The organism is Brevibacterium sediminis, assembly GCF_013623905.1.
In the GTDB taxonomy this organism is placed as follows: Bacteria; Actinomycetota; Actinomycetes; order Actinomycetales; family Brevibacteriaceae; genus Brevibacterium; species Brevibacterium sediminis.
On sequence record NZ_JABKDD010000002.1, the window covers coordinates 172267 to 287609 of the forward strand.

Sequence of the window (115343 nt, forward strand, 5' to 3'; positions counted from 1 at the left end):
TGTTCGCTTTCTTCGGTCAGTTCCTTGGGTGGGTCGGCGGTCGCCCCGCCGTCTCCATTATCACCGGAGGGCGCGTCGTTGTCGCCGGCCGGGTCGTCCGCGCCGGACGCGGCGGTTCCGTGCCCATCGTCATCCGCCGAGGCGGTCCCGGTCGAATCCGCGGAATGTTCGATGAGGACCCCTGCCGGGGCCGAATCGGCAGCGGAGGCTTCGGTCGCAGTTCCGGCCAACGGGAGCACGATCGTGAACGTCGAGCCCTTGTTCAGCTGACTCCACACACGCACCTCACCGCCGTGGGTGGCGACGATGTGCTTGACGATGCTCAACCCCAGTCCGGTGCCGCCGGTGATCCGGGAGCGTGCCGGGTCCACTCGGTAGAAGCGTTCGAAGACGCGCTCGGTGTCCTGGGCGGTCATCCCGATGCCCTGGTCGGTCACGGCGATCTCGATGCGCTCGTCGACGAGGTCGACTCCGACGCCGACGCGGGTGCCCTCGGGCGAGTAGTTCACGGCATTGTCGATGAGATTGCGCACCGCGTTGACAAGCAGTTCGTAGTTGCCTTCGATGAGCAGATCGCTCGGCGGGGAGACCTCGATGTGGATGTTCTTGCCTTCCGCCCCGGTCCGGGCACGGTCAGCGGCATCGTCGACCACCTCGGCGACGGAGATCTTCTCGGTCGTCGCGGGAGCGGCGTGGTCCTGGACGCGGGAGAGGTCGATGATCTCCTGCACGAGCTGGGTCAGCCTCTTCGACTCCCGCTGCATCCGCCCGCCGAAGCGTTCGACAGCGGCCGGATCGTCGGCGAAGTCGGTGACCGCCTCGGCAAGCAGTGCCATCGCACCGATCGGCGTCTTGAGCTCGTGGGAGACGTTGGCGACGAAGTCACGGCGGACGGCGTCGACGCGCTTGGATTCGGTCTGATCGTCGCAGAGGACGAGGACGAAGGAGGTGCCCAAGGGAGCGACGCGGGCGTGGAGGTAGCGGATCACGGAGTCGGAGTTCTCCCGTGTCTGCTCGAGGTCGATCTCTTCGATGAGACCGCGCGCGCGGACGCGGCCGACGACCCGCAGCATCTCGGGCGATGCCAGCGAATGCCCCCTGACCAGGCCGAACGTGTATGCGGCCGGCGACGCCTTGACGACGTCGTCACCGGCGTCGATGACGATCGCGGCCGAGGGCAGGACGGCCAGCACTTCGGCGATGCCTTCGGGCAGGTCGTCCTCGGAATGCAGATCGGCAGCATCGCGGGAGCGTTCGCTGAATCGGAACGCAAGAATTCCCGCTATACCCAGGCCCAGGCCGACGACGCCGGTCAGGACCGCCACGACTAAGAGATCCACAGCCTCAAGCTTAGGCGCTGTCCATCGTCCCGGCGCACCGAATTCACTTCTGCTGGAAGTATTTGCCGAGGAATTCACCTTCCCGTCTGGAGTCGTTCACTCGATCGTGCGATGCTGACGTCTGTGTGCCTGCGCTCCCTGCCGTTCCTGCCTTCTGCTTTCCCCCGCTGAGGGTGCGGACCGGAAGCGCCGGCACCCCTCATGACACCATGCACCACCGACAGTCAGTTCCGATTGTCACAATCGAGAGTTAAGGAACCGCAGTTCATGCGCGAAGTCTTCAGAAACGAATTGGACGATCTGGCCACCCAGCTGGTCGGCATGTCCACCAAGGTCCTCGACGCCATCCGCCTGGCCAATCAGTCGCTGCATTCGAATGATCTCGAGCTGGCCGAGCAGGTCATCGAGGCCGACTCCGTCATCGACAATATGCAGTTCACCCTCGATCAGCAGGCCGCCGAGATGCTCGCCCTGCAAGCTCCGGTGGCCGCAGATCTGCGTGCCGTCATCGGTTCGCTGCGGATGTCGGCATCGCTCGAGCGCATGGGCGACCTCGCCCGTCACATCGCCCAGCAGGTGCGCATCCGCTATCCCGAGTCCGCAATCCCCGAGGGCTTCGAATCGACGTTCGCGCGGATGGGCGAGTCCGGTGAGAGGATCGCCGAAGCGACGCAGAGCCTGCTCTCGAATCCCGGCCTGTCCGATGTGCCCACGATCAACGCCATCGACGAGGAGCTCGACGAGCTTCACCTGAGCGTGTTCGGGAAGCTCGGCGAAGCCCCGGCCGGTTCGCTGGCTCCCCGTCATATCGCCGATGTCACCCTGCTCTCGCGCTACTACGAGCGCTTCGGTGATCACGCAGTGTCCGTGTCGCAGAAGGTCGAGTACCTGCTCACCGGAAACTGGGAACCCTACCTGTCGAAGAAGTAGGAACCCGGCTCGAAGAAGCACGAATCGAGCGAAGCGCCCCGACACTGTCGGGGCGCTTCGCGCATTCTGCGCCATGGATTCACTGACGCACCCGAAGCCTCAGCTGGAGGCCGAGACCTCTTCCGGCGCCTGTCTGACGACGATCTTTCGGCGACGTCTGGGCCCGTTCTTGATACCGCGGGTCAGATTCTTGAGCACTCCCGTCGTCACGGCGACACCGAGGAGCAGCAGAACTCCGCCGATGAGTTCGGCGATGCTCGGACGGTCTCCGAGCACGATCCAGGCGGAGAGCACTCCGACCGGCGGGACGAGCAGGGAGAACGGCGCGACCTGCGAGGCCGGGAAGCGAGCGAGCAGCGAGTTCCAGATGACATAGCCGACCAGCGACGCCAGTCCGGCGGTGTAGACGGCCGAGGCCACGACACCCAAGGTCGGGTGCGTGAGTGCATGGGCCACCTCGGTGGGGCCATCGATGAGCGTCGACAGTGCGACCATCGGAATCGGGACGACGAGAGCCGACCACACGGTCATCTGCACGCCGTTCGTGCCGGGTTTCACGCCGCGGGCGATGACGTTGCCCGTCGCCCAGGACAGCGCGGCGCCGACGGCGACGAGGAAGGCGACGATCGGCACGTTCGCCTGCAGGCTCAGACCGATGACGGCCAGGCCGATGAGTCCGATGAGGATGCCGATGATCTGGCGGCGACTCGGGATCTCGTGCAGCACGAGGGCTGCGACGATGACGGTGAACGCGGCTTGGATCTGGATGACGATCGAGGTCAGGCCGGCGGGCAGGCCGAGCGCCATGGAGGTGTAGAGAAGGCCGAACTGGCCGGCCGACATGAAGGTGCCGATGAGGAGTATGCGGCCGAAGGAACCACGGGGGAAGCGGACGAAGAAGATCGCGGGCACCACGACGAAGGTGAATCGGGCGGCGACGAGGAGCAGCGGCGGCCAGTCGCGCAGACCGAGGTCGATGAAGATGAAGTTGACTCCCCAGAGAACGACGACCAGGAGGGCGAGCATGTAGTGGACCGAGCGCATAACTCCAGCATTCCAGCCACGTCGTCAAATTTCCATTGAAAGTCCGTCCACTGTTTCATTAAGATTATTTGATGATCGATACCGTTGCACTGCGCACCCTCGTCGCCCTCGATTCGCTCGGTTCGGTCACGGCGACGGCCGAGTCTCTGGGATATACGCCGGCGGCGGTGAGCCATCAGCTGCAGAAGCTCTCGCGCTATCTCGGTGCACCGGTGACTGAGCGGACGGGCCGCGGCATTGCGCTGACACCGATGGGCCGGGAGCTCAGCCGACGCGGGGCCGGGCTGCTGGAGGAGCTGGAGAGTCTGGAGACCGCGGCCCGAGCGCAGTCAGGTGAGCCGCGGGGACGGATCACGGTCGGCGGGTTCTCGACGGGGATCCGCGGACTGCTCGTACCCGCGCTGCCGCGATTGGCCGCCTCGGCGCCGGAGCTGACGGTGTCGAACTTCGAGGAGGAGCCGGACGAGCTCATCGAGATGGTCACGGCCGGCAGGATCGATGCCTCGCTCGTCTTCGGTTGGGATTCGTCCTCGCTGCACCTGCCCGCGACGCTGATCTCGGAGACGATCACCGTGGATCGGGCCGATATCGTCATGCATCGGGATCATCATCTGGCCGCCTGCACCGAGGTGACCCGCAGCGATCTGCTCGGCGAGATGTTCGTATCGGCGCCGCGCAATGCGGTGTGCCATCGATGGCTGACGGCACTGTTCGAGGAGCTCGGCAGCAAGCCGCAGATCGACTACTGGGCAATCGAGTACGACACGCAGATCGAGTTCGTCCGAGCTGTCGGGGCGTTGGCGCTCGTGCCGCGGTTGGGCAGGCCGCACCTGCCGGCCGATGTCGTGGCGGTGCCGCTCGATGATCCGAGCATTGCCCGCACGATCTCACTGGTGTGGCGGAAATCGATGTCGGCCTCCCCCGCGATCGCCTTTCTGCTCGAAGAGATGAAAGCGATCGCCGGGAAGGCCGACTCGATCGATGCATGAGTGGGGCCGGGGTTCGGCATCCGAGTGTCGTCTCGGCGCCCGAGCCCGAACGGATCCCGCCCCGTCTGCGGTGGGGCCGGGGGTCAGCGCCCCTGGTTGGCGACCTGGCCGATGGCGGCCGCTGCCGCTTCGGCATCGAGGTAGGTTCCGCCGGGGGTGACCGGGGTGAAGTCCTCGGTGAGCTCGTAGTGCAGCGGAATGCCGGTGGGGATATTCAGCCCGGTGATATCGGCATCGGAGATCCCATCGAGGTGCTTGACCAGCGCACGCAGCGAGTTGCCGTGGGCGGCCACGAGCACGGTCTTGCCGACGGTGAGTTCGGGCACGAGGGTGTCGTACCAGTAGGGCAGCAGGCGATCGATGACGTCGGCGAGGCATTCGGTGCGGGGCAGCGCATCGCCGAGGTTGGCGTAGCGGGATTCACCGGCCTGAGAGAATTCCGAGCTGTCGGCCAGGGCCGGCGGCGGAGTATCGAAGGAGCGGCGCCAGGTCATGAACTGCTCTTCGCCGAACTCGTCGCGGATCTCCTTCTTGTTCTTGCCCTGCAGTGCGCCGTAGTGGCGTTCGTTGAGGCGCCAGCTGCGGTGGACGTCGAGCCAGGACAGGTCCGCTGCCTCGAGTGCGATGTTCGCGGTCAGAATCGCACGCTTGAGCCGCGAGGTGTAGACGACATCGGGGATGAGGTCTTTCTCGCGCAGCAGCTCGCCGGCGCGCTTGCCTTCGGCACGGCCTTTGTCGGTGAGGGTCACGTCGACCCATCCGGTGAACAGATTCTTCTGGTTCCATTCGCTTTCGCCGTGGCGCAGCAGGATGAGGTTATACGTCATGGCTCCATTTTGACACGACCGTTCAGTCTCGGTCGCCGACGACCGTCATCACCGCCGGTCTCCTCCGGAGGTGGCCCGCCAATACCCAGCCGCTCCTCCTCGCCGATCGGGTCTCAATTTCTGGGCGTGTGTCTCGAATGACAAAATCGTCGGAGTAGCCTGGATCCATGTCACAAACGCCAGCACATCAGGCTTCCGGAGGCACAGCCGCTCCCGCTGCCGATCGCAGTTCGATCATCGCCGTCACGGCTCTGCCGGTCCTCGTCGTCATTGCGGGAGTGCTCGGGTTCCTGCTGCCCAATGCCTTCACTCCCCTGGCGCCGTCGATCACCTGGGCGCTCGGCGTGGTCATGTTCTTCATGGGCCTGACCCTGACGCTGCCCGACTTCGCCCGCATCGCGAAGCGGCCGTGGATTGCGGTGCTCGGAGTCGTCACTCAGTTCGTGGCGATGCCGCTGCTCGGCCTCCTCGTCGTGACCGTGTACTCGCTTCCGACCGAGATCGCCGTCGGCGTCATCCTCGTCGGCTGCGCGCCCGGCGGCACTGCGTCGAATGTCGTCACCTATCTGGCCAAGGGCGACACAGCGCTGTCGGTGTCGATCACGACCCTGTCGACGCTGCTCGCTCCGGTGCTCACCCCGCTGCTGACTCTGTGGCTGGCCGGTTCGTATATGGACGTGCCGTTCTGGTCGATGTTCGTCTCGATCTGCCAGACCGTGCTCGTGCCGGTCATCGTCGGCGTCCTCGTCCGCGTGTTCGCGTCGAAGTTCGTCGACAAGATCTCGCCGGTGCTGCCGTGGCTGGCCTCGATCGCCATCGCCTATATCGTCTCGATCGTCGTGGCCGGATCCGCGGGTTCGATCGCCACTGCCGGTGTGCTCGTTCTGCTGGCCGTCGTCACGCACAATCTGCTCGGGCTCGGTGTCGGCTACGGTGTGGCCGCGGCCTGCCGTCTCGACACCCCAACCCGTCGCGCGCTGTCGTTCGAGATCGGACTCCAGAACTCCGGTCTGGCATCGACCCTGGCCACCACGTACTTCTCACCGCTGGCAGCACTGCCCGGAGCCGTCTTCAGCGTGTGGCACAACGTCTCCGGCGCCGTGCTGGCCTCGCTCTTCGCTCGTCGTCCCTATGGCAAGCCGCCGGTCGATGCGGCGGGCCGTGAGCCGGCCACTGCCGGAGCGACCTCCGCTGGGATCGCGGGCTGATGACCACCGAGGCAGCCCCGGGCGAGGGCGAATCGGGTCAGGGCGAATCGGGCCGAGGCTTCGACGGGTTCTCCCGTCAGACCCTGGACCTGGCGGGCCGGACGTTCGTCATCCGCCGCGCGAACGAGGCCGATGTGTCGGCCATTGTTGCGCTCCTGCGTGACGACGTGCTCGGGGCCGCCCGTGAGGCCGAGGTCGAAGTGGTCGACCGTGCGGGCGCTGTCGCAGCCGGCGCCGCACCTGCCATCCCCGACGCCGAGGATGCAGCCCCCTATGCTCGTGCGTTCGCGCTCATCGACGCCGATCCCAATCAGCTCCTCGTCGCCATCACCGAAGCAGCAGGACAGGCTGACACGCCAGGCCGGGCCGAGTCAGCCGAACAGGCCGAGTCGGCCGATCAGACCCGATCAGCTGGCCAGACTCACGACGGCACGACCGTCGTCGGGACCCTGCAGCTGAGTCTGCTGCCCAGCCTGTCTCGCCGCGGCACGCTCCGCCTGCAGATCGAGGCGGTGCGAGTCGGCCCCTCGGCTCAGGGGATCGGGCTCGGCACGGCGGTCTTCGAATGGGCTCACGAGTGCGGACGTCGCTTCGGCGCCGGACTCGTTCAGCTCACCACCGATAAGTCGCGCACCGGTGCTCAGCGTTTCTATGACCGACTCGGCTATGTCGCCAGCCACCAGGGAATGAAGCTGCCCCTCGACTGAGACCGGCGCGCCCTCACATCCACTTCACTCCGTCGACCTCGAATTCGCGGATCCGGTGGGCGATCATCTCGGTCAGCAGCTCGGTCGGAATCTCGCCGTCATAGGGCAGTTTGATCGAGCCCTTACCGGTGTCGAAGTCCTGCAGACGGTCGGCGAAGACGTCTTTCGTGCTGGGAGTGGAGACGACGTTCGCGTGCTTCTTGTACCCGGCGAACACGAACAGGATCGAGCCGAGGGCATAGGCGGGGCTGCCCCATTTGAGGCTCTCCTCGGCTCACGGTGCAGCGGCACGACTGAGCTCGCGCAACTGAGCGAGGAAGGCTCGGTGTCGCTCGTCGTCGAATGAGGCAATGTATTCGTCGACGCTCACCGGCTTGGAGGTGGACGCACTCATGGGCGCGAGCCGTCACTCGCACGATCGGCCGACACCGCCGACACCGCCGGGGGTTCGGAATCGCCGTCGCCGAAGGTGCCGAGGAATTCGTTGTCATCCCCGCTGAGCACCTTCTCGAAGGCCGCGAGGTTGCGCGTCGACTCGCCTCGGCCGACCCTCCAGGCCCACTCTTTCTTCATTCCGGTGAGGAACCCGATCTGGAGGAGTTCGTTGAATGAGGAGTCCGCCGTGGCGAGCATCGCCCCGAGAAGTCCGTCGAGCTCATCGAGCAGATGCTCTCGGGGCACGCTCGCCCGCAGATAGACATCGCCGAGGCCGTCGATCGCAAACGCCACCGGCCCGGGTTTGAGGTTCTTCTGCAGCAGCCACCGATTGAATGCGGCCGAGTTCTCGTCTGGATGACGGATGACGAACGCCTGCAGATGGGCGGTGCGAGCGAAGACGCTGATCGCCACGTTCGTCTTGAGCTTCTTCTCCCCCGGCAGGGTGACGACGATCTCGGCATCCTCGATCGAATCGACAGGAACGTCGTTGCTCTCGGCCCAGGAGCGCACTCCGGACAGGATCGCCTCGGTGTCGGTGCTCATGCTCTCTCGCCTTTCGCTCGGCTCTCGTGCTCACCGCCGACTCTAGTCGTTCAGCACGCTCCCAGCGCTTCCGAGCGCCGCGCAGATATGCCGGAGATGTCCGGCACAGCGTCGAGGACGGCTGCGACGGTGTGGCCCCAGTCGAAGCGTTCGGCACGGTCGACGGCATGGCCCGCGAGTTCGGCTCGCAGCTGCGTGTCCTCGAGCAGGGTCTCGATCGCCGTCGCCCAGTGGTGCGGGTTGTGATCGGCGATGAGCAGTCCCGAATGTCCGTGTTCGACGATCTCCGGGAGTCCTCCCACCGCCGAGGCGATCGCCGGCAGACCGGAGGCGGCCGCTTCGGCGGCCACGAGTCCGAAGGATTCGCTGCGGGAAGGAACGATGAGCACGTCCGCGGCCCGGTAGTAATCGACGAGGACGTGGGAGGGAACGGGCGGGCGGACCTCGACGCTGGGTTCGCTCGCGATCGCCGCGGTCAGCTCCCGCAGATACGCCGAGGACGGTCGGACCGCTCCCCCGCCTGCTTCGACGCCTGCCCCCGAGGCGGCTCCGAGGAGGATACCGCGGGTTCGCGAGGCCAGGTGCGGGTTGCGTTCCCGCAGATCGGCCAGGGCGTCGACGGCGACGTCCGTGCCTTTGATGAACTGCATACGCCCGACGTAGAGGACGATCGCCTCGTCCGAGTCGAATCCCAGACGCTTGCGCGCGTCCGACTGTGAGTCCGGTGCGTAGAGCGCGTGATCGACACCCGGTCGGGCGACGACGACCGAGTCGGGGTCGGCGTGGAGTTCCGACACGAGGTCGCGACGTTCGGCGGGGGTGGCGGCGACGAGCAGGTCGGCCTCGGCGGCGATGCGCTCTTCGGCTTCGAGGCGTTGGGGTCGTTCGTGGCTGGTGTCGGAATCGCGGTTCTTCACCGCCCCGATCGTGTGCATGCTCACCGCGATCGGAGCCTGCGCCGCACGGTCCTGCCCGACCCCGACAACGGCGTCGGCACCGCTGTCTCCGGATTCGGTGCCGCTGTCTCCGGACTCGGCGTCGTTGTCGACGGCGTTGTCACGGGCGCGCAGGGCCGCCTCGGCGGAGATCCAATAGTGGCTCCAGATGAGATCGGCGGAGCGGAAGTCGGGGTGGGCATTGAGCAGGTCGGCGAGTTCGTCGATCGCGTCGGCGAGTTCGTCCTTCGTCGCGGCGCCGACCGGCAGGTGGTGGAGGGTGATGGATTCGGTGATCTCCAGCCTCGCGCTCCGACCTACGGAGGGGCCCGCGCCTCGTCCCCGGTCAGCGCCGGCTCCGTCGAAAGCGACTTCTGCACTGCCTCCCGTGCCGTCGAGTCCGCCGGGGTCGGCGGTGAATACGTCGACTTGGTGTCCGGCGGCGGCGAGCGCTCGCACGGATTGGTCGACGTAGACGTTCATTCCTCCGGCGTCGCCCTGGCCGGGTTGGGCGACGGGCGAGGTGTGGAGGGAGAGGACGGAGATGCGCACGGAGACAGTCTAGCCAACGACCTCGGTCGGGTGACCAGCCGAAGCCAGCGCTGAACCGAATCCAGAACCTCACCGAAGAACGTGACTAACCGAAGCCGGCGCCTAATGGAAGCCGGTGCCTAACCGAAGAACTCGCCGAGGATGCGCCGTACGTCATGACGGCCGCGCCACAGGATCGATCCGGCAGGGAGCACCTCGAGGCGGGAGTTCGGAATCGCACGGTGGATGCCTTCGGCGACGGGGACCGGATGTGCTGGGTCGTCTTCGTGGGTGAGCACGAGGACATCGCCCGGGAAGGAGCGCAGGTTCCGGGCTGCCTCATCGGTGTCCGCGACAGCGATTTCGAGGGCGAGTCCGAGTCCGTCGGACATGTCCGTGTGGACGAGGTTCTCGGCCTTCGCCTTCGTCCAGGCTCGCGCGGGAAGCATTTGGGCCACCTCGGCGGGTTCGCGGGAGAGCATGAGGTCGACGATGCCGTCGATGTTCTCATCGGCGACGAGGCGGCGCAGTCTCTCCAGGTGGGAGCCGTTGGCGGCGGCCACCTCGGCGGGGAACCCGGTGAAGGAGGCGGGGAGGACGAGGGCGATCTTGTCGAGGCCGCGGGTCACGGGGTGGGCGATGCTCAGCAGGTGGAGGAGTCCTCCGGCGGACATCGAGACGCCCAGCGCTCGGCTCGCCGAGGTGGTGCTCACGGCGTCGGCGAGCACCTCGGCGATCTGCGGGTAGGTCCAGCCGGGGCCGGGTGAGGGGCGACCGCCGTGGCCGGGCAGGTGGAGGAAGTGGCGGGTGCCGGTGATGCCGGTGCCGAAGGGGCGGGTGTCGCGGATCGCGCCGGCGAATCCGTGGCCGAAGAGGGTGTGCGGCTCGCCGCTTCCGAACGTGGCGATGAAGCCGGATTCGGGGCCCGGCAGGTTGAGGTCGGTGCTCATAGGGTGAGTCTAGTCAGCGTGTGCTGGGCGCTTGCCGATCGGGTCCGCGAATGCAGTTACGGCGTCAAGTCGGTCAGCGGTTGCGGTATCGCGGGTCGACGGCGCGGACCTTCGGGCGCACATCGGTGAGGTAGACGATGCCGGCGACGAGGGCGATGATGTTGAGGAAGATCATGCTCATGCCCATCGGAGGCAGTGCGATGAGGGCGAGCGCGAGTCCGACGCCGAGGAGGATGACCCAGAACTTCTTGCTCTGTTTGTCCACGGCACGGTAGTTCTCGTCCTTGAAGCGGAGGCAGTCGATGAACGCCCAGAGCTGGACGACGAATGCGGCCACCGTCAGGGCAAGAAAGACGAGACGCTGAAAGCCCGCGATGTATTCCATGGTCCCAGCCTAGCAATCTCGGGCTTTCGGGGCAGTTCCGGGCGGGAGATCCTCGGCAATTGCCCACCCGCATCCCACGGCTTTCACAGTGGGTGCCTGCCGTCCCTGCTCAGAGGATCCCGGTGGTGCGGATGAGCGCGCACACGCCCATGCCGATGACGACGGCGAGCAGCATCGGCACGCGCAGAATCGAGGCGAGAACGCCGGCACCGACGCCGATGAGGCGGGCCGGATCGGCGATGTCAGTGCCGTCGAAGACCGCCGTGGTGGCGAAGACGGCGCCGATGAGCACGACCGTGGCCCGGTCCATCCACATCGTCACACGCTCGGTCGAGTCGGCCGAATCACCGGCCCCCGCCGAGGCGGCTGTGCCCTGCCCCGCGACCCCTGCAGGGGCGGTTGTGCCCTGTCCGCCCACGCCTGCGGAGGCGTCGGCCCCCACAGAGGAGTCAGGCCCTGCCGAGGCGGTCGCCGGGGTCCGCCGGCGCCCCTTCGTGGCGATGGCCGCTCCCACCTTCACACCGGCGAAGCGCATGAGATAGGTTCCGAGGCTCAGCCCGGCAAGGGCGATGAGGAAGCTGACGGCGCTCATCGGCGGCTCGCCTCTCGGGTTGAGTGCTGCGAGTGGGCGGCATCGTGCGGGTCTGCGCTGTTGTCGCCTGCGCGGCGGCGACGGATGAACCAGCGCACACCCCAGCCGGCGGCGACGAAGACGAAGACGGACAGCGAGGTCACTGCTCCCAGCCCGAGCGGCAGCAGCGGGGTCAGGCCCACGGCGATGAGGATGCCGATGACGGTCAGCGAGAGTGTGACTCGGTTCTTCAGGTCCCCGCGGATGAGGCAGAAGAGGATGATCGGGAAGGCCGCATCGAGTCCGAGCAGGTCCGCGTTGATGACATTGCCCAGCCACTGCCCGACCATGGCACCGCCGGGCCACATGATGGCGATTGCGGCGCCCATGAGCAGGAACGCATGCCATTTCGCCCGGTCGTTGTGCCCGAGGCGCGAGATCGCGGTGGATTCGTCGTTGATCCAGTGGGAGGCGATGAGAGCTCGCCAGTCCTGTGGGAAGAAAGGGCCGACTGCGACGCCGAAGGCGAAGTTCCGGGAATTGACGAGGAGACCCGCCAGCACCGCGAGGATCGGGGCACCGCCGGCGGCGATGACGCCGACGAAGGTGAATTCGGCGGCGCCGCCGAGAGCGAACATCGACAGCAGCAGAGTCTGCCACCAGGCGAATCCGGAGACCGCGGAGATCGCCCCGTACGACAGCGCGACTGCGATGATCGTGACGGTGACGATGGCGACCGCACGATAGGTCGAGCCGGGGAGCACCCGATCAGCCGTGCGAAATAATGAACCCATGTTCTATACAGTGCACCCTCGACCATCGTTCGTCAACCCGAACGGCCTAACCGCTATAGTGAACCCATGACTTCTCGAAGCAACGACGATTCGCTGAATGACGCTCAGGGCAGCTCCGACCCCGAGTCCGCTCCCAGCGCCACCGATTCCGACGCCACAGCGCCCGGCCCGTCGCTCTCACCGAGTCAGCAGATCGCGGCGGCGCTGAAGCGCGAACGACTGCGCGCCGGGCTCTCCCTCTCCGAGGTCGCCAGGCGCGCCGGCATCGGCAAGTCGACGATGTCCGGGCTTGAGACGGGAAGCGGAAATCCGAGCCTGGAGACGATGTGGGCTCTGGCCGCTGCGCTCGACATCCCCCTTGCGCGCCTGCTCGACCCGCCCCCGCACGAGGTCGCCTTCCAACACGTCGGCGATATGCCCAGCCTGCCCTCGACCACCGCGAACTATGTGGCCACCCTGCTCTCGCCGTCGCCGACGAATGCCCGACGCGACGTCTACTTCATCCAGGCCGAACCGGGTGAACCCAGGGAGTCTCAGCCGCACCCGCAGGGCACGATCGAGCATGTCATCCTCGGCCGCGGGGCCGCACGCATCGAGGTGCTCGGGAAGTCCTACGACTTGGGTGTCGGCGACTACCTCACCCATCCGGGCGATCAGCCTCATCGCTTCACGGCTCTGGAACCGGGCACGAACGCCGTCTTCGTCGTCGAAAGCAGCTGACCGCCTCGACGGCTATTCGACGGCCGGCCCGTCTTCCTCATCGGCGTTCACTGCCAGCGGTGGAAGCCGGGACTGGGCCTCCTCACGAGTGAGTCCCGCGGCCTGCAGCAGGTCGACGGCGACAGTCCGCAGGAGCAGGACCATCGACTCGTCGTGGATGTCCCAATCGGGCTTCGCTCGCGGATCCAGAGCCCCCGCCGCTTCGGACAGGGCCGCCTCGGCGAGGGAACGGTCGGTGCCGCGGCGCAGAGCGATCTCGAGCTTCTTCGCACCGTCGGCCAAGGATCCGACGTAGTCGGCGATGACGGGTTTGGCGACGCCGAGCTCGGTGATGCCGACGACGCGGCGGGCGATGACTCGCATGGTCCGCATCGCGCGGTCGGAGAAGGTGTGGGCACGTGACAGGCGGGTGACTTCGGCCGCATGCCGGCGGGCACGTGCGTTGATCTTCGCGGCTTCACGGGAGATCCGCAGGGATGAACCCCAGGAGTCGATGATGTCCTGGGTTTCGCGAGCACGCTCGAGGGCTCGTCCTGCCATCGTCACATCGGCTTCGCGCAGGGCTCGTTTCATCATCCTGAGGACTGCGTCGACCTCCTCGAGCATGTCCGCGGCCAGGCGACGCGGAGCCTTTCGAGCGTCGCGCGGGATCAGCAGTGCCAGGAGGATGGCGCAGACGGATCCGGTGAGAGCGTCGAGGGTGCGCGGGAACGGCATGGTGGTGGCGCTGGCAGGGACTACGACGACGTAGACGGATTGGACGGCGATCTGGGTGATGAAGATGCCGCCGGAGTTCAGTATCGTGCCGATCGTCAGGCCGATGATCAGAGTCAGGGCGAGCTGCCAGATGCCGGAGCCGTAGAAGTTGACGAGTATCTCGCCCACGAGCACCCCGAACGTCGCTCCGATGCCGATCTCGAGGGCGCGGCGCAGGCGACGGTCGACGACGGGGCCGATGCCGACGGCGGAGGCGACCGCGGCAAGGAACGGATACGGGTGGCCGAGCACATAGACGCAGAAAGCGTAGGCGGCGGTCGCGGCGATGGGGATCTGGATCAGCTGACCGGAGTTCACCCACACACGCTTGAGCCCTAAGCGCAGGCGGTGGGCGACGACGTTGAACCCCCGCCGAGGCAGTTCGCTGACCCGATTGTCCGCCATCAGTCCCCTCTGCCGTTCGCCGGTGCTGTACTCAGAATACCGGAAATGTGGCATGCTAAAGTCTGTCCGCCGAGGAGGCTATTGAATGACAACGAATCTCACCCGAAGCGAAGCGCAGAGCCGAACACAGCTGCTCGAGGTCGATTCCTACTCAGTCCATATCGACGTCAGCAACGCCGAAACCGATGCCGACACGTACCTGTCTCGCACTGTCGTCGACTTCTCCGCCCGCTTCGTCGATTCGACATTCATCGACCTCATCGCCGACTCCGTGACCTCAGTTCTGATCAATGGTGAGAGTCTCTCCCCCGCCGAGGTCTTCGACGGCGCCCGAGTCACGTTCCCCGTCCGCGCCGGCCGCAATTCCCTGACGATCGAGGCGCAGGCCCGCTATTCCACCTCGGGCGAGGGTCTGCACCGGTTCACTGATCCGGCCGACGGCAAAACCTACCTCTATACACAGTACGAACCCACCGACGCCCGTCGCGTCTTTGCGAATTTCGACCAGCCCGACCTCAAGGCCGAGTTCATCTTCACGGTCACCGCTCCCGCACATTTCCAGGTTCTGTCGAACCGGGCCGAGGCGCGGACGGAACCGGCCGATGGTGCGGCGGGGGCCGCCTCGGCGGGATTCGAGCCTGCGAACGGATCTGCCTCGGCGGCCGCGGTCACCCATTACTTCGAACCGACGCTCAAGCAGTCGAGCTACATCACCTGCATCACCGCGGGCCCCTACGAGGGGGCGACGGACGAGTGGACGGATCCGCGCACCGGGCAGACCGTGCAACTGGGCGCCTGGACGCGCGCGAGCCTCGTCGACCACCTCGACGCGGAGGACATCTTCGGCGTTACGAAGGCGGGCCTCGACTTCTTCACCTCCGAATTCGACTACCCCTATCCATGGGGAAAGTACGATCAGATCTTCGTTCCCGAGTACAACCTCGGCGCGATGGAGAACCCCGGTCTGGTGACGTTCACGGACAATCTGATCTTCCGGGACAAGGTCACGGACGCGAACTACGAGTCCCGTGCCAATGTCATCCTGCACGAGATGGCGCATATGTGGTTCGGCGATCTCGTCACGATGAAGTGGTGGGATGACCTGTGGCTCAAGGAATCCTTCGCCGATTTCATGGGCGGGCTCGCGCTTGCCGAGGCGACGCGGTTCACCGATGGGTGGGTGACCTTCGCGTTGCGCCGCAAGGCGTGGGCGTACACGCAGGACCTGTATCCGACGACGCACCCTATCGTCGCCGACATCCCCGATGTCGAGGCCGCGAAGCTCAACTTCGATGGCATCACCTATGCCAAGGGCGCATCCGTGCTCAAGCAGCTCGTCGCGTTCGTCGGCCGGGAGGCTTTCTTCGCCGGTTCGCGGCTGTATTTCAGACGGTTCGAATACGGCAATACCGAGTTGGCTGATTTCCTCGAATGCCTCGCCGAGGCGGCTCCCGACCGGGACATCGCGAACTGGGCGGCCGCGTGGCTGGGGACGTCCGGAGTCTCGGAGCTGTCCCTGCAGCTCACGACGGCAGACGGTTCGTCTGGGTCCCCGGATGGGTCGGCAGGGTCCGCGGACGGGTCAGCTGGGTACTCGGCCGGATCCGCGGTCGGGTCGGCCGTGTTCTCCCAGGGTGGGGCCGGGACCGGGGCCGAAGGAGGTTCTGCCGGTACCGATGCCGCCGCGCAGAGCGCGGGACGCGGGAAGCTCGTGGCTTCGAGCTCGGGCGCAAGGCTGCGCAGCCCGGATGCGGTCGGCGACGATTTCGACGGGGCTGCCGGGGACGCTCACGAGGCAGGGCCCGGGTCGAGCGGCAGGACAGAACCGCCTCGGCGACGGTCCGGTTCGGAGAAGGTCACGGGTGCCACGATCACTCAGTCCGATTCGGCCGAGGGCACAGCCCTGCTGCGGCCGCACACGATCGAGATCGCCACGCTCGGGCGGTCGGGGCGGGCGATCGTTCCCCTCGATTCCTTCCGTTTCGAGTTCTCGACCGAGTCGGCCGACGTCGAGCAGCTGATCGGTCGCAGCGCCGGCGTGATCACTCTGCTCAATTACAACGACCTGGACTATGCGCGGGTGCGCCTCGATCCGGAGTCGACGGAGGCGGCGGTCACCTCGGCGTCGCGGATCACGGATCCGCTGTCACGGGCCCTGGTGTGGTCGGCCTTGGACAATGCGGTGCGCGATGGGCTCATGCCGGTGCAGAAGTACCTCACCGCCTATGCCCGCAGCCTGGGCAAGGAGAGTCATGCCGGGATCATGGCGGGGCTCAGCCAGACCGCTCTGACCTGCATCGATCAGTGGGTGGCGGACCGGAATTTCGATGCCGCGATCATGGGGCTTCTGGGAGCGGCGTTGGATGCGTTGGCGGCGGCGAAAGCAGGGTCGGATGCGCAGCTGCATCTGGCCAACCTCGTATTGGCGCTGACGTCGCGGACGGCCCGCTGCGCCGCCGGCAGTTCCGCGGTGGCTATGGGGCGTGGGTTCGCCAGCCAGATCCTGACGGTGCCGGTCGGTGAGGAGATCGACCGGATGTATGCCGGAGCTCCCGGGCAGGCCGGTTCGGCTGATCGGGCTGGTTCGGCTGGGCAGGCCGGTTCGATGAGCCAGTCGGCCGAAGCTTCCGGTGGTGCCCGCACGGGTCGCGGCGCCGAGCATTCGACTGCGACGCTGCCGTTCCGGGGTCTCATCAATGATCATGCGCTGCGATGGAATGCGCTGACGGCGCTCGTCTGCCTCGGGTGGGCGGATCAGACGGATATCGCGCGGGAGAATCATTCGGATCCCAGCTCTTCGGGTCGACTTCACGCCGAGACGGCCAGTGCCGCACTGCCTCTGCCGATCGTCAAGATTCGTGCCTGGGAGGCGATCCGCGAGGCGGGAGCGCTGAGCAATGATGTTCTGTCGGCGATCATCGCCGGGTTCATCGCGCCGAGCGCGATGCCGCTCGTCGAGGAGTATGTCGATGAGTACTTCGATGGTCTGCTCGGGTTCTGGACGGACAATTCGATTGAGATCGCTCGCCGCCTGGTGCTCGGCCTCTATCCCCGGTGGTCCGTCGACGAGGAGGCTGTGGTCGAGAAGACCGACGCATGGTTGGCCGCCAACGACGATGCACCTGCGGCTCTGCGCCGGCTGGTCATCGAACGTCGGGATGATCTGGCCCGTGCCATCTTCCTGAAATCGACTCAGAGCTCGCGGCACTGACCGGCGGTCGCCTCGGAGAAACCATACGGCGGTCGCCTCGGTGGGCGAGTTTCGATGAAATCGGGTCGCCGGTCATTCCGGTCGACTCTGCTCGATAGCCGCCTCGGCGGGCACCTCTCCCCAGGCCAGGCCCCTCCCCTCCCCTGGCCAGGTCTCTCAGCAATCGCCATGCTCAGCAGACCTGGCGATGCTCCCCAGCTAGAGCCGTGCTCAGCAACCTTGGCGATGTTCCCAGCTAGGCCCTACTGAAATCATTGATGGCCGGTGCCCTCCTCAGGGCACCGGCCATCAGTGTGTCGGCTGGTCACTCGACTGAACTGGTCAGGTCCTGGTTGGAACCGGGACCATCTGACTCGATCCAGATCAGAGGATGCGGCGGGCTCCGGAGAATTCGTTTCCGGTGTCCCACTTCTTCCAGTCGGTGATGTAGACGTCTTTCGACGCGTTCGGCGAGTGGATCATCTTGCCGTCGCCGACGTACATTCCGACGTGATGGACTGTTCCCGAGCTGGTCGAGAAGAACAGCAGGTCTCCGGGCTTGAGGTTCGACGAGGAGACAGCCTTGCCCGCCTTCGCCTGTTCTCCCGAGTCGCGAGGCAGATCGATGCCGTGGGCTTTGTAGATGGAGTAGGTGAATCCGGAGCAGTCGAATCCGTAGGCGGAGACTCCGGCCCACAGGTAGCGCAGGCCCTCGAACTGCTTCGCGGTCTTCACGAGGTCTTTGCCGCTGGGCTTCTCGGGTTTGTCGCCGACGTCGTAGACATCCACGTCATCGATGTCGATCCAGGCGGCTCCACCTCCGGGGAGAGCGACGCGGACATCATCGACGTCCTGGGCGATGAGCGGCAGGTCGACGTTGAAGCTGACGTCGGCACCAGTGTCCTTGGTGAATTCGATGCCTTCGAGTTCGCTCTTGGGCTTCGTGACCACTGCGCGGGGCTGGTCTTCGGCGAGCTTTCCGAAGCGGTCGTTTTCGACCAGCTGCTTCTTGGGCAGCCAACCCGGGTAGCCCTTCTTGTTCTTCGGGGTCTTCTGGTCGGTCACGGCGACCTTGGCCCAGCTGCCCTTGGTTTCGAGGACGGAGACTTCCGAACCGTAGGTTGCCTGTGTCTCGGTTTTTCCAGTCAGGCCCCGGCGCACATCGGTGGATTCGAGGTTCTTGTTCCACTTCTTGAGGTCGACGGGGTGCTGGAGCGCGGGCTTGTCGACCTTGCGAGGGGCCTTCGGGTCGGTCCACAGTGTCGCGACCGTGACATCGACGTAGGCGGTCTCGCCCTTTTCGATCTTGCCGTCGGTGATTCGTTCGAGTTCTTGGCCGGGCACGACATCAGCGGAGATGCCGGACGTTTTTGCGGCGTCAGTCGACGACAGATTGCTCGACAGTGCGGGAGCACCGGCGCCGAAAACCAGTCCGACCCCAAGTGCTGCCGAAACAGCAATTTTGGTACGCATTATTTCTCTTTCGGTCTGCAGGCCGGGGCCCGCGTGGGGGAAGTCTCCGAAGGTGCGCGAGCGCATTCGGCGTACAGCATTCGCCTCCGTTTCGACCTCTCCGCAAGGAGCGGCCTCGCCGTAGACGAGGTTCTGCACGGTGTCGATTCTACTGGCTGTCACACGACTGTCAGCTTTCATGACACTGTGACAGGATAACGCGGACTGGTCGTGGATTGAAGTCCACTTGCCCGAATCGATGCTGAGCTGAGACTTCGGCCCGGTGCCGATGGCCGATATCGGCCCCGATCGGAACCGGGGACAGACCTCAGCCAGGTGTCACATATCGGTGCCTGCATCAGCGACGCCGGAAGCTCCGGTGGAGCCGAGGAATTCCGTGGCAAGCAGGTCGATCGTCTGAGTCCGTCCTGGGTCTTCGCGTACGTCTTCGCCTTCCACGGCACCCGCAATCGGCTGAATCATGATCTCGTCGACCTCGAAGCGCTCGGCGAGTTCCTCGAGCTGCGCGGACACGGATTTCGTGTCGCCGATGATCCAGTTGCCGGAGAGCTCTTCGCCGACCATACGCTCTTGGTCGGTCATCACCGATCGCACGTCGTCGCCGGCCAGGTGCAGCTTCTCCATCGGTCCGCCGGTGCGCATTCTGGCCATCTGCAGCATGAATGGCTCCGAGCGCAGCCGCGCTTCTTCCTCGGTGGGTGCTGCGACGACGTTGGCCGTGACAAAGGTCTGCGGCTTGTCTCCGTAAGCGCCAGGCGTGAAATTGTCGCGGTAGATCTTCATTCCGGTGGTGGCACCCGATGCGAAGTGGTTGGCGAAGACATAGGGCATGCCGAGTTCAGCTGCCAGCCTGGCCGAGTAACCGGATGAACCGAGCAGCCACGGCAGCGGCTGCGTTCCCGGAGCTGCCGCGGGCGTCGCCTTGAGCACATGTTCGCGTCCACCGTGAAGCGGAACTCGCATCCCCTCGGGCCGCATGAGGCTGAGAGTGTCGATCACGTGCTGGGGGAACTGTTCGACGGGATCGATTGCTCGTCCTTCACGGTCGACCATCCGTCCTTCACCGAGGTGGCCGCGCATTGCCGCCGAAGTGATCGGGTCCGTCCCCGGTGCGCGACCGATTCCCAGATCGATGCGGTCGCCGTAGACAGCGGAGAGCAGAGCGAACAGCTCGGCGACCGCCAGCGGGGCGTGATTGGGAAGCATGACTCCACCGGAACCGAGGCGGATCTGCTGTGTTCCCTGGCCGAGGTGCATGAGTTCGGGCCCTGGCATCGTCGATGCGATCGAGGGCATGTTGTGGTGCTCGGCGACCCAATAGCGGGTGAATCCGAGCTTGTCAGCCGTGTCGATGATCTGCTTTGAGGCGGCGAAGGAGTCTGCTGTCGTCTGTCCTGTACGGACAGGAACGAGGTCAAGGATCGAAAGCTTCATAACGAGGCAACAGTGCATGTGAGAAGAACATTCCGTTCCCCGCGGACCACGCCGCCGATGAACCGCACCATTGGTCTCGGCCACGTGTCCCGCGAATAACTGTCACATTGCCGGGGTTTTGCCAGCCGAACCCAAGTGCTTGTCAGCTGAACCTAAGTGCTTGTCAGCCGAAGAGAGTCTCTCCGATTTCCCGCGCGATGAACCGTGCGTGGAGCACCGGTTCTTGTGCTGGATCGATGGTCGCCGGTGGCACCCACGCGGGCCGACCGTCGATGAGCATTCTGCAGTCCCAATCGGTGTAATCAAGCAGGTGGTGATGCGCTGAACAGGCCAAAGTGAGATTGTTGACGTCAGTCTTGCCGTTCTGCGCCCATGGGACGATATGGTGCGCTTCGCACCAGCCGGGAGGAGTGTCGCATCCGGGGAACGTGCATCCCTGGTCACGGCTGGCGAGAATTGCCAGCTGTTTCTCTGTGGCCAACCGTCGTGCTGTCGCGAGTGCCAACGATTTCGCTCTTTCGCCCATGAGGTGGAAGAAGACCGATCCGTTCAGTCCTTCCAGAGCAGCGGAATCGATCGGGAACGGCGTTTCGACTCCCGTGACGGCCTTGCCGGTCTGGTTCGCCAGATCTTCCGCCTTGGCTGTGACGACCAGTGCGTAGGCCGCTCCGGCCTTGATGCGGTTCATTTCGATGTTGCCGATGACGCTGGAGAAACGCTCGTAGATGCGACGCCGGACACTCGGCTGCTCAGCGGCCATCGTCACCAGTGAGCCGTCCTGCCTCACCCCGGCTCCCTGCGGGATCTCACCATTCGCGCCGACCTGTGGCGGGGTGAAGTCGAGCGAGGGGTCGAGACAGTCCGAGCGGTCGCCGCGCAGGACCTCCGTATAGACGTCGACGACTTCCTGGTCGAGGTCGCTCACACTGGCACTGCCGCTTTCGACTGCGGGGCGGGCGTCGTCGGCAGAACGGGTATCATCGGTGGCGCTCGCTCCGTCGATTGGGCGTTCGCCATCCGCGGGAGCGGCATCGATTCCCGCCGCATTCGCGCACCTGTCCTCGTCCGACTGAGAATCGGTTTTGATGCGCGAAGTCAGCAGGCCGTTGAGGATCCCACCGGTCTCCTCGTCGTGGCGACCTTTGAGGGTCCACGTTCCGTCCTTCGCCTGGCGCAGGTTGACAGCGAAGCTGTCCCGGTCTGCCGCTTCTTTCGGTTCTTGGCCGTCGGGATCGATCCAGCCCAGGATCTCTTCGAAGAGTGCATGGATATCGCAGACGCGAACCGCCTGAGCCTTTTCGACGAGCAGGCTTTCAGCCTTGATCTTGTCGTCCTCCGATACGTTCACAGGCAGGTTCTTCAAACATTTGGAGATCGTCGACGCCTGGTTTGCCGAGAGCACTCCTTCACGAAGGGCAGCTGCGAGAATCGGAAACTGCGCCTCGATCGATTCCCCGCTCATGCTGGTCCGCTTTCCCAGGCACTCAGCGAGCTGAGTGCGGCGATAGGCCTCTTGTGCAGACAGGTTGAGCCGATGTTGGACCAGCGCCTTCGTCGTCTTCGCCCCGTAGTCGCGGGGCGTGCCGACACGTTCGAACACGGAGAGGGTCACGACCGACAGGGACTCCGTCAGACGGTTCAAGGTCTCAAGACCATCGAGAAGAGTCACCGCGTCATCGGGCCCCATGGGGCGAGTGAAGTCGTGGAGCCCGTCGAGCAGGCCCTGCAGAGCGCAGATGCTTTCTGTGACTTCCGGGGCTGCGTGCTTCAAGTCTGACCAGCGAAACTCGTCGAGCAGGGGATGCGTGTCAGCTTCTGAGTCATAGCGTTCGGCGAGTGCCTTGTGTCGCTCCGCGCGTTCTACCTCAGCGATACGTTCGGCTTCTTTCTGCGCCCGCTTCTTCGCCTCGTACCGCTCAACGTGGGCGTTCCACTCCGCTCTTTCACGCGCGAGTTCTTCGTCCTCTGCGCGAGCCTGCGGGTTCTTCTTCAGGAACTCCTCACGCTCCGCAGCTCGCTGTGTCTCACGTTCTTCGCGCTTTGCCTTCATCCACGCGCTTTGGCGTGCTTCGATCTCTTTGATGCAGGCCTGGACCTCTGCCTCGGTCTCCGGCATCGTCGTCCTGCTCGACCAGGGCCCCTGCCCGGCGTGGATATCGCCGTTCGGAAGAGCAGGCACAGCTGCGTCAGCCTCGATAGCGGTTGCTTGACCGCCGCCTGACGCAGCTGCGCCGCCGTCGACGACTGCATCGCTGCCGTCCTCGACGGCGTCATCCTGTCCGTCACCAGCTTGGTCGGCGACCGCCTCGCCGTCGGCCAGGTTGTCGGCGATCCCGTCGAATCTGTCGGCGAGAGGATGACCGGTCAGATCGAATCCGGCCTCAGCGAGCAGCTCCCGGTAAGTCGACCTGGAGGAGTCACTGTCGGCAGACCGGGCAGAAGAGCCGGCCGCAGTTGGAGGGAGGTCACTGGGCGGTGAACCTTGAAGGGGTGGTGCCTGCGAAGCCTTTCCCGCTTCGCAATCATCGTGCTCGTCGTACCTTCGGTCGGGGATGAGAGCCATCTTCTTCGTATCCGTTCATCATCGTTGATGTCTTCGGCTTGGCTCCATTCTAATCCAGGAATAGAACAGAGTCTATAGTTCTGTACGATTTATTTGAGATATTTTCCCTGTCTTGCTATTTTGTACTATTTGCACTGGTCAATGGGAGATCTCACTCGGAGTGCGATGTTTGACAATGATCGCTGGCGGCGACCAGAAGAAGGGGCTCTCACCTACGGTGTCGACGAAGTGGGCCGAGACTACTCCTCGCCACTGACGCGAGGACGCGGGGCCAGGGCCCCGCCACAGCCACGCAGGCAGCACCCCGCCGCAGCCACGCAGGACCAGGACCCCGCCACAGCCACCCGGGCAGAACTCACGTCCCGCCACGGTCACGCTTGCGGAACTCACTTCCCGCCACAATCAAGCGCGCGCAACCGACGCCCCGTCGTATCAACGAGCGCCTGCGCCGGCCCACAGCTCCACTCAGCTCTTCATATGAACGCGCTGTCCTTCGGGTCCGAACAGGCTGAGATACTCGACCCCGCCGTCATCGGCTCCCCCGAACCAGTGCGGAGTGCGCGTATCGAACTCTGCGGCCTCTCCAGCACTGAGAACCATCGTCCGGTCGCCGAGGATGAGGGTCAGGCGACCGCGGATCACATACACCCATTCGAATCCGGGGTGAGTCTTCAGCGCACCGAGCTTCGGTGTCTGCCGACCGTCGACGATGTGCTTGAAGGCCTGTACTCCGATCGCTCCGCGGCTGAGCGGCAGGATCGTCTGATCGTGGAACTTCCGCGGGGAGATATGAATGCGCGGATCGCCGATCGGCGGAGTCCCCACAAGCTCATCGAGCGGGAGCCCATAGACCCCAGCCAGCGGCAGCAGCAGCTCCAAACTCGGCTTGCGCTTCCCGGATTCCAGGCGCGACAGTGTGCTCGTCGACATTCCGGCAAGCTCAGCCACCTCGTCGAGGGTGCGCCCCTGCTCCTGCCGCAGCCCTCGCAGGCGAGCGCCGACACCCGCCAAAGACTGCCGGATAGCCTCCTGCGCCTCAACCGGGGCGGACCCATCGGAGAGGATCTCCGACATCCGACCCGTCGCATGAGCGGCGCGCTCCCCTGACTCTCTTGGCTCTTCCATGCCCTCAGCATGACACAATTTGCTGTTTCTGCAAACACGTTTGCACTTTTATACGGGCTAGGAACACACTCGAATAGACGCCGACCATCCATCAGCACACAGGAGAATCATGACCACCCAAACTGCACCCGTAAACTCCCAGCCAACTGCGCCCGACTCGTCGGCCGAATCCGCGCAGGATTCCTTCGATGTCGCCGTCATCGGCGGTGGGGCAGGCGGCCTCGCCGCATCGATCGCCCTGGCCAGGTCTCTGCGATCCGTCGTCGTCATCGACGCAGGCCAGCTGCGCAATTCCTCAAGCGCACACGCGCACAACGTCCTCGGCCACGAAGGCATCAGGCCCCAGGATCTCGTGGCGAAAGGCCGCGCCGAGGCCAAAGAGTACGGCGTTGCCTTCATCGATGCGACCGTGCAGCAAGCACGCACGATCGATTCGGAACCCCACCCCGCCGAGGCGGCTCCGCGGTATCGATTCGAACTGACCACCTCGGCGGGGGTCGATGTCAGGGTCCGACGCATCATCATCGCCACCGGTTTGAGCGACGAACTTCCGGACATCCCGGGTCTCGCGGAAGGCTGGGGCGACACCGTCCTGCACTGCCCCTACTGCCACGGCTTCGAGGTGCGCGGGCAGCGCATCGGGGTCATCGGCACAACGGCCATGTCATACCACCAGGCGATGCTGTTCTCCCAGCTCAGCGACCACGTCAGCTTCATCCGGCACAACGCTCCCGCCCCTGATTCCGAACAGACGGCAATGCTCGATACGCTCGGCATCGAGTTCATCGATTCCACCGTCACCGAGGTGGCCCGCACCGAGTCCGACACCGTCGTTTCACTGGCGGCCGCCGAATCCGCGGACGGAGCGGAATCGCTTACCTTCGACGCGCTCACCGTCGGTGCGTATGGTCGAGCAAATGCCGACCTGTTCGCCCAGCTCGGAGGCGAGGTCGTCGCTCACCCGAGCGGGATGGGCACCTATATTCCGACGCAGATGGCCGGACAGACCGATGTGCCCGGCGTCTGGGCGGTCGGCAACAGCGCAGACGTGTCGGCGATGGTCGTGGCCAGCACAGCCAGCGGGGTGATGGCCGGCGCTCATGTCAACGCCGATCTCATCATGGAGCGGCTCCGCTGAGACGTGCACGCAGCGGACACATGTCAGCCCAGCGAGCCGGGTTGCGTGTGCGCTGCGGTCAAGCCCTCAGTGCGCGGCTTTGACGCACAGCACCGGGGCTTCGGCGTCGAGGATGACCTTCTGAATCGTCGACCCGAGCAGAAACTTCCCGACCGGGGTGCGCTTCCGGGTTCCGAGCACGATCAGTTCGGCTCCCACCTCGTTGGCGGTGTCGAGGATCTGTTCGGCCGGGTCGTACTCGCTGCCCAAGGTCAGTACGCGGAATTCGACGTCCGCCCTGGTCAGGTAGTTGTTGACCGATTTGAGCTCCCCTTCGCCGAGGCGGTAGGAGTCGCTGCGCTGCGCCGACCGTGACGCATTGACGACGACGAGCTCCTTGCCGTCCTTCTTCGCCTGCGCGATGCCGGCATCGAGAGCAGCGTGTCCGGCGGGATTGTTGACGTAACCGACGAGTACTGTCATTTTTCACCTTCGTTGGATTGAGCTGTACAGATCCGAGCGCGCAGGTCGGGAACCCACCGTCCCAGCATATCGAGCGATGCAGACATGGGTCGGCGAGCGGCGACTCCGTACCGGGAATGGACGACATCGTCCCGGAGAAGTGCAGCACCGCCTCGGCGAGGGGATGAGCTCACGACAGCTCTTCGGGATTGCGGAATCGGGTGCTCGTGCCCTTCGTCGAACGGTTCCAGAACCAGGTCACGGCCCACAGGACGACACCGATGCCGACGAGCGCCGCCGCGATCTGATACTGGATGAGCTCATCGAGACGGGCCCACGGACCGACGAGGAACACGCAGGTGATGACGCCGATCCACGGCAGAATCGTCGGTGCCTTGAAGTGTTCGGCATTGCCGGACTTGTCCTTGCGCAGGATGAGCACGGCGACGTTGACGACGGCGAACACTGCCAACAGCAGCAGCGAGGTGGTGCCGCCCAGGGACGCGGTCACCGTCTCGGGCAGGATCGTGGACACGAAGAAGATGAGCGCGAAGGCGATCAGCGTCGTGAAGATGATCGACACCCACGGCGAGCGGCGTCCGGCCAAGACCTTCGCGAACACGGGCGGGAGCACGTTCTGCTTGGCCATTCCGTAGAGCAGACGGCTGGCCATGAGCATGTTGATCAGGGCCGAGTTCGCAACGGCGAACATCGTCATGAATGGGAAGATCGTATCGATCGGCAGGCCCGGAGCACCCTCCCGGACGACCTCGAGCAGCGGCGTCTCGCTCTCGGTGAGCACGCCGATGGGCACTGCTGCGACGGTGACCAGGGAGACGAGGACGTAGATGATGCCGGTGATCGTCAGACCAGAGAGCATGATCTTCGGGAAGATCCGTGGATCCTTCGTCTCCTCGACCATGTTGACCGAATCCTCGAAGCCGACCATGGAGAAGAAGGCGAGCGCAGTGGCACCGGTGACCGCGAGGAAGACGCTCTTGTCGCCCTCGGTCTCGAAGATCATCACGCGTGAGAAGTCGGCGTCACCCGAACCGAGTGCGAAGAAGCCGACGACGATGACCAGCAGCAGACCGCTCAGCTCGATGAGGGTGAGGACGACGTTGAACCATACGCTCTCGCCGACTCCGCGGAGGTTGATGAGCGCGATGAGAGTGAGGAACGCCAGCGCAATCCACATCACCCCTGTGCCGGAGACGTCCCAACCGAAGCCAGCCACGAGGTTCGCCGCGAAGACATTCGACGCCGTCGATGCCGAGGTGATTCCGGAGCTGAGGACGGCGAAGGCGACGAGGAACGTCACGAAGTGGATTCCGAACGCCTTGTGCGTATAGAGCGCTGCACCCGCAGCCTGCGGATACTTCGTCACGAGTTCCATATAGGAGAAGGCGGTGATCAGCGCGATGAGGAAGGCGAGGATCACCGGTGCCCAACCGGCACCGCCGACCTGCCCAGCCACCTTGCCCGTCAGAGCATAGACGCCGGTTCCGAGGATGTCACCGACGATGAACAGAAGCAGCAGCTTCGGCCCCATGACCCGCTTGAGGGTCTCGGGCTGGTGTCCGTCACCGGGGTCGATTGTCGTCGTGGGTTCTTTGTCGCTCACGATTCCTCCGTGTCCAATGCGGCGGCTGTGCCGCATACCTGGCAACCCTGACTGTGGTCAGAGCCTCGCCTAGTATGCCTCAGTCACGAGCGTGACACACAAGCTTCAGTTCCGAACCACCGTGAGAAACGCGGAGAACAGGGCCTTCGAATCACGTTCGCTCTCCGGCCCGAGCTCCATCGCTTCTTCCAACAGGGTATCTTTATCGAACCCCAAAGTCTGCAGTTTCTCCGCATCCCAGCGCTCGATGTTCGCCCGCGTCGACTCCGGGTGGAACTGCGTCCCCCACGCCCTGCCGACCCGGAACGCCTGGAATTCGCAGGCCTCGCTCCTGGCGAGCAGGGTCGCCTCCTCGGGGAGGGCGACGATGCGGTCGACATGGCTTTCGACGAACGAGGTCCGTGGCCGGATCGCGGAGAACACCGGGTCCGCGGCCGCCTCGGCGGTGGTGTCGATCCGCGTGTATCCCTTCTCCGGCGCCCCGGTCCGAGCCTGCACATCGCCCCCGATGACGTGGGCGATGAGCTGCCCGCCGAGGCAGATCCCGAACTGCGGCAGATCCGTGGCCAGGGCATGGCGGACGAGTTCGGCCTCATCGGCCAACCACGGGGCCCGGTCCGTCTCATCGGGCATGTACCCGCCGCCGAGCATGATGAGCCCGTCATAGCCATCGAGCTCCGAGGGCCCGGGCAGGGGTGAGACCCCGCCGATGCGCAGATCGAACTCGACGTTCTCGCTGATCATCCACCGTGTCAGCAGCCCCGGCTGGGACTCGATGTCATTGACGATGACGAGCAGCCGCGTCATGATTCCGCCCCCGCCGAGGCGGCCGAACCATTGCCTGCGGACCCGACGTTGCCGCCGCCGTTCACCGTCGCCGAGGCGGCCGTGCCGTTGGCCGCGGAACCGGCGTTGGCCGCGGACGGTGCGTCGACCGCCGAGCCGAGGAACGCCGTGTACGCATCCTCGTGCGCGTCGAGGACGCGCATCGCATTGTCGAAGCCGATCTTGCGCAGGTCGGTCTGCGACCAGCCGCGCGAGGCGAGCTCGGCGAACAGGTTCGGATACTGGCCGGCATCACCGAGTCCGGTCGGCAGCTCATCGACTCCGCAGATGTCGCCGCCCAGTCCGATGTGGTCGATGCCGATCCGTTCGCGAACGTAATCGCAGTGGTCGGCGACCTGGGCCACGGTCACCTCGGGGGCGGTTCCCTGTTCTCCGGCGTCGACCCATTCGCGGCGGGCGTTCGAGACGAACGAGGGCACGAACGTCATCATCGCCACTCCCCCGTTGTCGGGCACGCGGTCCAAGACGTCGTCCGGGATGTTGCGCGGGTGCGGGTTGAGACCGTACGCGCAGGAGTGGGTGAAGAGGACCGGCAGGGTGCTCTGGTCCAGCGACTGGTGCATGACGGTGGGCGCGACGTGGGAGAGGTCGAGGATCATGCCGATCCGGTTCATCTCCGCCACGACCTCACGTCCGAAGACGCTCAAGCCGCCGTGGACCGGTTCGTCCGTGGCCGAGTCGGCCCAGGAATGAGTGGTCGACCACGTCAGAGTCATATAGCGGGCCCCGGCGCGGGCGTACGACCGCAGCACGGCGAGGGATTCGTCGATCTGCTGACCGCCTTCGACGCCCATGAGGGAAGCGACCTTGCCGGCTGCGCGAGCCGCACGGACGTCGGCGGCGGTACGGGCGAAGGCAAGTCGTTCGGGGTAGGCGGTGACGACACGCTGGACCGCGTCGATCTGCTCCCATGTGGCCTTGATCGCGTCGGCGCCGGTGATCGAGGAATGAACGTAGACGGACCAGTACTGCGCGGCCACGTGTCCGGCCGCCAGCTGATCCATCGTGGTGAACGGCGAGACGGCCGGGTCGTTGAGCCCCTCCACGCTGTAGTCGCGTTCCTCGCGCAGGTACCAGGCGAGGTCGTTGTGTCCGTCGAAGACGTCGACGGCGGGTGCGGATGCTGCGTCTGGTGCGGATTCGGTGTCGGGTCCGGCTGCGGAGGCTGTGTTGGGTGCGGTCATGGTCGGGTCCTTCCGGTCGGGCGGATTGGGTCGGTGCAGGGGTGCACGCACGGAACGGTACTCCCGCGATGGGGAGGTCGGCCGCCTCGGCGAGGTGGGGTCGGTTCGTTCATCATGCCAGCCCGGACAGGATCTGGGCCGACCACAGGCCGAGGAACGTGCCGAGGAACGTTCCCATGAGCGCGAACAGCACACCGACGGGGACGAGCTGTCGGTTGAAGGCTCCCGCAACGACCGGCGCCGAGGCGATTCCGCCGATGTTCGCGGTGCTGGCCACGGCGATGCTGAAGAGCTCGGTGCGGGTGAGCTTGGCGTAGATGAGCATGATGGCGATGTGGACGAGGAGGACGATGATGCCCGCCACCAGGTAGAGCGGCGCTTCGGCCAGGGAGGTGAAGTCCGAGCCCGAGGCTATGATGCCGATGATGAGGTAGAGCAGGATCGTCGCGAGCTCATTGGATCCGGCGGTCTTGCCGAACCGAGTCGAACCGATGGCGAGCCCGAGGACGCTGACGATGAGGATCGTCCACGCGGTGCCGTCGATGACCGCTCCGACCTCGGGCAGCAGTTCGCCGAGGCGGATCGCCAAGGCCGAGGCCAACAGTGCGAATCCGATGAGTCCGAAGATCGACGACAGCGTCATCGGCTTCTCCTCCTCGGCCGAGACTCTGTCGGTGAAATCGAGCTTCGACATATCGGCCTTCGTCCACTTGTCGAACTTGTCGGAGACTGTGACGGAGGAGAAGATGAGCAGCAGCCAGAAGGAGTAGAGCACTGTGTCGACGATGAGGACGTAGCCGAACACGTTCTCGGGTGCCTGGAGGACCTCCTGCACCGCGACCATGTTCGCCGAACCACCCGTCCACGAGGCGTTGAGAGCGCCGAGGGCCTTCCACGCTTCCGGGTCGAGGCTGGAGTGCAGGATGAGGTAGCTGATGATGAAGCCGATGATGATGCTCGCCGCGGTCACCGCAAAGGTGAGCAGCAGTTTGGGCCCGAGCTTGATGATCTGCCGGATATCGCACTTGAACAGCATGAGCAGGATCATCGCGGGCAGCATCACCTCGCGCAGGGTGTCGCCGACCACGGTGATGTCTCCACCGTCGTGGTCGAAGACGCCGAACGTGTTGAGCAGCGCCGCCACGATGTAGAGGATGACGAAGCCGGGCACATATTTGAGGAGCTTGAAGCGCCCGCTCCGGTCCGCGACGACGAGCGCTGCGGAGATCGCCAGAAGCAGGCTGATTAATAGAAAACCGTCCGTGATCACTAACGACACTTCCTCATTGAATACGTCCATCCCGGCAGAGGCAGAGCCGACGGTGCCGCAGCTGGCTGCGCCGCACGGCGCGGATGGCAGCAGCACCGGTTGGGCCAGTGGCAGAGCCACGGGCGGCACCGAGGATGCCTCCGGGATGGAGCAATGTGCAGTTGTCGATCGGATCCGGTCCGGTGAGGGCCCGGGCAATCGGGGTGGTCGAAGGCGCTGCCTAAGCGGTGACCTCGCGGTACTTCTTCGCGGCGTTGTTCACTGCTGTGATCAGCGCCTTCTGCGAGGATCCGTGGTAGCGGCGCTGGATGCGCTCTATCAGTCGACCAGGGTCCGTGATGTCGGCATCGACGAACAGGCTCCGAATGAAGTTCCGGGTCAGAGCCAACGTCGCCGTGCAGTCCACATCGAGAATTCGGTGGGGGTCCGGCTGGATCTCGAATGCCACGTAGAACAGACCGAACTGGTTGGTGATCGGGTTGTTCGACGGAGCCTTCGCTTCGCCTGTGAGGTAGATCGTATCGGACATCGCCCACCAGACTACCCCACGGCTCTCGGCGCCAAGACCGGTCCGAAAGCAGCCGGGGCGCTCCCAGAGCGGCCGCGAGTCGCCCGGCAGGCGACGACTGCCGCCGGGGACATTCGTCAGGCGAAAGGCGAGTTCCCATCGACGGCAGTCGAACGCAGTGGACGCTCAGAGGAACCGGTGGATCGCGTTGCCGGCCTGCCGCATGATCGGCATGACGTCGACGACGCGGTCGGTGCCCGGTTCCCAGTTCGCGAACACCGCATAGGCGACGCGACGCGTAGGCGTCATCACGATCCCGGCATCGGCCCGGATCGTCCCGTTCGTGCCGGTCTTGTTCCACACCCACACGTCCCGCTGGTAGTTGTAGTGAGCGAGCGGGTCCAGATCGAACGCCGAGGCGACCATCGAGGTGTCCGCGCCGGCTCCCAACCAGCGCCGGAAGACCTCGTTCGTCGACTCGTCCCAGAATTCGTCCTTGGCGTGCCTGGCCATGAAATCACTGAGCTCCGCGGCCGTGCCCGTCGACAGTGTCCGCGGCGCTTTGGCCGGGCGCGGCCAGCGCAGAAAGTCGTGCAGACCCGAGTTCCTGTACCCGAGCTTCTCCACCTGATCCGCAACATTCTCCAGCCCGACCCTGCGGATGAGCACGTTCGTGGCGAAGTTGTCGCTGAAAGCCCCGATGAGCAGAGCGACGTCGAAGATGCTCAGATCGTCCTGCTCCATGAGGTACCAGATCCCCGATTCGTCGACCCTCTCCGAAGGCCGCCGATGCAGGCGTTCCTCCAGGTCAAGCGTGCCGTCCTTGTACATCTGCAAGGCAGTGTGGAGGAGGAAGACCTTGCCCATGCTGGCGGTGTCGAGTTCGTCGTTCTCATTGTGGGCGAACACCCGTTCCCCACTGTCGACGTCGAAGGCCAGAGCGCTGAATCGCACTCCGGGCAGTCCATCGAATTTCAGTTCGCTCATCAGCGTGCTCCTGTCAGTCTCGTTTCGTTCATGTCTGCGCGCCCGCGATTCGTTCGCCTCACCGAGCCGGGCCATCGGCACGTGGTCGGCACCATCATGCCTGCCCACCCGCGTGATCCACCCACAGCCGCGGCCGTTCCCCGGGCTCCGCCTTGAGCGTGACGTCGACGCCGAGTGGGGCGCTCGGCGCATCGGGATCGTGGCCGAAGCCCATCTCAGACACGATCGGGATTCCCAGACCGCCGAGGTAGTCGATCATCAGCGCCTCCACCTCGTGGACGGGCGCGCAGTCCTCCCACGAGCCGAGCACCACCGCATCCGCCGAGGTGAACCACCCGCCGCGGACCAGCTGCACCATGAGATTGTCGAGCCGGTACAGCTCCTCGTCGACGTCTTCGAGCATGAGGATGCTCGGACCCCGATGCTCGCGTCGTTCCCGCACGTCGATGAGCTCGGGACTGCCCATCCCCGCGGCGATGAGACTGAGATTTCCCCCGCCGAGGCGGCCCCTCGCCGACCCCGGAACCAACGTCTGCGCCCGGCTGAGCGGGCGGGTCGCAGCGGTCTGCTCCGCCGCAGCGGTGCCCTCCGTCGAGGCCTCTGCGGGGAATCCGAGTTCGCGCCCGCCCCAGGGATGAAACAGCCACGAGGCCACCTCGTCGGGCACGACCGTCGAGTTCTTGAACGGGTCATTGCCGACCATCGGGCAGAACAGAGTCGCGACGCCGAGGTGGTGTTCCCAGGCCTGGTGGAGTGCGGTGATGTCCGAGGAGCCGGTGAGCAGCTTGGGACGGCCGTCCCTGCGCAGCATGTGCCGGCGCATGAGGTCGAAGTCGATGCCGTCGAGCAGGCGCATGGCTCCGAACCCTCCGCGGAGCGCGATGACCGCATCCGTGTCCGGATCGCACCACGCGTCGACGAGATCGGCCCGGCGCTCGGCGTCCGTGCCGGCCAGGTACTTCACCCTCGGATGGCGGGCGCGGATGTTCTCACCGGGCACAACGCGCAACCCCCAGGATTCGAGCTGGGCGATGGCTCGCTGCAGCGACTCCTCGTCGGTGGGTCCCGACGGCGCAATGAGGCGAACGGTGTCACCGGGCGCCAGCGGTGCAGAATCGAGATAGGGGCTCGACTTACTCATTCCTCACCAGACTCTGACTTCCCAGTCGGGGAACCGCGGCGAGCAGCTCCTGCGTGTACTCGTGCTGCGGATCGGACAGCACCCTGTCGACCTCACCGTATTCGACGATCTCCCCTCTCTTCATCACCGCCACCGTATCCGCGATGTTCCAGGCCAGGCCGAGGTCGTGGGTGATGATGAGCGCGCTCATCCCGAAGTTCTTCTTCAGCGCGAGGAACAGCGACAGGATCTCCCCGCGCACCGAGGCATCCAGCGACGCCACCGGCTCATCGGCGATGAGCACCTGCGGGTCGAGAGCCAGTGCGCCGGCGATGACGACGCGCTGCCGCTGTCCGCCGGAGAGCTCCTGCGGAATCGACTCGAGATAGTCCTCGGCCGGGGTGAGCTCGGCGGCTTCGAGCGCGCCGATGACCCTCTCGTACTCCCGGTCCTTGATTCCCTGCACCTTCAAGCCCTCGACCACGGCCTCGTACACGCTGCGCTTGGGATTGAGCGATCCGGCCGGATCCTGCAGAATCATCTGCACCTTCTGCCGAAATGCTCGCAGCTCCTTCGCCTTCTTCGGCAGAGCCTTGCCCGCGAACGACAGCTGCGAACCCGCTTCCACCTCCTGCAGACCGAGCAGCGACCGTGCCAGAGTCGTCTTCCCCGAGCCGGACTGGCCGACGACGGCGAGGATCTCCGCCTTCCGCAGCTGCAGGTCCACACCGCGCACCGCACGTTCACGACCCCGCCGGGTGTCGAAGGAGACACTGAGATCCTTCGCCTCGAGCACTACCTCATCCGTCATGGTGAATGGTTCGGCCCGGACCACCTCGGCGGGTTTGAGTGTTCGGGGATTCAGCCGGGATTCGGGGTCCCCGATCTGCGGAAACGCACCGGCCAGCTGCTTCGTGTAGTCCTCCTGCGGAGACAGGCACACTTCGTCGCTCGGTCCGTATTCGACGAGGCGGCCGTGACGCATGATCGCGAGTTTCGCGCACACGGCCGAGAGCACGGCGAGGTCGTGGCTGATCATCAGCAGGGAGATTCCGCGTTCGGCGACGAGGCGGGCCAGGCCGGACAGGATCTGCTTCTGCACGATGACGTCGAGGGCAGTCGTCGGCTCGTCGGCGATGATGATATCGGGTTCACAGGCGAGCGCCATGGCGATCATGATGCGCTGTTTCTGCCCGCCGGAGAGCTCGTGCGGATATGCGCTCGACTTCGATGCCTCGAGGTTGACCTCGGCGAGGAGTTCGAACATCCGGTCGCGGCGCTTCTGCGGGGTCGTCCACGTGCCCTTCGAGTGATGTTCGAGGGCTTCGATGATCTGTTGCCCCACCTCGCGGACGGGGTTGAGAGAGTGCAGAGCTCCTTGGAAGACGATCGAGGCCTGCGCCCACCGGACCGCGCGGATCTGGCCGAAGCTCAGCTCCCGGATGTCCTGCCCGCCGAGGAGGACCCGCCCGTCGAGGCGAGCCGACTTCGGCAGCAGGCGCAGAGCCGACATGATCAGGGTCGACTTCCCCGACCCGGACTCCCCCGCGATGCCCAGGGTGGCACCGGCGGGCAGGTCGAGGCTGACGTCTTCCACGGCGACGACGTCGCCGCGGTCGGATGAGGAGCGGTAGGTGATCGAGACGTTCTCGAATTGCAGATCGGTCATCAGCGGCTCCTCAGGGCAGGGTTGATGATGGCCTCGAATGCGCGCCCGACCATCGTGAAGGCGAGCACGACGAGCAGGATCGCCACACCCGGGGTGAGCACGTACCACCAGTAGCCGGAGGTCGCCGCGGACACGTCCATCGAGTTCTTCAGGATCGTGCCCCACGATTCCTTCGACGTGTCCCCGAGGCCGAGGAACGACAGCGTCGATTCGGCGATGATCGCCCCACCGACGGTCAGCGTCGTGTTCGCGAGCACGAGCGGCATCACCGCAGGCAGCAGGTGACGAAACAGGATGTGGGAATGACCGGCACCGAGGATGCGCGCCCTTTCGATGTAGAGCCGAGATTCGACGCTCAAGGTCTGTGAGCGCACGATCCGTGCCGTGGACGCCCATGAGGTCAGTCCGATGGCGACGACGATCGTGAAGACTCCGCGTTCGAGCACGGAGGAGAGCACGATCGCGAGAAGCAGGGACGGCAGGACGATGAAGAAGTCGACGATGCGCATGATGACGCCGCCGAACAGTCCTGTGAAGTGACCGGCGGCCAGGCCCATGATGGTGCCGATGATCATGGACATGACGGTCGCTGCGACGCCGACGAGGATCGACACGCGCGCTCCCCAGAGGATGCGCACCCACAGCTCCCGTCCCAGGTCATCGGTGCCCAAGGGGTGGTCGAGGCTCGGCGGGGCATAGCGCGGCACGTCGAGCTGCTTCGTGACATCGAGCATCGAGGCCGGGGCGATGAGCGGTGCGGCGATCGCGATGACGATGAAGAAGAGGAGCACGACGGCGCCGATGAGCGCCGGAACGTCGGAGCGGAAGAGCGCCCAGTTCTTCTTCGCGTTGTTCAGGCGGCGTTCGCGCACGAGCTTCGCGCCGTCGACGACAGGGATGGATCCCCGTGTTTCCGAACCACGCGGATTCGGTTCGTTCGATGAGGGGCCGGGGGCCGCCTCGGCGGGGGTGTTCGCGCTCATCAGGCCCTCCTGACGCGGGGATCGAGGAATCGGTAGACGATGTCGGCGGCGAGGTTCATCACGATGATGATCGCCGAGAACACGACGAAGGTGCCCTGCAGCAGCGGCAGGTCGGGGCCGCGGATGGCTTCGAAGGTGAGCTTGCCCAGTCCCGGCCACGAGAACACGGCTTCGACCGTGACGGCGCCGGCGATGAGTCCGCCGATGTGGAGGAAGACGACGGTGACGGTCGGCAGCAGCGCATTCGGCACGGCGTGACGGCGGCGGACCTCATCCTCGGTGAGTCCTTTCGCGCGGGCGGTCGTGAGGTAGTCCTCGTTCATCTCCTCGAGCAGGGAGGCGCGCATGATCATGAGGAACTGTGCGTAGACGACGGCGACGAGCGAGACGACGGGGAGGATGAGGTGTTTGATGACGTCGATGATTCCGGCCGGTGACCATGGGTCGAGGCCGGGAGTGATCATGCCGCCGGTGGGCAGCCATTGGAGGGTGCCGCCGAAGATCATGAGCAGGATGAGGCCGAGCCAGAACGTCGGCACGGACCAGAAGATCAGCGAGGTCGAGGAGGCGAGCTTGTCGAACAGGGTGTTGCGGCGCCAGGCCGAGATCTGTCCGAGCCACAGGCCCAGGACGATGGCGATGACGGCCGCGGTGGCGGTGAGCAGCAGCGTCGGGCCGAGGTATTCGCCGATGAGCGAGGACACGGATTTCCGGTACACGTAGGACTCGCCGAGGTCGCCGGTGACGATGCCGACGAGGTAGTCCCAGAACTGGACGATCACGGGTTTGTCGAGTCCGTATTGGCTGCGCAGTTCGGCGATCTGCGCCGGCGACATCGGCCGTTCCTTCGCGATCTTGAGCACGGGATCGCCGGGCAGCATGCGGAAGGCGAAGAAGCCGAGCACGATGACGAGGACCATCGAGGTCGCGGCCCCGCCGAGCTTGCGCAGGAAGTAGCGGGTGAACGATCCGCCGGCCGGTGGTTCGTCCATATCGACGGTGGCGGGGTTCGCGTCGGCGGGGTTCGCCGGGTCGGCGGGGTTCGCGTCGGCGGTTGCCGCGGATCCCTTCGCCGAGGCGGGGCTGGGGTTCGTGGGGTCGGTGCCCGGGTTCGCCGTGCCCGGTCCTCGGTCAGGGCGATCCCCGGACTGGGGATCGTGGGTGGGTGTGCTCACTGTGGTGCTCCAGATGGTGGGGACGGGCCCGTGGGCCCGGGTGCCGCGGGTGGTGCGGACTGGCCCGCGGGTCCGGGTGCCGCAGGTGGTGCGGACTGGCCCGTGAGTCCGGGTGCCGCAGGTGGTGCGGATGGTGCGGCACCCGGACTGTGGGTGTGGGGACTATTCGCGGTCGTCGGACTTCTTGCGACGGCTGAGCAGCCAGCCGCCTCCGCCGAGGACGACGATGACCGCTGCCGCGATGCCGATCCACCCTCCTGCGCCCATTCCGCCGCCGGTGGCTTCCTCTTCGCTGACGGGTTCGACCGAGGAATATCCCCAGTAGCCGACCTGGTTGGCGATGGCACCGCCGTCGCTGGGCTGTTTGGTGAAGTTGTCGAACCGGTCGGAGCGGTAGGCCTCGAGCTGGTTCGGGTACCACAGCGTCACCGAGGGGGCTTCCTCGTAGTGGATGGCCTGGGCCTTCTGCACGAGGTCCTGACGCTTGGCCTGGTCGAGCTCGACGTGCTGAGCCTGATAGAGCTTGTCGAATTCCTTGTTGCACCAGCCGTCTTGGCTGGTGCCGCCGTTGCCGTCGGCGTCGGGGCGCTGACCGCAGGTGTTGATGCTCAGCTGGTAGTCGGGATCGGGATTGATCGACCAGCCGGAGAAGTACATATCGTAGTCGCCCTTGGTGGTGCGTTCGGACACCGTGTCGACGTCAGAGGACTCGTTCTTCAGGTCGATGCCGATGTCCTTCATCCACGGTTTGAGGAACTTCGCGGTGCTCTGTTCGATCGGCGCGTCGGCGTCGGTGAGGAAGCGCAGCTGCAGCTTCTCACCGTCCTTCTCGCGGATGCCGCCGGATCCTTCCTTCCAGCCGGCGTCGTCGAGGAGCTTCTTCGCCTCGGCCACGTCGAATCCGCTGATGACGGAGTTGTCGGACTTGAGTGCCCAGTCCGGGTAGACGGCAGGAATGAAGCTCGTGGCCGGCTGCGCATAGTCCTGCATGACCTGTTTGCGCAGGGTCTCGGTGTCGATGCCGGCGCGGATTGCCTGGCGGACCTTCTTGTCCTTCAGCGCCTCATTGCCGGTGCCGAATTCCTTGCCCTTGGCGTCGGCGACGCCCGGGTTGATGGAGATTCCATTGAAGCGGCGGCCGTTGCCGTCGTTGAGTTCGACGTTGTCCGCGTTCTCCAGCGCCGTGAACTGGTCGGGGCTGAGCCCAGTGATGAAGTCGACTTCGCCGGAGCGGATCGCCTGCACCTGCGCATCTGAGTTCGTGTAGTAGCGGTACTGGATCTCGTCGAGCTTCGGCTTGCCGCGCCAGAAGTTCGGGTTCGCCTTGAGCGTGATCGACTTGTTCGCCTCGTAGCTCTCGAGCTGGAAGGGTCCCGAGCCGACGGACTTCTCATCGTTCTTGAATTCGCCGGGCTTGTCGATCTTCGACCAGACGTGCTCGGGCACGACGGGGATCTCTTGGCCGGGGTTGTTCGCCTGCGGCTTCTTCAGAGTGATCTTGACGGTGCCGTCGTCGGGGGCCTCGACCTTGTCGAAGTTTTCGACGAGGCTGCCGTTGGCCACCGCCATCTCTTCCTTCTCCATCATCTGGTTGTAGGTCCAGGCGACGTCTTTCGAGGTCAGCGGTTCACCGTCGGACCATTTCATGTCCGGACGGATCGTGTAGGTCCAGACCTTGCCCTCGGAGTCCGTGTTCCATTCGGTGGCGAGCCCCTCGGTGATCGAACCGTCCTTGGCGTCGTTGGCCACGAGGTTCTCGTACATGTACCGGAAGGTGTTCGTCGGCACGAGGTAGAAGGACGTGAACGGGTTGAAGGAGTCGATGAAACCGTCGGTGGCGATCCGCAGCACGTTCTCGGAGGCCGGAGCCTCCGAGGTGGCGGCCTGCGCCGGGGCGGCGGCCATCGATCCGGCAAGGGCGAGTGCTGCGACGCCGGCCAGGCACCGTTGCCAGCCTCTGCGCAGTGAGTGTGAAGTGAACATCTTCGTCTTTCTTCTCGTGCGGTGATTCACTTGTCCTCCCCTGACCCGGGTGAATCGGGGTGTTCTCCCGGGTCAGAGCAGATGTGTTCTCCATCACTCTACGTTCGAAGTGACGTGAAAACGGCACAACAACACACAAATATGCCAGCCGGTCACTGTGCAGATGCCACAGGCGGTTCGAAATCAGCTGCCGTGGGCAAGAGGTTCGGCAGCGGTTTCGCGATCGTCCGGGTTCAGCGCACGTCCGTCCGGGCTCAACGCGCGGCTCGCCGGGCTCAGCCCGCGGTTCGCCGGGCTCAGTGGGCGCAGTTCGGTCTCGCCCGCCTCGGCGAGGATCTCAGCGATCGTCTGCCCGCGGCGGATGATGCTGAACTCGATGCCGCCGTCGGGAGCAGTGCGGTAGCCGAAGATCGGCACCCGCGGGAGCAGATTGTAGGAGAACGGATTCGAGAAGTAATAGGCACCTGTCTCGGGCACGGCGACGAGGTCACCCGCGTCGAGACGCGGCAGCATCCGATCCCGGGCCAGGAGGTCGCCGGAGAAGCAGGCGGGTCCGGCGACGTCGGTCGGGACGACCTCGGTGTCGGCCTCTTCGGCGGTCTTGGGGTTCCCGTCCGAGGTGAACGGCAGGATCCGCAGGGGCCAGTCGTTCGGGGCATAAGCGGTGCGGGTGGCGACCTGGACGCCGGCCTGGGTCATGACGATGCGGCGCCCGCCGGTGGTCTTCGCGTATTCGACGCGGGTGAGGATAGTGCCGGCCTTTGCGAGGAGGGCGCGGCCGAATTCGGTGACGATGTCGAAGCCGAACAGGCCCGGCACCTCCTCCTCGAGCACCGAGCGGTAGTCGGCGAAGGTCGGGGTGATGTCCTCACCGTCGAAGTTCACCGACAGTCCCCCGCCGATGTCGATGCGCGTGATCCGCCTGGTCGAGGCACGGGAGTTGATCTCCTCGGCGAGGTCGACGGCGGCGCGGATTCCGACGGCGGCCTTGTCGAGGCTGATGCCCTGCGAGCCGGAGTGGACGTGGATCTGGCTCAGCCATGGGCGAGCGAGGTAGGCCTCGATGAGGGCCTCGCGGGCACCCGGGTCGGCGAGGCCGATACCGAATTTCGAGGTTTCGGTGGCGGTGCTCAAGGCGCCGATCGTGCCCGTGCCCGACTGCGGATTGATGCGGATTCCGATTTTGGCCGAGGCGGGCGCGGCGTCTGTGACGGCCGTGCTGTTCCGATCCGCCAGGATCGTGTCGAGGCGGGAGAGTTCGTCGAAGTTGTCGACATTGATCGAGACGCCGAGGTCGACGGCCCGGCACAGTTCGGCCCAGGTCTTGGCCGGGGAGTCGAAGACGATGCGGTCGGGTGCGAACCCGGCCGAGAGGGCGAGTTCGAGTTCGCCGGGGCTGGCGACCTCGCAGCCGGCTCCCACCTCGGCGAACCGGCGCAGCAACGACGGCAGCGGCACCGCCTTGCACGCCACTGCGTGGAGCACCTCGCGATCTGATGCGAATGCCGAGGTCAGCCGGTCGAAGGCGGTGTCGACCCAATCAAGATCCATGAGTCCGAGCACAGCCGCCTCATCGGTCAGCGCCGGGACGGAGTCCGGTTGCGCGGGTGCGGCATCCGGCTGCGCAGGAGCCGAATCCGACGGTGCGGAGGCGTGTGCCGACTGTGCCGGATCGGCTGAGCGGTGAGGCGACACACTGTTCTCTGCGATCATTCGGATTGCTCGGGCGCGACGGTTCGGAATCGCATGGTGGTGACTGGGCATAACGTCCTTTGTTCGAGATCTGTTGTCACTTTAGGACGGCTGACCTCGAAGAACGCACGATAATTCGCCAATGTTCGCGGGGGCTGATTGTAGGTTTCTCACGACCGGTCGTGAGCGAGCACGGAGAGTTCGAGCCAGAGCCGCTCGGCCGGTTCCGCCGTTGAGAGTCCGGTGATCTCCTCGATGCGGCCGAGGCGATGCCGCAGCGAATTCGTGTGCACATGAAGTCGGCGGGAGGCCTCGGCCGAGTTGCCGACCGTGGCGAAGTAGACGCGCAGGGTCTCGAGCAGGCTGCCGTTGTGCTGAGAGTCGTGAGCCGCCAGTGCCTGTGCCGGACCGAGTACTCCTGCGCCCGCCTGAGCCCGCTGGCCGGTGGGTGCTCGTCCGTCGGCCGGTCCGGGCCCTCCGCCGATCACGCGCTCATCTGCGGCCAGCAGCGTATCGGCGACCTGCAGACCCACGACCCTCGCTGCCACGTCGCGGATGGCCGCCCCGACGATTCGGCCGTGAGTACTCGGACTTGCGCGCGTACCCGAGTTCTTCTGTGGGGTCGGGTCCACGTCCTCGTCGTCCGCGCCAGGCCCCGCCTCGGTGACAGCCTGCACGGCGTCGACGACGTATGCGGCTTCGGTCCACGACCGGTGCACGGCATCGAGGCGGTCGACCGGGGTGCCGACTCCGAAGCACAGGGTCTCCGACTTCGGCAGGGACCTGCGCAGAGCGGCGATGACGTGATCGCGCACCTGTTCGGCGTTCATCGGCTCGCTCATCTGCACCAATGCCGCGAGGTGGACCCGCTCCCCGGTTCCGGATCGACCCATGCTGACATCTGCCGGGCCGACAGGGACAGAACTATGTCCGGCGTGTGCGGCACCGGCAGAGCTCACGTGCGCGAGCACGGCATCGGCAAAGGCAGCCCGCAGATGGAACCGCAGGACGGGCTCTCGGTCGGGGGCCACCTCGGTGAAGGCAAGGACGCAGAAGCTGCCCGAGAACGGCAGCGACAGCAGGGTCGCCGACGGCCCGAGATCGGCCGAACCGGCGAGGATCCCGCCGAGAGCCTCCCGGCGGATGCGCTTCTCGAACGGTGACCGACGCAGGGTCCGAAGCATCACGGGCAGGGCCGCGCGGGCTGCGTCGCGCAGCACCTGGCGCAGCGGTTCGGGGTCGACCTCGGCCGGGTAGGCCGCCCAGATCGTCCCGATGAGTTCGCCCTCGCTGCGCAGGGCGATGACCGATCGAGCCGGTGATGTGCCTTCGGCGGGACGTTCGACGACATCGGTGGAACGGCGGATCGTGTCGAGGAACCCGGATTCCTCGAGTTCGGCGATCCGCCAGTCGGGAATGGCCCCGGACAGGATCGTCTCGCGACGGATCTCATCGAGTTCGTCGCCGAGGTTCGCATGCGCGAGCACTCGCGAGGCCGGGTCCTCGATCGTGATCGACGCGCCCGTGGTTTCGGCGATGACGGCGGCCAGGGCGCTGAGGTCGTCGACATCAGGCCAGGCCAGGGCGCTCGTCGCCCCCTCGATGAGCTGTCGCAGATGGACGAGGATCTCCGACCACGTCACATGCGGCGATCGTTCGAGGAGGACCGGAGCCCGGCCCGCACTCCCCCGCAGATCGGCCTCGTCACCGAGGTGGCTGTGCGTTCCGGGCGGGACGACGAGAGCGGCGGCTCCCGCATAGTCGGTCAGCACGGAATCGAGCCCGGCAGGGCTGCGCACCGGCTCGGTGACGAGGACGACTGTGCCGTTCAAGGAGCCGTGGTCAGCCGCCTCGGGTGTCGAAGCCGTGCGTGCAGCGGTAAGCGGAGCCGTGCGTGGAGCAGTGAGCGCTGCGGCCGACGGCTCTGTGGAAGCGGCTGGCAGGTCGAAGCCGAATTCGACTCGCGCGACCGCGACGTCGTCGGCCACCTCCGTCAGCGGCAGGAGGAACCCCTCCGTGTCCCGGATCAGGCGGGACAGTCGCGGACTCGCGGTGTCGGTCATGCTCCCACTGTAGTCAACGACCGACAGTGGTCGGGAGGGTCCGCGTCAACGGAACCGGTCGCCTCGGTGGGGTGGGATGAACCGGACGGGTCGGCCGCCTCGGCGGGGTGGGGTTGAGTCGAATCAGCCAGCCGCCTCGACGGGGGCAGATCATTCCGGGGAGAAGAATTTGAACTGGAGGGCGCGGACGACGAGCTGGGCGAGATTGCGCGCCCCCAGCTTGAGACGCAGGTTGCGGGCGTGCGACTTCATGGTGGACATGGCCACCGATTGGTCGGCGGCGATCTCCTCGTAGCTGTGGCCCTGGCAGAGCAGGGTGAGCAGCTCCATCTCGCGGGCGGTCAGCTGCGGTGCCGAGTCGGGGGCGTCGGGCAGGGGATCTCCGCTGATGACGATGTCCTCGGCCAACCCTCTGAGCAGTTCGGGGCTCTCCCCCGCCGAGGCGGCCCGCACGATCGAGACGAGTTCCCTCTCCCCGGCCGTCTTGTTGATCACGGCGAGTGCGCCGGCTTCGAGCCCGCGAGCGATTCCCGGACCAGGCGATACGGTCGTCAGGAGCACAACACGGGCTTCGGGGTCGAGGTCCATGATCGCCGCCGTCGCATCGACGCCGCTCATTCCCGGCGGCATGTTGACGTCCATGAGGACGAGGTCGGGACGCTCGGCGTCGAAAGCGGCGATGGCCTCTTCGCCGGAGTGCACCGGGTCGAGGACATGGAAGGAACCCGCATCATCGAGCGCCGCTGCCACCGCTCGTGTCGTCCACGAATCGTCATCGACGACGAGCACGGAGGTGCGTGCGGCGGAGTCAGAGGTCATGTCGTGGTCGGCCTGCGGCATGGTCGTCTCCGGTCTCACGTGAGGGGCCGCCTCCGAGGTCCGGTGCGGGGCCGCGGTGGTGTGCGCGGCCGTGTGGGAGTGCGACGTCATCAGGCGTCGACCTTGTCCCGGCCGCCCTTCGTGCGGGTGCCATTGCTGTGGCTGCCGCTGCTGTGGCTGCCGTTGCTGAGGCGGTAGGTCTCCTCGCCCGAGAGGTCGGAACCAGCGGTGTCCGTGCCCGTGAGTCGGTCGGGGGCGTCGGTGGCGGCCGACTCAGCAGAGATCGGCAAAGTACCTGTTGCCTCGGCGCTGGTGTCGAAGTCATCATCGACGACGTCGATCATGACCACATTCGAGGAAGACCGCACGGTATGCGATTTCGAGGAAGTCGGCGCGGACGGGGAGACGAAACGGACCGGCAGGGCCACCTCGACGACGGTTCTCCTCCGTTCATCCTCGTCCACCCGGCAGACGCCGCCCACGGCCGTGGCCCGGCGGGACAGCGACCTCGGCGCCTTGGTCAGGGCGGTCGGGGATTCGTTCGTGCTGCGGCAGAGCAGTTCGGCCCGGTCACCGCGCTCACCTCGCATTTCGACGGCGAGGGTGGCGGGGGTGCCCGGAACGGAGTGGCGGATGACATTCGTGGCGAGCTCGAGCATCACGGCCCGGAAATGGTGTGACAAGGTGCCTGTCGCGTGGGGCGGCAACGGGGCGAGCTCGGTGGTCAGCGGAACGGAACCGGCCGCACACCCATCCTCGATCGCGGTCGTCAGCTGCTCCGCCTCGGCGCGGAACCGGACCCGAGAGGTGGCGGAGTCCCCGGAGCAGGCCTCGGTCTCCCACCTGCTCAGGCTCGTCACCAGCTGTCGGAGCCGTTTCGTGGCCTCGGCGTTGACCAGCGCCAACTCGGCGAGGAGACGGTCCGCGGTCTCGGAATCGGTTTCCTTCGCCAGGGTGCGGATGATCGCGGATTCGGTGGTCAGCGAATGCGAGATGGTGTCGTGCATGTCACTGGTGAACCGGGCGCGCATGGCATCGAGTGACTTCTGGTGGTCGACGGCGGCGCGTTCGCGGCGGTCGATCTCACTGCGGATTCGAGCTTCGACGAAGGACGCACACAGGCCGAGGGTCGAGTAGGTCAGCCAGCCGTAGCCGAGGTCGGTGAACCCTTCGAAGCCGGCATCATAGGATCCGAGTCGGGTCGATGCGCCGAGGTAGACGGCCAGTCCGATGGTGCCCAGCGCGAAGCCGATCCAGCGGCGGCGGCTGATCAGGACCGCGGTGGCGAGGATGAGCGCCTCGGGGAACATGTTCTCCAGGTCCGGGTAGAGCATGGAGAACGCGATGCCCAGTCCGGTCGTCGCGATGACGATGCTCAGCGGCAGGAAGCCGGCTAAGACGATGAGTCCGTAGGCGAGGATGAGCAGGCCTGCGTAGCGGGGTTCGGTGATCTCGAACGACCCTGGCACCAGGATCGTCAGCCCCATGATGAGGGCCAGCAGACGGATCGGCAGATCGATGAAGCGAGGCCCCCGAAGGAAGTGCCACACTCGGGCCGGGACGCTCGCTGACGTGCCGGTCGCGCTGTCGATCTCTGAAGTCATGGCCTCTATTGTGCTACAACTGCCTCCCCCGAACTACCTGACGGCGGCCCAGCAACCTCGCGCGAGGTTGCTGGGCCGCCGTCAGGTAGTAATTGGGAGGAGGGTCAGCCGAGGAGTTCGGCGAGGGCTGCCTCGATGACGTCGAAGGCGTCGCCCAGAAGCTCGTCGGAGATCGTCAGCGGCGGCAGGAAGCGCAGGATGTTGCTGAAGGTTCCCGTGGTGAGCACGAGGACGCCGTTCTTCGCGCAGTAGTCCGCGATCTTCTTCACCAGATCCGCGTTCGGCTCGATCGAATCGTGCTCGACGAACTCGGCGGCGATCATGGCACCGCGGCCGCGGATGTCGCCGACCTCGGGGTACTTCGACTGCAGCTTCGTCAGGCGGTCGACGATGATCTCGCCGATGGCCAGGGCGCGCTCGGGCAGCCCGTCCTCTTCGTAAGAGGCGATGGCGCCGAGTGCTGCGGCACAGGCGGCGGGGTTGCCGCCGTAGGTTCCGCCGAGGCGGCCCGGTCCGACCGAGTCCATGATGTCCGCGCGACCGGTCACGGCCGACAGCGGCAGACCGCCCGCGATGCCCTTGGCCGTGGTGATGAGGTCGGGCACGATGCCCTCCCACTCGGAGGCGAACATCTTGCCGGTGCGGGCGAATCCGGCCTGCACCTCGTCGGCGACGAAGACGATGCCCTTCTCGCGGGCGTAGTCGACGAGCGTGGGCAGGAAGCCCTCGGCCGGGACGATGAAGCCGCCCTCACCCTGGATGGGTTCGATGACGATCGCGGCGACGTATTCGGAGCCGATCTGCTTCTCGATCATCGTGATGACGCGCTTGGCTGCGTCCTCACCGCTGATCTTCGTGCCGGCCGCATCGTTGTCGCGGTACGGGTAGGACATGGGTGCGCGGTAGACCTCACCGGCGAAGGGACCGAAGCCGGCCTTGTAGGGTGCTGCCTTCGCAGTCATCGCCATGGTCAGGTTGGTCCGACCGTGGTAAGCGTGGTCGAAGACGACGACGGCGTCGCGACCGGTGTGGGCGCGAGCGATCTTCACAGCGTTCTCGACGGCCTCGGCACCGGAGTTGAGCAGCACGGTGCGCTTCTCGTGGTCACCCGGAGTGAGGCGGTTGAGGGCTTCGGCGACCTCGACGTAGCTCTCGTACGGGTTGACCATGAAGCAGGTGTGGGTGAAGGCCTCGAGCTGGGCCTTCGCGGCCTCGACCACGCGGGGGTTCGCGTTGCCGGCCGTGGTCACGGCGATGCCCGAGCCGAGGTCGATGAGCTGGTTGCCGTCGGCGTCCTTGAGGATGCCGCCGCCGGCCGCGACCACGTAGGCGGGCAGGCTCGAACCGACACCGGTCGCCACGGCTGACTTGCGACGTTCCTCGATCTCACGGGACTTCGGTCCCGGAATCTCGGTGACGATCTTACGTTCCTGCGGCAGAGCTTCGCCGCCAATTTCCAAAGCTGTCATAAGGGGAAGAATAGGGGTTATCGACGCTTTTTGTCACTTACCGTCCGAGGGCTGAGCAGAACCGCCCGCGACGGAGAGACGAACGCGCGGATTCGGGCCAGTTCGGGTACGAAATCCGCAGCCGTTCATCGACCGTCGAATCCCCGAGTCGGACCGCCCACAACGAGGACAGAGGCAGCCCCTGGCCGCACCCAAGATTCGCTGCAATCAGCGGTTCTGACCGCGGGCGTCGACGTCCCTGTTCCGTTCCGGAAGCACGCGCTCGTGCTCGCGCATCGGCACGACGATCGTCTCCTGAGCACCGATGACGCGTTCGCCGTCGCCGATTTCGAAGCTCAGCTGCGCCTCGGGGGCGAGGTTCCGTTTGACTACGGCCAGACCGATCGGTCCGAGCTCCCAGTGCACGGTCACCGAGGTCAGAGTGCCAACTGATCGTTCGGACCCGCGGACCTCGGCAAGCACCTCGGTGCCGGGGTCCGGGGCGATGTGCCCGGACCCGTCGAGATGGACGAAGGTCAGACGCCTGGGCGGCTGACCGAGATTGTGGACGCGTGCCACCGCTTCCTGACCGCGGTAGCAGCCCTTGGCCAGGTGCACGGCCGTGCGCAGCAGGTCGAGTTCGCCGACGAGGGCCTTGTGATCGATTTCATTCCGGCCAGGTCGCCAGGCGGCGATCCGCAGGGCCTCCCAGGCGTCGAAGCCGGCCATGTCGAGGCTGTTCGCCGACAGGCCCTGCAGATCGGAGCGCTTGACGATGCCGATGACGAACGGAGTCTCGAGACCCGGATGGTCGGTTCCGGCGACATCGTGCCCGATGTCGATCTGCGCGTAGGAGGCCGAACCGCTTCCGATGTGCGGCCACGGATCGGACCAGGTCCGGGTGACGGGCAGGGTCTCCGGCAGAGCGGTGATGGCGCCGAAGCACTGATAGTCGTCGCTGAGATCCTCGATCTCGACGCGCATCATGAAGACCATCTTGCGCAGGAAGTCCAGTGTCGCGTCGGTGTTGAGGTCGCTGATCGCCCACAGCGCCTCACCGTCGTCGACGAGCTTCAGCCAGCCTTCGATGCGACCGTTCGGATCGAGCACGAGGGTTTCGGTGGACACTCCGGGGGCCAGGGTGTCGATCTTCTGCGTGGTGATCGAGTTCAGCCAGGTCAGACGGTCGGGTCCGCTCAGACGCAGCACGCGGAGATGAGCGAGGTCGACGAGACCGTCCTTCTCCTCGAGCACGCGCTGCTCTCGCAGAGGAGCTCCGTAGTGGATGGGAGTCTCGGCGAGGTCGCCGGCTCCGAGCACCGCGGTCGAGCTCAGTCCGCGGGCCAGCGACGAGCGCCGAACCGCCTCGGTGGGGGTGTCGGTGTTCTCCGGCGACGGCGAATCGTTGAAGTCAGAATTCGGCGACACGGGATCAGTCATCTTAAGACAGCTTCTTCAATCTGGCAGAGGAGTGGGAGGCGAGTTCGTGGCCCATGGCTGCCATGTCCCAGGCCCACATGAGTTCGCCGCCGACGAGGCCGTACATCCGCGTCGAGGCGGTGTACTCCTTCGCGGTCTTGGTCCTGGCCACCACGTCGGTGGCCAGATCGATGCGCGGTCCTTTGACGGTGCCGGCGTAGAGTTCCATGACTCCGTGCGGGTGGACGATCTCGGCTTCGATCTCGAAGGCGTCGTCGTTCGTGCGCAGGGTTTCGACCGCTGCGGCCGAGGTGAAGGACTGCTGTTCGGTCGGCACCATCATTCCCGGGCCGACGTCGCCGTCGTCGTGCTGACGCACGAGCTGCCAGATTCCGGTCTCGAGAGTCAGGGTCGACTCGAGATCACCGGACTCGCTGAGCAGCCACGCATGCGCGGTGTACTGGAGGAAGGGCGTGCCCTCGTGGGCGACGAAGTCGATGCGCTGGCCGAACTGCTTCTCAGGAGTGTCCGCATAGCCGACGACACCGACGCCTTCCCACGACCCGATCAGCCAGGACAGAGGGACGAGCTCGGGATGGACCGAGGCATCGAGTTCGATCACCATCAGGGATCAGCGGTTGTCTTTGAACAGCGCCGTGACGACCTTGATCCCGACACCCAGGGCACCGAGAGCGGCAATGCCGACGAGGCTGGAGAAGACGATTTCGAGAGCAACAAGATTATCCATGCTCCCAGTCTACAGTTCCTGACAAAGTGATGTGCATTCAGCCCGGGTCAGGAAGCGACGCGTTCGAGTGCGTAGACGACGACTCCGCCGAGCGCGATCGGGGCGGCACCGAGGGCGAGCTGAACGGCGAAGCTCCGGGCCTTCTCGACGTTCTTCTTCACCTCGATGTTCTGTGAGGCCTCGAGGTTGGCGGCCTGGAACTTCGCATAGGCGACGAGCCCGAGCATCCGATCGACCGCTGCCACGAGCAGGCCCATGATGACACCGAGGACGAGCGCCATGGCCAAGGAGATCGCCTGTGCGAACACGAGCACCGACAGGATCCCCGCCACGGCCGTGGACATGGCGATGGCCAACGGCGAGGTGTAGATCGCCGGCCACGGCAGCGCGGTCATACACTGCGCCACGATGAGCGAGGCGAGGCCGATGACGATGGCCTCCTTGTCACCGGGGACGGTGATCGCCGCAACCCAGGTGCTCGCGGACAGGACGATGACGAGACCGGAGACCTGCGCGGACACGTTCGCCACCGCATAGGAGGCACCGATTCCGCGGGTGAGGTTCTGCACGAAGGTCCACAGCAGACCGAGTCCCGCGAGCACGGGCAGCCAGTCGAGGTAGGGAGCCGTTGAGTCCTGCCAGGCGGCGTAGAGTCCACCCACGCCGAAGAGGGCGAGCATGATCGACGTCGCCCGCGGCTGCGGGGAGTCCGTCAGACGCGGCCAGCCATAGGCGACGCCGAAGACGATGAGCCCGGTCGCCAGCAGGAACAGCGTATAGCCCCAGTACACGGAGGCACTGAGGGCCAACACCAGCACCAGGGCGACGGCTACTCGAATCCATCTGATCACAGCACTATCGTGCCTTATCCGGCGACACCCGCGGTAACCACCGGCGGCAGCGCGTCGGAGCTGCCCCGGCCGGGGCCTCGCTATACTCTTCCTCAGACGACGGGCGAGACGACGGGCGCCGAGGAGGTGGATGCAGCACATGCGGATTCTGCACATCTGCCCCACGGCCAGGCTCGACGCCCCGCTCGCTCCCGAATCCCTGCAGTACCTCGGTCACCAGATCGACCGCTGCGCCGCCGAGGACCTGCCCAGCCGCCGGGCCGAATCCGCCGCGGTCGACGTCGTCATCGCCGACGCCTGCCTCGATCTGTCCCTGGCCCCGCGCATCTCCGACCTGCTCGCCGAGGCGCGGATCACCGCCCCCGTCATCGTCGTCCTCGGGGAGGGCGGACTGGCGACCGCCTCGGCGAGATGGAACGTGTCCGACCTCATCCTCACCACTGCCGGCCCCGCCGAGGTGGAAGCGCGGCTGCGCGTGGCCCGTGACCGTCACGCCGCATCCTCGTCAACTCATTCCGGCAGCGGATTCCCCGGCGGATTGCATGCCGGGTCCGGCCGGCTCGGCGCGAAGGGCGACGCCGGGGGCCGGGGACCGGTTCGCACCGGACGCGGCCCCGTCGGCACCGCCCGAGGAGGCGGGCCCGGAACGTCTGGCCGCCTCGGTGACACGGGCGAGGAAATGTGGAATGCCGATGGCGAACCGATGGTCGTCGTCACCGGGGACCTGCGCATCGACGAGACCGCGTTCACCGCCGAGCTCGGCGGACGCAGCCTCGACCTCACCTACCGCGAGTTCGCCCTGCTGAAGTTCTTCGCCATGCACCCCGAACGCGTCTTCACCCGCGACGACATCCTGCTCGCCGTGTGGGGCGACGACTACTTCGGCGGCACCCGCACCGTTGACGTGCATGTTCGCCGCCTCCGTGCGAAACTCGGCAAAGACCTTGAGAACGCCATCCACACCGTGCGCAACGTCGGCTACCGGTTCAGCGCCGACAGCGTCACAGACACAGATTCAGAGGACGTGACGGCATGAGAATCCAGGCCAGCGGAGCAATCACCTCCACCCCGATCGACACCCTCACCGAGGATGAGCTGAAGTTCCTCGATGACGTGGCGGCCACCGATGGCGCCCCCGAGATCTCCGGCGGGCTCATGGCCGTCGCCACCGGTGAGGACACCGCCCACGAGGCGCAGACCGTCTCGAGCGTCTGGCGCGTATTTGCCGACGACGCAGACGGTTCCGGCCCCACCGATGCCGACCCCGCCGGCAAAGACACGACCGGCGAGCTCATCGGGTTCGGAATCCGCGCCCTGCAGGGGGATCGTCACGCCGCCGAGTTCCTCATCGCCCCCGACCATCGTCGTCAGGGCCTCGGCGAACAGCTGCTGAGAACGATCCTCGACGAAGAGCCCGAAGCCTGGTGCTGGTCGCACGGCGACCACCCGGCCGCGGCCCACCTCGCCCAGAAGCACGGCCTCGGCCGCGATCGAGTGCTCTATCAGATGCGCACCGACACCGGTCTGCGCCTCGACGGCCTCCCCGAGACGCAGAGCCCCGACGGGGTCGAGATCCGCTCCTTCGCTCCCGGCGACGAGGACGGCTGGCTGACCGTGAACAACGCCGCCTTCGACTGGCATCCCGAACAGGGCGGCCAGACCCGCGCCGATATCGATGCCGTCGTCACCGCTGCGGACTTCGACCCGACCACCTTCATCATCGCCGCCCGCGATGGCGAGGTCATCGGATTCCACCAGACGAAGATCACGGACACGGATGATGAGGGCCGCCTCGGCGAGGTCTATGTCGTCGGAGTCGATCCGCGCATCCACGCCAAGGGCGTGGGCAAGGCGCTGACGGTCGAGGGAATGCGGCGGATGGTGACCGCCGGCGCCGAGACGATCGAACTCTACGTCGAATCGGACAACGCCCCGGCGCTAGGCTTGTACGAGCGACTGGGTTTCCATGTCGCGGTCGCGCACGTGGCCTATGCACCGGCCTCCGCAAAGGTCACCGGCACTGATTCTGCGAGCACGGCGTCGACGGACGAGAAGGAGTAGAGCGTTGTACGACATCGCGGCTTCGGGTAAGGAGCTGGGACTGCCCGACCCGGCTGATCGCTTCCTCGATCGTGAACTCAGCTGGCTGGCCTTCAACGAACGCGTCCTCGATCTCGCCTCGGATCCGGAGATCCCGCTGCTCGAACGCGTCCGATTCCTCTCGATCTTCGCGACCAACCTCGACGAGTTCTTCATGGTCCGCGTCGCCGGTCTCAAACGCCGCATCAACACCGGTCTCGCCGTGCCCAGCGTCACCGGCCGCATGCCCGCGCAGGTCATGCACGATATCGGGGTGCGCGCATTCGAGCTGATGAGCCGGCATGCCGCCCTGCTCAAGGACGATATCGGTCCCCGCCTCGACGCGGAATCGATCACGAAGGTCCAGGTCGAGGACCTCACCGAGGATGAGCGGCACCGTGTCGACGAATTCTTCTTCGGCCACGTCTACCCCGTCCTCACCCCGCTGGCCGTCGATCCGGCCCACCCGTTCCCGTATATCTCGGGTCTCTCGCTCAACCTCGGCGTGCTCCTGCGGTCGCCGGAGACGGGCAAGGAGTTCTTCGCCCGCGTCAAGGTTCCCCCGCGCCTGCCGCGGTTCTTCAATGTCGCCGAGGCGACCGACCGCCCCGCCGGGCGCGACGTCCCGGCCCGCTTCGTCGCCCTCGAGGACATCATCGCCGAACACCTCGGGACCCTGTTCGACGGTATGGAGATCGTCCACCATTCGACCTTCCGCGTGACCCGCAATGAGGACCTCGAGGTCGAAGAGGACGATGCGGAGAACCTCCTCAAGGCTCTGGAGAAGGAGCTGCTGCGCAGGCGTTTCGGTCCGGCCGTGCGGATGGAGATCACAGAGAACATCCACCCCCGCGTCCTCGAGATGCTCAAGGACGAACTGGGCATCCACGACTCGGAGATCTACCACCTGCCGAGCCCGCTGGACCTGTCCGGCATGTCCGATATCGCCGATGTGCCACGCGATGACCTGCACTATCCGAAGATGGTTCCACAGATGAACAAGGACCTGTCGCTGCGGGAATCCAGCGACCAGGTCGACGTCTTCGACGCGGTGGCCAGCCGGGACATCCTCCTGCACCACCCCTACGATTCGTTCTCCACGAGCGTGCAGGCTTTCCTCGAACAGGCGGCGTCGGACAAGAACGTGCTCGCGATCAAGCAGACGCTCTACCGCACCTCCGGGGATTCGCCGATCATCGACGCCCTCGTCGATGCCGCACAGGCCGGCATCCAGGTGCTCGCCGTCGTCGAGATCAAGGCCCGGTTCGACGAGGAGGCCAACATCACCTGGGCCCGCAAGCTCGAGCGCGCCGGCGTCCATGTCGTCTACGGAATCGTCGGGCTCAAGACCCATGCGAAGCTCTCCCTCGTCGTCCGTCAGGAGGCTGACGGGCTGGCCCGGTACTGTCACGTCGGCACCGGCAACTACCACCCGAAGACCGCCCGCGGCTATGAGGACTTCGGGCTGCTGACACGTGATCGGGCCGTCGCCGATGATCTGACGAAGCTGTTCAACCAGCTCTCCGGCTATGCGCCGAAGTCCGAATATTCACGGTTCCTCGTCGCCCCCAGCAATGTGCGCACCGGACTCATCGACCTCATCGACTCCGAGATCGCGATCGCACAGTCCGGCGGAGCGGGGCAGGTGCGGATCAAGGTCAACTCGATCGTCGACGAAGCCATCATCGACGCCCTCTACCGGGCATCCCAGGCCGGGGTCGCCGTCGAAGTCTTCGTCCGCGGAATCTGCGCTCTGCGCCCGGGCATCGAAGGTCTGAGCGAGAACATCACCGTGCGTTCCGTGCTCGGACGCTTCCTCGAACACTCCCGCGCCTTCGTCTTCGGCAACAACGGCGACCCGATCGTCTACATCGGTTCGGCAGATATGATGCACCGCAACCTCGACCGTCGAGTCGAAGCGCTCGTGCAGATCGTCGATGACGGTCACCGGGCGGAGATCATCGAACTCTTCGATCTCGTCTTCGCCCCGACCACCTCGGCATTCGATCTGTCCGGTGACGGCAGATGGACCCGGCGGACTCACGACGACGAGGGCAGCATCCTCGCCGACTATCAGACGGAGCTCATCCGTCGGCACCGGAAGCGTCGGCGAATCGGGGATGAGGCGTGAGCCGGTCCGAGGTCGCCTCGGCACAGGCGTCATCGCGCGTCACCGCCGATGTCCTTGCCGCCGGGGCGGTCTGCTGGAGATACGGTTCGAAAGGCCTCGAGGTGGTGCTCATCCACCGCCCGAAGTACAACGACTGGTCGTGGCCCAAGGGCAAGGTCGATCCGGGTGAGACCCTGCCGGAGGCTGCGATCCGCGAGGTCAAGGAGGAGACGGGGTTCGACATCCACCTCGGCATCCCCTTGCCGTCGGCCGAGTACACGGTCGGCAAGAACACGCTGAAGAAGGTGTTCTACTGGTCGGCCGAGGTCAAGGACGAAGCGGACTTCGCCCCGGTGAACAAGCGAGAGGTCGACACCGCCGGCTGGTTCCCTGTCGACAAGGCCCGGTCGAAGCTGACGTCCTTCGCGGACCGGGAACAGCTCGACGCGCTGGAGAAGTTCGCTGAGACGGACGCACTGCGGGCGTGGCCGCTCATCCTCGTCCGCCACGGGAAGGCGTTCCCACGTGCGAAGTGGTACGAGACAGAGCATGTGCGGCCTCTGCTCAAGCTCGGCACCCGACAGGCCATGGCATTGACCGGGCTGCTGGGAGCCTGGGGCGTGCGCAAGCTCGTCTCGAGTCCGTGGAAGCGCTGCATGGCGACGCTGACTCCGCTGTCGGCGGCGACGGGCAAGTCGATCAAGAAGGTGTCGACGCTCAGCGAGAAGGCCACCGCTGCGAACCCGGACAAGACCGCCCGCTATATCGAGAAGCTGCTGGCGAAGGGCAAACCAGTCATCTACTGCACGCACCGGCCGGTGCTGCCGACGATCTTCTCCGTCTACGCGGCTCATGCCCCGAAACGGGTAGAGGCGAAGCTGCCGAAGGACGATCCGTACCTCAAGCCCGGTGAGGTCCTCATCGCCTATGTGCGCCCCGGTCCGGTGCCGCGCATCGTCGAGATCGAACGCGTCCGCCCCATCGACAGCTGACCGAGGCGCACGACCCGCCAGCGAGCCGATTCTCAAGGTCGAGCATGCGTACTGGGCGGCCCGCCTCGGCGAACTTACACACGTACGGAACGGGCCGCCTCGGCGAGCGAATGCCGGTCCCGACAATGATCCTTTCATGAAACCGACGAAGTCTGTGATCGAGCACTCACAGCGGTTCCAACCCTTCGCCCCTCATTCACCTTCCATTCACGTTTCAACTCCTTGCACTTCACGCGTGATCCTTAGCGTGGATGACGAGCAATCGAGAACTCTCGAGCTGTGTCCACAAACATGAAAGGCATCTTCGTGAAGATGAAGCATCTCGCCCCCTCCGCTGCGATCCTCGCGGTCGGCGCCATCACCCTCTCGGCTTGCGGTGGCGGACAGTCCGCCACCGGCGAAGAGGCATCCGGCGGCAGCAGTGACCTGCAGGGCACCCTGACCGGCATCGGCGCCTCCTCGCAGAAGGCCGCGATGGATGCCTGGACAGCGGACTTCACCTCGCAGAACTCCGGCGTGACCGTCAACTACTCCCCCGACGGATCGGGTGCCGGCCGTGAACAGTTCCTCGCCGGCAACGCGCAGTTCGCCGGATCCGACGCCCACCTCGACGATGACGAGGTCAAGGCCGGAAAGGAAGCCTGCGGCGCCGACGGAGCCTACGAGTTCCCCGTCTACATCTCCCCCATCGCCGTGACCTTCAACGTCAAGGGCGTCGACGAGCTCAACCTCTCCCCCGAAACGATCGCGAAGATCTTCAAGGGCGACATCACCAACTGGAACGACAAGGCCATCAAGGCCGACAACCCGGATGCCGAGCTTCCGGACCTCAAGATCACCGCCGTTCACCGCGCCGATGACTCGGGCACCACCGAGAACTTCGCCGAGTACCTCAAGGCCACCGCCGAGAAGGACTGGGACGCCGAGGTCGACGGCAACTTCCCGAAGGAGTACGGCGGCGAGGCCGCTCAGGGCACCGACGGTGTCATCCAGACCGTCTCCGACACCGACGGAGCCATCGGCTACGCGGATGCCTCGGCCGTCGGTGAGCTCTCCACCGCCAAGGTCAAGGTCGGCGACGAGTTCGTCGAGCTCTCCCCGGAAGCCGCGACCAAGGTCGTCGACGCATCCGAGAAGGTCGAAGGCCGCAGCGAAGGCGACCTCGCCTTCGACCTGGCCCGCGACACCACCGAGTCCGGCGCCTACCCGATCGTGCTCGTCTCCTACCACCTCGTCTGCTCGTCCTACAAGGACCAGGAGACCGTGGACATGGTCAAGGCATGGGAGAAGTTCGTGGTCTCGGAAGAGGGACAGAAGTCCGCTGCCGATTCCGCCGGGTCCGCACCGCTGTCGGACGACCTGCGCAAGCAGATCGAAGAAGTCATCGACTCGATCAAGGTCGAAGGCTGATTTCAGTCTCTGACCTGGAGATATAGCCAGTCGGGAGCGGCGCAGAAGCCCTGCGCCGCTTTTCCGCGCCTGTGGAACCACCCCGGTTTCACCACAAGTCACATGAGGAGTACTTGTGCCGATCAGCACACAGACCACTGAGTCAGGCCCCACAGGGCCCGGCTCCACGCCCGAATCCGGGCAGAAGCCGCCGCAGAGTCCGGCAACTCGGCAGCAGAAGGCCGTCGTCCGACCCGGCGACCGCATCTTCTCGGCCGCCACGCTCATCGCCGGCATCCTGATCCTGGTGATCCTCGCCGGAGTCGCCCTGTTCCTTCTCGCACAGTCGAAGGACACCATCACCGCGCAGATCAGCGACCCCTCCCAGATCACCGGCGGCAAGGGCTTCTTCTCCTACGTCTGGCCGCTGGTCATCGGCACGCTCATCTCCGCGGCCATCGCACTGATCGTCGCGACTCCCTTCTCGCTGGGCATCGCGCTGTTCACCACCCACATGGCCCCGCGCAAGCTCGCTCCGGTGCTCGGCTACGTCATCGACCTGCTCGCCGCCATCCCCTCGGTCGTCTACGGCCTGTGGGGCATCGCTCTGGCCGGCAACCTCACCGGCTTCTACCTGTGGCTGTCGAAGTGGTTCGGCTGGATTCCGATCTTCGCTCCGGCCGCCGACGGTTCCGTGTCGCAGACGGGCCGCACACTGCTCACCGCCTCGCTCGTGCTTTCGATCATGATCCTGCCGATCATCACCTCGCTGACCCGCGAGATCTTCCTCCAGACCCCGCGCCTGCAGGAAGAGGCGGCGCTGGCGCTCGGCGCCACCCGCTGGGAGATGATCCGCATGGCCGTGCTGCCGTTCGGCAAGTCGGGAATCGTCTCGGCCACGATGCTCGGCCTCGGCCGCGCCCTCGGTGAGACCATGGCCGTGGCCATGATCCTCTCGCCCGGCGTCCTCACCGCCTCGCTCGTCGTCAGCGGCAACCAGACCATCGCCTCCGAGATCGCGCAGAACTTCCCCGAGGCCGCGGGACTGCGCCTGTCCGAGCTCATCACCGTCGGCCTCGTGCTCTTCGTCATCACCCTGCTGGTGAACATGGGAGCCCGCGCCATCGTCGCCCGCACCTCGGTGAAGGGAAGTTGAGACCAATGACCACCATGAACACCACCACCGAGGCGGCCGTGTCGAAACCGGCGAAGCTCACCTCCAAACAGCTCCCGAAGGCCACCCCGTGGATCGTCGCCGTCGCCTCGATCCTCGTGGCGATCGTCATCAGCTTCATCGCCTTCGGCGGCTTCAACATCCCCGTCGTGGCCGTCCTCGCCGGCCTCATCAACGCGATCGCCGTGTTCGCGGTCTCCGCGTCCTACGAAGGCCGCCGCAAGGCCGTCGACCGGATCGCGACCACCATCGTCACCTCGACGTTCGTCCTCGCATGCGTTCCCCTCATCTCGCTGCTGTGGCTGACCGTGTCCAAGGGCGGGGCCGCCATCAGCGGTGACCTGCTCACCCGCACCATGCTCGGCATGAAGGGCGTCCTCGATCAGCAGTACGTCGCCGGTGAGGCCACTCTGGCCGGCGGCTTCTACCACGCCATCGTCGGCACCGTGCTCATCACACTCGCCGCCTGCGTGATCTCGATTCCGATCGGCGTCCTCACCGCCATCTACCTCGTCGAATACTCGAACAAGAACCGCCTGGGCAAGGCGATCACCTTCCTCGTCGACGTGATGACCGGTATTCCCTCGATCGTCGCCGGTCTCTTCGCCTTCGCACTGTTCTCCACGATTGCCAACGTGCTCCTGCCCGGCGCGGCCGGAATCGCGAAGACCGGCTTCACCGCGGCCGTGGCGCTGTCGGTGCTGATGATCCCGATCGTCGTGCGCAATACGGAGGAGATCCTCCGCTTGGTGCCGATGGACCTGCGCGAGGCTTCCTACGCACTCGGCGTGCCGAAGTGGAAGACGATCGTGAAGATCGTTCTGCCCACCTCGGTGTCGGGAATCCTCTCCGGTGTCACCATCGCCATCGCCCGCGTCATCGGTGAGACGGCACCCATCATGGTCACCGCCGGGTTCGCCAAGACGCTCAACTGGAACCTCTTCTCCGGTTGGATGTCGACGCTGCCGACGTTCATCTACGACTCGCAGCTGCGCCCGGTCTCGCCGGGAGCCGCCGCCCTGGCCAGCTCGGAACGCGCCTGGGCCGCAGCCCTTGTGCTCGTCGCCCTCGTCATGGTGCTCAACCTGCTCGCCCGCATCATCGCGAAGGTGCTCGCACCGAAGGCCGGACGCTGACCGGCGACTGCCCACAGACCTCCAGACTCACCCATTTCCACGGATAGGAAACACAATGTCCAAGCAGATCGACATCAAGGATCTCGACATCTTCTACGGCGACTTCCGCGCCGTCGACGGAGTGCAGATGCAGATCAAGCCGCGCTCCGTCACCGCCTTCATCGGGCCCTCCGGCTGCGGCAAGTCCACGGTGCTGCGCACGCTGAACCGCATGCACGAAGTCATCCCCGGCGCCAGCGTCTCCGGTGAGGTCCTCATGGACGGCAATGACATCTACGGCGCCGGCGTCGACCCGGTCAACGTCCGCCGCGAGGTGGGCATGGTCTTCCAGCGGGCGAACCCGTTCCCGACGATGAGCATCAAGGAGAACGTGCTCGCCGGTGTGCGCCTGAACAACAAGCGCCTGTCGAAGACCGAGGCCGACGATCTCACCGAACGTGCCCTGCGCGGCGCGAACCTCTGGAACGAGGTCAAGGACCGCCTCAACCTGCCCGGTTCGGGTCTCTCCGGCGGTCAGCAGCAGCGTCTGTGCATCGCCCGCGCAATCGCCGTCGAACCCGAGGTCCTGCTCATGGACGAGCCGTGCTCGGCTCTCGACCCGATTTCGACCCTGGCGATCGAGGACCTCATCAACGACCTCAAGGACAAGTACACGGTCGTCATCGTCACGCACAACATGCAGCAGGCCGCTCGTGTGTCCGACAAGACCGCGTTCTTCAACATCGCCGGCACCGGCAAGCCCGGAAAGCTCATCGAGTTCAACGAGACCTCGACGATCTTCTCGAACCCGGACAAGGAAGAGACCGAGAACTACATCTCCGGTCGCTTCGGATGATTTGAAGGCTCGCCCAAACGGCGGGCGCCCCTCGGGGCGGGTGCCGTCTCGGCGGCGCATGCCTCTATAATCGGCGGCGCATGCCTCTATAAGTGGTCGTTCTGGTCACGCTCTGCTCAGCGGAACGTGACCAGAACGACCACTTTGCGTTGGCAGGTCCGCCGGACGCGACTTCGGGCGGTAGGGCACTCGCGCAGAGTCGCCTCGGGGATCGCGCAGGGCGCTGGCAGGTCGGTCGTCACGTCACCCTGAACGCGCGCAGTGAGTTGCCTCCGCAGACGACCTCATGGTCTTCCCGACAACACATCGGCGATATATCGTTACATATCGTCAGGGCAGTGAACTTCGTGCAATCAGCGGGGTACTGCGGTGTCATCAGACCAGGGAGGTCATCATGAACGAGCCATTCACCCACGGAAGCTCCCATCACCGAGGCGGCGACCGGGGCAGCGCTAGCATCTGGGAGGCGTTCGAGCAGCTGCGCTCATCCTTCGCCCCCAAACAGCCTGCCCGCATGAACCGCGGTGACGTCCGTGCCGGAATCCTCTCGCTGCTGGCAGAGGCCCCGATGCACGGATACCAGATCATCCAGGAGATCGAGGAACGCAGCGGCGGCAGCTGGAAGCCCAGCCCCGGGTCGGTCTATCCGACGCTGCAGCTGCTCACGGACGAGGGTCTCATCAATGCGGAGCCGTCGAGCGGACGCAAGACCTATTCCCTCACCGAGGCGGGACGCGAGCACGTCGAGGCCGACTCCGATTCCGCCGCCCCGTGGGAATCGGTCGGCAGGAGAGAGACTCCGCGCGCGGCCACACTGGCCAAGGCCGGGGTCGAGTTGGCACAGGCCGCCGCTCAGGTCGGACGTTCGGGCAGCAAGGAGCAGGTCGCAGAGGCGGTCACCGAGCTGGAAGAGACCAAACGCAGGCTGTATTCGATCCTCGCTCGGGACTGAGCGATGTCGACGGGAGCCGAACAGAGAAACGTGAGTCCGGATGAGCTCGGCCGAGAAGCCGGTGAGCACAGCGGAGCAGACACTGTCGGCCCTGGCCAGGGTCTTCCCGACCGGAAGCGAGCGCTGCGGTCCCGGTCGTCCCGGATCCTGCGCTTTGCCGCGGCCCAGATGGCCATGGCCTGGTGGTTCGAGCTCGTCCTGCCTCGCATCGGTCTGGGTCGCCTGGCCGCCCGACGACGAGTGGAGCGCTGGCAGTCGACCGCCAGGAAGTTCAGGGCGCTGGCGATCGATCTCGGCGGGCTGATGATCAAGGTGGGCCAGTTCCTCTCCTCCCGCATGGATGTCCTCCCGCCCGAGGTCGCCGCAGAGCTGGCAGACCTGCAGGACGAAGTATCGCCGGTTCCCTTCGACGGGATCAGGCCCCTCGCCGAGGCGCAGCTGGGTATGCGACTCACCACCGCCTTCGCCACTTTCGACCCCCGACCGCTGGCCGCGGCATCACTGGGCCAGGCTCATTCGGCCACCCTGACTCCGGATGTGGCCGCCGAGCTCGGATTCACCGAGGTGGTCGTCAAGGTCCAGCGCCCCGGCATCGCCGACGTCGTCGAGGTGGATCTGCGAACACTGCGCCGGATCGCAGGGTGGCTCTCCCGCGTCGGGTTCATCGCCAGCCGGGTCGATATGCCGGGGCTGGTCGAGGAGTTCGCCCATGTCAGCCTCGAGGAGATCGACTACCTCCACGAGGCGGCGAATGCGGAACAGTTCACCACCGAAGCCGCACGCTTCGCGGACGATGCCGAGCGTTCGGCATCGGGTTCGCCCGGTCCGACGCAGGCCCCGCGAATCGTCTGGGGGCAGACCACGACCCAGGTTCTCACCATGGAGGATGTCTCGGCGATCAAGATCAACGATGTCGCGGCGCTGCGCCGGGCAGGGATCGATCCACGCGAGGTGGCTTCGGCGTTCGCGCACACGATGTTCGATCAGCTCTTCCGCGGCGGCTTCTTCCACGCCGATCCCCATCCCGGCAACATCTTCGTCACTCCCGACCGAACTGGAGCGGTCGAACGCTCGGGTGTCTCTCCGGCGTCCGAGCACATGGGTGGCTCACCGCCGACAGGGGAAACGCACACCTCGACCGGGCATCCCGCCTCGGCGGGGGTCGGCTGGCACCTGACCTTCGTCGACTTCGGAATGATGGGCCACGTTCCTGAGGATCTGCGCTCGGGGCTGCGTGAACTCATCATCGCCGTGGCCACCAGGGATTCCCACCGCCTGGTCACGAGCGTCGAACTCATCGGGGTGCTGCTCGACGGCGCGGACACCGCGGAGCTCGAACGCGCACTGACCGAGCTCTTCTCCCGGTTCGGCGGGATGGGATTCGCTCAGCTGCGCGAGGTCGACGAAAAGGAGCTGCGGGCCTTCTCCAGGGACTTCGAATCGGTGGTCCGCGACCTTCCGGTCCAATTGCCGGAGAACCTCTTCCTCATCATCCGTGCGCTCGCCATGGTCTCTGGTCTGTGCAGCTCACTCGATCCCCGGTTCAACATCTGGGAGGTCGTCGAACCCTATGCACGCGGCCTCATCAGCGACTCACCGGGAGGAGTCGCCGGCTCGGCGACGAAGGAGGCGCTCAACCTCGTGCGTCTGACCCTGAGCCTGCCCGGACGCCTCGACGCACTGGTCACGAAGGTCGAAGACGGCGAGCTCACGGTGTCGACGCCGAAGCTCGATCGTCGGGTGGAAGGGCTCGAACAGCTGGCGCGCGGCGTGATCTCGGCCGTTCTATTCACCGGCTTCGTCATCGGCGGGTCGATCCTGCTGCCGGTGATGACGGTTGGCGGCGTTCTGCTGCTCATCGCCTCGGCACCCGCGCTTCTCCACGCCCTGGTCACTCTGCTGCGACACCGACGGGCAGACCGGCGGAACCGTCGTAGGTGAGGAGTCGGCGGAACCGTCGCAGACGAGGGAGCGGCGACAAGCTGTTCGAGGACGACGCGGCGTTGCCTCCTAGCCGGCCGCTGGTTCGTCGCGGGGAGCACGGAAGGCCGAGGCGAAATCGACCAGCAGGGATTCGTCGCCGTCGACCGTGATCGCCCCTTCCTCTCGTGCGGCTTCGGCTGCGCCATCGGCAAGCAGGTCGCGCAGCCCGGGACCTTCGATCCTCAGGTCAGCTTCTGCCTGGGCCCCTTCCGCAGCCTCCACACCGCGCTCGCTCACGGTCGCATGAGCCGTCGCGGGGCCGGCAGTGATTTCGACTGTGAAGGGTCGGACTCGGGCGTCGGTGCGCGCGGTCAGCAAAGCCGCGGCCAGAGAGGAGTCCGTCGGAACCTCGCCCTCGCGGGGCTCAGCCATCCGCCGTGCACCCCAGCGGCCGAGCTCAATGAGCACCGGACTAAGATCCGAACCGTAGTCGCTGAGGCGGTAGACGACGTTGCGTCCGTCGATGCCGCGCTCGATGATCTCGGCGGCCTCAAGTTCGCGCAACCGCGTGGTCAGCAGGTTCGAGGGGATGCCGGGATTTCCCTGTCGAAGCTCGTTGAAGCGCTTCGGACCGACGAGGAGGTCGCGGAGGATGATGAGCGACCACCGTTCCCCCAGCACCTCGGCTGCCCGAGCCAGACCGCAGAATTGTCCGTACGACTTCATGGTTGACAGCATAGCAATATCAGTTCACTATTGAAACCATAGTTCACTTTCTGAACTTTCTGGGCTGCGGAACCACAGCCCTCAGGAAACGCAACGGCCCGCACGACAACTCGATGAGGAGATCACCATGTCCCGCACTGTCATCGCCGCACTGTTCCAGTCACTCGACGGGATCGCATCCGATCCGTTCAACTTCCAATTCGATTCCTTCGACCAGGAGATGGGCGAGTGGATGACCACGGCCATCGGCGGCGTCGACGACTGCCTCCTCGGCCGTGTCACCTATCAGGAGTGGGAGGGCTACTGGCCGAACCACACAAAAGGCGAGGACGCACCGTTCGCCGACTTCATCAACTCGACTCCCAAGCACATCGCCTCGACAACGCTGTCGCAGGCCGATCTCAGCTGGGAGAACTCGACTCTCATCCAGGGCGAGCTCGTCGACTTCGTCCGCGAGCTCAAAGCCGGCGACGGCGGCAAGATCGCTGTCGAGGGATCGATGTCGATCGTCCGTCAGCTCGTCGAAGCGAACCTCGTCGACGAGCTGACGGTGGCCATCCACCCGGTCGTCGCCGGCAGCGGACGGTCCCTCTTCGAGGGTGGAACGACGACTCGCTTGGAGCTCAAGGACGTGCAGCGGACCAGCAAGGGCAACCTGCTGGCCACCTACGGGCCGTTCCCCGGCTGATCCAGCGGGTGGATCCACCTCGAGATCGTCAGCTTATTCGAGGTGGATCCGCCCGCAGGAGACATCGAAGATTCGAAAAGACAGCTCAGACATCGCCGGACGCACCCGCCTCGGCAGCCAGCCGACGTTCCCGGTAGGCGAAGGTCGCCCAGCCGAGCGCCACGGCCCAGAGCGGGAAGAGCAGCGTCGGCCCGATCGTCACCCACCAGCTGTCGGCGAAGATTTCGGGGGTCCCCGAGAAGATTGTGCGCACCAGGCCGACTCCGCCGGTGAAGATCGCCAGCGACACGATCGTCGCGGGAATCGTCGCCAGAGTGATCGGCACTCGCTTTCCGCCCAGAGGACCAAGCCATGTTGGCAGCCGCTCTCCCCATCTCTGGATGAGACCGAGGGTGAGCAGGATTCCACCGATGGCGGCCAAGGCGAGCGCGAGTCCCGAATGCCAGAGTCCGACACGCTGGCCTTCGTCGTAGAGACCTTCACTCAGGCCGAAGGGAATTCCCACGGCCCAGAGGACCCGCGTCAGGGCATAGAAGCCCGGCACGATGACCGCCACGACGACGGCGATCTTCGCGCTTGCGGTGACCGACGTCGATCTCCCCACGCGTCCGGTACCGTCAACGTCTGCACGCCTGTGACCGGCGGCGGAATCCTCAACATGAACGGTCTCGGTCGAATGACGATGACTGTCCTCGTGAATCCGACGACTGGTCTTCTCCGCACCGGCCCACACGATGATCCACAACAGCGGACCAAGCAGCATGACTCCCTGCCAGATCACCGGAGCCGGGATTGGTGGGAACTGCAGGCTGAGCGCATAGCCGAGGTAGGCCAGCAGCAAGGTGTCGGTGAGCATGACCGTGACCACGGCGGCGAAGGCCAGAACGACAACCCCGAGAACGCGTGCCCCGCCTCTGTCGAAAAGCCGCTGCCGCAGGCGGGTCGCGGTGAGCAGGGCCGCCGAGCCGACAAAGCTGAGCAGGGAGACGGAGCCGATGATGAGACCCGCGAACGGTCCCGGGAGTGCGGCGATCATCGACGTGAACGTCCACTCCTCGGATCCGGCCAGGGGTGAGGCGACGATCCCCAACCCCCAGAGGACCGACATGACGAGAAGGAAGAGCGACCACGCCGAGGCGGCGGCCAGTCCTGCGCGAACGGTGAGATCGGATTGTGGTGACGGATGGTTGACTATATGAGTGAGCTGTTTCTGTGTCATGACTCCAGGCTCGTCCCCGAAGGCCCGCCGGGGGCTCCCCCACAAGGGTGAATCCGGTTCCCGAGAGGGTGAATGCACACTGGGCGGGTGAACGGCCCTCCCGCCTGCTCACTTTGGGGTCAGGTCTCGACGAACCCCGATTCGAAAGCCTTGATCACCGCTTGTGTCCTGTCACGGGCACCGAGCTTCGACAGCAGCGAACTGACATAGGTCTTCACCGTCTCCGCCCCGAGGAACATCTCCCCGGCGATCTCGGCGTTGCTCATTCCTCTCGACATGAGGGTGAGGACTTCCTGTTCCCGCCTGCTCAGCCCAGCAGAACTCACCACATCGACAGCTCGGTGAGACCGTGCTGCCATGTCCCGGATCTTCTGCGGATAGAGCAGCGCATCTCCCCCGGCCACGATATGCACCGCCCGGACGAGTTCGGACGGCTGAGCGCGTTTGAGGACGAAGCCGTCAGCGCCCACGCGCAGAGCTTCGAAGACGTAGTCATCGCTGTCGAAGGTCGTGAGGATGAGCACCCGAGGCGGCTCCTGCCTGCTCATAAGCAGCCGCGTTGCCTCCAATCCGTCGAGGTGGGGCATGTGCACATCCATCACCACGACATCAGGATCCAGCCGAGTCACCAGATCGAGTGCTTCCGTCCCGTCATCGCCCTCCCCGACGACCTCGAGTCCCGGGTCGGAGTCGATGATCGCGGCCAGACCCGCACGCACGAGAGGCTCGTCATCGATGAGGATCACCGAAATGGTCATGGCATCTGTCCCTCCGAATACGGCAGTCTCACCTGCAGAATCCATTGTCCGTTCTCGATTCCCCAGTCGGCGCTCCCACCGAACAGAGCAGCCCTCTCACCGATGCCGACGAGTCCGCGTGACTGCCTCGCCGAGGCGGCCGCCCCCTTCGCACCGGCAATCCCCTTCGCATCGCCCGCCGCTTTCGCGTCAGCCGCCGCCTTCCCCTCGGCCCGTCCCTTCTCCGATGAGCCGAGCACCGGGCCGGTGGCCGCGCCGGCATTGCGCGTGACCACTTGTACGCAGTCGGCGCCGATGTCGACGGCCACATCGAGGCCGGGCGTCGTTGCGTGCCGCAGCGAGTTCGTCACCGCCTCGCGCACGATCCGGTGGAGTTCGTGGACCACGGTCGGCGGCAGTCCGGTGGCATCCCCGCTGACCGTCAGTCGGGTGGGGTGCCCGATCGCACGGGCTTCCTCGGCCAATCGGGTGATATCGAGCATTGCTCGCCGAGGCGGCCCCGCACTTCCGCTGTCACCGTCCCCCGCGAGCTCTCCGCCCTCCACTGCTTCGCTCTCGGCGCCATCGAGGGCATCGGCACCATCGATGGCATCAGCAACGCCAAGGGCGTCGGCGTCGCCTGCGGTGCTTTCATCGCTGACTGCGCCGTCGGCCTCCGCACGCAGCAGGGCGAGGACATGGTCCAACTCGGCCACCGCCTCACGGCTGGTGCGAGCGATCTCGTCGACGGCCGCCTCGGCGAGTATCTGATCCTGGTGCAGGGCACGTTTGGCCACAGCTGCCTGCATCATCGTCACGGTCAGGGCATGACCGATCGAGTCGTGGACTTCGCGGGCGAGGACGGTGCGACGGAACCGACGGACTCGCTCGGCCCCGGCGAGCTCAGCCCGGTCAGCGGCCGAGGGGCCGAGCAGGATCTGTGCGTAGTGAGGCAGGAAGTAGCCTTCGGCGATGATCGTGGCCGTGAGGAGAAGCAGGATCACGGGTGCGAGGATCTGCACGAGCCCGGCGGACAGGACGACGACGGACTCGGCACCGGTGCCGGCCGACGGATCGGCATTTCCGGCCGGCGATCCAGCAGTCGCCCCGGCTGGGGAGCCCGCAATGCCGAGGAGTCCGTTCGACAGTTCCGAGGCCTGCTGTGGGTCCGCAACCATCAGGAGCACGGAAGGAAGGACCACGACGACCGTGATCAGGAGCAGGGCACCGGCGAAGGCGTGGCCGAAGTAGAACAGGGCACCGCGGAGGCGATCGGACCAGGTCGGCCGCCTCGGCGGGATGGGGATGGACAGTTCGAGGAGCTGCTCGGCCAGGGTCCGTTCGAGTGCGCGGATGACGGCAAGGAACGCGGGTATGCACAACAGCACGAAGACGACGGCGCTGAAGGCGAGCATGCTGAACGCCAGAGACCGGTCGCTGACCTCGTTCCACGCGGAGACGGCCCAGATGATGACCGCAATATAGGGCACGGCGATGACCCCGCCGATCAGAAGGACCAGCAGTCTGCGCCACAGCTTCGCCGCCCAAGCTCCCATTGCCACCAGACTACAGCGGCGGGCCGACATGAGACGGCGGCCGGAAAGTTTCGCCCGTCGGCCATCCGAATCGGCATCTGCTCCGAATCACCGATACCAGCTATCTTTGGGAAAGGATCGTCATGAATATCTCGATGTCGTCACAGTCGCCCGCCGCTGCACGCGGTGCGCGTTCGCAGGTGCAGATGGTCTCCGGGCTCTTCGGCGCAGTGTTCCTGCTCGTGGGGATCCTCGGCTTCGTCCCGGGCATCACCGCGAATCTCGGCTCGATCAGCTTCGCCGGACACCACACCGACGCTGCACTGCTCGGCCTCTTCCAGGTCACGGTGCTCCACAACATCGTCCACCTGCTCTTCGGAGTCGTCGGGATGCTCGGACTCCGCTCACGTGCGCTGGCGAAGAACTACCTCGTCGTCGGCGGAATCATCTATGCGGTGCTGTGGATCTACGGAATGGTGATTCCGATGGAGTCGATGGGCAACTTCGTCGGGCTCAACACCGCCGACAACTGGCTGCACTTTGTCCTCGCCGCGGCCATGATCACCACCGGCTTCGTATTCGGGCGGAAGCCTCGGGGCTGATTGGTCGGCACCGATGTCAGCGATTTCGTCAGAGCCGAGCCCGGGCGCCTCGCGCTCCCGGGCTCGGCTCCGGCGTCAGCGAACAGCAGGAACCGGGTGGCCTGTCAGAGCCCGACGGAGGCCTTGACGATCCACCCGAGCACCACGGCCAACAGCGCGGCGGCCGGGATCGTCAGGAGCCAGACGGCGAACATCGGCACGAAGTACCGGGCTCTGGCGTGGCCCTTGCGCCCGGCGTATTGGGTGCCGAGGATCGATGAGCCGAGGACGAAGGTCAGCGACACCGGAACCCGCATGATCAGAGCTGCGGTGTACATGAGGATCGTGGCCGCGCCATCGGCGATGGAGGATTTGAGGGGATCGAGGCGGACCATGCGCACGGAAAGTGTCTGGACCACTCGCCACCCGCTCAATCCGGTGCCCAGAGCCAGAGCCGCGGCGATGAGGAGGCGCACCGGCCAAGAGATGTCGACCACGGAGAGGACATCGTGCTGCTGCGTGTCGACGGCGAGAATGGCGACCATGACGAGGGCCGCGATCTTCTGCGCGTCCTGGACCCCGTGGACAAGCGACAGGGCCGCCGTGAGCACGGAGTCGACCATGCGCGCACCCCGGAAAAGCGGCTTGGGCGGAGTGGAGGCGAGCGACTTCGACAGGATGAGCGTGAGCACCCACGCGAGAATGAACCCGAGGATCGGTGAGAGCACCAGCGGCCACACCACTGAGTCCATCGCTTCACCGGTGTTGACGGAGAAGCCGAACACGATTCCCGCGCCGAGCAGACCGCCGATGAGACAGTGGGTCGACGACACAGGCAGCGCGAGATAGTAGGTGAACAGGCTCCACGTCGTCGCTGCGACGAAGGCGATCAGCAAGGTGGTCAGGATGAGGTCTGTCGAACCGGAGAAGAGCACGATCTGGTTGGCCACGACGATGGCGATTCCCTCACCGAGGAGCGCACCGATGAAGTTGAAGATGACGGCCAGGCTGAGCGCCCAGCCGGGTCGCATCGCTCGCCCGACGACCGCGTTGCCGACGGTCAGTGCGGCATCGTGGAATCCGTTCGAGCCGGCGAAGATCACCGCGGCGATGACGACTGCCGCCAAGAGCAGCTCCACGGACTACGACTCCTTGATCGCGATGGCTGCGACGACCTTGCCGAGTTCGGTGAACCCGTGGGCGGCCCGGACGAAGGCCTGCCCGAGTTGGGACACGGCCGCCATATACGTCAGTCCCCGTTTGGAGTTCGGCACCGCGTCCGACATCCGCCACTGCAGGCTCTCGACTTGGTAGGTCAGTCGGTTGATCGCGTCGACGTAGTCCCACTGGTCGAGCTTGCCCGGCAGTCGGGTGATCATCCGCGAGGTGTGGTCCGTCTGATTCGACAGCACGGCCAGGGTCTCGGGGACGCCGGAGGGCAGCGGGTCGAAGGCTCCGGAGGCGAGTACGTAGCCGACTCCGTGCAGCCGGTGGCAGATATCGCGCATGTGGTGGCTGAGCAGGTAGAGGTCGTTGCGGTCGAACGGGGTGATGTAGTTCTCGCGCAGTGCGCGGAGCATCGCGCCCATGTCCTCATCGGCCCTGTCCCCGATCTCGCGGAGGCGGTCGGCGACGTCGCGGCGTTCGCTGATTTCGATTCCGGAGAGTTCGGCGAGCACCAGGTTGCACTGCCGCATCTGTGAGACGAGATCGGACAGCCGCTCATAGAACACCTTGTCCTGCGGTACCCGCTTGAGCCGCATGCGCTCCTCCTGCCCGGGGCCCGGACAAGCCGGACGAATATGCATGATGCCTCAATGATATGTGCCGGACGCTGAACCGAGAGCGCCTCTCGGCGGAAGGCCGCTCGAAGCGGCTGAATTTGGAGCCCGGGGCTTCAGCGATCCAGCGTCCGGTGGCCCGAAGGCCACCCCCTACGATACTCGTTCATGCTCATGAATCCACCGCCGAGGCGGCTCTTCGTCCGTTGAGAATCTCACAGTCGATGTCGTGGTCGGGCGGGAATATCCGGTCCCTACGGGGACCACGCTCATTCGGTCGGGCGGGGCCGCCTCGGCGAGGGGATTGCCGGCGAGCTGAGGATCAGTCGAGGCCGCCTCGGCGATGGGCGACCGCGGCGTCGGACAGGTCTTGGGAGAGCTGGCGCAGGCGGACGGCGGTGTCGTGGTCGTCGGCGCCTGCCGCGCAGATGCCGACGAAGGCGGAGGCGCGCAGCAGCGCAATGACGACGTCACCGCGGAAGGCGCCGACGAGGATCTCGTCGATGGCGTGGGCCACTTCGTCGGGTCCGGCGGGCAGTTCGACGCCGGCGAGGATCTCGTCGTAGCCGATGCCCTCGGTGACGCGGCGTTGGCCGTCGGAGAACATCTCGGCGAGTTCGCGAGGTGCGGACTTGATCCATTGGCGCAGGGCGTAGAGGCGCCACAGTGCGCCGGGTGCGGAGACGGCGGGAGCGGCTGACCACATCTCGGCGATGATCTCGAAGCCGATGTCATCGGCGAGTTCGACGAAGCGCCTGGTGGCAGCCTCGTCGCGGTTTCCCTCTGCATCGCCGAGCAGCAGTGCCGCGGTGGCGTGCGAGGTCTCCGAACGGGCGACGGGATCGTCGACGGCACCGACGGAGTCGAGGTCGGCCAGGGGAACGGGACGGTGGAATGCGCGCTGTGACATGGTCAGGGCAGTTTAGTCCCTGTCAGGGTGCGCGGACTAGGACGTGGAGCACATTCGGGCTTTCGCCGCACGGTCAGGTTCTGCTCCCGGGACTCACAACGGACGCTATTAAACTTGGGTCTGATTCGTGACTGCGACCGGCAGTCGCGAGTGACCGAAACGAGGAGGAACTCTCGTGGCAAAATCATCAGTGGCGAAGAAGGGTCTCGACAAGGCTGCGAAGTTGGCAGTCAATGACGATGGGACCCTCAATCCCCGCGCCCAGTCGATGTTGTCGCGTCTGCTGTCCGTGCAGCGGCCCGTCGCCCTGGCTTATGTGCGCAGTCTGCGCCGCCGGCATCCGGACGCGACCCCCGAAGAGCTCATCACGATCATTCGCCGGCACTATCTGACCCTGACGACCTCGGGCGGAGCCGCGGTCGGTGCGACCGCCGCCGTTCCGGGGTTGGGCACGACGGCCGCGCTGGGTGTCGCCAGCGTCGAGACCGCTGGCTTCCTGGAAGGCACTGCACTGTTTGCGCAGGCCATCGCAGAGATCCACGGACTGCCGGTGGCCGATGCCAAGCGGGCGAACGCCCTGGTGCTCGGCCTCATGCTGGGCAAGGACGGGAAGAACCTCATCCAGAAGTTCGGCAAGCAGAACGGCGGCGTGGAGTCGATGTTCGGCAGCTGGGGCGCCACCGTGACCAAGCAGCTTCCGGCCCCGCTGGTCGATCTGCTCGTGCGCAAGCTGCGCAAGACCTTCATCCGCAAGTTCGCCGCCCGTGCTGGCGGATCGCTGGTCGGTCGGCTGCTGCCCTTCGGCGTCGGCGCTGTCATCGGTGCCGTGGTGAATGCGCAGATGGCGCGGAAGGTCGCTGGGGAATCGAAGGAGGCCTTCGGTGCTGCGCCGACGGTCTTCCCCATCGAGACCGACCCCGAGTACGTTGCGCCGAAGAAGGATCGGAAGCTGCTCGCGGGCCTGAGCAATATCCGTGCCCTGCTCGGGAAGGTCAAGAAGAACAAGGCCATCGAGTCCGACGTCATCGAGCCCACGGATCCCGAGGATCTCGAGGCCCCGGACGGTCTGCCTCGTACGTACACCGCTGAGGATCGGCGCGGACTGGAGAAGTGAGCCGCGGAGCTTCGTCGGGAGGAAGTCGACGGACTCCCTCCCGACGGCGGTTCCTGGTTTGAGTAATTCGGGCGCGAACCTCTACTATTGGTTCGTCTCCATCATGCGTCAGCAGGCCTGTGTACTGCGCTTGTGATGGGGCGGGGCCTCTAGCTCAGTTGGTAGAGCAGCGGACTTTTAATCCGCGGGTCGTGGGTTCGATCCCCACGGGGCCCACCTAGCCTGACCAGGCATGATACATGGCACCCCCGAAGCTGCGAGCTTCGGGGGTGCATCATTTTCAGCAGATTTTCAGCAGACGATTCAGTTCTCCCACCGACCGCGGACGGTCGAGAAGGGTTGTACCGGAACTGGCACAGGATGTTGCCTGACGAACACCCCCTGCGGGCCGGCAACCGCATAGAGTCGGAGTCATCGACCGGTCAGCAGCGAGAAGGATACGCACAATGAGTTCGAACTACCGCGCCCAAGCTGGGCTTGCCGTCAACGGCCCTGGTCCTTGGCGCAACCGCAGTCCGCTGACCCCGGCACCATTGGTTCGGCGCTGGTGGGCGAGGGTCCTCGACGCGATCTTCGTCCTCTTCTGCACCGGTACGGTCGTCGGTGTCGCCATTGCCCTCGCCGGGATCAAAGTCATCTCGCTCGATGCTGCTACTGGAGTTGCTCTCGCCAGCTATCCATTGATGGCACTGGTGTTCGGAGCCCTCTACGGCTGCACCGTCTCCCCCGGCCAGGCGCTGTGCGGAGTCGTCACGCTCAAGCACAGCGGCAGACGCGTCGGATTCTGGAGGGGCACGACGCGCTATCTGGCGATCGCGTTCTTCCCGATCACGGTCGTTCTCCTCATCTGGACGATCTTCGACGCACCGACGCTGGACCTGGATCCGATCGACGTCTATTACCGCAGGGCTCCACAAGTCTGGTAGATCCGGCTCTCGGGTACGGATCACCGTCGTCGCGCGATGATGAGTCCGCGGAACGCTCCTTGGTTGGCAGCGACCTCGGCATTGGGCATTGACGTCGCAGCACCTGACCTGCGTGCGGCGATGAGCGCGTCGTCTTCACCGACGAGAGTGTCAGTGAAGTACCTGTCGACCGCCTGCCACTCGTCGGCGGCCGGGTAGCGGTTAGCCGGTGCGGAGGGCTCGCTTTCGCTCATGCCTTCATTCTTGCGCATCGGTCGGCAGTGCTCCCCGCGAGTGCTGACTCGGTCCGCACCTCACCCCGAGGCCAGAGTCTGTGTCCCGACGACGCCGAGCAGCTCCAAACGACCCGCTGTCTCGGTGCCTTCGAGAGGCAAGAAGACAAGCAGCGAGATGTCATCGTCGGGAGTGAGAAGCACTTCGCACCGGAAATCGAGTCGACCGACGTCCTTGTGGGCGATCGCTTTGATGTCGGAATGGCGAACCGCGACGTCGTGCCGCTCCCACAGTCCGGCGAACTCCTCGCTGATGTCGATGAGGTCGGCGATGAACTCCCGCACGCGCCGGTCACCCGACCGCTTGGCGTATGTCGCCCGCAGATCGCTCACATGTGTCGCCGAGATCCTGTCCCAGTCCTCTTCGGGCATCGGCCGTGACTCCGGGTCCTCGAACCACTTCCAGATCAGATTCCTCTCACGTCCCGGCTCCTCCGGCAGATCGCCGAACAGAGCACGACCTATCGGGTTCCGCCAGACGACCTCGCCGAGGTCGGTGACAATGACGGCCGGCACATCGACGAGCCGATTCGCCACGGCGATGAGCCCGGGCCGGATATGCCCGTCCGAACTGCGCGGCGGGACCGGGTGTCCTGCGAGATGCAGCAGGTGATCGCGCTGGTCCCGGTCGCACTGCAGCGCACGGGCGACGGCGCTGACGACTCCGGCCGACGGCGTCGCTCCTCTGCCCTGTTCGAGGCGGGAGTAGTAGTCGACGGAGACGCCCGCGAGCATCGCCACTTCCTCACGTCTGAGTCCCGGCGTGCGCCGGCGAACCGTGGTGCCCACACCGACGTCTTCGGGTCGCAGGCTCTCGCGGCGACGGCGGAGGAAATCGGCGAGGCCCGAACGATCAGTCATCGCCCCATTATCTGCCTGCTGCCCGACAGTAGCCAGGGACAACTTGTCCCTGGATCGACAGAGCATTCTCACCGGCGCTCAATGCGAGCAGGCTCATTGACATGACTATTGAAAACAACTCGCAGACCATCGACCATCGCCGACTGGGCACCGCAGGACCCATCGCCACATCGCCCGGCCTCGGCGCAATGAGTATGTCCGGTGCCTACGGCCCGACCTCTGACGCTGAGGGAATCGCCGCCATCCACACCTACCTCGACGCCGGAGGCACCCTCATCGACACCGGCGATTTCTACGGAGCAGGCCACAACGAGATGCTCATCGGCCGTGCGCTGAGCCAGCGCAGCCGTGACGACGTCATCCTCTCGGTCAAGTTCGGGGCAGTGCTCTCACCTGACGGATCTTTCATCGGCTTCGACTCGCGCCCCGATGCAATCCGAAACTCCCTTGCCTACTCGCTGCGACGTCTCGGCGCAGATCATGTCGACGTCTACCGGCCGGCACGCCTTGACCCGAATATCCCTATCGAAGAGACCGTGGGGGCTATCGCCGAACTCGTCGAGGCCGGGTACGTCCGGTCGATCGGATTGAGCGAGGTCAGTGCGGATTCGATCCGCAGGGCGGCAACGGTCGCTCCGATCAGCGACCTGCAGATCGAGTACTCACTGCTCACCCGTTCCATCGAGTCCAATGGGATCCTGGCCGCCTGCCGCGAGCTCGGAATCGGCATCACTGCTTACGGGGCGCTGGCGAAGGGACTGTTCGCGGGCAAGACCGGCGGGAATCGAGCGATGTTCCCCCGCTTCCAAGGGGAGAACCTCGAACACAACGAAACGATCATATCGGCATTGGGTTCGGTCGCCTCGGCGAAGGGGATCACGCTGCCCCAGCTGGCGATCGCCTGGGTCGCAGCACAGGGTGAGGACATCGTCCCCGTCGTCGGTTCGCGCACCGTCCAGCAGGTACGAGCGACACTGAGCAGCACCGAGGTGGAGCTGAGTTCAGTTGATCTCGCAGAGATCGACGAGGTCCTCTCCAGAACCGAGGTACGTGGCGATCGCTACCCGAGTGCGCTTATGGCGCAGCTGGACAGCGAACGCTGATCAGCTCAGGCGTGTCACTCGATCGAGCGACCGCCGAAGACCTGCTGCAGCGGGATCGAATTGTCCTGCCACGGAGTGAGGATCCACGCGACGAGGTAAGCGCCGATTCCGAGTACGGGGAGGAGGAACGAGGCGAGGACGATGAGCCGCATGATCCAGACGTTGATGCCGGTCACCTCGGCGAGGCCCCCGGCAATACCGCCGAGGATGCGGTCGGGACCGCGACGGAAACCGATTCTGCGGATGGAGTCGAATAGTGAGTTCATGTCTTCGACTCTACGGATCTGCCGTCACCGCGGCACTAGTGCTGACCGTCGAGGCCGATTGAGGAAAACCGGAATCCGCGCCGATCCAATAACGCCGCTTCGGCGGTCCGTCACTGTTTTCGCGCACGTCCTCGAGGACTCCCCCGCACCGTTCGATCACACTTGCCGAGGCGATGTTCGTGTCATCGCACGTGACGAGCACGCTCTCGACTCCGGCCGATCGCAGACGTTCGACCGAGCGGGACAGGATCTGCTGGGCGTATCCTCGGCGACGGAATTCCGGGGCGACCGCATATCCGACGTGCCCGCCGAGATCGAACAGGAAGTCGTTGAGTTTGTATCGGATGGAGGTGCGACCCACGGGTCGCCCGTCCACCTCGGCAACGAGGAATTCCGCGCGTACTCGGCCCTGCGGGAGATCGATTCCCCGAGCCTCGCGCTCGTGGGTGGCGATGATGTCGTCCCACGTGCCCTCGGCTTGGAGGAATGCGAAGTCGTCGGCCCGCAGCTGCTCATGGAAGTCCCTCATCACCGTTTCATCGGCGGGATTCAAGGGTCGCAGTTGGAGGATCTGGCTCATCGTGCTCCTTCGAATGCCGGTTCCTCGCGTCGTGCGAAATCCGGGGCGTGTTCGGCAGTGACGCCGACGCCGAGGATGCGCGCCGGGATGCGGGTGAGTGCGGGGAAGGTCCTCAGCAGCCATTCCAACGGCGCCGGCGGGCGGATGGGCCGGTGCCCGTGAACGGCGGGTTCGACCATCCGATGGATGCCCGCCTGCAGGAGTTCGACGGCACGAGTGGTCGGGAGTCGTCTCAGCTGCAGTCGCCGCAGCTCGGCGGTCCCCACCGACCCGGCACGCAGCGGCTCGGCGAGAATCCGGGCGACGGCGATTCCGTCCTGCACCGCGAGGTTGACTCCGACCCCGCCGAGCGGACTCATCGCGTGTGCGGAATCGCCGATGCACAGCAGGCCGTCGACGAACCACTGCTCGGCCTCATTGCGGCGGACGTCGAGAAGCTTCACGTCATCGAAGTCGATCCGGCCGACGTCCGCGGCGAGTTGCGGATAGGTCTCCGCGACGGCATCACGCAACTCATCGATTCCCTCGGCGCGCAATCGCGCGTCCGCGCCTTTCGGGATGAGGCGGGCGATCTGCACGTGCCCGTCGCGCGGAATGGCGACGAAGACCTTTCCGTTCCCACCTCGTGGGGCCACGGAATCGGGCAGCACCGCCTCGGTGTCGATGCGGAACCACCACACATCGATCGTCGACGGCAGTTCCCTCACGGACAACCCTGCCTCGGCGCGCGCCTTCGACCATCTGCCGTCGGCGGCGATGACAAGTGGTGCGCGGAGTTCGAGGGTGGCCGGGGTGGGAACGTCGGTGGCGGGTTCAGCACGTTTCCCGTGGGGAACGTCGGTATCTTCGGACTGTGGGGCCGCCTCGGCGACGGTCGAATTCCGGGCACGGAGACCGACCACACGGTCTCCGTCCCAGATCAACGAGGCGGCCTCGACGCCCATCCGCAGGTCGAAGTTCGAGTCGTTCTCGCCCGCTTTTGCGAGCAGGTTGAGGAAGTCCCACTGGGGCGCGATCGTCATGAACGGATGGGGCAGGTTGAGCCGCGTGAAATCGGCGAGCAGAATGTCCTGGCCGCCTCGCCCGGTCAGGGTCACTCCTTCTACGCGGCGATGAGCAATGCGGGCGAACTCGTGGTAAAGGCCGAGTTCGTCGAGCAGTCGCAGAGTGGACGGGTGGATGGTGTCACCGCGGAAGTCGCGGAAGAAATCCTCGTGCTTCTCGAGCACCACGACCTTCACTCCGCCACGGGCGAGCAGCAGGCCGGCCACGATTCCAGCAGGCCCGCCTCCGCCGATGATGCAGTCGAAATGCTCGGTGTCGGTGCGGGCAGTGTGTGGGGTGTCGGTGTCGGTGCGGGCAGTGTGTGGGGTGTCGGTGTCGGCCATGACACTCTCCTCGGCTCGACGGCACCGCGGCTCCGGGAACCGGCGGCACCGTTGACTCTGTGAACGCTGGGGCTCAGTTCCCAGCGTAGACCTCGCACCGGGCGACGGAAATAGGGTATGCGCTCCGGCCAGCCGACCGACCGCCTCGGCGACGGAGGTGACAACTGGTTCAAAGTGCAGGAGAGGAGCCTGAAATCCGGGCACTCACACTTTGAACCAGTTGATTTGCCGGCACCTGGTCAGTTGGAGCGTCCGCCGGCCATCTTCTCGGTGACGTCGAAGCGTTCGCGGTAGCGGCCGGTGAGCAGGCACCACTGCGAGTACAGCGCGGTCGAGGAATTGAATACGAGCAGCGTGAGCGGATAGAGCAGCCACTGCAGCCACATCGTCACGCGGCGTTCGCGCGGGACGTGGATCGGCCGAGGGGGCAGCAGCGCGTTGAACACGATGATGGAGACGATGAGTCCGATCATGCCGATCTGCTGAATGATGCCCACGGTCATCGGCATGCGCTCGACCAACGAGGATGCCTGCCCCGTCTGCGTGGCCACGACGAAGGGGATCCACCCGCCGATGGCGATGATGATCGAGATCGAGGCGAGACTGACGTGCCCTTCGAGCAGGGAGAAGAACCGGAGCACTCCCGGCCAGAACGGTACGCGGGCTCCTGGGGCGAAGACGCGCACTCCGACATAGGGCACGTCGGAGGCACCGTACGACCAGCGGCTGAGCTGTTTGAACTGGGCGACCATCGTGGCCTTGAACGTTCCTGCCTGCACAGCGTCCTGGAAGATCGGGACGTGGATGGGTACGACCCGGTAGTCCCCGTCGAAGTGGAACCAGCTGCGCCAGTACTGGTGACCGTCCTCGACGATGGTCCGCTTCGACCAGAAGCCCATGTCGACCAGAGCGGTCAGCGGCTGCGCGTGGGAGGCGAAGTTGCGCAGTGCGAGCCTGCGGACAGTGGTCGTGAGATTCCAGAAGCAGTTCGCGCTGGCGACTACTCGCGATGGTGCGGGCACGTCCCAGATGTTCGTGATGTAGAGACTGATCGGCTGGAACGACAGACGCTCCCGGTCCGGCGCGGTCGCATATTCGTAGGCGACACAGTCGAAGTAGGACTCGTGCGGGATGTTGTCGCAGTCGAGGCTCGTGACGATCACCAGGCGTGGGTCGATGGCCTCGTCACGGACCCATTCGGCCAGGTGGTATCCGGCGTACGTGATGTTCGCTCCCTTGCCGGCGATCTCGTCGGGCAATCCGGCCGGATGTTCGACGAGGACGAAGGCCCCGAAGCGGTGGCCGTACTCGGCTTCGAGCCGCCGAGCTGTCTCGGCCATTGCGGGGCCGCCGCGTTCCTCATGAGCGAAGAAGACGAGGAGCTGTTCGGGCTTCGTCGAGGTGTGCAGCAGGGTGCGGATGGTGTCGGCGATGACTGGGTAGGGCTCGTTGTACGCGGCCACGACGACCGCGTGGCGCAGGGTCGATGGACGCATGATCGAGGTCGGATCGGCGCTGACTTTCGCGACGAGGGCGGCGTGGTCGGCAGCACGGAATCCACCCCGAGGATGCGCCAGGGAAGGGCGACCGTCCAGGGCCCGCTCGAGGTCGGTCAGGCGTGCCGCCCAGTCGACGCGAGCGCTGCGTCGGTAGCGAAGGAACCCGCGGGCGACGTCGATCGCCCCGAGCATCGCCCGGACGAACATCAGCCCGACGATCGAGAGCACATAGACCGCTCCGAGCATCGCGTCGACGAACGGGAGGACGAACACGAGCCCGACCGCGGTGAAGCTGATCGCCGCCGGCAGGGCTTCGAAGAATCGGTACAGCCGGGTACGCGGGCCCATCGGCAGCTCGAGGCCGGAGGGCGGTGGTGCCGTCGGCTCGAACGAGAAGGCTCCCCTGCCGGAGCTCCGAGGACCGGGTGGTGACGGCCGGAGCGGTTGAGGAAGTGGGTGGCCCGAGGTTGGCGATTCGACGGAGGTGACTGGTTCGCGGTTCGCTCTCACTCTCTCGATCCTGGGTGCCCCGGCTGGACAGCTGTTTGTCGGCAGATGCAGGTCAGGTGAATATTTCGTGCCGACGACCGGGGCTCCAGCATGTGCTGTGAATGGTCGTTGGCCAGGAGAATGATCGGCACTCGGGGGTAGAGTCGCTTCATGACATTTGCAGTCCGCCCCGCAGTCATTGCCGACGTCGCCGGAATGGCGCGCGTCCACGTCGACACCTGGAGTGAGACCTACCGCGGGATCATGCCCGACGAACTCCTCGATGCTCCGGACCTCGTCGATCGACGCCGACAGATGTGGACGCAGATCCTCGACGAGGCTGCTCCGTCGAAGTACACCTGCGCCGTCGCCGAATCCGATGGCCGGATCGTCGGCATTGCAATGTGCGGACCGCCGGAAACCGACGGAAGCGTCGAAGACCGGCATCTCTACGTTCTCTACGCCTATCGAGCCATGCACGGCACGGGCGTCGGCCAGGATCTCTTCGACGCCGTCGTCGATCCGTCCGTGACGACGGCGCTATGGGTGGCGGATCCGAATCCCCGCGCGCAGGCGTTCTATTCGAAGAACGGGTTCGTCCCCGACGGCACGGTCAAGACCGACGAGTACGACGGGGTGCGCGAGGTGCGGATGGTGCGGCAGGCCAGGGGCGACTGACGCCCAATCAGGTCCAGAGGACCTTGTCCTGTGCGCCCAGTGTCCCACCGGCACCGAGGTGACCGAGCATGAGTGCCCCATCCAATGGTCCGCCTGCGGGCTCGACGATGGTGATGGTCGGATCCAGTCGTGCGGCTTCGGCGCGGAATCCCTCGACGAGGTGATCGCCGGCGGCCGCGACTCCCCCGGTGAGAGCGATGCGGGTCGCGGAGTTGGAAGTGGGAAAGGCCTCGGTGGCTACCGTTGACGAGTCAGTGTCAGTTCGCACGGAACGAGCTGCGGCGAGCGCGCTGCGGGCCGCTTCCTGACCAGCTTCACGGAGCAGGTCGGCAGATGCTGTGTCGCCGGCCCGGGCACAATCAGCGACGTCAACGGCGATTTCGGCGAGGAGTCCGGCCCGGTCGCTGCGGGTATAGAACTGTGCCGGCCACGAGGCGGGTGGGCCGAAGCGTCGGGTGGCTGCCTCGAGCAAAGCACGGCCGTGTTCGTCGATTCCGTCTTGAGTGCGCAAAGCGAGTTCGAGACCATGACGTCCCAGCCACGCTCCTCCCCCGCGATCGCCGAAGAGGTGTCCCCAGCCATCGGCTCGTGACCAGTCTGCTGTCCATTTGCCGTCAGCGTCCGGACCCGGATGGGCGATGGCGATCGCCCCGGTGCCGAGCACACTGATCGCCCCACCGGCCCCACCGAGAGCACCGAGGTGGGCGGTCACGGCATCGATCGCGGCGACTGCGGGCACCCCGACCTCGCCGGAGATCTCGGCGAGAACGTCGGACGGATCCTCAGCGAGGGAGGCGATGCCGGTCGCACCGATTCCGATGCTGCTGACCTCGGGGAAACGTTCGGGCCAGGTCTCCGCGGCCGTTCTCACTAGTTCGCGGACGACGTGAAGGACGTTGCTGCCGCTCGGCCCGATCTCGATCCGCGGGCCGGTGAGTTGGTCGATGATGCGTGGGACGAAGCCCCCGCCGTCAGCGATGCCCGGTCTGCTAACGGCATTGCCACGATGGTCAGTTGCATCGCCAACGTCACCGAGCGCGGCTCGGCTGCCGGTGCCGCCGATGTCGATGCCGAGGATCAGGGTCATGCGCCCACGGTACCCGGGCCGGAACCTTCCGAGTCCGTACCGTCGTCCGAGCCGACCGGTTTCTTCGTCCCGACAAGCTCGGCGATCGCGGCCCTGACCGAACCATCATGGGACTCCAGAGTCGACGCGGCCAGGGCGGGGGCCGCCTCGGTGAAGGAGACGACGATAGCGGTCTTGAGATCGCCATCGCAGCTCTCGAGCAGAGCCCGCGCGTCGGCGTCTCCCAGGTCAGCGGCCTCGCGGAGGATGCGCACAGTGCGCTCGCGCAGCTTCGCGTTCGTCGCGACGACGGAGACCATGAGGTTGTCCCAGGTCCGGCCGAGAGCGACCATGAGCGCGGTCGAGAACCCGTTGAGGGTGAGCTTCTGGGCGGTGCCGGCCTTGAGCCTAGTCGATCCGGTGATCACTTCGGGGCCGGTGTCGAGCACGATGTGGTCATCGGCTTTCTCCGCCAGAGAGGCGTACGGGTTGTTCGAGATGAGCACAGCGTGGGCGCCGTTGGCCCGCGCCGCGTCGAGCGCCCCGCCGACGTACGGGGTCGACCCGCTCGCGGCGATGCCGATGGCCACATCGTCGGGTCCGAGCTCGGCACCGGCCGCGGTTCCGTCGGCCCCGGAGTCCTCGGCGTTCTCCACCGCATTGACCAATGCCGCCTGACCACCGGCGATATGCCCGATGACCCGGCCCGGTTCGAGGTTGAACGTCGGCAGGAGCTCGCTCGCATCGAGGACGCCCAGCCTCCCCGAGGTGCCTGCGCCGAAGTAGTGGACGCGGCCGCCTCGGCGCATGCGGTCAGCGGCAATGTCGACGAGTTCGGCCAGCTGCGGCAGGGCTGCGGCCACCGCGTCGATGACGGCGTGGTCTTCGGCGTTGAGGACCTTGAGCACCCCGAGGGTGTCGAGGTCGTCGAGGCCGGAGCTAGCCGGATTGCGCTGCTCGGTCGGCGACAGCGGCCGGCCGGCCGGCGGTGCCGTTTCAGACGTCGGCGGGTTCGGTTCCGACGTCGGCGAGGTCGGGCGGGCTGAGCCCGGCTGGGAGGAGGTCATGGACGGGGGCTTCCTTCCGCCTCGGCGATGGTGGGCTCTTCGACTGTGGTCTTGTGGCGCAGACCCAGCAGGCCGCCGACGATGAAGGTGACGATGACGCCGAGCAGCGGGTACCACTGCCACGCCACCCACACTTCGCCGGTGACGTACTTCTCCATGACGAAGAAGAACGCGTTGACGGCCACGGCCAGGGCGAAGGCGATGTTCGCGTCGACGGCCCTAGCCCGCTTGTTGACGATGCCGAAGACGAACGCGCCAAGCAGACCGCCGTACGTGATACCGGCGATGCCGAGAGCCAGGATGACGATGTTGCCGGAGTCGGATTCGAAGACCGTGGCCGGCAGGATGAACGCGATCCCCCAGCCGATCGTCGCCCAGCGGCCGACCCTGAATCCCTGTTCGTCGGTCATCGGGGTGCGCTTGAGCTTCGCGTAGACGTCGTTGACCGTCGAGGACGACAGGGCCGACAGCGACGACGACAGCGTCGACATCGCGGCGGCGAGGATGCCGGCCAGCAGCAGTCCGGAGATTCCCGTGGGCAGGCCCTCGATGATGAACAGCGGGAAGATCTCGTCGTCGCGGGTCAGCCCGAGGTCGGCAGGCAGCGCGTGATCGTAGTACGCCCAGAGAGCCAGGCCGACGGCGAGGAAGATCGCGAACTGGACGACCACGACGAATCCGGAGGTGATGAGGGCCTTCTGTGCCTCGAGCTTCGACCGGCACGACAGCAGGCGCTGAACGATGAGCTGATCGGAACCGTGGGAGGCCATCGCGAACACGGCGCCGCCGAGCACCGACGGGATGAACGAGGTGTCCGCAGAGATCGGGTTGCCCTCGAAGACGAAGATGTTCGTCTTTCCGGCCTCGACCGCCTCGGCGAGCCATCCGCCGCCGATCGATGCGGAGATGATGATGATCGCGAGAATCCCGCCGAGGACGTAGAGGATCATCTGCGCGACATCGACCCAGACGACGGCCTTGATGCCGCCGATGAACGTGTACACGATCGTCACAAGCGAGAGGACGACGATGATGACGAAGTAGTTCGTGTGGATGCCGAGCCCGTCGAGGATGACCTTGAGCGGGATGGCCGCGGCGAGCACGCGGATGCCGTCGGCGAGCAGTCGGGTGAAGAGGAAGGTCACGCCGGCCGTGGTCTGCGTCGACTGGCCGAAACGTTTGCCCAGGTAGGCGTACGCGGTGATCATCTCACCGTCGTAGTAGCGCGGCAGCATGAAGTAGGCGACGATGACGCGGCCGAGGATGTAGCCGAGTCCGAGCTGCAGGTAGTTGAGGTCGCCGAGGTAGCTCATGACGGGGATGCCGATGACGGTGAGCGCGCTCGTCTCGGTGGCGACGACGGACAGGCAGACGGCCCACCACGGCAGGTCGCGCCCGCCGAGGAAGTAGCCCTTGAGGCTGCTCTGCTTGCCGCTCAGTGCCAGTCCCAGCCACGCCGTTGCGACGAGATAGGCGATGATCACCAGGAGGTCGATGATCTGCATTGGTCTCTCCTTGTTGGGGGTGTGGAGTGTGTCGGTTGATCGGTGGTCAGGAGGTGCGTTCGTTTGTGTGGCCGGGCGGGCGATGCCGGTGGCGGCCGCGGTTCAGTCGGCCAGTCTCAGTCACTCAGTCTCAGCCGGGTGGGTCGTCGGTGGAGGGGTTCGGGCAGACGGAGCGGTCCGTCACCGGGAGTGAATCGACCCGCGATGCGCGGTCCGATCGCCCCGGTCAGACTGGGCTGAGTGCCGTCGAGTCCGTGCCAGCTCAGCCACCCGAGGAGCGCCATGAGCAGCGCTTCCTTGCTGCCTTCCGGCAGCCCGAAGGCCTCATCCGTGCTCGTGAGGACGATGCCCTCGCCCAGTTCCTCGCCGAGGCGGCGCATCAGCTCCGGATTCCTCGTCCCACCTCCCGAGGCGATGACGGTGGTGACGTCGTGACGGCGGGCCGCCTCGGCGATGGTGCGCGCGGTCAGCGCGGTGACCGTGGCGATCTGATCATGCTCGCCGAGGTGGGGGTGGGGTTCGAGGTATGAGTCGAGGTAGGCGGCGTGGAAGAGTTCCTTGCCCGTCGATTTCGGGGCGGGCCGTGCGTAGAAGGGTTCGGTGAGGAGCTCGGTGAGCAGGTCCTCGTCGACGGTGCCGGCTGCTCCGAGCGCGCCGTCGCTGTCGTAGCTCTGCCGACCGTCGGTGATGCGGCGGGCGAGGATGTCGATGAGGGCGTTGGCCGGGCCGGTGTCGAAAGCGATGGGATCGTGGCCTGGTTCGATGACGGTGATGTTCGCGATTCCGCCGAGGTTGAGCACCGCGGTCGGCGCCTCGGCGTCGGAGAGCAGGAGGGAGTCGAGCAGCCCGACGAGCGGGGCACCCTGTCCCCCTGCGGCGACATCGCGGGAGCGGACATCGGAGATCACGGGCGCACCGAGTCGTTCTGCGATGAAGGCCGGCTGTCCCAGCTGGAGGGTCGAAGTGACCTGCCCGTCGGTGATGTCGTGGCGGACGGTCTGTCCGTGGGAGACGACGAGGTCAGGGGTCAGGTCGTGGTCGGCGCAGAGTTCGGACAGGGCGTCGGCGCAGAATCGGCCGAGCCGGGCGTCGACGCTGCTGACCAGTGACAACGGCAGATCTGCCGGTTCGAGAAGGCGAAGGATGTCGGCGGAGAGCCGGTCATCGAACGGGGTTTCGCGTTCGGCGAGGATCCGCACGGTCAGGGTGGTGGGGTCGGCGCCGACGAGGTCGAAGCTGGGGGTGGGTTCCGTGTCGCTGATGGGGTCGGGTCGGAACTCGGCGATGACGAGGTCGAGGCCGTCGGCGGAGGTTCCGGTCATGAGTCCGGCGATGATCATGGCTGCACTCCTCCTGTGTGGTCGGTGACGGTGGAGGGAGCGGTGCCGGTGGGGGCGGCCTCGGATGCGGCCGGAGCGGGGACGGTGAGTTCGGTGCGGACCTTGTAACGGTCGCCTCGGTAGACGGAGCGGACGAACTCGAAGGGGCAGTCATCGGCACCGCGGGATATGCGTTCGAACAGCAGGGCGGGTGAGAGTTCTTCGACGCCGAGGTGTTGAGCTTCGCCGGCGTCGAGGAGGGTGGGCTCGATCGTCTGCACACTGTGGTTGAGGCGGATGCCGAAGTTCCGGCGCAGCAGATCGTAGAAGGACTGGTCCTCGAGGTCACCTGGACTCAGCCCCGGGACGAGAGCCGAGGGGACGTGGAGTTCTTCGAGAGCGATCGGTTCGTCATCGGCCAGGCGCAGACGCAGGATCGCGATGACGTCGTCGTCTTCGGCAATATGGAGTCGACGAGCGATGTGCGCGCCCGCCTCGGCGACGTCGAAGCTGAGGATATGAGACCCGGGACGCATTCCGCGGGCGAGCATATCCTCGGTGAAGGAGCTCGCGGCCAGCGGTTGGTCGAGTTTCGGCCCGAGTGCGAAGACACCCGTGCCGTGCCGCCTGCGGACCATGCCCTTGGCGACGAGTTCGTCGATGGCGCGGCGCAGGGTCATCCGCGAGATGCCGAGCGTCTCGGCGAGCTGCCGTTCCGGAGGGAACTGCTCACCGGCGGCCATGTCCTCGAGACGGTCGAGGAGCTGGTCACGGATGGCATGGAATTTCGTCACACCACCATTGAGGCACAGGACACACTGCGAAATCAAGACCACTGGTCTATTTTGTGATGGCTGGACCCTCGGTCGGCGTTTCACTCGTGCCGTCGATCAAGCGCTCGCTCACTTTCAAGCGCTCCCTTCCCTCGATCAAGCGGGGCCGCGAATATGGCGTCGTCGACCACGACATATCTGCGCCCCGGCTTGAACGGCGGAGACCGGGCGGGCGGTCAGAGGCCGGGCAGGCGGAGGCCGGGCGGGCTGAGACCGGGCGAGCGGAGACCCGTCAGACGAAGAGCAGTGAGAGCAGGAAGGCGAAGATCAGCCCGAAGACGCTGACCAGGGTCTGGACCATCATGTGAGTCTTCGTCGCCTGACCGATCGTCATGCCGAAGCTCTCCTTGACGAACCAGAATCCCGCATGGTTGACCCAGTTCAGACCGATCGATCCCGAGCCGATCGCAATGACGACCAGAGACACGTATGCCCCCGAGTGATCACCGATGAGAGGGGCGACGATGCCGGTGGCCGAGGTGATTCCGACGGTCGCCGATCCGGTGGCGAACGACAGCAGGATGCCGATGAACCAGCCGAGCAGGATGAGGTTCATCTCCAGATGAGAGGTCGCGCCGACGACGGCGTCGCCGATGCCCGAGTCCTTGAGCACCTCGTTGAAGGCACCACCGCCGCCGATGATGAGGATGACTCCGGCAATCGACTTGAGGCTGTCGCCGAAGGAACTGCGGATCCGCTCACCGCCCATTCCCGAGGTCCATCCGAGTGCGATGGCGGCGAAGACGACTCCGGCCAGCATGGCGATGATCGGGTTGCCGATCACCTCGGCGATGGGTTCGAACGAGGACTCCGGCGCCACGAGCTGAACGACGGTGTGCACGAGCATGAGCACGACGGGGACGAGGACGGTGACGAAGGCGAGCCAGACCGGAATCGTTCGCAGTTCCTTCTGGTCCACCTCGGCGCGGGCTCCGGTGTACTGGTCGATGAGGTCAGCGGTCGGTTCGAGTTTGACCCGTGGGGCGATCCAGCGGGCGTAGACCGGGCCGGCGAGGATGACAGTGGGAATCGCACAGACCAGGCCGAGGCCGATGGTCATTCCGACGTTCGCGTCGAGTCCGGACACGGCGATGAGCGGACCCGGATGGGGCGGAACCATGCCGTGGAGGCAGGCGAGCGCGGCGATCGCGGGAACGAGGATGCGCAGGTACCACAGCTTCTTCTGCCCGGTCTTCTTCTCCAGCTGCGAGGCGACCGCGTAGATGACCGGGATGAGGACGACGAGGCCGACCTCGAAGAACATCGGGATGCCGATGATGAAGGCGACACCCGTCATGATCCACGGAGCGGCCTTCGGCGAGGAGTGCTCGATGACGAGGTTCGCGATCCGTTGGATGGCGCCGCTGTCGGCCAGAAGCCGTCCGAGCATCGCTCCGAGGGCGACGACGACACCGGTCTCGCCGAGGGTATCGCCGGCTCCGGCGGCGATCGTCTCCGGAATCTTGGCGATCTCCTCACCGGCGGCCAGTGCCGTCACGGCGGAGGTGATGAGGAGAGCGAGGAACGGATGCAGCTTCGTCTTCCAGTTGATGAGGAGGATGAGAAGCGCGATCGACGCGAAGAGAAGCGTCACGAGGTATGCGGTTGAGCCAATCACTGGGGCAACGTTACGCCCCTGCCTGCTGGATCCGGGAACGAGGGGTTCGCACGCGAGGGGTTCACGTGGGAGGGAGAAGTCCCTAGCATGAAGCCATGACTGCATATACCGGACAGAAGCTGCTCGACGCACTCGACTCCCAAGGGCTCGGCGACTGGCAGGGGCTGCCGGACTGCATCGGCGCCCGGTTCCTCACCGGCGACTTCGCCACCGGGCTCGATCTCGTGGCCGAGATCGGGTCCCTCGCCGAGGCGGCCGGCCACCATCCCGATGTCACGCTCACTTTCCCCCACGTCGACATCCGCCTGACCAGCCACGACACCGGTGCCGTGACCGAACGCGACCTCAACCTCGCGGGACAGATCAGCGAGGCGGCCGCCTCGGCGGGGGTGAAGGCGGACCCGACCATCCCGGCACTGCTCGAGCTCGGCCTCGATACCGCAAATCAGGACGCCATCGCTCCGTTCTGGGCGGCGCTCCTGACCGGGGATGCGAGCAACGTCTCCGGACCCGATGTCGTCGATCCTGCCGGACAGATGCCGCTGCTGTGGTTCCAGGACTGCGAAGAACACGAGGTTCCGCACCAGCGTCTGCATGTCGACGTCTCCGTGCCGGCGGCGGTCGCGCCGGAGCGGATCAGGGCCGCGGTCGACGCCGGAGGCACGATCGTCGACGAGTCTCAGGCGCCGTCATTCACCGTCCTCGCCGACGCCGACGGCAATCGCGCCTGCGTGTGCACGCTGGCCGCTCGCCCGTAGGCTGGGATACGACCTCTTCCACCCAGTTCAGGGAGTCCGTGTGTACCTAGCCGCCGAGAACCGCTACAACTCGATGACCTTTCGCCCCGTCGGTCGATCCGGGCTCGTCCTGCCTGCGTTGTCACTGGGGCTGTGGCACAACTTCGGCGACGATGTCGCCTTCCAGAACCAGCGCGATATCGTCCGTCGCGCCTTCGACATGGGCATCACGCACTTCGACCTGGCGAACAACTACGGTCCTCCCCCGGGCTCGGCGGAGACGAATTTCGGCCGGTTGCTGCGCGAAGACCTCCGCCCCTACCGCGATGAGCTCATCATCTCGACGAAGGCCGGTTGGAACATGCATCCCGGCCCATATGGAGGTCCCGGCGGCAGCCGCAAATACCTTCTGGCCAGCCTCGATGCGTCACTGCGCCGACTCGGCCTCGACTATGTCGACATCTTCTACTCCCATCGTCCCGATGCTTCGACGCCTCTCGAGGAGACCATCGGCGCACTCGACACCGCCGTGCGCTCCGGTCGCGCGCTCTACGCCGGGATCTCCTCATACTCCGCCGCCGATACGGCCCGGGCCTCGCAGATCGCCCGCGATCTCGGCACTCCCCTGCTCATCCACCAGCCTTCGTACTCGATGATCAACCGGTGGATCGAAGATGATGAGCTCCTCGACACAACCGCTGACGAAGGGCTCGGTGTCATCTGCTTCTCCCCGCTGGCGCAGGGCCTGCTCACGGACAAGTACCTCGACGGAGTGCCCGAAGATTCGCGAGCGGGCAAGGCGAAGCCATCGTTCAAGGACGGGTTCCTAAGCGCCGACAACCTCGCCCGGATCCGCGGGCTCAACGACATCGCGGCCGCTCGCGGTCAGTCGTTGGCACAGCTCGCCCTGTCCTGGGCACTGCGGGATGGCCGAGTGTCCTCGCTGGTCATCGGGGCCAGCCGTGTCGAACAGCTCGAGCACAATGTCGCGGCTCTCGACGCGGCACCGTTGAGCGACGAAGAGCTCACGGCAATCGACGAATTCGCCATCGATTCCGGTGTCGATATCTGGGGAGACGCGCGACGCAGCACTGCCGAGTGAAGTCAGCGGCCCTCCGCAAGGCTCAAGTGTCGCAGTCTCACATCGCCTGCGCCGCCTCGAGCAGCCACCCGATCCGGTCGCTCCAAGCGGGCCGGAAAGCGTAGACGCAGGCGAGCCGAATGAGGGTGGCCCTCTCGTACACGCTCACCCTGGCGGGGTCGAACCCTCCCGCCGACGCGACCCGGGCGATCTCATCGATGACCACGGCCGCCTCGGCGGGGGTCCACAGACCCTGCTCGGTGCGCCACCGGGCATGCGCGCGGAGGTTTCCGAGGTCGAGCGCCCGTTCACCCCGGCACGCCGTATCCACGTCGAGCAGCCCCGGTCCGGAGATCGGATCCCACATGATCTGTTTGTCGTGTAGGTCCCGGTGGATGAGCCCGATCGATCCGTCCCTCGCCGAGGCGGTCTCGTCGTCGAGTTCGGCCGTGACCTCTGTGATGAGTTCGTCCACGTCGGCGAGCAGAGTCTCCCCTCGCGCAGTCCGCGTGGTCTCCAGCAGAGGACGGGCGCGCTCACGCCATAAGTGGAGCACTTCGACCTCGTCCGCAGCCCCATGAAACGGCATCGCGGTCGACAGTTTCGGCGCAGCCGCTGGCACGGTATTGGTCGGATGTGCCTTTGCCTGAGCCCAGGCGTCGAGGGACTCGGCCCAGGCACGTGACCACTCCTCGCCGAGCTCGGCTGGATCGTGGAGTTCGACCCCGGGCACCACGCTGAGCACAACGGTCGAAGAATCCGAACTGAGCACCTGCGGGAGGGCGAAACCGGGAAGGAACCCAACCGCTCGGCACTGTCCCGCGATGACGTCGGAGGCCTTTCCGTCGCGCACGCATTTGGCGAAGCTGCCGTCGCGCAGGCGGACGACGGCGCGTCTGCCCGGCCGATGGGAGACCAACCGGCCTCCGTCCTCGAGCAGCCCGGCGAGACCCGGCAGCTTCGGGTCACGGTCAGCGTCGAGGACCGTCACGCCGCGTTCGTCGAGATAGCCGACCCGGGTCCCCTGGCCAGGAAGAGAAGCCTCCCACGCGATTCGACTGTCTCCTGCGGGCCAGGCTCGACGCACGTTCCAGTCCTGTCCGCCGGTCGTGACTGCGTCAGGGATGTGCAGGGCCGCGCCCCACTTCGTCGCAGACTGTTTCGTCACGGTCTGCTTCGTCGCGATCTGCGTCGCCGCGGTCTGCTTCGTCACGGCTTGTTTCGTCACGGTCTGCTTCGTCCCGGTCATGGTGCGACCTCCGTCGTCGGGGCGTTCCCTTCCAGAGCGGTGCGCGCGAGGTCGATGATCCGCATCGTCTCGTCCCTCCAGGTCTCGGAGCAGCTGCGCCAGGGTTCGAGCGCGGCCACCAGGATCGCCCACGCCGTCCATGCGCCCAGGTCGGTCTCCTCGCCGCCGGCGGAACGGTAGCCGTCGATGAAGGGGTGCTCGAGCTCGTGCAACCGGGAATCGACGCGGCAGGCCGCGATCCATCGCCCCAGATCCATCCCGATCGGCCCGTACCCGGACCGGTCGAGGTCGATGATCCGGCACTCGGAATTCGCCAGAAGCACCTGGTCGGGGCTGAGGTCCCCGTGGATCTCCCGCAGTTCCCGCTTCGGCCCGAGGCCTCGATTCGGTCCGAGTCGTCGGCTCAGTTCGGAGAGCAGTCCGACGATGTCAGTCTCTCGTTCCGGGAGCAGACGAACCAGCGACCGGCTGGTGGTCTCGAGTTGGTCGAGCGGAGAGTCGAGCGCGCGTCCGTCCTCCCCTGCCGAAGCGCCAACTTTGTCTGCCTGCACGCCCGCGGATTCTCCCGGATCGCCTTCGTCGTCCGGCAGTGCACGTGTATCAGACACACCGCCTCTGTGCAGTTCGGCGATGATCACGCCGACTTCCTCGGCGACATTCGGATCCGGTCGATCGCTCAGGTCACCGGTCCCCCACCACGGCGAACGTGTGGCGGTGTCACGTCCGCCGACGAACTCGACCGGCAGGCTGGGAAGCTCCGCTCGCTGCCAACGGTCGGCTGCCTCGGCGAGGTGGATCTGGGAGTCGGCGGCGATCCGCACGAATTCCGGCGCCCCATCGGCCGGGGTGTGCTTGAGCAGCAGCCGCCTGGCGGGGTTGTATCCGATGATCCGCAGATCCCCGCCGAGGTGGTCGAGTGTCCGTGCGACATGCTTGCCGATCCTGGGGTCGGCCAGCACTCCGCCGGTGACCAGCACGGCACCGGTCGCACCCGCCGAACGCGGGTCGGCAGCCTCGTGGACGACCAGCTCCTGCCCGTGCCGAGCGGCCCGCCGCCGAGCATTGGCGAGCTTGTCCGGGCTCGTCAAAACCGCGGTGAATCCCCAACCATCGAATTCGCCGAGGCGGCTGGGCTCCTCTCGCTGCCATGCGACGATGGCGCTCTTCCCCGGTTTGACACGGACACGGCGAGGACGAACCGCGAAGCCGAGGCGTCGGGAGAGCTCGTCTGCCGATCGCAGTTCGTCGATATAGGGCAACAGGGCGAATCTCGTGTCCACGAAGTCGTTCACCGGGTCGGAAATCGATGCGGTCATGATGAGGCTCCTGCATAGGTGGGGGCGCTGCCGACGGTGGGCGGTTCGGACGGACGTGGTCCCGCGACCGTGGACGGCTCCGCCCCCATCGTTCGCCCCGGCACGCTGTCGGCTTCGTCGGCCTGCGAACGGATCCACCGGGAGAAGCGCGAGTCCGCAGCCGCAGCCAGCTCGCTCGGTGTTCCGTCCTCGACGACCCGACCGTCCTCGAGCCACACCACACGGTCGAGTCCGCGGATCATCGCCACGTCGTGGCTGATGACGATGCTCGTCCGGCCCGTCGTCAGCGCGGACACTGAATCGGCCACCTCGGCGCGAGTCTGCGGATCGAGCCCTGTCGTCGCTTCGTCGAAGACGACGACCGGGGCGTCGCGGACGAGGGCGCGAGCGATGGCCAGCCGCTGCCGCTGCCCACCCGAAAGCGTGTCCCCTCGGTTGCCGAGCTCGGTGTCGTAGCCGTCGGGAAGAGAGCGGATGAACGCATCGGCACGGGCCGCACGGGCGGCGGCGACCACCTCGGCGTCGGTGGCATCGAGCCGACCGTAGCGAATGTTCTCGCGCACGCTCGCGGCGAAGAGCACGGACTCCTGGAGAAGGACCGACACGTTCTGCCGCAGGGAGGCGCGAGTGACGTTGTGGGTGTCGTAGCCGTCGAGGTAGATCGACCCGGAGTCCGGCTGCGACAACCGCAGCAGGTAGCTCATCAGGGTCGATTTTCCGGCCCCGGAGGCCCCGAGGATCCCGACCTTCTGTCCAGCCGGAATGAGCAGGTCCAGCTCGTCGAACAGCGGCCTGCCATGCCCATCGGCCGAGGTGATGCGGTTGAAGACGACGTCGCCGCAGACCGGGCCCATGGACACTGAGTCGGGGGCGTCGGCGATCTCGACGGGTTCGTCGAGGAGGTCGGCGATCCTCTCCCCCGAGGCGGCCGCGCGAGCGATCCGGCCGGTGTATTTGGCCATGTCCCGCAGCGGCTTCATCGCGATCTTCAAGTAGAGGAGGAAGAGGACGAGGTCGCCCGGAGACATCGCCCCGCGCAGCACCTGCCACCCGCCGAAGGCGAGAACGAGAGCCTGCGAGATGCCGACGAGAACATCCGTGGAGCGCTCGAGCCCGGCCGCCAGACGGCGTGCCCGCACCCCGGCCCTGAGTGCGCGTTCGTTGCCGTCGGCGAAGTCGCGGGCCACGGTCTTCTCGAGTCCGTAGGCCTGGACGACGCGGATGGCACCGAGCGCCTCGGCGGCGGATCCGACCAGTCGGCCCTCACCCTTGCGCGTGGACCGGGAGGCCTTCGTGATCTTCGGGGTCGCCACCTTCGACAGCAGGCCGTAGACCGCCGCCGTGACGAGCACGATGGCGCTGAGCACGGGGTCGAGGACGACCATGACGACGAGTAGGACGGCGAGCGTGATGACATTGCCGACCAGGGGCAGCCCGGCGGTGACGGCGACTTCCTGCAGCCGTCCGATGTCGCCGACGAGTCGCTGTGAGGTGTCTCCGATCGAGGCCTTCGAGTGGTAGCGCAGCGACAGGGACTGGACGTGATCGAACACCCGTGAGCGCAGCTGGGTGGCGACACGGGCGCCGACGAGAGCGAAGCAGATCGTCGAGGCGTAGTTCGCCGCGGCCCGTCCGCCGACGATGACGGCCAGGCCGATGGCCACGACTGCAAGGGTCGTACCCACTCCGGCGTCGAGGCCGAACGTCGGGGCGATCTGGGCGCCCAGGGCCGCGGTGACGGCGTCGACGGCGATCTTGATCGGCCACGGTTCGAGAATACGGAAGACGACGTCGGCCAGCAGTGCGGCCATCCCGCCGATGATCAGCCACGTGTGCCGACGCAGGTGCGGGCGGATGATCCGCAGGGTCCGCCGCAGCGCGGACGCCGTGAGCTTCTTGCCGCTCATGAGATCACCGCCGAGGCGGGGCGCCGTCCCGATACGGACGTTTCCTCGCAGATAGGTGCGGCATCGGTTTCTCCGGCAGCTGTGTCGCCGGCGGTTCCCGTCACCGGTGCGAGGATCTGCTGACACCGGCGCATCCAGGAATGGCTGGTCAGGGCCTCTGCGCGGGCGCGTGCTCCCATCCTCGCGCGCAGTTCGCCGTCGTCGATGAGTCTCTGCAGTGCGCGGGCGAGGTCCGCGGGGTCGGCCGGGTCGGTGAGGATCGCGGCTCCGGTTCCTGCGAGCACGCCGGGGATCGAACCGACGCTCGATGCGACGACGGGCAGTCCGGCGGCCAGGTATTCGTAGACCTTGAGCGGTGAGAAGTAGTTCTCCCCTGCTGGGTACGGGGCCACAGCGATGTCGAATTCGCGCAGCGCCTCCGGCACGGCTTCGGGCGCCAGAGCACCGTGGAAGCGCACACGCCCACCCAACCCGAGCATGCGCACCTGGTGCTCCAGGGCCTCGGATTCAGGGCCGTGGCCGACGATGTCGACGCGGAAGTCCCCGACCAGTCCGGCGCAGGCGGCGATGAGCCGATCCGTGCCGTGCCAGGGTTTGAGCGTGCCGACGAACCCGATCCGCACCGGACCGTAAGTACTCGGAGGTCCCCCACCGAGGCGGTCCTCCCGGATCGCACGACCGCTGGGCGCCTTGATTCCGTCCCCGCCGAGGCTGTCGTGATCTGGCCGTGGAGTGATCCGTTCCGTGTTCACTCCGTTCGGGACGACGCTGACGTCGTCGAGGCCGGGATAGTCGGTGCGGACCCAGTCGGCGACGAGTTCGCTCACGCACACGATGCGTTCGGCGCCGGCGAAGCTTGCCGCCGTGGCACGGGCGGCGTGTTCGGCGTGGACGAGTCCGCGATGGGTCCGCTGCTCCTCCAGCAGAGGCGCATTGACCTCCATGATCAAAGGCACGTCGAGGCGCTGGCTGATCCGGGCACCGGCCGTGGAGAACAGAGAATACCGTTCGTAGACGAGGTCGAATCCCTGCCCCGAGGCGGCCACCGTGTCCGTGACCAGGTCGGCGAGCATGTCGGAGAGTCGCAACAGTACGATCTCACGCTGGGAGCGGTCAAGACCACGGGGCACCTCGAGTCGGGTGACATCGAGGTCGGCGAGGTCGGCGGGCACGTCGTCATCGGTGCGGGTGCAGAAGACGCTGACCTCATGGCCGAGTGTTCGGAAGGTGCGCACGACCTCTTGGACGTGGACGCTGGCACCTTTGGTGCCGAAGACTCCGATGCCGGGGTCGAGAAGGACATAGGCGATTCTCATGACACTGACTCCATTTCACGGACGGCATCAACGGCGGCGGATGCGGCGGCCAGTCGGCCGAGTTGCCCGGCCTGGACGCCCGAGTCGTGCAGGCGGCACACCCGGTCACGGGCGGCATCGGTGACGGCACGGATACCGGCGGGATCCGTGCGGAGGGCGGCGGCCACCTCGGCGATGGTGGAGGCGATGTTCGCCTCATCGGTACCGTCGACGAGCCACCCGGTCCGGCCATGGTCGATGACCTCTGGCACGGCGGTGACGGCCCCGGCGACGCAGGGAATTCCGGTGGCCATGCCCTCGAGCAGCACGGTGGGCAGGCCGTCGGCGTTGCCGTCGGTGCCGATGACGAACGGGGAGACGAGGATGTCATGGTCGGTGAGCATGTCGCGGACCTCGGCCTGGGTCAGCGCTCCGTGGAAGGTGACGAGGTCGTCGAGTCCGAGTGTGTGGGACCGGGTCCGCAGCTCCTCCTCGAGGGGGCCGGTGCCCACGAGGTCGAGACGGCAGCTCATGCCGTCGGCCCGGAGGCGGGCGAGCGCGTCGAGGAGGTGGGCGAATCCCTTCTTCTCGACGAGGCGGCCGACGGCCAGCAGCGAGGGCACCTCGCCCGTCGCGCCCTGCTTGGGCCGATACGGGAAGCGATCGATCTCGAGGCCGTTGCGCACGACGACGACCCGGTCGGCCAACTCGGGGCCGAGCACCCGCGACAGGTAGCGGCGATTGAAATCGCTGATCGCGATCACGTGGTCGGCGTCCGCGGTCTTGCGGGCCAGATCGGTGAGCACGACATCCTCGTGGAAGATGTCCTTCGCATGCGTGGTGAAGGAGTAGGGAATCCCCGTCAGCGCCGAGGCGGCCCGAGTCACGGTCGTCGACACCGACGCGAAGTGCGCGTGCAGGTGGGTGACCTCGTGGTCGAGGGCCAACCGGGCGAGGGTGAGAGCTTGGATCGCATCATCGTGGCCCAGTTCCATAAGTTCGCCGAGGTGGTCCGACACTGCCGCGGCCACGCGCGGTTCCGCTGCCGCCTCGGCGAAGGACTGCCAGAAGCTGCGGGCGCTCGAGGGCCGGTCGATGTGGATGACCTCGGCGCGGACGCGAGCGAGTTCGGGATGGAAGCGGGTGTCCGTGCTCGGGCGCAGGGAGAAGATGACGAGGTCCTCTCCGGCGGCTTCACGCGCGAGGATCTCGGAGACGATGAAGGTCTCGGAGAACCGCGGGTACATCTTGAGCACGTAGGCGCGGCGGCCGAGATGTCTTTCCGGTCGAGCGGTCGGGGCTGCCGGTGGACGCGGTGCCGGTGTTGAAGGGTTTGGTGTCTGTTCAGACAGCATGGCTGGTCTCCTCCAGGGTGATGGGCAGACGGGCGGACGGTGCTGTGCCGGCGGCTGCAGTCGCCGTCGGCGCTGTTGACGCCGGTGCGGTTGTCGCCGGTGCGGTTGTCGGCGTCGGTGCGGTTGCGGATCCGAATGCCGTTGCCTCGGCGCGGACATCAGCGATGAGTTCGGCTGCCAGGCGGGGAACGGTGGCCAATCCGGTGAGATCGATTTGGGAACGGTCTGCGGGTCGCCCGACCCGGTCGGCGAACCATTCGCTGAGAACATCGGCGTCGAGGCTGTCGATTGTCAGAGCGTCGACCGCTCCGGCAGCAGCGAGGGCGAATGCCCGCCTGGGCTGTTCGGCCCGGTGTCCCTTGCGGGGGACGACGAGAGCGGGGGTATCGGTGGCCATGAGTTCGGCCAGAGTGTTGTACCCGCCCATGCACACGACAGCGTCGGCGGCGGCGACGAGTCCTGGGATGTCGTCGCAGTGACGGATGACTGTGGTGGCCGCACCGGCACGGGCACGCAGTCGTTCGAACTCTTCGGTGTCCATCTGCGGACCGGTGACGACGAGGTGACGGTGGCCATCGGGCGGTTCGGCGTCCACTGCGATCGAGGCGAGGCTGCCGCCGTCGGATCCCCCGCCGAGGCAGGTGAGGACGAAGGGCCGGGTTCTGCCCCCTGCCGTCTCGACGTCTGCCGTCACGACACCCGCAGCCACGGTACCTGCCGGCAGGACACCGCCGTCATCGGGGCGGTCCCGTGACAGGTAGCCGGTGGTCACGGCCTTGGCCGCCAGGGTCGCGGGCACTTCGCCGGTGGACCGGGGATCGTAGACGTCCGGGTCACCGTAGATCCAGACTTCGTCGAAGGATTCGGCCACTCGTGCGGGCCCTCCGACCTTCTCCCATTCGGCAGCGATGACGGACGGGGTGTCGAGGACTTCGCGCAGGCCGAGGACCGTCCGGCAACCGTGGCCGCGGACCTGGTCGATGGCGTCGGCGAGCTCGCCGCCGATGCCGAAGGGATGCCGGTCGACGATGAAGAGCTCAGGTCGCTGCTGGTCGAGGATCGCCGAGATCGCCGCCGCTCGCAGTTCCCGCAGGCCCTGCATCGAGGAGGCGAGCGCCCGTGGGACGTAGCCGCCGGGGGCGGGAGTGACTCCGGGCAGGATCACCCAGTCCCAGCCGTCAGGCAGGTCGAATCGCGTGGCCTCGGGACTGCTGGCGATGAGCAGACCGGAGACCTCTCGGCCGGTCAGCGCCGGCAGGTCCCGGGCCAGTGCGAAGGCCAGAGACCGGTTGCGGCGGATGTGGCCCAGTCCCAGCGAGTCGTGGGAGAACAGTGCGATTCTCAATCGTCGTCTCATACATCTCAGCTTGTCGGCTGTGATTAAGACGAGATTAAGACGCGGATGAGAAAGATCTTAGGTTCAGGTTTCTCCTGCGCCCGCCCGTATCTCTCTGTTGCGCACTGCGGTTACCAGTGACATCGGCGAGGAAGTGCTGCTACTCGTCGACCGAGTGACCGATGATTCTGCTGATCGAACGCCGGGCAATGGATCCGGCCTGCTGATCACCAGCGAGGCGGAGATTCTGATTGAGGTAGATCATCACAGCGATCAGTTCGAAAGCCATCTGCTCTCCGGCACCCTCTTCGTCAGCATCGCGTCCCGCCACTGCCGCAATGTACTCTCGCAACTGAGCATACGTATCGCGGATAGCGTCCCGGACGGCACCGTCTCGATCGTCGAATTCAGCCGCTGCCGCGGCAAAGAAGCAACCACCGGGAAAGACAGGCAATTCGATGTAGTCCAACCACGCACGGCAGGTGCTGACGATCAGTGGAGTATTCACATTCGACTTTTCTCGACCGCGATCAATGACCGACTCTCTGAACACGGAGCGGGCATATCCGATAACAGCAAGCTGCCAATCTGTCTTCGACTCGAAGTAACCGGCCAACCCCGATTTCGACAGGCCGACTTCCTCAGCGATCTGGCTGAACGACAGCCCGTCAAGACCGTTGACCGACGCGACATCAGCGCTGCGCCGGAGGACCGTTTTCCGAGTCGCCCGCACCTGGTCGAGAGTTCGCTTGGGCATGCGCCCAGTCTACCTCGGACATTTTTAGTGTACGCTCGTGCGGTAAACTTCGACCGAGGAGATATATGCCATTTTCAACGATCACAGGGACCGGGTTCCACCAGCCAGAGCGCGTCGTCACCAACGATGACCTCGCCAAACTGGTGAAGACCGACGACGCCTGGATCCGACGCCGCACCGGCATCCGAACACGCCGGATCGCCGCAGCCGACGAACAGGTTTCGGACTTGGCTGCACCGGCCGCGCACATGGCAATGAGATCGGCAGGGTTGCCATCGGACGCAATCAGCTTGGTCATCGTTGCAACCTGCTCCGCGCGGGACCGGTGTCCGAGCACCGCAGCAGAGGTCGCCGGTCGCCTCGGTCTGACGAATGCAGTCTGCTTCGACATCAACAACGCCTGTGCCGGGTTCAGTACCGCCCTCAACCTCGCCGAGAATTCGATCCGAACCGATCAGAGCAGGCATGCTCTCGTCATCGGGGCGGAGAAGATGAGCGACGTCACCGATTGGAGCGACAGATCATCGTGCATCCTCCTCGGCGACGGCGCCGGTGCCGTCATCGTCTCGGCCGGAGACCGACAGGGAATCCATCCGGCAGAATGGGGAACCGACCCCAGCCTTCGTGACAATGTGACCATTCGCGGGTCGTGGGAGGCCGATTTCACTCAGAACGGAGCGTCAGTCTTCAGGTGGGCCACTTCGACGATGGCGTCAACTGCTCGCGAAGCAGTGGCTCGGGCCGGCCTCGACATCGAGAACATCGGAGCATTCATCGCGCATCAGGCAAATCTGCGAATCATCGAACCCATCGTCGACGACCTTGGTCTCGGCCACGCGCTCATCGCTCGCGACGTTGTCGAATCAGGCAACACCTCCGCCGCTTCGATCCCTTTAGCTCTGTCGAAGCTCTCACACAGCGGCGAACTGCCAGCAGGAGTGCCCACTCTTCTCCTGTCGTTCGGGGGCGGATTGTCCTGGTCGTCTCAAGTGATTCTGTCTCCGTGAGCTCTCTACCGCTGCGTGTCCTGCAGCCAGTCGATCCTGACTGAGGTTGATTTCGTCCTATCGAGTCAGTCCACGCGGTATCCGAAGCCTCGCACGGTGGTGACGAAATCGGAGCCGAGCTTCTTGCGCAGGTACCCGATATAGACGTCGACGACGTTCGAGCCGGGGTCGAAGTCGAATCCCCACACATGGGAGAGCAGCTGTTCGCGGGAGAGGACGTTGCCGCGGTTGCGCAGCAGGATCTCGGCGAGGGACAGTTCCCGAGCCGAGAGTTCGACGAGGCGGTCTCTGACCCACACCTGCCGTTTGAGCAAGTCGATGCGCACCTCATCGCGGATGAGCTCCGTGACCTCCTGCTCCTGCGGGCTCTCCCTGAGCCGCAGACGGACCCGAGCCAGCAGCTCTGCGAACCGGAAGGGCTTGATCATATAGTCGACCGCGCCGGACTCGAGAGCGTAGATCGTGTCGTCCGGGTTGTCCCGGGCGGTGAGCACGAGCACCGGCAGTTCGGGTCGCCGCTCACGCAGCTGCCCGAGTACGGTGAAGCCGTCGAGGACAGGCAGACCGATGTCGAGGATGACGAGCGCGAAGTCTCCCGTCAACGCCAGATCTCGTCCGGTGAGGCCGTCGGCGGCGATCTGCGGACTGAATCCGGCGGCGGTCAGGCCCTTCGAGATGAAGGCGGAGATCCGCGCCTCGTCCTCGATCACGAGAATGCTCTTCACTTCTGTCCTTTCGGCAGGATCATGCGGAACTGTGCACCGATGGTGGTCTGGTCGAGCACGACCGTGCCGCCGTGCGCCTCGGCGATGGCGGAGATGATCGACAGCCCCAACCCGAACCCGGCCCCGTCGGTCGACCCACGGCAGAAACGGTCGAAGATGTCCTCGGCGATCTCGTCGGGCACCCCCTTGCCTTCGTCACGAACCCAGATGTGCACGGAATCGGAGTCGTCCCGGGCACCGAAGACGATCTTCTGACCGTCCTCGGTGTGCTCGACGGCATTGGACGCCAGCTGCAGAAGCGCCTGCGTCAGGCGCTGTCGGTCTCCGTGGAAACTCAGTGACTCGGGCACCTCGAGGCCCCATTCGCGGTCTCCCAGTCCCTTGGCCTTCGCCAGGGAGTCGGACACGACCCCGCTGAGGTCCACCTCGGCGAAACGCACGAAATCAGGGCGTCGGGCACGCGCCAGCAGGAGCAGCTCCTCGACGAGGCGGCCCATCCGATCCGTCTCATCGAGCAGCATCGCGCGGGTCTCCTCGACGTCTCCGACGTCCTCTGCGTTCATCGTCTCGAGATGACCGCCGAGGATGGTCAGCGGGGTGCGCAGCTCGTGCCCGACGTCGTCGAGGAAGCGCCGCTGAGCTTCGAAGGCCGCCTCGAGGCGGTCGAGCATGTCGTTGAAGGTGTGCCCGAGCTCGGCGATGTCGTCGTGGCCCTTCGTCTCCAGGCGACTGCTGAGATCACCGCCGGAGATCGACTGCGCAGTCCGCCTCAGCTCGGTCACCGGTGACAGCAGTCGGCGCGCCAGAAGCGAGGAGAGTCCCGCGATGAGCAGGGCGGCGGCGAGCGCGACGACGACGTAGATCTGCATGAACTGCACGAGGTCGGAGTGACTGGCGGAGACGTTGTGGACGACGACGAAGGCGCCCGCCCCGTTCGTCGCGGCCGCTCCGCCCGCCACCTCGCCGACGCCCTCCGTCCGGCTCGCCGAATCGGTGGGCGCGGTCTGGGTGTCCGTGGTCGTGCCCGCTCCCGCCTCGGTGCCGGTGATGGGCAGAACGAATCCTTCGTGCTCGACGCCGTCGATCGTCAGACTGATCTCCCCGCCGTTCTCGGCGGCACCGGCCACGGCCTTCTCGAATTCGCCCGAACTCCCGAGCAGCCCTTTCGGCTCGCCTTGATAGAGCACGCGGCCGTCGGTGAGGAACGCGAACAGCACCTCGTCCTCATCGGGCCTGTTCTGGGCGAGGAAATTGCTGAGGATCTCGTCGACGGAGGCGAATGGTCTGCCGGTCTGCGGATCGATCCCGTTCTCGGAGAACGTCCGCATCTCGTCGACCTCTTGGGACATCGAGGCGGTGGTCCGGCTGGAGACGTTGTTCGACTCTACGGTGTAGAGGATGAGGCCGACGATGGAGAGGGTGAGCACGGACAGTGCGGCAACGGTGATGGTCAACCGGTTCTGAACGGTCAGCCCGACGCGCCGTTCAGTCGTCATCGTCGTCCCCGTCGTCGTCATCGTCGCCGTCGTCCCGGTCATCATCGTCGCCGTCGTCCCGGTCATCATCGTCGCCGTCGTCGTCCCCGTCATCATCGTCGTCGGGGACTTCACGAGGCGGGTTGGGCACCGGTTCGTAGGAGTGCTCGATCTCATCAGGTTCTCGCGAATCCTCGCCTCCGGAGTCCGCGGCATCTGAGTCCTCGACAGCGGAGGCACCGGTGTCGGAGGCGCCGGTGTCGGAAGCACCAGTCGAGTCTTCGTCGACAGAGCTGTCGGCGTCTGCATCCGACGTCTTGGAGGTCTCCGTCGGTTCGGGGGTGACTTCCACCGGGCTGAGATCCGGCGGGTCCGCTTGGGTGGTGTTGCGAACGATGAGCACGGTCAGCAGTGCGAGCATGACAACGAGACCGGCCACAATCCAGCCGATGATCTTCGATCGTCCACCCATACCGTCCACATTGCCCAAGGCCTGCCTCAAAGTCGAGCCGGAGGGGATGAGAGTCTTCTTAGGTGGAGTGTTCGGGCGCCTGTGATACCGTAAGCGCCGACCGCCACGACGACCCGCAGGAGCCCACCGATGAGCGACGATCGCGCGGACCGCGACGAGGCTGAGCACGTATCCGCAGACCCCTCATCGACGACGCCCGAGTCCACCGAGCCGGACGATGGTTCCGCGCAGGCAGACGGTTCCGCAACCACTGAGCCGGATGCCAGCTCCGAGTCCGAGGCCAAGGAGAATCCGTGGGCGGCGATCAAACCCTGGCAGGGCAAGGCGGCCGGCCTCGACAAGCTGCTGCTGTTCATCATCATCGGCGTCCCGCTCATCTACCTCGGCCTCATGCCGCTGCGACCGTGGATGCTCGTCAATGCCCCGGTCGTCCAGGAATTCATCAACGGCGCGAAGACCTCGATCGTCGCTGCCGCCGCCTATGCCCGGGTCGGTGAGATCCCGCTGTGGCTGGTTATCGTGGCCGGCTTCGTCGGCATGGCCAAACTCGATTGGGCGTTCTGGCTGGCCGGGCGCCGGTGGGGCGACGGTGTGCTGCGGCTCTTCGCGCAGAACGAACGCCAGCTCAAACGCATCAACCAGCTGAAGAAGATCCCGAACTGGGCGCTGTTCCTCATGACGCTGATCTCGCGCTGCCCGGGAATCCCGGGCACCCTCGTCTACCTCGTCGCCGGGTGGACGCGGATGCGGTTGTCGCTGTTCCTCGTCGCCGACCTCCTCGGCTGCCTCATCTTCACGCTCATCTGGACATTCCTGGGCTATCAGCTCGGTGAGGCCGCCGTCGACATCCTCAAGGTCATCGACAAGTACGCCCTGTGGCTGACCCTGGCCCTGATCGTCGGCATCTTCGCCATCAGCTTCTTCAAGGAATACCGCAAGCAGAAGAAGGCCGAAGCTGCAGGCGGCACCTCCGAGAACTGACCATTCCCGCCGAACCGGGAGCCGCTTCGGATCCCGGTCAGGTGTCTCGGATCAGGAACCGAAGGACAGGAAGGTCTCACGCATGCGCTGCGGGTCGGCCTTCTGGCCGCTGAAGAGTTCGAACGCGTCGATGGCCTGATTGACCGCCATCCCCGATCCGTCGAGCGTGCGGCAGCCCTTCGCTCTGGCTTCGGCGAGCAGCTGCGTCTCGAGTGGGAAGTACACGACGTCGGCCACCCAGGTCTCCGACCCGAACACGGAAGTGTCGACCGGAGTTCCCGGGTACGCCTTCATCCCCACCGGGGTGGCGTTGACGATCCCCTGCGCCGAGGCGGCCGCCCCTTCCAGCTCATCGAGCCCGATCGCTCGCGCCCGAGTTCCGACCGATGACGTTTCTACGATGTCCGTGGCGAGTCCTTCGGCACGCTGCACATCGGTGTCGGCGATGATGAGGTCGCCGATTCCGAGTTCCGCAAGGGCGAACCCGACCGCACGGCCGGCTCCGCCCGCACCGATCTGCACGACCGCCTCGGTGGCGGCGCCGTGCAGTCCGGCACGGAATCCGGCAGCGAAACCGGTGACATCGGTGTTGTATCCCGTCGTCCGTCCGGCGCTGTCGATGACGACGGTGTTGACCGAATTGATGCGCGCGGCCACGGGATCGACCTCATCGAGGAGGCCGATGACCTTCTGCTTGAACGGGTGGGTGATGTTGAGCCCGTCGAAGCCGAGGCGGATCGCCGCGGTGAGCAGCTCCGTCAGTGTCGCCTCGGCGAGGTGGGGGCTGCTGATGTCGATGGTGCGGTAGATCGTGGGGATGGAGTGCGCGGCACCTTCGTTCTCGTGCATCCGCGGGGTGCGGGAGGCGGAGATGCCATCGCCGATGAGGCCGAGGAGGAGGGATGAGGTCATAGTCTCGCTTTCGCGTTCGTGAGGTGGTCGATAAGGATCTCGACCGCGTGGACGTAGCCCTTCGCGCCGGCTCCGGCGATGACGGCGGCGGCCACGGGCGAGAGGTAGGAGTGGTGGCGCACAGCTTCCCGCGCATGCGGGTTGCTCAGGTGCACCTCGATGATCGGGTGATCGTAGGATTTCAGCGCATCGTGCAGGGCCAGGGAAGTGTGCGTGTACGCTCCGGCGTTGATGATCGCACCGACCGTGGAGCGCCGGGCTGCATGGACGGCATCGATGAGCCCGCCCTCATGGTTGCTCTGGATGCAGCGAACGCTCAGCCCCGCCTCGGCGGCGGTGTCGGCACACATGGCCTCGATATCGGCCAAGGTGGTGCGGCCGTAGATCTCCGGTTCGCGCTCCCCGAGGAGGTTGAGATTGGGTCCGTTGAGGACGAGGATTTCGGGCATGGTCACCTCGGGAATCGGGCGGCGATCAATGCCGCGGTTTCGTTCAGTCGGGGGACGAATTCTATGAGCTCGTCGAGGCTGCGGCGGAAGACCGGAGCGGCGAGCGCGAGCGAGGCCAGCAAGGTGCCGTCGAGGTCGAAGACGGGCACGGCCAGGGCATTCATGCCGATGTCGTTCTCTTCGGACTGTCCCGCCCAGCCGTCGGCGCGTATCTGTTCGAGACGTGTGCGCATCTTCGCCGTATCGGTGATCGAGTTCGGGGTGCGAGCGACGAGGTCGAGCGCGTCGACGGTGGCGTCGGCCTGTGGATCATGGGCGAGCAGAGCCTGACCGATCGCCGAGGTATGCAGCGGAGATTCGTCGCCGGGGTCGGTGGTCGTGCGGAACTGCGGGCCGTCGACGGTGAGCACAGTCAGTGCGGCATTGCCGCGACGGACGGCGAGGATACTCGATTCGCCGGTGGACTTCGTCAGTTCCTGCAGCAGATCCTTCGTCGCTCCGGACAGCCCCTGCCGGTGCGCGACCTTCTGCGCGAGGCGGAAGACCTCCATCCCGAGGGTGTAGATCTTCGTGCGCGCATCAAAGCTGGCATACCCGGATTCGACGAGCCCGCCGAGGAGGCGGTAGGCGGTCGAGAAGGGATAGCCGGTCGTCTCGGCGGCCTGGGCGGCGCTGATCCCCTCGGGTGATTCGCCGAGGAGTTCGAGCATCTCGAAGGTCTTCGTCACCGAGTTCGAGCCCTTGGGCGGCATGCTTCGCCTCCTTGCGTTGCTGTGGCAGTTCGGTGGTGCTGGGGCAGTATGTGCAGGTGGTTCGTGAGTCCGGAAAGCAGAATTCCCTCGTTCCACGTTGACAGGCTATGTCATCTCAATCACACTGTAAACCACAATGTAACAATTATTGCCACACTATGGCAATGCAGTATCGGTCCGATGAACGCTCGACAGCGCCGAGGCCGTCGATAAGTCCTGAGAGTGAGAAATGCGAGGAAGCATGAGCAACGCGATCGAGGAAGCTCGCCCCACGAAGAAGACACCGCTGCGCGCGGCCTTGTCGAGTTGGACGGGTTCGGCCCTGGAGTACTACGACTTCGCGGTCTACGGGACCGCGGCGGCGCTGGTGCTCAACACTCTGTTCTTCCCCGAGACCACCGCACCGGGAATCGCCATTCTGCTGGCGATGGGTACGGTCGGGGTCGCCTATGTCGTGCGTCCGCTGGGTGCGCTCATCATGGGACCGCTCGGTGACCGCTTCGGTCGCAAGTTCGTCCTCATGCTCACTCTGTTCATGATGGGCGTGTCGACCTTCGTCGTCGGCTGCCTGCCGACCTATGACCAGGTCGGAATGCTCGCTCCGATCCTGCTCGTGCTCTGCCGCATCATCCAGGGCCTGTCGGCTTCGGGTGAACAGGCGAGCGCAATCTCAGTCTCCCTCGAACATTCGGACGAGGCGAAGCGGTCGTGGACAACGAGCTGGACCTTGCACGGCACTCAGGCCGGCACCCTGCTGGCCACAGCCGTGTTCATTCCCTTCACTGCCTTCCTCCCTGACGAAGCACTCTTCAGTTGGGGCTGGCGTGTACCGTTCTGGCTGTCGGCACTGGTCGTGCTCACCGCCTGGCTCATCCGTCGCGGGCTCGAGGAGCCGCCGGCATTCAAGGAGTCGCGGGTTGAGAACCCACCGCTCATGCAGGTCTTCCGGTGGCACAAGGCTGCGGTCGTCCGCGTGGCCGTGTGCGCCATGGTCAACACCGTGAATATGGTCTTCACCGTCTGGTCGCTGTCGTTCGCCACGTCGATCGTCGGCCTCGAGCGTTCGACCATGCTGCTCGTCTCGGTCATCGCCAACGGTGTCGCCCTCTTCGCGATCCCGGCGGCCGCACTGCTCTCCGACCGATTCGGCCGGAAACCGATCTTCATCACCGGCGCCGTCGGATCGGGTCTGATGATGTTCCCGTACCTGGGTGCGGTCTCGGCCGGGAACTGGCCGCTCATCTTCGTCTTCGGCGCCATCATGTCCGGCTGCGCGTACTCGCTGGCCAACTCCATCTGGCCCTCGTTCTACGCCGAGATGTTCCCGACGACGGCACGAGTGACAGGTCTGGCACTGGGCACACAGGTCGGATTCGCGGTCTCCGGCGGTCTGGCTCCGGTCCTCGCTTCCGCTGTCGCCGGCGCCGGAGGAGAGAATTGGGTCTCGGTCGCCGCGTTCACCGCGGGCGTCTGCGTCGTCGTCGGCCTGGTCGCGATGACGGCGAAGGAGACGAAGGGACTGAGCCTGGAAGAGATCGATGTCGTCCACGAGGAAAGGTCACGATGAAAACCTCGATTGCCACGGTGTGCCTGTCAGGCACGCTCGAGGAGAAGCTGCAGGCTGCCGCAACGGCAGGATTCGACGGGGTCGAGATTTTCGAACAGGATCTCATCGTCTCCCCCAACTCCCCCGAAGCGACCGCTGCACTGGCCGCAGAGCTCGGACTGAGTCTTGACCTCTATCAGCCCTTCCGCGATTTCGAAGGCGTCGATGACGAGCAGTTCGCCGCCAATCTGACCCGGGCCGAGGCGAAGTTCCAGCTGATGAGTCGAATGGGTATGACCACGATCTTGCTGTGCTCGAACGTCGCCACCGCAACCATCGACAACGATGAGGTCGTCGTCGATCAGCTGCGCCGCCTCGGCGATCTGGCAGAGAGATACGGCATCAATGTCGCCTACGAGGCGCTGGCCTGGGGTCGATTCGTCTCCGAATACGATCGCGCCTGGGACCTCGTCAAGGCCGCCGACCATCCGCGCATCGGCACCTGCCTCGACAGCTTCCACATCCTCTCCCGCGGTACGAACCTGTCACGCATCGCCGAGATCCCGGGCGAGAAGATCTTCTTCCTCCAGCTCGCCGACGCTCCGGCCCTGTCGATGGACGTGCTCAGCTGGTCCCGTCACCACCGAGTCTTCCCCGGCGAAGGCTCGTGGGACCTCACCGACTTCCTCGCTCGCGTCGCCGGGACCGGTTATGCCGGACCGGTGTCGCTCGAAGTCTTCAACGACTCCTTCCGACAGGCCGACACCCAGCGCACCGCCGTCGACGGACTGCGTTCCCTGCGGTGGCTCGAGGCGGCGACCGCGGATCAGGTGTCTGAGGACAATGACCCGGGTTCGACCAGCGGCACTCCTGCAGCCGCCGGTGCGGGACGAGTGCGTCTCGACCTGCAGCGACTGCCCGAGGTCGCCGAACCTCGCGGCGTCGACTACGTCGAGCTCGGCACCGACGACCTCGGGGCACTGACCCGGCAAATCCACCAGCTCGGATTCCGCTTCGTCGGATTCCACCGCACGAAGCCGCACGTCCAGCTGTGGCGTCGCGGACAGGCACGCATCGTCGTCACCGAATCCGCTGGTGTCGACCCCGTGGAATCCGAGCCCTCTGGCGCACCCACCGGATCGGGAACCCATCTGCACGGCATCGGCTTCGCCGTGGCCGATGCCGACGCCGCGATCAATCGGGCGATTCTGCTCCAGGCGACCGAGGTCCCCCGCGACCAGGCCCATGACGAGGAGATCCTGCGCGGCGTCTTCGCTCCCGACGGGTCCGAGGTATTCTTCGGCAACGGAACCGGCATCGACCCCACGTGGACCGAGGAGTTCGGCAACGTCCCCGACGATCGCCGCTCGGCCATCGACCACGTCAACCTCGCACAGCCGGCCCACCACTATGACGAAGCGGTGCTCTTCTACACCTCTCTTCTCGCGCTCCACGCTCAGGTCTCGAACGATGTGCCCAGCCCCTCGGGTCTCGTCCGGTCGCAGGTGATGGCAAGCTCCGACGGGACGATCCGCATGCCGCTCAACCTCGCGCCGCGTTCTGCCGAAACTTCGACGACCGGTGGCTACCCCGAGCACGTCGCTCTCGCCTGCGATGACATCTTCACGGCCGCAGAGACCGCGGTCTCACGAGGATTGGACTTCCTGCCTGTTCCCGAGAACTACTACGAGGATCTCGAGGCTCGTTTCGATCTCGCCCCCGATCTGCTCAAACGGCTGCGGGCGAACAACATCCTCTACGACCGCGACGGCAGCGGCGAGTTCCTCCATTTCTACACCTCGACGATCGGATCGGTGTTCTTCGAGATGGTCGAACGCCGCAATGACTACCAGGGATACGGCGCCCCGAACGCGCCGGTGCGGCTGGCCGCACAGCACCGGCGCAACGCGGGTCGCTGAGCCGAGCGCACTGCTCGACACGGTTCAGAAGGGCCTGCCCGCCACCGGTTCCGGGCTGAACTCCCAGACCGAACTGGACGTCTCAGGACCCTCGATCGGACCGTCAGCCGGCAGAAGGTCCTCGTCCTTGAGCAGTGAGAGGATACGGCCGTGCGAAGCCTGCCAGACGATCCTTCGGACGGCTGACACCTCGGTGTCCAGCACGCGGGCGACTGCGTGGATCTCATCGTGCACGTAGTCGACGGTGAGATCGGCTTCGGAGTCGGCCACCTCGGCGAGGTATCCGACCACCTTGTCGTCGACCTCGAACTGAGGGCACCCGGCGAGCATCAGCAGGTGGAGCCACGTGATGCCCGAGCTCTGGCTGGGCAGAGCTCGCCAGGCCTTCGAGACGTCGTTGTAGAACGCATCGTTGCCGACTCCCTCGCCGACCGCTTCAAGCAGATCACCGACATCATCGATCCCATAGTCGGCCATGACTCGGGTGGCGTCGTCGACGACCTCGGCCTTGAGCACCGCCCCCGGGCGGGTGCTGGCCGGTTTGAGGTTGCACGCCTCGAACTCAGCCCACGGACGTGCCCCACCTGCGGCGGCGATCGAGTAGCGCAGCGACTTCGCTCCATGGGCTTCTCCGTGCTGGGCGATGTACCGGGCGACGACTTTATCCACCGCCGTCGGGTGGGAGCCCGTCGAATAGATTGCGTCGAGGATGCACAGCGCGAGGCTCGCCGGGTAGCTCGGTGTCATCGTCTGGCCGAAGTCGCCGAGGAACTCTCCGCACCTCTGCGCCAAACGAGCGACGCTGTTGGTCGTGATCATCATTGTTCTGACCTTCCGTCGTGCGCCGCACCCTGCGACGCGTCACCTCCGACTCCGATGTCGGATGCGTGGACAGAACATTAGACCGCGGCACTGACATGACTTGCTCGGGAATGAATAGAACACCATTGGTCCGCAGTTTCACCTGCTTCTACACACTTCACCGGGCTGAGATGTGCGCAGCGATCCCAATTCGCCGCCGGCGGCGAATCAGGCCAAGAGGCCGGTCGCCCGTCCTTGGCAGCCATCATGGCCTCTGGCAAAGTGGAGCCATGAGCACAGAAGAGATCATCATCGACGGCCCCCTGGCACGCGCAACGCGGATCCTCTGCCAGGTCTCGGCCAAGCACGTGGCAGACAAAGCTGAGATCGACAAGTCCGAGCTCAAGGACTACGAAAAGGGGAAAGCGGACCTGACCGCCGAGCAGGAGCGTCGACTCATCCTCGCCCTCGAACAGTACGGTGCGCGGTTCATTCCCGACGGCAAGGAAGGCGGCTACGGCATCCGCCTGAAGTTCAGCCGCGCAAAGGTCCGCGCCATCGAACGCTGGGAAGACGAAGGCGGCACCCCCGGCGCCGACGACGTCTGAGCGCCGCGCGCAGACGCAGGGCCTCCTCGGTGAGGCGAAGCCCTGCCAGGGAGTCCCTTGTGACTTCCGGGAATTCCGTTGCGACGACTGTGGCCTCGAATCCGCGCGGAGCGGATTCGAGGCCACAGGTGCATCCGTCGGCGCCGAGCAACCACCTCGGCGACGTTCGAAGTCACCGGCGGATATCGCCGATGAAGATCAGGCGAGTATCAGCGGAGAACGTCAGTTCTTGCCGATGAACTCGAGGTTGTCGACGACACGATTGGAGAAGCCCCACTCGTTGTCATACCAGGCAACGACCTTGACGTGGTTGCCGACGACGCGGGTGAGCGCGGAGTCGAAGATCGACGAAGCGGGCTGACCGACGATATCGGAGGAGACGACGGGCTCGGTCTCATAGTCGAGGATGCCCTTGAGCTCACCCTCGGCGGCCTTCTTGTAGGCGTCGAGCACCTCGTCGCGGGTGACCTCGCGGGACACGGTCGTGTTGATCTCGACGATCGATCCGACCGGGACGGGCACGCGGATGGCGTCGCCGGACAGCTTGCCGTCGAGCTGCGGGAGGACGAGGCCGATGGCCTTGGCCGCACCCGTCGAGGTGGGGATCATGTTCTCGGCGGCGGCACGGGAACGGCGGGGATCCTTATGAGGGCCGTCCTGGACCATCTGGTCACCCGTGTAGGCGTGGACGGTGGTCATGAAGCCCTGCTCGATTCCGGCGAGGTCGTCGAGTACCTTGGCCAGCGGGGCCAGGGCGTTCGTCGTGCAGGAGGCGTTGGAGATGACGGTGTGCTCGGGCTTGTACGACTCGTTGTTCACTCCGTAGGCGAGGGTGACGTCGGCACCCTTCGAGGGAGCGGAGACGAGGACCTTCTTCGCGCCGGCGGTGATGTGGGCGCTGGCCTTTTCGGCCTTGGTGAAGCGGCCGGTCGATTCGAGCGCGATGTCGATGTCGAGCTCACCCCAGGGCAGTTTGGCCGGATCCTTCTCGGCGAAGACCTTGATGGCCTTGCCGTCGATGACGATCTCATCATCCGTGGCCTCGACGTCATGGTTGAAGCGCCCGAGGGTGGTGTCGAACTTCAGCAGCCGAGCGAGATCGTCCACGGGGCCCAGGTCGTTGATGGCCACGACCTCGAGCTCGCTGCCGCGCTCGATCAGCGCGCGCAGGGTGCTGCGTCCGATGCGACCGAAACCATTGATGGCGATGCGAGTCAATGTCACTCCTTGTAGATGTTGAACACGGGATTCGTCTTGATATCTCCATCATGGGCGATCTCCACAAACGCCAACAGTGGCCAGCCAGACAATCTACGCAAGGTTCTCGCCAGTCGTATTGCCAAAGGTCGAAAGTTTTTGGCCACCGTTGTCTTCGTGTGATCCGGGCCCCTGAAATGTGCCGAAAAATGCTCCAGCTCGGCCCGGAAGTGTCAGATCCTCGCCCTGGCGAGCGCCCGCTTTCAGCCCTGGAAGGAGTGACGGTAGTCGTTCGGGGAGGTCGAGAGGATGCGCTGAAAATGCATCCGCAGATTCGCACCCGTTCCGAGTCCCACCTGGTCAGCGATCTGTTCGATGCCCAGGTCGGAATTCTCCAAGAGCTCCCGGGCGACATCTACTCGGGCTCTGAGCACCCACTGCATCGGTGTGTAGCCGGTGTCTTCGACGAAGCGGCGGGAGAAGGTGCGCACGGAGACTCCGGCGTTGGCGGCGAGATCCCGCAGGGTGATCTTCTCGCCGATGTGCTGAAGCGCCCATTCGCGGGTGTCGGCGAAGTCGTCGCCGAGCGGGTCAGGCACGCTGCGCGGCACGTACTGCGCCTGGCCGGCGCTGCGATAGGCAGCGGCAACGAGCCGCCGGGCGACCTGGTTGGACAGTCCGACGCCGTGATCGCTGCGGATGAGATGGAGGCACAGATCGATCGCCGAGGCGGCTCCGGCGGAGGTCAGCAGCTGCCCTTCGTCGATGAAGAGGACGTTTTCGTCGACCTTGATCGAGGGGAACCGTCGGGCGAGCTCCTTCGCCGTCGACCAGTGCGTGGTGGCGCGTCGTCCGACGAGCAGTCCCGTGCGCGCGAGGACGAAGGTGCCGGTGGAGATGGCAGCGATCCGCGCGCCGCGTTCGAATGCCGAGAGGAGCGCCCCGATGACCGAGGCCGGAGGTTCTTCTGCCACCGCCGAGGTAGCACCCGGCAGGATGATCGTGTCCGCGGTCTCCAGGGCGTGAAGTCCCTGGTCGACGGAATAGTCGAGCCCGTCCGAACCGGTCACCTTTCCTGCGGTGATGCCACAGACCTCGACTTCATAGGGCCAGTTGCCTGCGGGCACGGTCGTCGGCCGTCCGCTGGGCACGGCGGAAGCCGCCTCACCGCTCGGATTCGGCTGGGAGCGTGGGGCCGCCTCGGCGCGGGTGCGGTCTGTGGCTGCGTTCGACTCCCGCCCGAAGACCTGGACGGGGACGCCGAGATCCATGGCAGACACCCCGTCCAGTGCCAGCACGAGGATGCGGTGCGGGCGGGAACGGGGTGTTCTGCGCGGAAGGGTGCGGGGCTCGTCACTCATGATCGCCTCTCAGTCTAGGCAATCGGGACTCGCCCCGGGGCGAACTCAGTGCTCGTGGACCCCGGTGAGCTTGAAGCCCAGACGACCGTGGGCATATGCTCCACCGGCACGAAGAGCCGAGGCGGTCCAGGCAGTCTCTGCCAGTTCGGTCTCCGTGGCGCCGGCCTTGACGGCGGCATTCGAATGCGCATCGATGCAGTAGGCACACTGGGTGGTCAAGCCGACGGCGTAGGCGATGAGCTCACGGTACTTCAGCGGGATTTCACGACCTTCGGAAGCGAAGACGGCGTTGTTGAACTCGCCGAAGGCCTTGAGGATGTCGGGAGTGGTTTCCTTGTAGGCCCTGTCGTACTTGCGGTCATTCTCGCGGTCGAAGAAGTCGGTCATGGTCATATCTCCTGTGATCGGTGTCATTCCGATCCTCACGCTACCGAGTCCCCGCATCAATCGCTACGGAATTGTCACCTAAGAGGCGGATCGACACGTACACAGCTGCGCCGGACGGGTTTGCGGTCGGCATGTCTCCTGCGGGTGGATCCGCCTCGACTATCCGCACTGTTTCGAGGTGGATCCGCCCGCAGGAGACACGCGAACCGCTCGGCCTCAGTACAGCGTGCCCTGACCGATGAGAGGGGCAGTCTGCGCTCCCGGCAGAGGCGGTTCCTGAGGTGCGGCTGTGGCGGGCGCGGCCTCAGGATGTGCAACCGCTGCTTCACTCAACGCAGGCACGGGCGCTGCAGATGCAAGGTCTGCAGCTGCTGGGGCTGCCGGAATCTGGTCTGCGGGAGCAGCTGCGCTCGGCACTGCAGGCGCGGTGCCCGGTACAGAGTTCCGGGGAGCCGCCTCGGTGGGTGCAGGGCTTGCAGGCGTCTGACCAGCGGTCGGGACCGCCTCGGCGATGGCCTCGAACATTGCCAGGGTGCCGTGCTGGGCCGCGAGGCTCACCGGTTCTGGGTCGCTCGAGAGCTTGATGCCGACGGTCTGAGTGGCGCGGTCGATGTAGAGCATCTGGCCGTGGATGCCGATGCCGATGACGACGTTGCGGTCGGCCGAGGGCATCCAGAACTGGCTGCGGTACATTCCGCCCGGGTAGGAGCGTCCCGACGGGGACGCAGCGAAGACCTTGGCGGAGTCCTCGGCGCCGGTGAAGATGTCTTCGACCCATTCCGCCGAGAGCACGCGTTCGCCGTTGTCAGTGGTGCCGCCTCGGGCGATCATCTCACCGAAGCGGGCGAGGTCGCGCAGGGTGGCGCTGATGGCACCGTCGGCGATCGATCCGCCCCACCGGTCCTGGCAGACCTGGGCGGCGTGGGCGGCGCCGATCCGCGACCACACGTATTCGCTGGCGACGATGGAGAACGGCTGGCCGGTGACCGCCTCGGCGATCCAGGCGAGCACATCGGTTTCGCAGCTGCGGTAGACGAAGGCAGAGCCGTGTTCGCGGTCGCTGGTCAGCCCGGTGAGGAAGTTCTTGATCCCCTTCGCCGAGGCGGCCGATCGAGGCGCGAAATCGACGGCTTCGAACAGGGCTCGGATCTCAGAGCCCTCCTCGAGGTATTCCTCGGAGAACTTGATGCCCGAGCGCATATCGAGCAGATCGCGAATGGTGGCTCCCGCGTAGCCGCTCTTGGCCAATGCGGGCACATGCGTGGTGACAAGGTCGGTGGGGCGCAGCAGTCCGGCGTCGGCGAGCGCACCGATAACGGTGGCGACGATGGACTTGCTCACGGAGAAGAGCATGTGCTGGCGGGCGGGCTTCATCGGCCAGGCGTATTCCTCGGCCAGCGCCACTCCGTTGCGTGTGACGAGCCAGGCGTCGGTGTGGGTGTTGGCCAGCACGTCGCCGACGGTGGCCCAGTCCTCGTCGGCGGCCGGCCATTTCTCGCGGTCGATCATCAAGGACCGGAAGTCGTTGTCTTCGGTGACGTATTCGCGCACCGGCCCGATGCCGCGCGGGATTCCGCCGGTCGGGAAGATCTCCTGCATCCGGGTGAGCGCGAAAGCGAAGAACTCGGGCCATTTCCAGGTGTCGAGGTCGATGCTCTCGAGCACCGCTTCCGACGGGTCGACGATGGCGTCTTCACTGGCCGAGGTGAGTTCCCCGACGTGCGGCAGGGTGATGTCCAACGCCGAGGCGTCGACATCATCGACTCCGGACTGCACGGTTGCAGGGTCCGCGGAAATCGGGGGCTGCGGGGAGTCCGCGTCCGCAGATCGACCGGGAGCCGCCTCGGTGGCGGTGTCTGTGGATGTGCCGATGCCCTTGGTATTGCCGGACAATGCACCGATTCGTCGGTTCGGCGGGGTCACCGGGCGGGGCGGAAACGTCTCGTCTTCGCCTGCCATGTCACCTCCACTGTCTCGACCTGGACTGCGCTGCGCATGCGCGCGGCTGTCCCGATGTGCAGGGAACAGACTACCGGCACGAGGTGAAACTCCGTAGTCGAGAAGAGCCGATTGGGGCGATGCGGCGTTCTCCGTCCCGATCGTCTGCGTCTCTCACCTGGAGTGACGGTAATGGTGATTACCTATCAGTTATTCATCTGACAGTCGGTCACAGTGCCGATGCGGCGCGCTCGGCTTCCGACTCACTGGCGCCGCCTCGGCCTGCAACGGCGGCTCGGCGTTTCACCTGTCGACCACAGCCCACATCGTCGTCGATTTCTCACCGGCGACGAGAATGGTGCTGTAGCCGGAGGTCAGCTCATCGTATTGGTCGGCCTTGTGCTCTTCGACGAGTCTGCCGGCATCCGAGTCGTAGAAGCTCGTCTTCTTATTATCAGTGAGCACGACCAGCCCGACGTCGGGCAATACTCCCTCGCCGCCCCACGGAGTCGTCGATCTGTAGTCGCCAGCATTCCACGCCGTCTTCCCGGTCGCTGCATCGATGGCGACGACGCCTCCGTCGGGACCCGGCGCGAGTACCGCAGCCTTCCCTCGGCTGTCGAAAGGCACTGTTCTGGGAGCCCCCGAGTACAGCACGGTATCGAAAGCCATCTCCGGTGCATCCGCGAACCATCCTTCCGGCGACCCGTCCGAGCCCTGATATTTGACCGCCGAAGCGAACAGCTGCAGCTGCAGACACGCGGCCCGGCCTTCCGGCGTAAAGGTGAAGTCGGTCGAACACATCGGATCGGTCGCGTCCTCCATCGTCGCGGCGTTAGGGCCGGAGTCGGCGGCCAATGTCGCACTGTCGGTCTCTTTGAGTCCAGCAGGAAGGGTCAGCTCAGCTGCTCTGCTGAACGCCTGGCTCATCGGGTCATCGGGGTCCTCGGCTCCGAAGAGGTAGGTCAGCGTGGTCTCATCGCTTGTCGGAAAGACGTC

The 115343-nt window shown here is 65.7% G+C and carries 102 protein-coding genes, 1 tRNA gene and 1 pseudogene (2 of these 104 only partly in view); 31 read left to right on the forward strand and 73 right to left on the reverse strand.

The genetic code is table 11. The annotated features are described in order from the left end of the window. Window positions 1–1340 carry the 5' portion of a sensor histidine kinase gene (locus HK108_RS05255; protein WP_181270763.1) on the reverse strand. The gene continues 19 nt to the left of window position 1, outside the view, so 1340 of the gene's 1359 nt are visible here — the first part of the coding sequence; its start codon is at window positions 1338–1340; its stop codon lies beyond the left edge, outside the window. 267 nt (window positions 1341–1607) lie between these two features. On the opposite strand from HK108_RS05255, the gene phoU reads away from it, so the two are divergent. After that, a complete protein-coding gene (gene phoU / locus HK108_RS05260; RefSeq protein ID WP_139468122.1) occupies window positions 1608–2270 on the forward strand; it encodes a phosphate signaling complex protein PhoU in 663 nt (220 codons plus the stop codon). 99 nt (window positions 2271–2369) lie between these two features. On the opposite strand, the gene HK108_RS05265 is transcribed toward phoU, so the two are convergent. Beyond that, window positions 2370–3314, reverse strand: a complete 945-nt coding sequence (locus HK108_RS05265; protein ID WP_181270764.1) for an EamA family transporter — start codon at window positions 3312–3314, stop codon at window positions 2370–2372. A 71-nt stretch (window positions 3315–3385) separates the two neighbouring features. Between HK108_RS05265 and HK108_RS05270 the strand changes: the two genes are divergently transcribed. Continuing rightward, entirely contained in the window at window positions 3386–4303 is a 918-nt protein-coding gene (locus HK108_RS05270) for a LysR family transcriptional regulator (protein WP_181270765.1), read from the forward strand. Between the two features lie 83 nt (window positions 4304–4386). Here the strand turns inward: HK108_RS05270 and HK108_RS05275 are convergent, their stop codons facing one another. Next, window positions 4387–5130, reverse strand: a complete 744-nt coding sequence (locus HK108_RS05275; RefSeq protein ID WP_181270766.1) for a phosphoglyceromutase — start codon at window positions 5128–5130, stop codon at window positions 4387–4389. 167 nt (window positions 5131–5297) lie between these two features. On the opposite strand from HK108_RS05275, the gene HK108_RS05280 reads away from it, so the two are divergent. Then, entirely contained in the window at window positions 5298–6338 is a 1041-nt protein-coding gene (locus tag HK108_RS05280; protein WP_229663980.1) for a bile acid:sodium symporter family protein, read from the forward strand. Next, window positions 6338–7045: a GNAT family N-acetyltransferase gene (locus HK108_RS05285; protein ID WP_181270767.1), complete on the forward strand. Its 708-nt coding sequence runs from the start codon at window positions 6338–6340 to the stop codon at window positions 7043–7045. The genes HK108_RS05280 and HK108_RS05285 overlap by 1 nt, the downstream gene beginning before the upstream one ends. Before the next feature lie 13 nt (window positions 7046–7058). Here HK108_RS05285 and HK108_RS18785 read toward each other — a convergent pair. From HK108_RS18785 to HK108_RS05320, 7 genes and pseudogenes are all read right to left on the reverse strand, one after another. Continuing rightward, a pseudogene (locus tag HK108_RS18785) lies at window positions 7059–7307 on the reverse strand (iron chaperone); the annotation flags it as partial. Between the two features lie 128 nt (window positions 7308–7435). Then, window positions 7436–8026: a YbjN domain-containing protein gene (locus HK108_RS05295; protein WP_181270768.1), complete on the reverse strand. Its 591-nt coding sequence runs from the start codon at window positions 8024–8026 to the stop codon at window positions 7436–7438. A gap of 50 nt (window positions 8027–8076) precedes the next feature. Continuing rightward, on the reverse strand, window positions 8077–9513 hold the full coding sequence (locus HK108_RS05300) for a glycosyltransferase (RefSeq protein ID WP_181270769.1): 1437 nt from the start codon (window positions 9511–9513) through the stop codon (window positions 8077–8079). 119 nt (window positions 9514–9632) lie between these two features. Then, a complete protein-coding gene (locus tag HK108_RS05305; protein WP_181270770.1) occupies window positions 9633–10442 on the reverse strand; it encodes an alpha/beta fold hydrolase in 810 nt (269 codons plus the stop codon). A gap of 73 nt (window positions 10443–10515) precedes the next feature. Further along, window positions 10516–10827 carry a DUF2516 family protein gene (locus HK108_RS05310; RefSeq protein ID WP_092010787.1) on the reverse strand — a complete coding sequence of 104 codons (312 nt, stop codon included), beginning with the start codon at window positions 10825–10827 and terminating at the stop codon, window positions 10516–10518. 109 nt (window positions 10828–10936) lie between these two features. Next, entirely contained in the window at window positions 10937–11419 is a 483-nt protein-coding gene (locus HK108_RS05315; RefSeq protein WP_181270771.1) for an AzlD domain-containing protein, read from the reverse strand. Further along, entirely contained in the window at window positions 11416–12192 is a 777-nt protein-coding gene (locus HK108_RS05320) for an AzlC family ABC transporter permease (protein ID WP_181270772.1), read from the reverse strand. The genes HK108_RS05315 and HK108_RS05320 overlap by 4 nt, the downstream gene beginning before the upstream one ends. 66 nt (window positions 12193–12258) lie before the next feature. Here HK108_RS05320 and HK108_RS05325 point away from each other — a divergent pair, with 66 nt between their 5' ends. Next, window positions 12259–12912: a helix-turn-helix domain-containing protein gene (locus HK108_RS05325; protein WP_181270773.1), complete on the forward strand. Its 654-nt coding sequence runs from the start codon at window positions 12259–12261 to the stop codon at window positions 12910–12912. A gap of 12 nt (window positions 12913–12924) precedes the next feature. On the opposite strand, the gene HK108_RS05330 is transcribed toward HK108_RS05325, so the two are convergent. Further along, on the reverse strand, window positions 12925–14073 hold the full coding sequence (locus HK108_RS05330; protein ID WP_139468111.1) for an FUSC family protein: 1149 nt from the start codon (window positions 14071–14073) through the stop codon (window positions 12925–12927). An 85-nt stretch (window positions 14074–14158) separates the two neighbouring features. Between HK108_RS05330 and pepN the strand changes: the two genes are divergently transcribed. After that, on the forward strand, window positions 14159–17284 hold the full coding sequence (gene pepN / locus HK108_RS05335; RefSeq protein ID WP_181270774.1) for an aminopeptidase N: 3126 nt from the start codon (window positions 14159–14161) through the stop codon (window positions 17282–17284). 363 nt (window positions 17285–17647) lie between these two features. Here pepN and HK108_RS05340 read toward each other — a convergent pair whose 3' ends face one another. The 4 genes from HK108_RS05340 to HK108_RS05355 all read right to left on the reverse strand — a co-directional run bounded on the left by HK108_RS05340 (window position 17648) and on the right by HK108_RS05355 (window position 23858). Then, a complete protein-coding gene (locus HK108_RS05340; protein ID WP_139468109.1) occupies window positions 17648–18736 on the reverse strand; it encodes a C40 family peptidase in 1089 nt (362 codons plus the stop codon). A 318-nt stretch (window positions 18737–19054) separates the two neighbouring features. Continuing rightward, entirely contained in the window at window positions 19055–20170 is a 1116-nt protein-coding gene (locus HK108_RS05345; protein WP_139468108.1) for an LLM class flavin-dependent oxidoreductase, read from the reverse strand. Window positions 20171–20333: 163 nt separating this feature from the next. Then, a complete protein-coding gene (locus HK108_RS05350) occupies window positions 20334–22733 on the reverse strand; it encodes a DUF222 domain-containing protein (RefSeq protein WP_181270775.1) in 2400 nt (799 codons plus the stop codon). 465 nt (window positions 22734–23198) lie between these two features. Beyond that, window positions 23199–23858, reverse strand: a complete 660-nt coding sequence (locus tag HK108_RS05355; RefSeq protein WP_229663978.1) for a helix-turn-helix domain-containing protein — start codon at window positions 23856–23858, stop codon at window positions 23199–23201. A 109-nt stretch (window positions 23859–23967) separates the two neighbouring features. Here HK108_RS05355 and HK108_RS05360 point away from each other — a divergent pair, with 109 nt between their 5' ends. Beyond that, the gene (locus HK108_RS05360) at window positions 23968–24996 is read left to right on the forward strand and encodes an NAD(P)/FAD-dependent oxidoreductase (RefSeq protein ID WP_139468106.1); all 1029 of its coding nucleotides are present in this window, start codon (window positions 23968–23970) and stop codon (window positions 24994–24996) included. Window positions 24997–25062: 66 nt separating this feature from the next. On the opposite strand, the gene HK108_RS05365 is transcribed toward HK108_RS05360, so the two are convergent. The 20 genes from HK108_RS05365 to HK108_RS05460 form a co-directional block, all read right to left on the reverse strand. Then, complete coding sequence (locus HK108_RS05365; protein WP_101543775.1) at window positions 25063–25458, reverse strand: universal stress protein; 396 nt, start codon at window positions 25456–25458, stop codon at window positions 25063–25065. A 169-nt stretch (window positions 25459–25627) separates the two neighbouring features. Beyond that, the gene (locus HK108_RS05370; RefSeq protein WP_229663977.1) at window positions 25628–27061 is read right to left on the reverse strand and encodes an APC family permease; all 1434 of its coding nucleotides are present in this window, start codon (window positions 27059–27061) and stop codon (window positions 25628–25630) included. Between the two features lie 105 nt (window positions 27062–27166). Next, complete coding sequence (locus tag HK108_RS05375; protein ID WP_139468105.1) at window positions 27167–27868, reverse strand: type 1 glutamine amidotransferase; 702 nt, start codon at window positions 27866–27868, stop codon at window positions 27167–27169. Next, a complete protein-coding gene (locus HK108_RS05380) occupies window positions 27865–29091 on the reverse strand; it encodes a dipeptidase (RefSeq protein ID WP_229663976.1) in 1227 nt (408 codons plus the stop codon). The genes HK108_RS05375 and HK108_RS05380 overlap by 4 nt, the downstream gene beginning before the upstream one ends. Before the next feature lie 112 nt (window positions 29092–29203). Beyond that, window positions 29204–30361, reverse strand: a complete 1158-nt coding sequence (locus HK108_RS05385; protein WP_181270854.1) for a DUF819 family protein — start codon at window positions 30359–30361, stop codon at window positions 29204–29206. 220 nt (window positions 30362–30581) lie between these two features. After that, window positions 30582–30890 (reverse strand): DUF3870 domain-containing protein, encoded by a 309-nt coding sequence (locus HK108_RS05390; RefSeq protein WP_181270776.1) that lies wholly within the window; start codon window positions 30888–30890, stop codon window positions 30582–30584. Between the two features lie 165 nt (window positions 30891–31055). Further along, window positions 31056–31856, reverse strand: coding sequence for a serine hydrolase (locus HK108_RS05395; protein ID WP_139468102.1), 801 nt, complete (start codon window positions 31854–31856; stop codon window positions 31056–31058). A gap of 94 nt (window positions 31857–31950) precedes the next feature. After that, window positions 31951–32997, reverse strand: a complete 1047-nt coding sequence (locus HK108_RS05400) for a S66 peptidase family protein (RefSeq protein ID WP_181270777.1) — start codon at window positions 32995–32997, stop codon at window positions 31951–31953. Then, a complete protein-coding gene (locus HK108_RS05405) occupies window positions 32990–34645 on the reverse strand; it encodes an ATP-binding cassette domain-containing protein (RefSeq protein ID WP_181270778.1) in 1656 nt (551 codons plus the stop codon). The genes HK108_RS05400 and HK108_RS05405 overlap by 8 nt, the downstream gene beginning before the upstream one ends. Next, on the reverse strand, window positions 34645–35628 hold the full coding sequence (locus HK108_RS05410; RefSeq protein ID WP_229663975.1) for an ABC transporter permease: 984 nt from the start codon (window positions 35626–35628) through the stop codon (window positions 34645–34647). The genes HK108_RS05405 and HK108_RS05410 overlap by 1 nt, the downstream gene beginning before the upstream one ends. Next, entirely contained in the window at window positions 35628–36803 is a 1176-nt protein-coding gene (locus tag HK108_RS05415; protein WP_229663974.1) for an ABC transporter permease, read from the reverse strand. Before HK108_RS05415 ends, HK108_RS05410 begins: the two co-directional genes overlap by 1 nt. A 162-nt stretch (window positions 36804–36965) precedes the next feature. Then, window positions 36966–38786: an ABC transporter substrate-binding protein gene (locus HK108_RS05420; protein ID WP_181270779.1), complete on the reverse strand. Its 1821-nt coding sequence runs from the start codon at window positions 38784–38786 to the stop codon at window positions 36966–36968. Window positions 38787–38969: 183 nt separating this feature from the next. Continuing rightward, a complete protein-coding gene (locus HK108_RS05425) occupies window positions 38970–40499 on the reverse strand; it encodes a type III PLP-dependent enzyme domain-containing protein (protein WP_229663973.1) in 1530 nt (509 codons plus the stop codon). Window positions 40500–40648: 149 nt separating this feature from the next. Further along, window positions 40649–42541, reverse strand: coding sequence for a PucR family transcriptional regulator (locus tag HK108_RS05430; protein ID WP_181270781.1), 1893 nt, complete (start codon window positions 42539–42541; stop codon window positions 40649–40651). Between the two features lie 150 nt (window positions 42542–42691). Further along, entirely contained in the window at window positions 42692–43471 is a 780-nt protein-coding gene (locus tag HK108_RS05435) for a response regulator transcription factor (RefSeq protein WP_229663972.1), read from the reverse strand. Further along, window positions 43471–44964, reverse strand: a complete 1494-nt coding sequence (locus HK108_RS05440) for a sensor histidine kinase (RefSeq protein WP_139468095.1) — start codon at window positions 44962–44964, stop codon at window positions 43471–43473. Before HK108_RS05440 ends, HK108_RS05435 begins: the two co-directional genes overlap by 1 nt. 104 nt (window positions 44965–45068) lie before the next feature. Further along, on the reverse strand, window positions 45069–46433 hold the full coding sequence (gene gabT / locus HK108_RS05445) for a 4-aminobutyrate--2-oxoglutarate transaminase (RefSeq protein WP_172171569.1): 1365 nt from the start codon (window positions 46431–46433) through the stop codon (window positions 45069–45071). A gap of 207 nt (window positions 46434–46640) precedes the next feature. Then, window positions 46641–47852 carry a CAF17-like 4Fe-4S cluster assembly/insertion protein YgfZ gene (gene ygfZ, locus HK108_RS05450; RefSeq protein WP_139468094.1) on the reverse strand — a complete coding sequence of 404 codons (1212 nt, stop codon included), beginning with the start codon at window positions 47850–47852 and terminating at the stop codon, window positions 46641–46643. A gap of 1 nt (window position 47853) precedes the next feature. Further along, window positions 47854–48456 carry a heme-binding beta-barrel domain-containing protein gene (locus HK108_RS05455; protein ID WP_180345572.1) on the reverse strand — a complete coding sequence of 201 codons (603 nt, stop codon included), beginning with the start codon at window positions 48454–48456 and terminating at the stop codon, window positions 47854–47856. A gap of 170 nt (window positions 48457–48626) precedes the next feature. Continuing rightward, window positions 48627–49430, reverse strand: coding sequence for an ammonia permease (locus HK108_RS05460; protein ID WP_229663971.1), 804 nt, complete (start codon window positions 49428–49430; stop codon window positions 48627–48629). A 130-nt stretch (window positions 49431–49560) separates the two neighbouring features. On the opposite strand from HK108_RS05460, the gene HK108_RS19070 reads away from it, so the two are divergent. From HK108_RS19070 to HK108_RS05510, 10 genes are all read left to right on the forward strand, one after another. After that, window positions 49561–50466: a winged helix-turn-helix domain-containing protein gene (locus tag HK108_RS19070; protein ID WP_229663970.1), complete on the forward strand. Its 906-nt coding sequence runs from the start codon at window positions 49561–49563 to the stop codon at window positions 50464–50466. Beyond that, window positions 50463–51491: a mycothiol synthase gene (gene mshD / locus HK108_RS05470; protein ID WP_139468093.1), complete on the forward strand. Its 1029-nt coding sequence runs from the start codon at window positions 50463–50465 to the stop codon at window positions 51489–51491. Before HK108_RS19070 ends, mshD begins: the two co-directional genes overlap by 4 nt. A gap of 4 nt (window positions 51492–51495) precedes the next feature. Further along, the gene (locus HK108_RS05475; RefSeq protein WP_229663969.1) at window positions 51496–53640 is read left to right on the forward strand and encodes an RNA degradosome polyphosphate kinase; all 2145 of its coding nucleotides are present in this window, start codon (window positions 51496–51498) and stop codon (window positions 53638–53640) included. After that, complete coding sequence (locus tag HK108_RS19075) at window positions 53637–54611, forward strand: NUDIX hydrolase (RefSeq protein WP_139468091.1); 975 nt, start codon at window positions 53637–53639, stop codon at window positions 54609–54611. Before HK108_RS05475 ends, HK108_RS19075 begins: the two co-directional genes overlap by 4 nt. 306 nt (window positions 54612–54917) lie before the next feature. Further along, window positions 54918–56021, forward strand: a complete 1104-nt coding sequence (gene pstS / locus HK108_RS05485) for a phosphate ABC transporter substrate-binding protein PstS (RefSeq protein WP_139468277.1) — start codon at window positions 54918–54920, stop codon at window positions 56019–56021. Window positions 56022–56265: 244 nt separating this feature from the next. Continuing rightward, window positions 56266–57156: a phosphate ABC transporter permease subunit PstC gene (gene pstC / locus HK108_RS05490; RefSeq protein WP_101544086.1), complete on the forward strand. Its 891-nt coding sequence runs from the start codon at window positions 56266–56268 to the stop codon at window positions 57154–57156. Between the two features lie 14 nt (window positions 57157–57170). Then, the gene (gene pstA, locus HK108_RS05495; protein WP_139468090.1) at window positions 57171–58310 is read left to right on the forward strand and encodes a phosphate ABC transporter permease PstA; all 1140 of its coding nucleotides are present in this window, start codon (window positions 57171–57173) and stop codon (window positions 58308–58310) included. Between the two features lie 55 nt (window positions 58311–58365). Beyond that, a complete protein-coding gene (gene pstB / locus HK108_RS05500) occupies window positions 58366–59145 on the forward strand; it encodes a phosphate ABC transporter ATP-binding protein PstB (protein WP_101543804.1) in 780 nt (259 codons plus the stop codon). Between the two features lie 394 nt (window positions 59146–59539). Next, on the forward strand, window positions 59540–60097 hold the full coding sequence (locus tag HK108_RS05505; RefSeq protein ID WP_139468088.1) for a PadR family transcriptional regulator: 558 nt from the start codon (window positions 59540–59542) through the stop codon (window positions 60095–60097). A 168-nt stretch (window positions 60098–60265) separates the two neighbouring features. Next, window positions 60266–62038 carry an ABC1 kinase family protein gene (locus tag HK108_RS05510; protein ID WP_229663994.1) on the forward strand — a complete coding sequence of 591 codons (1773 nt, stop codon included), beginning with the start codon at window positions 60266–60268 and terminating at the stop codon, window positions 62036–62038. 69 nt (window positions 62039–62107) lie between these two features. Here HK108_RS05510 and HK108_RS05515 read toward each other — a convergent pair whose 3' ends face one another. Continuing rightward, window positions 62108–62746 (reverse strand): winged helix-turn-helix transcriptional regulator, encoded by a 639-nt coding sequence (locus tag HK108_RS05515; protein ID WP_139468086.1) that lies wholly within the window; start codon window positions 62744–62746, stop codon window positions 62108–62110. A 127-nt stretch (window positions 62747–62873) separates the two neighbouring features. Here HK108_RS05515 and HK108_RS05520 point away from each other — a divergent pair, with 127 nt between their 5' ends. Beyond that, the gene (locus HK108_RS05520) at window positions 62874–63434 is read left to right on the forward strand and encodes a dihydrofolate reductase family protein (RefSeq protein ID WP_139468085.1); all 561 of its coding nucleotides are present in this window, start codon (window positions 62874–62876) and stop codon (window positions 63432–63434) included. 85 nt (window positions 63435–63519) lie between these two features. Here the strand turns inward: HK108_RS05520 and HK108_RS05525 are convergent, their stop codons facing one another. The 3 genes from HK108_RS05525 to HK108_RS05535 form a co-directional block, all read right to left on the reverse strand. After that, window positions 63520–64653 carry a hypothetical protein gene (locus tag HK108_RS05525; protein WP_139468084.1) on the reverse strand — a complete coding sequence of 378 codons (1134 nt, stop codon included), beginning with the start codon at window positions 64651–64653 and terminating at the stop codon, window positions 63520–63522. A gap of 119 nt (window positions 64654–64772) precedes the next feature. Continuing rightward, window positions 64773–65411, reverse strand: coding sequence for a response regulator transcription factor (locus HK108_RS05530; RefSeq protein ID WP_181270783.1), 639 nt, complete (start codon window positions 65409–65411; stop codon window positions 64773–64775). Continuing rightward, window positions 65408–66946, reverse strand: a complete 1539-nt coding sequence (locus HK108_RS05535) for a sensor histidine kinase (protein WP_181270784.1) — start codon at window positions 66944–66946, stop codon at window positions 65408–65410. Before HK108_RS05535 ends, HK108_RS05530 begins: the two co-directional genes overlap by 4 nt. Window positions 66947–67068: 122 nt before the next feature. On the opposite strand from HK108_RS05535, the gene HK108_RS05540 reads away from it, so the two are divergent. Continuing rightward, the gene (locus HK108_RS05540; RefSeq protein ID WP_229663967.1) at window positions 67069–67527 is read left to right on the forward strand and encodes a DUF4383 domain-containing protein; all 459 of its coding nucleotides are present in this window, start codon (window positions 67069–67071) and stop codon (window positions 67525–67527) included. Between the two features lie 104 nt (window positions 67528–67631). Here the strand turns inward: HK108_RS05540 and HK108_RS05545 are convergent, their stop codons facing one another. The 3 genes from HK108_RS05545 to HK108_RS05555 all read right to left on the reverse strand — a co-directional run bounded on the left by HK108_RS05545 (window position 67632) and on the right by HK108_RS05555 (window position 70197). Then, window positions 67632–68645 carry an inorganic phosphate transporter gene (locus HK108_RS05545; RefSeq protein WP_181270785.1) on the reverse strand — a complete coding sequence of 338 codons (1014 nt, stop codon included), beginning with the start codon at window positions 68643–68645 and terminating at the stop codon, window positions 67632–67634. 3 nt (window positions 68646–68648) lie between these two features. Next, the gene (locus HK108_RS05550) at window positions 68649–69269 is read right to left on the reverse strand and encodes a DUF47 domain-containing protein (RefSeq protein WP_101543807.1); all 621 of its coding nucleotides are present in this window, start codon (window positions 69267–69269) and stop codon (window positions 68649–68651) included. A 340-nt stretch (window positions 69270–69609) separates the two neighbouring features. Then, the gene (locus tag HK108_RS05555) at window positions 69610–70197 is read right to left on the reverse strand and encodes a hypothetical protein (RefSeq protein ID WP_229663966.1); all 588 of its coding nucleotides are present in this window, start codon (window positions 70195–70197) and stop codon (window positions 69610–69612) included. A gap of 175 nt (window positions 70198–70372) precedes the next feature. Between HK108_RS05555 and HK108_RS05560 the strand changes: the two genes are divergently transcribed. The 3 genes from HK108_RS05560 (at window position 70373) to HK108_RS05570 (ending at window position 72237) form a co-directional block, all read left to right on the forward strand. Beyond that, the gene (locus HK108_RS05560; protein ID WP_172171595.1) at window positions 70373–71311 is read left to right on the forward strand and encodes a hypothetical protein; all 939 of its coding nucleotides are present in this window, start codon (window positions 70373–70375) and stop codon (window positions 71309–71311) included. Window positions 71312–71454: 143 nt separating this feature from the next. Then, a tRNA-Lys gene (locus tag HK108_RS05565) sits at window positions 71455–71527 on the forward strand. A 230-nt stretch (window positions 71528–71757) separates the two neighbouring features. Next, a complete protein-coding gene (locus tag HK108_RS05570) occupies window positions 71758–72237 on the forward strand; it encodes an RDD family protein (protein WP_181270786.1) in 480 nt (159 codons plus the stop codon). A 20-nt stretch (window positions 72238–72257) separates the two neighbouring features. On the opposite strand, the gene HK108_RS05575 is transcribed toward HK108_RS05570, so the two are convergent. Both HK108_RS05575 and HK108_RS05580 read right to left on the reverse strand, forming a co-directional pair. Continuing rightward, window positions 72258–72470, reverse strand: a complete 213-nt coding sequence (locus HK108_RS05575; protein WP_181270787.1) for a hypothetical protein — start codon at window positions 72468–72470, stop codon at window positions 72258–72260. Window positions 72471–72530: 60 nt separating this feature from the next. Continuing rightward, on the reverse strand, window positions 72531–73370 hold the full coding sequence (locus HK108_RS05580) for a helix-turn-helix transcriptional regulator (RefSeq protein WP_181270788.1): 840 nt from the start codon (window positions 73368–73370) through the stop codon (window positions 72531–72533). A 101-nt stretch (window positions 73371–73471) separates the two neighbouring features. Here HK108_RS05580 and HK108_RS05585 point away from each other — a divergent pair, with 101 nt between their 5' ends. After that, the gene (locus HK108_RS05585; RefSeq protein ID WP_219922211.1) at window positions 73472–74473 is read left to right on the forward strand and encodes an aldo/keto reductase; all 1002 of its coding nucleotides are present in this window, start codon (window positions 73472–73474) and stop codon (window positions 74471–74473) included. Window positions 74474–74487: 14 nt separating this feature from the next. On the opposite strand, the gene HK108_RS05590 is transcribed toward HK108_RS05585, so the two are convergent. The 4 genes from HK108_RS05590 to HK108_RS05605 all read right to left on the reverse strand — a co-directional run bounded on the left by HK108_RS05590 (window position 74488) and on the right by HK108_RS05605 (window position 78554). Next, window positions 74488–74739, reverse strand: a complete 252-nt coding sequence (locus tag HK108_RS05590) for a PspC domain-containing protein (RefSeq protein WP_139468021.1) — start codon at window positions 74737–74739, stop codon at window positions 74488–74490. Window positions 74740–74749: 10 nt separating this feature from the next. After that, window positions 74750–75319, reverse strand: a complete 570-nt coding sequence (locus tag HK108_RS05595; RefSeq protein WP_181270789.1) for a GNAT family N-acetyltransferase — start codon at window positions 75317–75319, stop codon at window positions 74750–74752. Further along, entirely contained in the window at window positions 75316–76707 is a 1392-nt protein-coding gene (locus HK108_RS05600; RefSeq protein ID WP_181270790.1) for an FAD-dependent oxidoreductase, read from the reverse strand. The genes HK108_RS05595 and HK108_RS05600 overlap by 4 nt, the downstream gene beginning before the upstream one ends. Before the next feature lie 239 nt (window positions 76708–76946). Continuing rightward, window positions 76947–78554, reverse strand: coding sequence for a glycosyltransferase family protein (locus HK108_RS05605; protein ID WP_180345562.1), 1608 nt, complete (start codon window positions 78552–78554; stop codon window positions 76947–76949). 312 nt (window positions 78555–78866) lie between these two features. Here HK108_RS05605 and HK108_RS05610 point away from each other — a divergent pair, with 312 nt between their 5' ends. Beyond that, a complete protein-coding gene (locus HK108_RS05610) occupies window positions 78867–79373 on the forward strand; it encodes a GNAT family N-acetyltransferase (RefSeq protein WP_219922212.1) in 507 nt (168 codons plus the stop codon). Window positions 79374–79380: 7 nt separating this feature from the next. Here HK108_RS05610 and HK108_RS05615 read toward each other — a convergent pair whose 3' ends face one another. The 6 genes from HK108_RS05615 to HK108_RS05640 form a co-directional block, all read right to left on the reverse strand. Continuing rightward, the gene (locus HK108_RS05615) at window positions 79381–80460 is read right to left on the reverse strand and encodes an N-acetylglucosamine kinase (RefSeq protein WP_139468018.1); all 1080 of its coding nucleotides are present in this window, start codon (window positions 80458–80460) and stop codon (window positions 79381–79383) included. Next, on the reverse strand, window positions 80457–81506 hold the full coding sequence (gene murQ, locus HK108_RS05620) for an N-acetylmuramic acid 6-phosphate etherase (protein ID WP_139468017.1): 1050 nt from the start codon (window positions 81504–81506) through the stop codon (window positions 80457–80459). The genes HK108_RS05615 and murQ overlap by 4 nt, the downstream gene beginning before the upstream one ends. After that, complete coding sequence (locus HK108_RS05625) at window positions 81503–83011, reverse strand: sodium:solute symporter (protein ID WP_139468016.1); 1509 nt, start codon at window positions 83009–83011, stop codon at window positions 81503–81505. The genes murQ and HK108_RS05625 overlap by 4 nt, the downstream gene beginning before the upstream one ends. A gap of 116 nt (window positions 83012–83127) precedes the next feature. Beyond that, entirely contained in the window at window positions 83128–84351 is a 1224-nt protein-coding gene (locus HK108_RS05630; protein WP_139468015.1) for an anhydro-N-acetylmuramic acid kinase, read from the reverse strand. Then, window positions 84348–85124 (reverse strand): GntR family transcriptional regulator, encoded by a 777-nt coding sequence (locus HK108_RS05635; protein ID WP_139468014.1) that lies wholly within the window; start codon window positions 85122–85124, stop codon window positions 84348–84350. Before HK108_RS05635 ends, HK108_RS05630 begins: the two co-directional genes overlap by 4 nt. A gap of 271 nt (window positions 85125–85395) precedes the next feature. Further along, complete coding sequence (locus HK108_RS05640; protein WP_229663965.1) at window positions 85396–86781, reverse strand: GntP family permease; 1386 nt, start codon at window positions 86779–86781, stop codon at window positions 85396–85398. Between the two features lie 95 nt (window positions 86782–86876). Here HK108_RS05640 and HK108_RS05645 point away from each other — a divergent pair, with 95 nt between their 5' ends. Together HK108_RS05645 and mgrA are read left to right on the forward strand one after the other, a co-directional pair. Next, on the forward strand, window positions 86877–87539 hold the full coding sequence (locus HK108_RS05645) for a 4a-hydroxytetrahydrobiopterin dehydratase (protein ID WP_139468012.1): 663 nt from the start codon (window positions 86877–86879) through the stop codon (window positions 87537–87539). A 40-nt stretch (window positions 87540–87579) separates the two neighbouring features. Next, a complete protein-coding gene (gene mgrA / locus HK108_RS05650; RefSeq protein ID WP_139468011.1) occupies window positions 87580–88620 on the forward strand; it encodes an L-glyceraldehyde 3-phosphate reductase in 1041 nt (346 codons plus the stop codon). A gap of 37 nt (window positions 88621–88657) precedes the next feature. On the opposite strand, the gene HK108_RS05655 is transcribed toward mgrA, so the two are convergent. The 7 genes from HK108_RS05655 to HK108_RS05685 form a co-directional block, all read right to left on the reverse strand. Further along, a complete protein-coding gene (locus tag HK108_RS05655; RefSeq protein ID WP_139468010.1) occupies window positions 88658–89848 on the reverse strand; it encodes a phosphotransferase in 1191 nt (396 codons plus the stop codon). Then, complete coding sequence (locus HK108_RS05660; protein ID WP_139468009.1) at window positions 89845–91164, reverse strand: phosphotransferase family protein; 1320 nt, start codon at window positions 91162–91164, stop codon at window positions 89845–89847. The genes HK108_RS05655 and HK108_RS05660 overlap by 4 nt, the downstream gene beginning before the upstream one ends. Continuing rightward, a complete protein-coding gene (locus tag HK108_RS05665; RefSeq protein ID WP_172171644.1) occupies window positions 91161–93071 on the reverse strand; it encodes an ABC transporter ATP-binding protein in 1911 nt (636 codons plus the stop codon). The genes HK108_RS05660 and HK108_RS05665 overlap by 4 nt, the downstream gene beginning before the upstream one ends. Further along, window positions 93068–94387 (reverse strand): glycosyltransferase family 4 protein, encoded by a 1320-nt coding sequence (locus HK108_RS05670; RefSeq protein WP_181270791.1) that lies wholly within the window; start codon window positions 94385–94387, stop codon window positions 93068–93070. The genes HK108_RS05665 and HK108_RS05670 overlap by 4 nt, the downstream gene beginning before the upstream one ends. Continuing rightward, on the reverse strand, window positions 94384–95721 hold the full coding sequence (locus HK108_RS05675) for a glycosyltransferase family 4 protein (RefSeq protein WP_181270792.1): 1338 nt from the start codon (window positions 95719–95721) through the stop codon (window positions 94384–94386). The genes HK108_RS05670 and HK108_RS05675 overlap by 4 nt, the downstream gene beginning before the upstream one ends. After that, a complete protein-coding gene (locus tag HK108_RS05680; RefSeq protein ID WP_181270793.1) occupies window positions 95711–97078 on the reverse strand; it encodes a glycosyltransferase family protein in 1368 nt (455 codons plus the stop codon). The genes HK108_RS05675 and HK108_RS05680 overlap by 11 nt, the downstream gene beginning before the upstream one ends. A 139-nt stretch (window positions 97079–97217) precedes the next feature. Beyond that, window positions 97218–97790, reverse strand: a complete 573-nt coding sequence (locus HK108_RS05685; protein ID WP_181270794.1) for a TetR/AcrR family transcriptional regulator — start codon at window positions 97788–97790, stop codon at window positions 97218–97220. Between the two features lie 89 nt (window positions 97791–97879). Between HK108_RS05685 and HK108_RS05690 the strand changes: the two genes are divergently transcribed. Further along, window positions 97880–98821, forward strand: coding sequence for a beta-ketoacyl-ACP synthase 3 (locus HK108_RS05690; protein ID WP_181270795.1), 942 nt, complete (start codon window positions 97880–97882; stop codon window positions 98819–98821). A gap of 65 nt (window positions 98822–98886) precedes the next feature. Here HK108_RS05690 and HK108_RS05695 read toward each other — a convergent pair whose 3' ends face one another. The 3 genes from HK108_RS05695 to HK108_RS05705 are packed head-to-tail and all read right to left on the reverse strand — an operon-like array spanning window position 98887 to window position 101493. Continuing rightward, the gene (locus tag HK108_RS05695) at window positions 98887–99546 is read right to left on the reverse strand and encodes a response regulator transcription factor (RefSeq protein ID WP_139468002.1); all 660 of its coding nucleotides are present in this window, start codon (window positions 99544–99546) and stop codon (window positions 98887–98889) included. Then, window positions 99543–101138 carry a sensor histidine kinase gene (locus tag HK108_RS05700; RefSeq protein ID WP_258233266.1) on the reverse strand — a complete coding sequence of 532 codons (1596 nt, stop codon included), beginning with the start codon at window positions 101136–101138 and terminating at the stop codon, window positions 99543–99545. The genes HK108_RS05695 and HK108_RS05700 overlap by 4 nt, the downstream gene beginning before the upstream one ends. Beyond that, complete coding sequence (locus tag HK108_RS05705) at window positions 101032–101493, reverse strand: hypothetical protein (RefSeq protein WP_181270796.1); 462 nt, start codon at window positions 101491–101493, stop codon at window positions 101032–101034. The genes HK108_RS05700 and HK108_RS05705 overlap by 107 nt, the downstream gene beginning before the upstream one ends. A gap of 129 nt (window positions 101494–101622) precedes the next feature. On the opposite strand from HK108_RS05705, the gene HK108_RS05710 reads away from it, so the two are divergent. Then, window positions 101623–102474 (forward strand): DedA family protein, encoded by an 852-nt coding sequence (locus tag HK108_RS05710; protein ID WP_181270797.1) that lies wholly within the window; start codon window positions 101623–101625, stop codon window positions 102472–102474. 51 nt (window positions 102475–102525) lie between these two features. On the opposite strand, the gene HK108_RS05715 is transcribed toward HK108_RS05710, so the two are convergent. Genes HK108_RS05715 through HK108_RS05725 form a run of 3 tightly spaced genes read right to left on the reverse strand, consistent with a single transcriptional unit; the run spans window position 102526 to window position 104587 of the window. Next, window positions 102526–103386 carry a shikimate dehydrogenase gene (locus HK108_RS05715; protein WP_181270798.1) on the reverse strand — a complete coding sequence of 287 codons (861 nt, stop codon included), beginning with the start codon at window positions 103384–103386 and terminating at the stop codon, window positions 102526–102528. After that, on the reverse strand, window positions 103383–103835 hold the full coding sequence (gene aroQ / locus HK108_RS05720) for a type II 3-dehydroquinate dehydratase (RefSeq protein WP_139467998.1): 453 nt from the start codon (window positions 103833–103835) through the stop codon (window positions 103383–103385). Before aroQ ends, HK108_RS05715 begins: the two co-directional genes overlap by 4 nt. Window positions 103836–103837: 2 nt before the next feature. Next, window positions 103838–104587: an IclR family transcriptional regulator gene (locus HK108_RS05725; RefSeq protein ID WP_139467997.1), complete on the reverse strand. Its 750-nt coding sequence runs from the start codon at window positions 104585–104587 to the stop codon at window positions 103838–103840. 241 nt (window positions 104588–104828) lie between these two features. On the opposite strand from HK108_RS05725, the gene HK108_RS05730 reads away from it, so the two are divergent. Both HK108_RS05730 and HK108_RS05735 read left to right on the forward strand, forming a co-directional pair. Further along, window positions 104829–106154: an MFS transporter gene (locus HK108_RS05730; RefSeq protein ID WP_139467996.1), complete on the forward strand. Its 1326-nt coding sequence runs from the start codon at window positions 104829–104831 to the stop codon at window positions 106152–106154. Continuing rightward, window positions 106151–108052 carry a bifunctional sugar phosphate isomerase/epimerase/4-hydroxyphenylpyruvate dioxygenase family protein gene (locus tag HK108_RS05735; protein ID WP_181270799.1) on the forward strand — a complete coding sequence of 634 codons (1902 nt, stop codon included), beginning with the start codon at window positions 106151–106153 and terminating at the stop codon, window positions 108050–108052. The genes HK108_RS05730 and HK108_RS05735 overlap by 4 nt, the downstream gene beginning before the upstream one ends. Window positions 108053–108076: 24 nt before the next feature. On the opposite strand, the gene HK108_RS05740 is transcribed toward HK108_RS05735, so the two are convergent. After that, window positions 108077–108874: a DUF8548 family protein gene (locus tag HK108_RS05740; RefSeq protein ID WP_181270800.1), complete on the reverse strand. Its 798-nt coding sequence runs from the start codon at window positions 108872–108874 to the stop codon at window positions 108077–108079. A 269-nt stretch (window positions 108875–109143) separates the two neighbouring features. On the opposite strand from HK108_RS05740, the gene HK108_RS05745 reads away from it, so the two are divergent. Beyond that, entirely contained in the window at window positions 109144–109461 is a 318-nt protein-coding gene (locus HK108_RS05745; RefSeq protein ID WP_181270801.1) for an XRE family transcriptional regulator, read from the forward strand. 222 nt (window positions 109462–109683) lie between these two features. On the opposite strand, the gene gap is transcribed toward HK108_RS05745, so the two are convergent. From gap to HK108_RS05770, 5 genes are all read right to left on the reverse strand, one after another. Next, on the reverse strand, window positions 109684–110679 hold the full coding sequence (gene gap, locus HK108_RS05750) for a type I glyceraldehyde-3-phosphate dehydrogenase (RefSeq protein WP_181270802.1): 996 nt from the start codon (window positions 110677–110679) through the stop codon (window positions 109684–109686). Window positions 110680–110921: 242 nt separating this feature from the next. Continuing rightward, window positions 110922–112019, reverse strand: a complete 1098-nt coding sequence (locus tag HK108_RS05755) for a GlxA family transcriptional regulator (protein ID WP_218973622.1) — start codon at window positions 112017–112019, stop codon at window positions 110922–110924. 45 nt (window positions 112020–112064) lie between these two features. Then, window positions 112065–112433: a carboxymuconolactone decarboxylase family protein gene (locus HK108_RS05760; protein WP_229663963.1), complete on the reverse strand. Its 369-nt coding sequence runs from the start codon at window positions 112431–112433 to the stop codon at window positions 112065–112067. Window positions 112434–112622: 189 nt separating this feature from the next. Then, window positions 112623–114365 (reverse strand): serine hydrolase domain-containing protein, encoded by a 1743-nt coding sequence (locus tag HK108_RS05765; protein WP_181270803.1) that lies wholly within the window; start codon window positions 114363–114365, stop codon window positions 112623–112625. A gap of 282 nt (window positions 114366–114647) precedes the next feature. Further along, on the reverse strand, window positions 114648–115343 hold the end of the coding sequence (locus HK108_RS05770; RefSeq protein WP_181270804.1) for an outer membrane protein assembly factor BamB family protein. The gene runs 777 nt beyond the window's last position; 696 of the gene's 1473 nt are visible here — the last part of the coding sequence; its start codon lies off the right edge, out of view; its stop codon occupies window positions 114648–114650.

Excerpts from the sequence above, each read along its gene's own strand:
- HK108_RS05305 (WP_181270770.1), bottom strand. The coding sequence starts at position 10,442 with ATGAGCACCGACCTCAACCTGCCGGGCCCCGAATCCGGCTTCATCGCC.
- HK108_RS05520 (WP_139468085.1), top strand. The coding sequence starts at position 62,874 with ATGTCCCGCACTGTCATCGCCGCACTGTTCCAGTCACTCGACGGGATC.
- HK108_RS05660 (WP_139468009.1), bottom strand. The coding sequence starts at position 91,164 with ATGACCGCATCGATTTCCGACCCGGTGAACGACTTCGTGGACACGAGA.
- HK108_RS05575 (WP_181270787.1), bottom strand. The coding sequence starts at position 72,470 with ATGAGCGAAAGCGAGCCCTCCGCACCGGCTAACCGCTACCCGGCCGCC.
- HK108_RS05755 (WP_218973622.1), bottom strand. The coding sequence starts at position 112,019 with ATGAGTGACGAGCCCCGCACCCTTCCGCGCAGAACACCCCGTTCCCGC.
- HK108_RS05540 (WP_229663967.1), top strand. The coding sequence starts at position 67,069 with ATGAATATCTCGATGTCGTCACAGTCGCCCGCCGCTGCACGCGGTGCG.
- HK108_RS05765 (WP_181270803.1), bottom strand. The coding sequence starts at position 114,365 with ATGGCAGGCGAAGACGAGACGTTTCCGCCCCGCCCGGTGACCCCGCCG.
- HK108_RS05410 (WP_229663975.1), bottom strand. The coding sequence starts at position 35,628 with ATGAGCGCGAACACCCCCGCCGAGGCGGCCCCCGGCCCCTCATCGAAC.
- HK108_RS05400 (WP_181270777.1), bottom strand. The coding sequence starts at position 32,997 with ATGAGTAAGTCGAGCCCCTATCTCGATTCTGCACCGCTGGCGCCCGGT.
- HK108_RS05375 (WP_139468105.1), bottom strand. The coding sequence starts at position 27,868 with ATGACGCGGCTGCTCGTCATCGTCAATGACATCGAGTCCCAGCCGGGG.
- HK108_RS05675 (WP_181270792.1), bottom strand. The coding sequence starts at position 95,721 with ATGCTGTCTGAACAGACACCAAACCCTTCAACACCGGCACCGCGTCCA.
- HK108_RS05510 (WP_229663994.1), top strand. The coding sequence starts at position 60,266 with ATGGCCATGGCCTGGTGGTTCGAGCTCGTCCTGCCTCGCATCGGTCTG.
- HK108_RS05570 (WP_181270786.1), top strand. The coding sequence starts at position 71,758 with ATGAGTTCGAACTACCGCGCCCAAGCTGGGCTTGCCGTCAACGGCCCT.
- HK108_RS05760 (WP_229663963.1), bottom strand. The coding sequence starts at position 112,433 with ATGACACCGATCACAGGAGATATGACCATGACCGACTTCTTCGACCGC.
- HK108_RS05645 (WP_139468012.1), top strand. The coding sequence starts at position 86,877 with ATGACTGCATATACCGGACAGAAGCTGCTCGACGCACTCGACTCCCAA.
- HK108_RS05395 (WP_139468102.1), bottom strand. The coding sequence starts at position 31,856 with ATGAGCGAACTGAAATTCGATGGACTGCCCGGAGTGCGATTCAGCGCT.
- HK108_RS05440 (WP_139468095.1), bottom strand. The coding sequence starts at position 44,964 with ATGACTTCAGAGATCGACAGCGCGACCGGCACGTCAGCGAGCGTCCCG.
- HK108_RS05705 (WP_181270796.1), bottom strand. The coding sequence starts at position 101,493 with ATGGGTGGACGATCGAAGATCATCGGCTGGATTGTGGCCGGTCTCGTT.
- HK108_RS05700 (WP_258233266.1), bottom strand. The coding sequence starts at position 101,138 with ATGATGACGGGGACGACGACGGCGACGATGATGACCGGGACGACGGCG.
- HK108_RS05655 (WP_139468010.1), bottom strand. The coding sequence starts at position 89,848 with ATGACCGGGACGAAGCAGACCGTGACGAAACAAGCCGTGACGAAGCAG.
- HK108_RS05550 (WP_101543807.1), bottom strand. The coding sequence starts at position 69,269 with ATGCGGCTCAAGCGGGTACCGCAGGACAAGGTGTTCTATGAGCGGCTG.
- HK108_RS05580 (WP_181270788.1), bottom strand. The coding sequence starts at position 73,370 with ATGACTGATCGTTCGGGCCTCGCCGATTTCCTCCGCCGTCGCCGCGAG.
- HK108_RS05670 (WP_181270791.1), bottom strand. The coding sequence starts at position 94,387 with ATGAGAATCGCCTATGTCCTTCTCGACCCCGGCATCGGAGTCTTCGGC.
- HK108_RS05530 (WP_181270783.1), bottom strand. The coding sequence starts at position 65,411 with ATGACCATTTCGGTGATCCTCATCGATGACGAGCCTCTCGTGCGTGCG.
- HK108_RS05725 (WP_139467997.1), bottom strand. The coding sequence starts at position 104,587 with ATGCCGCCCAAGGGCTCGAACTCGGTGACGAAGACCTTCGAGATGCTC.
- HK108_RS05285 (WP_181270767.1), top strand. The coding sequence starts at position 6,338 with ATGACCACCGAGGCAGCCCCGGGCGAGGGCGAATCGGGTCAGGGCGAA.
- HK108_RS05380 (WP_229663976.1), bottom strand. The coding sequence starts at position 29,091 with ATGACCGCACCCAACACAGCCTCCGCAGCCGGACCCGACACCGAATCC.
- HK108_RS05320 (WP_181270772.1), bottom strand. The coding sequence starts at position 12,192 with ATGGGTTCATTATTTCGCACGGCTGATCGGGTGCTCCCCGGCTCGACC.
- HK108_RS05505 (WP_139468088.1), top strand. The coding sequence starts at position 59,540 with ATGAACGAGCCATTCACCCACGGAAGCTCCCATCACCGAGGCGGCGAC.
- HK108_RS05355 (WP_229663978.1), bottom strand. The coding sequence starts at position 23,858 with ATGGAAGAGCCAAGAGAGTCAGGGGAGCGCGCCGCTCATGCGACGGGT.
- pstB (WP_101543804.1), top strand. The coding sequence starts at position 58,366 with ATGTCCAAGCAGATCGACATCAAGGATCTCGACATCTTCTACGGCGAC.
- HK108_RS05610 (WP_219922212.1), top strand. The coding sequence starts at position 78,867 with ATGACATTTGCAGTCCGCCCCGCAGTCATTGCCGACGTCGCCGGAATG.
- HK108_RS05525 (WP_139468084.1), bottom strand. The coding sequence starts at position 64,653 with ATGACACAGAAACAGCTCACTCATATAGTCAACCATCCGTCACCACAA.
- HK108_RS05365 (WP_101543775.1), bottom strand. The coding sequence starts at position 25,458 with ATGACAGTACTCGTCGGTTACGTCAACAATCCCGCCGGACACGCTGCT.
- HK108_RS05515 (WP_139468086.1), bottom strand. The coding sequence starts at position 62,746 with ATGAAGTCGTACGGACAATTCTGCGGTCTGGCTCGGGCAGCCGAGGTG.
- HK108_RS05535 (WP_181270784.1), bottom strand. The coding sequence starts at position 66,946 with ATGGGAGCTTGGGCGGCGAAGCTGTGGCGCAGACTGCTGGTCCTTCTG.
- HK108_RS05325 (WP_181270773.1), top strand. The coding sequence starts at position 12,259 with ATGACTTCTCGAAGCAACGACGATTCGCTGAATGACGCTCAGGGCAGC.
- HK108_RS05690 (WP_181270795.1), top strand. The coding sequence starts at position 97,880 with ATGCCATTTTCAACGATCACAGGGACCGGGTTCCACCAGCCAGAGCGC.
- HK108_RS05590 (WP_139468021.1), bottom strand. The coding sequence starts at position 74,739 with ATGAACTCACTATTCGACTCCATCCGCAGAATCGGTTTCCGTCGCGGT.
- HK108_RS05275 (WP_181270766.1), bottom strand. The coding sequence starts at position 5,130 with ATGACGTATAACCTCATCCTGCTGCGCCACGGCGAAAGCGAATGGAAC.
- HK108_RS05715 (WP_181270798.1), bottom strand. The coding sequence starts at position 103,386 with ATGACCTCATCCCTCCTCCTCGGCCTCATCGGCGATGGCATCTCCGCC.
- HK108_RS05665 (WP_172171644.1), bottom strand. The coding sequence starts at position 93,071 with ATGAGCGGCAAGAAGCTCACGGCGTCCGCGCTGCGGCGGACCCTGCGG.
- HK108_RS05430 (WP_181270781.1), bottom strand. The coding sequence starts at position 42,541 with ATGACCGACACCGCGAGTCCGCGACTGTCCCGCCTGATCCGGGACACG.
- HK108_RS05680 (WP_181270793.1), bottom strand. The coding sequence starts at position 97,078 with ATGAGACGACGATTGAGAATCGCACTGTTCTCCCACGACTCGCTGGGA.
- HK108_RS05425 (WP_229663973.1), bottom strand. The coding sequence starts at position 40,499 with ATGATCGCAGAGAACAGTGTGTCGCCTCACCGCTCAGCCGATCCGGCA.
- HK108_RS05735 (WP_181270799.1), top strand. The coding sequence starts at position 106,151 with ATGAAAACCTCGATTGCCACGGTGTGCCTGTCAGGCACGCTCGAGGAG.
- HK108_RS05730 (WP_139467996.1), top strand. The coding sequence starts at position 104,829 with ATGAGCAACGCGATCGAGGAAGCTCGCCCCACGAAGAAGACACCGCTG.
- ygfZ (WP_139468094.1), bottom strand. The coding sequence starts at position 47,852 with ATGACTGATCCCGTGTCGCCGAATTCTGACTTCAACGATTCGCCGTCG.
- HK108_RS05600 (WP_181270790.1), bottom strand. The coding sequence starts at position 76,707 with ATGGCCGACACCGACACCCCACACACTGCCCGCACCGACACCGACACC.
- HK108_RS19070 (WP_229663970.1), top strand. The coding sequence starts at position 49,561 with ATGCAGCACATGCGGATTCTGCACATCTGCCCCACGGCCAGGCTCGAC.
- HK108_RS05555 (WP_229663966.1), bottom strand. The coding sequence starts at position 70,197 with ATGTCACAGCGCGCATTCCACCGTCCCGTTCCCCTGGCCGACCTCGAC.
- gabT (WP_172171569.1), bottom strand. The coding sequence starts at position 46,433 with ATGACAGCTTTGGAAATTGGCGGCGAAGCTCTGCCGCAGGAACGTAAG.
- HK108_RS05315 (WP_181270771.1), bottom strand. The coding sequence starts at position 11,419 with ATGAGCGCCGTCAGCTTCCTCATCGCCCTTGCCGGGCTGAGCCTCGGA.
- HK108_RS05615 (WP_139468018.1), bottom strand. The coding sequence starts at position 80,460 with ATGACCCTGATCCTCGGCATCGACATCGGCGGCACCGGCAGCCGAGCC.
- phoU (WP_139468122.1), top strand. The coding sequence starts at position 1,608 with ATGCGCGAAGTCTTCAGAAACGAATTGGACGATCTGGCCACCCAGCTG.
- HK108_RS05360 (WP_139468106.1), top strand. The coding sequence starts at position 23,968 with ATGACCACCCAAACTGCACCCGTAAACTCCCAGCCAACTGCGCCCGAC.
- HK108_RS05630 (WP_139468015.1), bottom strand. The coding sequence starts at position 84,351 with ATGATCATCGCCGGACTCATGACCGGAACCTCCGCCGACGGCCTCGAC.
- HK108_RS05740 (WP_181270800.1), bottom strand. The coding sequence starts at position 108,874 with ATGATGATCACGACCAACAGCGTCGCTCGTTTGGCGCAGAGGTGCGGA.
- mshD (WP_139468093.1), top strand. The coding sequence starts at position 50,463 with ATGAGAATCCAGGCCAGCGGAGCAATCACCTCCACCCCGATCGACACC.
- HK108_RS05585 (WP_219922211.1), top strand. The coding sequence starts at position 73,472 with ATGACTATTGAAAACAACTCGCAGACCATCGACCATCGCCGACTGGGC.
- HK108_RS05340 (WP_139468109.1), bottom strand. The coding sequence starts at position 18,736 with ATGCGTACCAAAATTGCTGTTTCGGCAGCACTTGGGGTCGGACTGGTT.
- pstA (WP_139468090.1), top strand. The coding sequence starts at position 57,171 with ATGAACACCACCACCGAGGCGGCCGTGTCGAAACCGGCGAAGCTCACC.
- HK108_RS05405 (WP_181270778.1), bottom strand. The coding sequence starts at position 34,645 with ATGACCGATCTGCAATTCGAGAACGTCTCGATCACCTACCGCTCCTCA.
- pepN (WP_181270774.1), top strand. The coding sequence starts at position 14,159 with ATGACAACGAATCTCACCCGAAGCGAAGCGCAGAGCCGAACACAGCTG.
- HK108_RS05265 (WP_181270764.1), bottom strand. The coding sequence starts at position 3,314 with ATGCGCTCGGTCCACTACATGCTCGCCCTCCTGGTCGTCGTTCTCTGG.
- HK108_RS05595 (WP_181270789.1), bottom strand. The coding sequence starts at position 75,319 with ATGAGCCAGATCCTCCAACTGCGACCCTTGAATCCCGCCGATGAAACG.
- HK108_RS05270 (WP_181270765.1), top strand. The coding sequence starts at position 3,386 with ATGATCGATACCGTTGCACTGCGCACCCTCGTCGCCCTCGATTCGCTC.
- aroQ (WP_139467998.1), bottom strand. The coding sequence starts at position 103,835 with ATGCCCGAAATCCTCGTCCTCAACGGACCCAATCTCAACCTCCTCGGG.
- HK108_RS05605 (WP_180345562.1), bottom strand. The coding sequence starts at position 78,554 with ATGGGCCCGCGTACCCGGCTGTACCGATTCTTCGAAGCCCTGCCGGCG.
- HK108_RS05350 (WP_181270775.1), bottom strand. The coding sequence starts at position 22,733 with ATGGCTCTCATCCCCGACCGAAGGTACGACGAGCACGATGATTGCGAA.
- HK108_RS05280 (WP_229663980.1), top strand. The coding sequence starts at position 5,298 with ATGTCACAAACGCCAGCACATCAGGCTTCCGGAGGCACAGCCGCTCCC.
- HK108_RS05625 (WP_139468016.1), bottom strand. The coding sequence starts at position 83,011 with ATGCAGATCATCGACCTCCTGGTGATCATCGCCTATCTCGTCGCAACG.
- HK108_RS05295 (WP_181270768.1), bottom strand. The coding sequence starts at position 8,026 with ATGAGCACCGACACCGAGGCGATCCTGTCCGGAGTGCGCTCCTGGGCC.
- HK108_RS05745 (WP_181270801.1), top strand. The coding sequence starts at position 109,144 with ATGAGCACAGAAGAGATCATCATCGACGGCCCCCTGGCACGCGCAACG.
- HK108_RS05455 (WP_180345572.1), bottom strand. The coding sequence starts at position 48,456 with ATGGTGATCGAACTCGATGCCTCGGTCCATCCCGAGCTCGTCCCTCTG.
- HK108_RS05390 (WP_181270776.1), bottom strand. The coding sequence starts at position 30,890 with ATGTCCGATACGATCTACCTCACAGGCGAAGCGAAGGCTCCGTCGAAC.
- HK108_RS05710 (WP_181270797.1), top strand. The coding sequence starts at position 101,623 with ATGAGCGACGATCGCGCGGACCGCGACGAGGCTGAGCACGTATCCGCA.
- HK108_RS05330 (WP_139468111.1), bottom strand. The coding sequence starts at position 14,073 with ATGGCGGACAATCGGGTCAGCGAACTGCCTCGGCGGGGGTTCAACGTC.
- HK108_RS05420 (WP_181270779.1), bottom strand. The coding sequence starts at position 38,786 with ATGTTCACTTCACACTCACTGCGCAGAGGCTGGCAACGGTGCCTGGCC.
- HK108_RS05345 (WP_139468108.1), bottom strand. The coding sequence starts at position 20,170 with ATGAAGCTTTCGATCCTTGACCTCGTTCCTGTCCGTACAGGACAGACG.
- murQ (WP_139468017.1), bottom strand. The coding sequence starts at position 81,506 with ATGACCTCCTCCCAGCCGGGCTCAGCCCGCCCGACCTCGCCGACGTCG.
- HK108_RS05435 (WP_229663972.1), bottom strand. The coding sequence starts at position 43,471 with ATGACGTCGCACTCCCACACGGCCGCGCACACCACCGCGGCCCCGCAC.
- HK108_RS05310 (WP_092010787.1), bottom strand. The coding sequence starts at position 10,827 with ATGGAATACATCGCGGGCTTTCAGCGTCTCGTCTTTCTTGCCCTGACG.